Annotated in this window: 99 protein-coding genes, 1 tRNA gene and 3 pseudogenes (1 of these 103 running past the window's edge); 56 read left to right on the top strand and 47 right to left on the bottom strand. The window is 70.3% G+C overall.

Going from position 1 to position 115343, the window contains the following annotated elements; translation table 11 throughout:
* From ACZ58N_RS22900 to ACZ58N_RS22875, 6 genes are all read right to left on the bottom strand, one after another.
* Positions 1-13, bottom strand: a tRNA-Ser gene (locus ACZ58N_RS22900); it reaches 74 nt to the left of the window's first position.
* A 73-nt stretch (positions 14-86) separates the two neighbouring features.
* Positions 87-1070 (bottom strand): trypsin-like serine peptidase, encoded by a 984-nt coding sequence (locus ACZ58N_RS22895; protein WP_471162853.1) that lies wholly within the window; start codon positions 1068-1070, stop codon positions 87-89.
* Positions 1071-1320: 250 nt separating this feature from the next.
* Positions 1321-2379, bottom strand: coding sequence for a YeiH family protein (locus ACZ58N_RS22890; RefSeq protein WP_471162851.1), 1059 nt, complete (start codon positions 2377-2379; stop codon positions 1321-1323).
* Positions 2379-2936, bottom strand: coding sequence for a cysteine dioxygenase family protein (locus ACZ58N_RS22885; protein ID WP_319189655.1), 558 nt, complete (start codon positions 2934-2936; stop codon positions 2379-2381). Before ACZ58N_RS22885 ends, ACZ58N_RS22890 begins: the two co-directional genes overlap by 1 nt.
* A gap of 99 nt (positions 2937-3035) precedes the next feature.
* Positions 3036-3941, bottom strand: coding sequence for a LysR family transcriptional regulator (locus ACZ58N_RS22880; RefSeq protein WP_471162847.1), 906 nt, complete (start codon positions 3939-3941; stop codon positions 3036-3038).
* A 117-nt stretch (positions 3942-4058) separates the two neighbouring features.
* Positions 4059-5609 carry a S1C family serine protease gene (locus ACZ58N_RS22875; RefSeq protein ID WP_471162844.1) on the bottom strand — a complete coding sequence of 517 codons (1551 nt, stop codon included), beginning with the start codon at positions 5607-5609 and terminating at the stop codon, positions 4059-4061.
* 256 nt (positions 5610-5865) lie between these two features.
* Between ACZ58N_RS22875 and ACZ58N_RS22870 the strand changes: the two genes are divergently transcribed.
* From ACZ58N_RS22870 to ACZ58N_RS22860, 3 genes are all read left to right on the top strand, one after another.
* On the top strand, positions 5866-6666 hold the full coding sequence (locus tag ACZ58N_RS22870; protein ID WP_471162841.1) for a glycerophosphodiester phosphodiesterase: 801 nt from the start codon (positions 5866-5868) through the stop codon (positions 6664-6666).
* Positions 6667-6751: 85 nt separating this feature from the next.
* Complete coding sequence (locus ACZ58N_RS22865) at positions 6752-7354, top strand: ATP-binding protein (protein WP_471162838.1); 603 nt, start codon at positions 6752-6754, stop codon at positions 7352-7354.
* A gap of 224 nt (positions 7355-7578) precedes the next feature.
* On the top strand, positions 7579-8553 hold the full coding sequence (locus ACZ58N_RS22860) for a DUF5926 family protein (protein WP_471162835.1): 975 nt from the start codon (positions 7579-7581) through the stop codon (positions 8551-8553).
* Between the two features lie 181 nt (positions 8554-8734).
* Here ACZ58N_RS22860 and ACZ58N_RS22855 read toward each other — a convergent pair whose 3' ends face one another.
* On the bottom strand, positions 8735-9322 hold the full coding sequence (locus tag ACZ58N_RS22855) for a hypothetical protein (protein ID WP_471162832.1): 588 nt from the start codon (positions 9320-9322) through the stop codon (positions 8735-8737).
* A gap of 149 nt (positions 9323-9471) precedes the next feature.
* Complete coding sequence (locus ACZ58N_RS22850; RefSeq protein WP_471162829.1) at positions 9472-10176, bottom strand: bifunctional DNA primase/polymerase; 705 nt, start codon at positions 10174-10176, stop codon at positions 9472-9474.
* 406 nt (positions 10177-10582) lie between these two features.
* Here ACZ58N_RS22850 and ACZ58N_RS22845 point away from each other — a divergent pair, with 406 nt between their 5' ends.
* Entirely contained in the window at positions 10583-12145 is a 1563-nt protein-coding gene (locus ACZ58N_RS22845; protein WP_471162826.1) for a PP2C family protein-serine/threonine phosphatase, read from the top strand.
* Positions 12146-12358: 213 nt separating this feature from the next.
* The gene (locus ACZ58N_RS22840) at positions 12359-13825 is read left to right on the top strand and encodes an aminopeptidase P family protein (protein WP_471162823.1); all 1467 of its coding nucleotides are present in this window, start codon (positions 12359-12361) and stop codon (positions 13823-13825) included.
* A 222-nt stretch (positions 13826-14047) separates the two neighbouring features.
* On the opposite strand, the gene ACZ58N_RS22835 is transcribed toward ACZ58N_RS22840, so the two are convergent.
* Positions 14048-14563 carry an ATP-binding protein gene (locus ACZ58N_RS22835; protein ID WP_471162820.1) on the bottom strand — a complete coding sequence of 172 codons (516 nt, stop codon included), beginning with the start codon at positions 14561-14563 and terminating at the stop codon, positions 14048-14050.
* A gap of 290 nt (positions 14564-14853) precedes the next feature.
* Between ACZ58N_RS22835 and ACZ58N_RS22830 the strand changes: the two genes are divergently transcribed.
* From ACZ58N_RS22830 to ACZ58N_RS22790, 9 genes are all read left to right on the top strand, one after another.
* On the top strand, positions 14854-15666 hold the full coding sequence (locus ACZ58N_RS22830) for a hypothetical protein (RefSeq protein WP_471162817.1): 813 nt from the start codon (positions 14854-14856) through the stop codon (positions 15664-15666).
* Between the two features lie 110 nt (positions 15667-15776).
* Positions 15777-16505: a YcnI family copper-binding membrane protein gene (locus tag ACZ58N_RS22825; RefSeq protein ID WP_471162814.1), complete on the top strand. Its 729-nt coding sequence runs from the start codon at positions 15777-15779 to the stop codon at positions 16503-16505.
* A gap of 96 nt (positions 16506-16601) precedes the next feature.
* A complete protein-coding gene (locus ACZ58N_RS22820) occupies positions 16602-17255 on the top strand; it encodes an SCO family protein (protein WP_471162812.1) in 654 nt (217 codons plus the stop codon).
* Positions 17252-17737 carry a copper chaperone PCu(A)C gene (locus tag ACZ58N_RS22815; protein ID WP_471162809.1) on the top strand — a complete coding sequence of 162 codons (486 nt, stop codon included), beginning with the start codon at positions 17252-17254 and terminating at the stop codon, positions 17735-17737. Before ACZ58N_RS22820 ends, ACZ58N_RS22815 begins: the two co-directional genes overlap by 4 nt.
* 22 nt (positions 17738-17759) lie before the next feature.
* The gene (locus ACZ58N_RS22810; RefSeq protein WP_471162806.1) at positions 17760-19856 is read left to right on the top strand and encodes a copper resistance CopC/CopD family protein; all 2097 of its coding nucleotides are present in this window, start codon (positions 17760-17762) and stop codon (positions 19854-19856) included.
* Positions 19857-19924: 68 nt separating this feature from the next.
* Entirely contained in the window at positions 19925-21145 is a 1221-nt protein-coding gene (efeB, locus tag ACZ58N_RS22805; RefSeq protein WP_471163102.1) for an iron uptake transporter deferrochelatase/peroxidase subunit, read from the top strand.
* Between the two features lie 42 nt (positions 21146-21187).
* A complete protein-coding gene (gene pheA, locus ACZ58N_RS22800; protein ID WP_281204904.1) occupies positions 21188-22123 on the top strand; it encodes a prephenate dehydratase in 936 nt (311 codons plus the stop codon).
* 526 nt (positions 22124-22649) lie between these two features.
* Positions 22650-23927, top strand: a complete 1278-nt coding sequence (gene serS / locus ACZ58N_RS22795; protein ID WP_471162802.1) for a serine--tRNA ligase — start codon at positions 22650-22652, stop codon at positions 23925-23927.
* The gene (locus ACZ58N_RS22790; RefSeq protein ID WP_471162799.1) at positions 23924-24736 is read left to right on the top strand and encodes an HAD family hydrolase; all 813 of its coding nucleotides are present in this window, start codon (positions 23924-23926) and stop codon (positions 24734-24736) included. Before serS ends, ACZ58N_RS22790 begins: the two co-directional genes overlap by 4 nt.
* Positions 24737-24971: 235 nt before the next feature.
* On the opposite strand, the gene ACZ58N_RS22785 is transcribed toward ACZ58N_RS22790, so the two are convergent.
* The 5 genes from ACZ58N_RS22785 to ACZ58N_RS22765 all read right to left on the bottom strand — a co-directional run bounded on the left by ACZ58N_RS22785 (position 24972) and on the right by ACZ58N_RS22765 (position 29255).
* Positions 24972-25607, bottom strand: coding sequence for a rhomboid-like protein (locus ACZ58N_RS22785; protein WP_471162797.1), 636 nt, complete (start codon positions 25605-25607; stop codon positions 24972-24974).
* An 83-nt stretch (positions 25608-25690) separates the two neighbouring features.
* Positions 25691-26410 carry an ABC transporter permease gene (locus ACZ58N_RS22780; protein WP_471162794.1) on the bottom strand — a complete coding sequence of 240 codons (720 nt, stop codon included), beginning with the start codon at positions 26408-26410 and terminating at the stop codon, positions 25691-25693.
* Between the two features lie 10 nt (positions 26411-26420).
* Positions 26421-27332, bottom strand: coding sequence for an ABC transporter ATP-binding protein (locus tag ACZ58N_RS22775; RefSeq protein ID WP_471162791.1), 912 nt, complete (start codon positions 27330-27332; stop codon positions 26421-26423).
* Positions 27329-28216 (bottom strand): ABC transporter permease subunit, encoded by an 888-nt coding sequence (locus ACZ58N_RS22770; protein ID WP_471162788.1) that lies wholly within the window; start codon positions 28214-28216, stop codon positions 27329-27331. The genes ACZ58N_RS22775 and ACZ58N_RS22770 overlap by 4 nt, the downstream gene beginning before the upstream one ends.
* Positions 28206-29255, bottom strand: a complete 1050-nt coding sequence (locus tag ACZ58N_RS22765; protein ID WP_471162785.1) for an ABC transporter ATP-binding protein — start codon at positions 29253-29255, stop codon at positions 28206-28208. Before ACZ58N_RS22765 ends, ACZ58N_RS22770 begins: the two co-directional genes overlap by 11 nt.
* A gap of 226 nt (positions 29256-29481) precedes the next feature.
* On the opposite strand from ACZ58N_RS22765, the gene ACZ58N_RS22760 reads away from it, so the two are divergent.
* From ACZ58N_RS22760 to ACZ58N_RS22745, 4 genes and pseudogenes are all read left to right on the top strand, one after another.
* On the top strand, positions 29482-30351 hold the full coding sequence (locus tag ACZ58N_RS22760; protein ID WP_471162782.1) for a M24 family metallopeptidase: 870 nt from the start codon (positions 29482-29484) through the stop codon (positions 30349-30351).
* 5 nt (positions 30352-30356) lie between these two features.
* The gene (locus ACZ58N_RS22755) at positions 30357-32129 is read left to right on the top strand and encodes an SDR family oxidoreductase (protein ID WP_471163099.1); all 1773 of its coding nucleotides are present in this window, start codon (positions 30357-30359) and stop codon (positions 32127-32129) included.
* Between the two features lie 38 nt (positions 32130-32167).
* Positions 32168-32293, top strand: a pseudogene (locus tag ACZ58N_RS22750) (metal-dependent hydrolase); the annotation flags it as partial.
* A gap of 10 nt (positions 32294-32303) precedes the next feature.
* Entirely contained in the window at positions 32304-33218 is a 915-nt protein-coding gene (locus ACZ58N_RS22745; RefSeq protein WP_471162779.1) for a MerR family transcriptional regulator, read from the top strand.
* A gap of 104 nt (positions 33219-33322) precedes the next feature.
* Here the strand turns inward: ACZ58N_RS22745 and ACZ58N_RS22740 are convergent, their stop codons facing one another.
* Positions 33323-34219 (bottom strand): aquaporin, encoded by an 897-nt coding sequence (locus ACZ58N_RS22740; protein ID WP_471162777.1) that lies wholly within the window; start codon positions 34217-34219, stop codon positions 33323-33325.
* A 132-nt stretch (positions 34220-34351) separates the two neighbouring features.
* Here ACZ58N_RS22740 and ACZ58N_RS22735 point away from each other — a divergent pair, with 132 nt between their 5' ends.
* The 3 genes from ACZ58N_RS22735 (at position 34352) to ACZ58N_RS22725 (ending at position 40052) form a co-directional block, all read left to right on the top strand.
* Positions 34352-34891, top strand: a complete 540-nt coding sequence (locus ACZ58N_RS22735; RefSeq protein ID WP_471162774.1) for an RNA 2'-phosphotransferase — start codon at positions 34352-34354, stop codon at positions 34889-34891.
* 161 nt (positions 34892-35052) lie between these two features.
* Positions 35053-36963: an HSP90 family protein gene (locus ACZ58N_RS22730; protein WP_471162771.1), complete on the top strand. Its 1911-nt coding sequence runs from the start codon at positions 35053-35055 to the stop codon at positions 36961-36963.
* Complete coding sequence (locus ACZ58N_RS22725) at positions 36960-40052, top strand: tetratricopeptide repeat protein (RefSeq protein ID WP_471162769.1); 3093 nt, start codon at positions 36960-36962, stop codon at positions 40050-40052. The genes ACZ58N_RS22730 and ACZ58N_RS22725 overlap by 4 nt, the downstream gene beginning before the upstream one ends.
* A 125-nt stretch (positions 40053-40177) precedes the next feature.
* Here the strand turns inward: ACZ58N_RS22725 and ACZ58N_RS22720 are convergent, their stop codons facing one another.
* Positions 40178-41080, bottom strand: coding sequence for an LLM class flavin-dependent oxidoreductase (locus ACZ58N_RS22720; RefSeq protein WP_471162767.1), 903 nt, complete (start codon positions 41078-41080; stop codon positions 40178-40180).
* 162 nt (positions 41081-41242) lie between these two features.
* Here ACZ58N_RS22720 and ACZ58N_RS22715 point away from each other — a divergent pair, with 162 nt between their 5' ends.
* A complete protein-coding gene (locus ACZ58N_RS22715) occupies positions 41243-42127 on the top strand; it encodes a Cof-type HAD-IIB family hydrolase (RefSeq protein WP_471162765.1) in 885 nt (294 codons plus the stop codon).
* An 8-nt stretch (positions 42128-42135) separates the two neighbouring features.
* On the opposite strand, the gene ACZ58N_RS22710 is transcribed toward ACZ58N_RS22715, so the two are convergent.
* The 4 genes from ACZ58N_RS22710 to ACZ58N_RS22695 form a co-directional block, all read right to left on the bottom strand.
* Positions 42136-43872, bottom strand: a complete 1737-nt coding sequence (locus tag ACZ58N_RS22710; protein WP_471162761.1) for a sensor histidine kinase — start codon at positions 43870-43872, stop codon at positions 42136-42138.
* Between the two features lie 115 nt (positions 43873-43987).
* Positions 43988-47557: a thiol reductant ABC exporter subunit CydD gene (gene cydD / locus ACZ58N_RS22705; protein ID WP_471162758.1), complete on the bottom strand. Its 3570-nt coding sequence runs from the start codon at positions 47555-47557 to the stop codon at positions 43988-43990.
* A 59-nt stretch (positions 47558-47616) separates the two neighbouring features.
* Entirely contained in the window at positions 47617-48618 is a 1002-nt protein-coding gene (gene cydB / locus ACZ58N_RS22700; RefSeq protein ID WP_471162756.1) for a cytochrome d ubiquinol oxidase subunit II, read from the bottom strand.
* 18 nt (positions 48619-48636) lie between these two features.
* The gene (locus ACZ58N_RS22695; RefSeq protein WP_471162753.1) at positions 48637-50142 is read right to left on the bottom strand and encodes a cytochrome ubiquinol oxidase subunit I; all 1506 of its coding nucleotides are present in this window, start codon (positions 50140-50142) and stop codon (positions 48637-48639) included.
* Positions 50143-50330: 188 nt separating this feature from the next.
* Here ACZ58N_RS22695 and ACZ58N_RS22690 point away from each other — a divergent pair, with 188 nt between their 5' ends.
* The gene (locus ACZ58N_RS22690; RefSeq protein WP_471162751.1) at positions 50331-50699 is read left to right on the top strand and encodes a cyclophilin-like fold protein; all 369 of its coding nucleotides are present in this window, start codon (positions 50331-50333) and stop codon (positions 50697-50699) included.
* Between the two features lie 75 nt (positions 50700-50774).
* Here ACZ58N_RS22690 and hisC read toward each other — a convergent pair whose 3' ends face one another.
* On the bottom strand, positions 50775-51857 hold the full coding sequence (hisC, locus tag ACZ58N_RS22685; protein WP_471162748.1) for a histidinol-phosphate transaminase: 1083 nt from the start codon (positions 51855-51857) through the stop codon (positions 50775-50777).
* A gap of 362 nt (positions 51858-52219) precedes the next feature.
* On the opposite strand from hisC, the gene ACZ58N_RS22680 reads away from it, so the two are divergent.
* From ACZ58N_RS22680 to ACZ58N_RS22665, 4 genes are all read left to right on the top strand, one after another.
* Positions 52220-53335 carry a LacI family DNA-binding transcriptional regulator gene (locus ACZ58N_RS22680; RefSeq protein ID WP_362875095.1) on the top strand — a complete coding sequence of 372 codons (1116 nt, stop codon included), beginning with the start codon at positions 52220-52222 and terminating at the stop codon, positions 53333-53335.
* A gap of 214 nt (positions 53336-53549) precedes the next feature.
* Entirely contained in the window at positions 53550-54818 is a 1269-nt protein-coding gene (locus ACZ58N_RS22675) for a metallophosphoesterase (protein WP_471163097.1), read from the top strand.
* Positions 54819-54967: 149 nt separating this feature from the next.
* On the top strand, positions 54968-55780 hold the full coding sequence (locus ACZ58N_RS22670; protein ID WP_471162746.1) for a hypothetical protein: 813 nt from the start codon (positions 54968-54970) through the stop codon (positions 55778-55780).
* 278 nt (positions 55781-56058) lie between these two features.
* Complete coding sequence (locus tag ACZ58N_RS22665) at positions 56059-57210, top strand: tetratricopeptide repeat-containing glycosyltransferase (RefSeq protein ID WP_471162743.1); 1152 nt, start codon at positions 56059-56061, stop codon at positions 57208-57210.
* 66 nt (positions 57211-57276) lie between these two features.
* On the opposite strand, the gene ACZ58N_RS22660 is transcribed toward ACZ58N_RS22665, so the two are convergent.
* Positions 57277-58329: an aldo/keto reductase gene (locus tag ACZ58N_RS22660; protein WP_471163094.1), complete on the bottom strand. Its 1053-nt coding sequence runs from the start codon at positions 58327-58329 to the stop codon at positions 57277-57279.
* Between the two features lie 162 nt (positions 58330-58491).
* Positions 58492-60279 (bottom strand): phosphomethylpyrimidine synthase ThiC, encoded by a 1788-nt coding sequence (gene thiC, locus ACZ58N_RS22655; RefSeq protein WP_471162741.1) that lies wholly within the window; start codon positions 60277-60279, stop codon positions 58492-58494.
* A gap of 210 nt (positions 60280-60489) precedes the next feature.
* On the opposite strand from thiC, the gene ACZ58N_RS22650 reads away from it, so the two are divergent.
* Entirely contained in the window at positions 60490-61887 is a 1398-nt protein-coding gene (locus tag ACZ58N_RS22650; RefSeq protein WP_471162738.1) for a YibE/F family protein, read from the top strand.
* A gap of 18 nt (positions 61888-61905) precedes the next feature.
* On the opposite strand, the gene ACZ58N_RS22645 is transcribed toward ACZ58N_RS22650, so the two are convergent.
* From ACZ58N_RS22645 to ACZ58N_RS22630, 4 genes are all read right to left on the bottom strand, one after another.
* Positions 61906-62355, bottom strand: a complete 450-nt coding sequence (locus tag ACZ58N_RS22645) for an SsgA family sporulation/cell division regulator (RefSeq protein WP_471162735.1) — start codon at positions 62353-62355, stop codon at positions 61906-61908.
* A 96-nt stretch (positions 62356-62451) separates the two neighbouring features.
* Positions 62452-63189, bottom strand: a complete 738-nt coding sequence (locus ACZ58N_RS22640; protein ID WP_471163091.1) for an IclR family transcriptional regulator — start codon at positions 63187-63189, stop codon at positions 62452-62454.
* 290 nt (positions 63190-63479) lie between these two features.
* Positions 63480-63707 carry a DUF5326 family protein gene (locus tag ACZ58N_RS22635; protein WP_471163088.1) on the bottom strand — a complete coding sequence of 76 codons (228 nt, stop codon included), beginning with the start codon at positions 63705-63707 and terminating at the stop codon, positions 63480-63482.
* A gap of 193 nt (positions 63708-63900) precedes the next feature.
* Positions 63901-64218, bottom strand: coding sequence for a cupin domain-containing protein (locus tag ACZ58N_RS22630; protein WP_281204936.1), 318 nt, complete (start codon positions 64216-64218; stop codon positions 63901-63903).
* Positions 64219-64305: 87 nt separating this feature from the next.
* Between ACZ58N_RS22630 and ACZ58N_RS22625 the strand changes: the two genes are divergently transcribed.
* The 5 genes from ACZ58N_RS22625 to ACZ58N_RS22605 all read left to right on the top strand — a co-directional run bounded on the left by ACZ58N_RS22625 (position 64306) and on the right by ACZ58N_RS22605 (position 67974).
* Complete coding sequence (locus ACZ58N_RS22625; RefSeq protein WP_471162733.1) at positions 64306-64686, top strand: phage holin family protein; 381 nt, start codon at positions 64306-64308, stop codon at positions 64684-64686.
* Positions 64687-64696: 10 nt separating this feature from the next.
* On the top strand, positions 64697-65200 hold the full coding sequence (locus tag ACZ58N_RS22620; protein WP_471162730.1) for a low molecular weight protein-tyrosine-phosphatase: 504 nt from the start codon (positions 64697-64699) through the stop codon (positions 65198-65200).
* Positions 65197-66363 (top strand): cystathionine gamma-lyase, encoded by a 1167-nt coding sequence (locus tag ACZ58N_RS22615; protein ID WP_471162727.1) that lies wholly within the window; start codon positions 65197-65199, stop codon positions 66361-66363. The genes ACZ58N_RS22620 and ACZ58N_RS22615 overlap by 4 nt, the downstream gene beginning before the upstream one ends.
* Before the next feature lie 174 nt (positions 66364-66537).
* Positions 66538-67434: a LysR family transcriptional regulator gene (locus ACZ58N_RS22610; protein ID WP_471162724.1), complete on the top strand. Its 897-nt coding sequence runs from the start codon at positions 66538-66540 to the stop codon at positions 67432-67434.
* 60 nt (positions 67435-67494) lie between these two features.
* Positions 67495-67974 carry an NUDIX domain-containing protein gene (locus ACZ58N_RS22605; protein WP_471162721.1) on the top strand — a complete coding sequence of 160 codons (480 nt, stop codon included), beginning with the start codon at positions 67495-67497 and terminating at the stop codon, positions 67972-67974.
* Between the two features lie 31 nt (positions 67975-68005).
* Here ACZ58N_RS22605 and ACZ58N_RS22600 read toward each other — a convergent pair whose 3' ends face one another.
* Positions 68006-69130 carry a globin domain-containing protein gene (locus tag ACZ58N_RS22600; protein WP_471162718.1) on the bottom strand — a complete coding sequence of 375 codons (1125 nt, stop codon included), beginning with the start codon at positions 69128-69130 and terminating at the stop codon, positions 68006-68008.
* Between the two features lie 201 nt (positions 69131-69331).
* On the bottom strand, positions 69332-69982 hold the full coding sequence (locus ACZ58N_RS22595; protein ID WP_471162716.1) for an HAD family hydrolase: 651 nt from the start codon (positions 69980-69982) through the stop codon (positions 69332-69334).
* A gap of 235 nt (positions 69983-70217) precedes the next feature.
* Here ACZ58N_RS22595 and ACZ58N_RS22590 point away from each other — a divergent pair, with 235 nt between their 5' ends.
* Both ACZ58N_RS22590 and ACZ58N_RS22585 read left to right on the top strand, forming a co-directional pair.
* Positions 70218-71105: a GNAT family N-acetyltransferase gene (locus ACZ58N_RS22590; RefSeq protein WP_471162713.1), complete on the top strand. Its 888-nt coding sequence runs from the start codon at positions 70218-70220 to the stop codon at positions 71103-71105.
* 14 nt (positions 71106-71119) lie between these two features.
* Positions 71120-71581: a GNAT family N-acetyltransferase gene (locus ACZ58N_RS22585; RefSeq protein ID WP_471162710.1), complete on the top strand. Its 462-nt coding sequence runs from the start codon at positions 71120-71122 to the stop codon at positions 71579-71581.
* Positions 71582-71641: 60 nt separating this feature from the next.
* Here ACZ58N_RS22585 and ACZ58N_RS22580 read toward each other — a convergent pair whose 3' ends face one another.
* A complete protein-coding gene (locus ACZ58N_RS22580; protein WP_471162707.1) occupies positions 71642-73027 on the bottom strand; it encodes a serine hydrolase domain-containing protein in 1386 nt (461 codons plus the stop codon).
* Positions 73028-73101: 74 nt separating this feature from the next.
* On the bottom strand, positions 73102-74565 hold the full coding sequence (gene dnaB / locus ACZ58N_RS22575; RefSeq protein WP_471163086.1) for a replicative DNA helicase: 1464 nt from the start codon (positions 74563-74565) through the stop codon (positions 73102-73104).
* 452 nt (positions 74566-75017) lie between these two features.
* Between dnaB and ACZ58N_RS22570 the strand changes: the two genes are divergently transcribed.
* Entirely contained in the window at positions 75018-76355 is a 1338-nt protein-coding gene (locus ACZ58N_RS22570) for an MATE family efflux transporter (RefSeq protein WP_471162704.1), read from the top strand.
* 253 nt (positions 76356-76608) lie between these two features.
* On the opposite strand, the gene rplI is transcribed toward ACZ58N_RS22570, so the two are convergent.
* The 4 genes from rplI to rpsF form a co-directional block, all read right to left on the bottom strand.
* Complete coding sequence (gene rplI / locus ACZ58N_RS22565; protein WP_281204948.1) at positions 76609-77055, bottom strand: 50S ribosomal protein L9; 447 nt, start codon at positions 77053-77055, stop codon at positions 76609-76611.
* A gap of 18 nt (positions 77056-77073) precedes the next feature.
* Complete coding sequence (gene rpsR / locus ACZ58N_RS22560; RefSeq protein WP_005315025.1) at positions 77074-77310, bottom strand: 30S ribosomal protein S18; 237 nt, start codon at positions 77308-77310, stop codon at positions 77074-77076.
* A 43-nt stretch (positions 77311-77353) separates the two neighbouring features.
* Positions 77354-77962 (bottom strand): single-stranded DNA-binding protein, encoded by a 609-nt coding sequence (locus ACZ58N_RS22555; protein WP_471162700.1) that lies wholly within the window; start codon positions 77960-77962, stop codon positions 77354-77356.
* Between the two features lie 75 nt (positions 77963-78037).
* Positions 78038-78328 carry a 30S ribosomal protein S6 gene (gene rpsF / locus ACZ58N_RS22550; protein WP_004950685.1) on the bottom strand — a complete coding sequence of 97 codons (291 nt, stop codon included), beginning with the start codon at positions 78326-78328 and terminating at the stop codon, positions 78038-78040.
* 249 nt (positions 78329-78577) lie between these two features.
* Here rpsF and ACZ58N_RS22545 point away from each other — a divergent pair, with 249 nt between their 5' ends.
* The 3 genes from ACZ58N_RS22545 to ACZ58N_RS22535 all read left to right on the top strand — a co-directional run bounded on the left by ACZ58N_RS22545 (position 78578) and on the right by ACZ58N_RS22535 (position 81240).
* Entirely contained in the window at positions 78578-78892 is a 315-nt protein-coding gene (locus ACZ58N_RS22545; RefSeq protein ID WP_471162697.1) for a hypothetical protein, read from the top strand.
* A gap of 129 nt (positions 78893-79021) precedes the next feature.
* Entirely contained in the window at positions 79022-80140 is a 1119-nt protein-coding gene (locus tag ACZ58N_RS22540; RefSeq protein ID WP_281204951.1) for a lipid II:glycine glycyltransferase FemX, read from the top strand.
* 68 nt (positions 80141-80208) lie between these two features.
* The gene (locus ACZ58N_RS22535; RefSeq protein WP_471162690.1) at positions 80209-81240 is read left to right on the top strand and encodes an alanine racemase; all 1032 of its coding nucleotides are present in this window, start codon (positions 80209-80211) and stop codon (positions 81238-81240) included.
* A gap of 6 nt (positions 81241-81246) precedes the next feature.
* Here ACZ58N_RS22535 and ACZ58N_RS22530 read toward each other — a convergent pair whose 3' ends face one another.
* Together ACZ58N_RS22530 and ACZ58N_RS22525 are read right to left on the bottom strand one after the other, a co-directional pair.
* A complete protein-coding gene (locus ACZ58N_RS22530; protein WP_471162687.1) occupies positions 81247-82725 on the bottom strand; it encodes a glycosyltransferase family 87 protein in 1479 nt (492 codons plus the stop codon).
* Between the two features lie 86 nt (positions 82726-82811).
* Entirely contained in the window at positions 82812-85451 is a 2640-nt protein-coding gene (locus tag ACZ58N_RS22525) for a transglycosylase domain-containing protein (protein ID WP_471162685.1), read from the bottom strand.
* A gap of 271 nt (positions 85452-85722) precedes the next feature.
* Between ACZ58N_RS22525 and ACZ58N_RS22520 the strand changes: the two genes are divergently transcribed.
* The 3 genes from ACZ58N_RS22520 (at position 85723) to ACZ58N_RS22510 (ending at position 88832) form a co-directional block, all read left to right on the top strand.
* Positions 85723-86325, top strand: a complete 603-nt coding sequence (locus ACZ58N_RS22520; RefSeq protein ID WP_281204955.1) for a PadR family transcriptional regulator — start codon at positions 85723-85725, stop codon at positions 86323-86325.
* A 50-nt stretch (positions 86326-86375) separates the two neighbouring features.
* Positions 86376-87458, top strand: a complete 1083-nt coding sequence (locus tag ACZ58N_RS22515; RefSeq protein WP_471162683.1) for an inositol-3-phosphate synthase — start codon at positions 86376-86378, stop codon at positions 87456-87458.
* Positions 87459-87563: 105 nt separating this feature from the next.
* Positions 87564-88832: an MFS transporter gene (locus tag ACZ58N_RS22510; RefSeq protein ID WP_471162680.1), complete on the top strand. Its 1269-nt coding sequence runs from the start codon at positions 87564-87566 to the stop codon at positions 88830-88832.
* 86 nt (positions 88833-88918) lie between these two features.
* Here the strand turns inward: ACZ58N_RS22510 and ACZ58N_RS22505 are convergent, their stop codons facing one another.
* The gene (locus ACZ58N_RS22505) at positions 88919-90370 is read right to left on the bottom strand and encodes a CCA tRNA nucleotidyltransferase (RefSeq protein WP_471162678.1); all 1452 of its coding nucleotides are present in this window, start codon (positions 90368-90370) and stop codon (positions 88919-88921) included.
* A gap of 185 nt (positions 90371-90555) precedes the next feature.
* On the opposite strand from ACZ58N_RS22505, the gene ACZ58N_RS22500 reads away from it, so the two are divergent.
* The 7 genes from ACZ58N_RS22500 (at position 90556) to trxA (ending at position 100150) form a co-directional block, all read left to right on the top strand.
* A complete protein-coding gene (locus ACZ58N_RS22500; protein WP_471162675.1) occupies positions 90556-92823 on the top strand; it encodes a DUF6049 family protein in 2268 nt (755 codons plus the stop codon).
* Positions 92824-92869: 46 nt separating this feature from the next.
* On the top strand, positions 92870-95047 hold the full coding sequence (murJ, locus tag ACZ58N_RS22495) for a murein biosynthesis integral membrane protein MurJ (RefSeq protein ID WP_471162672.1): 2178 nt from the start codon (positions 92870-92872) through the stop codon (positions 95045-95047).
* Between the two features lie 126 nt (positions 95048-95173).
* Positions 95174-96892, top strand: coding sequence for a protein kinase family protein (locus ACZ58N_RS22490; RefSeq protein WP_471162669.1), 1719 nt, complete (start codon positions 95174-95176; stop codon positions 96890-96892).
* Between the two features lie 24 nt (positions 96893-96916).
* Positions 96917-97612, top strand: a complete 696-nt coding sequence (sigM, locus tag ACZ58N_RS22485) for an RNA polymerase sigma factor SigM (RefSeq protein ID WP_389699915.1) — start codon at positions 96917-96919, stop codon at positions 97610-97612.
* Positions 97609-98679: an anti-sigma factor gene (locus ACZ58N_RS22480; protein WP_471162666.1), complete on the top strand. Its 1071-nt coding sequence runs from the start codon at positions 97609-97611 to the stop codon at positions 98677-98679. The genes sigM and ACZ58N_RS22480 overlap by 4 nt, the downstream gene beginning before the upstream one ends.
* 125 nt (positions 98680-98804) lie before the next feature.
* Positions 98805-99764, top strand: a complete 960-nt coding sequence (trxB, locus tag ACZ58N_RS22475) for a thioredoxin-disulfide reductase (protein ID WP_471162664.1) — start codon at positions 98805-98807, stop codon at positions 99762-99764.
* Positions 99765-99808: 44 nt separating this feature from the next.
* Positions 99809-100150 carry a thioredoxin gene (gene trxA / locus ACZ58N_RS22470; protein WP_389699912.1) on the top strand — a complete coding sequence of 114 codons (342 nt, stop codon included), beginning with the start codon at positions 99809-99811 and terminating at the stop codon, positions 100148-100150.
* Positions 100151-100311: 161 nt separating this feature from the next.
* Here the strand turns inward: trxA and ACZ58N_RS22465 are convergent, their stop codons facing one another.
* The 9 genes from ACZ58N_RS22465 to rpmH form a co-directional block, all read right to left on the bottom strand.
* Positions 100312-100929, bottom strand: coding sequence for a GNAT family N-acetyltransferase (locus ACZ58N_RS22465; protein WP_471162660.1), 618 nt, complete (start codon positions 100927-100929; stop codon positions 100312-100314).
* 146 nt (positions 100930-101075) lie between these two features.
* Positions 101076-102182 (bottom strand): ParB/RepB/Spo0J family partition protein, encoded by a 1107-nt coding sequence (locus ACZ58N_RS22460; RefSeq protein WP_471162658.1) that lies wholly within the window; start codon positions 102180-102182, stop codon positions 101076-101078.
* On the bottom strand, positions 102179-103276 hold the full coding sequence (locus ACZ58N_RS22455) for a ParA family protein (RefSeq protein WP_471162655.1): 1098 nt from the start codon (positions 103274-103276) through the stop codon (positions 102179-102181). Before ACZ58N_RS22455 ends, ACZ58N_RS22460 begins: the two co-directional genes overlap by 4 nt.
* Before the next feature lie 266 nt (positions 103277-103542).
* Entirely contained in the window at positions 103543-104259 is a 717-nt protein-coding gene (gene rsmG, locus ACZ58N_RS22450) for a 16S rRNA (guanine(527)-N(7))-methyltransferase RsmG (RefSeq protein ID WP_471162652.1), read from the bottom strand.
* A gap of 116 nt (positions 104260-104375) precedes the next feature.
* Positions 104376-104888 (bottom strand): Jag family protein, encoded by a 513-nt coding sequence (locus ACZ58N_RS22445; RefSeq protein WP_385572844.1) that lies wholly within the window; start codon positions 104886-104888, stop codon positions 104376-104378.
* A 15-nt stretch (positions 104889-104903) separates the two neighbouring features.
* The gene (gene yidC, locus ACZ58N_RS22440) at positions 104904-106010 is read right to left on the bottom strand and encodes a membrane protein insertase YidC (RefSeq protein WP_471162648.1); all 1107 of its coding nucleotides are present in this window, start codon (positions 106008-106010) and stop codon (positions 104904-104906) included.
* 3 nt (positions 106011-106013) lie between these two features.
* Positions 106014-106295, bottom strand: a complete 282-nt coding sequence (yidD, locus tag ACZ58N_RS22435; RefSeq protein ID WP_383987261.1) for a membrane protein insertion efficiency factor YidD — start codon at positions 106293-106295, stop codon at positions 106014-106016.
* Complete coding sequence (rnpA, locus tag ACZ58N_RS22430; RefSeq protein ID WP_471162645.1) at positions 106292-106666, bottom strand: ribonuclease P protein component; 375 nt, start codon at positions 106664-106666, stop codon at positions 106292-106294. Before rnpA ends, yidD begins: the two co-directional genes overlap by 4 nt.
* Positions 106667-106687: 21 nt before the next feature.
* Positions 106688-106825: a 50S ribosomal protein L34 gene (rpmH, locus tag ACZ58N_RS22425; RefSeq protein ID WP_008741645.1), complete on the bottom strand. Its 138-nt coding sequence runs from the start codon at positions 106823-106825 to the stop codon at positions 106688-106690.
* Positions 106826-107182: 357 nt separating this feature from the next.
* Between rpmH and dnaA (ACZ58N_RS22420) the strand changes: the two are divergent.
* The 7 genes and pseudogenes from dnaA (ACZ58N_RS22420) to ACZ58N_RS22390 form a co-directional block, all read left to right on the top strand.
* Positions 107183-107714: pseudogene (dnaA, locus tag ACZ58N_RS22420) on the top strand (chromosomal replication initiator protein DnaA); the annotation flags it as partial.
* Positions 107715-107794: 80 nt separating this feature from the next.
* A pseudogene (dnaA, locus tag ACZ58N_RS22415) lies at positions 107795-108964 on the top strand (chromosomal replication initiator protein DnaA); the annotation flags it as partial.
* An 864-nt stretch (positions 108965-109828) separates the two neighbouring features.
* Positions 109829-110959, top strand: coding sequence for a DNA polymerase III subunit beta (dnaN, locus tag ACZ58N_RS22410; protein WP_471162643.1), 1131 nt, complete (start codon positions 109829-109831; stop codon positions 110957-110959).
* A gap of 222 nt (positions 110960-111181) precedes the next feature.
* Positions 111182-112057, top strand: coding sequence for a phosphogluconate dehydrogenase (NAD(+)-dependent, decarboxylating) (gene gnd / locus ACZ58N_RS22405; protein ID WP_383987256.1), 876 nt, complete (start codon positions 111182-111184; stop codon positions 112055-112057).
* Positions 112058-112160: 103 nt separating this feature from the next.
* Positions 112161-113297, top strand: coding sequence for a DNA replication/repair protein RecF (gene recF, locus ACZ58N_RS22400; protein WP_471162640.1), 1137 nt, complete (start codon positions 112161-112163; stop codon positions 113295-113297).
* Complete coding sequence (locus ACZ58N_RS22395) at positions 113294-113821, top strand: DciA family protein (protein ID WP_471162638.1); 528 nt, start codon at positions 113294-113296, stop codon at positions 113819-113821. Before recF ends, ACZ58N_RS22395 begins: the two co-directional genes overlap by 4 nt.
* A 401-nt stretch (positions 113822-114222) precedes the next feature.
* A partial coding sequence (locus ACZ58N_RS22390) for an ATP-binding protein (protein ID WP_471162635.1) occupies positions 114223-115343 on the top strand: 1121 nt, incomplete at its 3' end.

The following is a 115343-nucleotide window of genomic DNA, read 5'->3' as shown; positions in this document are numbered from 1 at the left end:
CGGGCAACCCACCTGGCCGGTACAGAGTACCGGGATGTGGGGGTGGGTGGGGTGGGTGTTCCGGGCGGGGTGGGGAGCCGGTCGGGTCAGGCCGTCTGGGCCTTGTCGTAGGCGGCCTTGACCTCGTTGCCGAAGTAGGGGCCGAACATGCGGTTCGGGAAGAAGACGTAGCCGAAGCTGTTCACCGACACCTGGGTGCCGAGGCCGGTCGCCTCGTTGAAGTCCTGGAACCAGGGGCCTCCGCTGGAGCCGCCGGTCATGTTGCAGCCCAGGCCGTGGTCCTTGGTGAGCAGGAAGTCCTTGTTGCTGTTCCCGCTGCAGTGGACGAGCTTGGAGCCGTCGTAGGGCGCGGCCGCGGGGAAGCCGAAGGAGTACATCTTCTTGTTGTAGCCACCGTTGAAGAGGATGCCCTGGGCTCCGACGACCTGGCTGAGCTTCTGGCCGTTCAGCGGGGCGACGACGGCCAGACCGACGTCCATGTTCATGTCCTCGCTCGCCGCCCACTGGTCCGTGGCGAAGGTCTTGGTCGCGGACCACTGGCCGTAGGGCGCGTTGCCGTTGTCGTAGGCGGGGACGAAGACCCAGTTGGTGTGCCAGGCGCCCTGGTACTTCACGCAGTGGCCGGCGGTGATGACCGTGCTGCCGTTGGCGCTGGTGATCGAGTCGCCGGAGCAGGACGCGGTCCGGCCGCCCATGGTGAAGAAGACCCGCCCGGAGGTCTTCACGACCGCCCCGCCACCCGTCCAGGGACCGCCCGGCTGCGGGAACGCCGCGGGAGCTGCGGTGACGGAGGTCGAGGCGGCCGTCGGGGCGGAGGCTGTCGTCGGTGCCACGAGGGTGGGCCGGCCGGAGGTCGAGGGCGTCGTCCGGACGGAGCCGGGAGCGGCGGTGACGTCGAGCGGGACGGCCTGCCGCATCCGTTCCGCGGTCCAGAACCCCTGGCTGTGCTGCTGCCGGAACGAGGTGGGCGACGGTTCCGCGGCGGCCGAGGGGGTGGCCGCCGTCAGGGCTCCCGCGAGCAGGGTGCCCGCGGCGAGGAGGACGGACGCCGCTGTGCGATGACGATTCACGCAGGACTCCTTCTGCCGTGCCCGGACCGGTGCGGCCCGGGCAGGGTGGGGGTGAAGAGCTCTGTCTGTGCGGATCTGTCGGTGCGGTCTGTCGGTGCGGGATCTGTCGGGTGATCTGTCGTGCCGATCGGCTGTGCTGCCGTGCGATGGCCGGGGCAGAGTCGCACGGGGGCCGTGAGAAGTCAGCGGGCAGTCTGAACGTTCGGTCGGTTCCGGCCACGAAATGGCCAACTCCACTTGTTCCGCGGCCTCATACGGTGAGCAGGACCCCCACGTACGAGACCCCCGCCACCATCACCCACGCCCCCAGCCCCAGCACCGCCGCGCGCCCGCCCGTCCTGGCCAGTGTCGGCAGGTGCACGGCGCTTCCGAGGCCGAACAGCGCGGCGGCCAGGAGCGCCTCCTGGGCCGTGTGCGCCCACTCCAGGGCCACGTCGGGCAGCAGGCCCGTGGCGCGCACCGCGGCTGCGGCCAGGAACCCGGCCACGAACAGCGGTACCGGGGCGGGCTTGCGTCCCGAGGGCGTGCGTACCCCGTGTCGGCGGGCCCGTAGGGAGAGCGCCACGGCGGCCACCAGCGGGGCCAGCAGGGCCACCCGCATCAGCTTGACCAGAACGGCCTCGCCGAGCGCGCCGGGGCTCGCCGTCTGCGCGGTCGCCACGACCTGCCCGACGTCGTGGACGCTGGCGCCCACCCAGCGCCCGAAAGCCGGGTCGGAGAGTCCCAACGGGCCCTGAAGCAGCGGGAGAACGGCGATGGCGAGGGTTCCGCAGAGGGTGACGAGGGCCACCGAGGAGGCGACGTCCTCCTCGTCGCTGCCGGAGACCTGGCTCACCGCACCGATCGCCGAGGCGCCGCAGATCGAGTAGCCGGTGGCGATCAACAGGGGCTGATCGCCGGGTAGTCCGAGGCGACGGCCCAGCCAGAGCGTGCCGAAGAAGGTGGCCGCGACGACGCCGGTCACCATCAGCACGGTCGCCCAGCCCAGCCTGACCACCTGGTCGAGGCCCAGGCCCAGGCCAAGCAGGACGATGCCGATCCGCATCAGCCGCCGGCCCGCCAGGGACAGGCCGGGGCGGGCGGGGCCCCGGACGACGGTCCGCAGACGGGGAAGGTGGGCGACGGCGATACCGAGGACGACGGCGGCGGTGAGCATCGGCACCGCCGGGACCAGCAGGTGCGCGACCCAGGCCACCAGGGCGCCGGACGCGGCCAGGATCAACCCCGGCCAGGAGCTCGGTGTTTCACGTGAAACACCGAGCAGTCGCACCCGCTCCGGCCGGTGCGGGGTGCGGTTCAGCAGTGCCATCAGTCCACCGGCTCCGGGTAGACGCGGCGGACGCTGCTGCCCAGGCGGGCCACGTCGGCGCCGTAGACGTGAAGGGAGATCGCCGTCGTACGACAGGAGTTGCGCACCTTGTGGATGTCGCCGGGCGGGGCGAAGCCGCACACATCGCCCTGGCCGTTGACCACCTGCTCGGTCGCCACCAGGCGTGCGGGCTCCGTCGGGGACGCCGCCGGGGCGAGCCGGTAGCGGATCTCGCTCTCCGCGCCCTCGTGGACCCCGGCGACGCACCAGGAGACGTGGTCGTGGATCGAGGTCTCCTGGCCGGGCAGCCACACCAGGGCGACCACCGAGAAGCTGCCGTCCGGTTCGGTGTGCAGGATGTGCTGCCGGTACCGGTCGGGGTGGCCCTCGCGCTGCCCCTCGGTGAGCAGGTCGGGGGTGCCCAGGTGCGGGGCGAGCCGTTCTCCGACCAGGTAGGCGGTCAGGTCGGGGGCCAGGCCCCGGTCCACGACCTTGCGTATCTCACTGACGAGGGCGGCCATCCTCGCTGTCGTTCGGGCCGGCGTGGTGGTGGTCATACGAGCAGCGTCCGCCCGGCCGTCCATCACGTCCAACGCCAGTTCCGCCCTGAAAACCCAAGCTCCGCTTATGGGTTGGGCAGGGTCGGTTCCGCCGGGTCAGCAACCGACGCGGTTCGACGCCGCCTGCTTCAGGGCGTCCAGCACCACGGCCGTCGCCGGGATCCTCAGGTGGTCGCGGTACACGTACGCGGCGATGTGTCGGCGGGCCGCAGGCTGGAGCACGCGCCCGCAGACGCGGTTGAGCGAGAGCGACGGCAGCACCAGCGCGGGCATCATGGCCACGCCCAGGCCCTGTGCGACGAGGCTCTGGACCACGAGGTTGTCATCGGTCGCGAACCGGATGTCGGGCACGAACCCCAGCTCCGCGCATTCGTGCAGCAGGTTCGCCTGGCAGCGCGGGCAACCGGCGATCCAGCGCTCCTCGGCGAGGTCGCCGAGGTGGACGGCCCGGCGGCGGGCCAGCGGGTGCCCGGTCGGAAGCAGGACCGTCAGCTGGTCCTCCAGCAGCCTGACCTCGGCGACGTCCTCGGGGATCTCCTCGTGCAGGCCCGGATAGGTGAAGGCCAGCGTGATGTCGCACTCTCCGCGCTGGAGCCGGCGCAGCGACTCGGGCGGTTCCCCTTCGAGCAGTTCGACCTGTACGCCGGGGTGGTCCTTGGCGAGTTGGCTGAGGGCTTCCGGGACGAGGGTGGCGTTGGCGCTGGGGAATCCGCAGACGCGTACGCGGCCGGTGCGCAGGCGGGTGTAGGCCTTCAGCTGGGCCTCGGCGGCCGAGAGGCTGCCCAGGATGGACTCGGCGTGGCGGGCCAGGGACTCACCGGCCTCGGTGAGTTTCATCTTCCGGCCGACCCGGGTGAACAGCGGTGTGCCCACGGCGCGTTCGAGCGCCTTCATCTGCTGGGTGATCGCCGGCTGGGTGTACCCGAGGACGCGCGCAGCCGCCGAGTAGGACCCGGCGGCGACCACTTCATGGAATGTCCGTATGTGCCGTGAATCGAACACGACCGAAGCATAAGCGGATGTTGGGAGGGGCCGTAAGCGGAATCCCGCCCACGGCCCCTGCCATCAAGCCTGTTTCATCGCCCCGTCGACCGGAGGTCCACCGGCGCGATCCGCCCGCTACTTGTCGCCGACGCGCGAGCCGAGGGTGATGTCGACCGTGGTCGGCTTGCCGTCGCGCTGGTAGGTGAGCTTCACGGTGTCGCCGGGCTTGTACGTCCAGATCATGCTGATCAGGGTCGGTCCGCTGTCGACCGGCTTGCCGCCGAACTCGGTGATGAGGTCGCCGGGCTTGAGGCCCGCCTTGCCGGCCGGGCCGTTCGGGTCGACCAGCTCGTTGGCGGGGGCGCCCTGCTCGGAGACCTTCGCACCGTCGGCCTTGGCCTGGAGGTCGACGGAGACCGAGATCACCGGGTAGACCGGCTTGCCCGTCTTGATGAGCGACTCGGCGACGTTCTTGGCCTGGTTGATCGGGATGGCGAAGCCGAGGCCGATCGAACCGGCCTGGCCGCCGCCGAAGCCGCCGTTGCCCGCGGACTGGATCGCCGAGTTGATGCCGATCACGGCGCCTCGGCCGTCGAGCAGCGGACCGCCGGAGTTGCCGGGGTTGATCGAGGCGTCCGTCTGCAGGGCGCTCATGTACGAGTTCTTGCTGCCGGAACCGTCACCGGAGGCCACCGGACGGTTCTTGGCGCTGACGATGCCGGTGGTGACCGTGTTCGACAGGCCGAACGGTGCGCCGATCGCGATGGTCGAATCGCCGACGGCCACCTTGTCGGAGTCCCCCAGCGCCAGCGGCTTGAGGCCGGCGGGCGGGTTCTTCAGCTTGAGGACGGCGACGTCGTAGCCCTGTGCCCGGCCGATCACCTCGGCCTCGTACTTCTTGCCGTCGGAGAAGATCGCGGAGACCTTGCCGCCGTTCGCGGCGGAGGCGACCACGTGGTTGTTCGTGAGGATGTGGCCCTGCTGGTCGTAGACGAAGCCGGTGCCGGTGCCGCCCTCACCGTCCCCCGCCGAGGACGAGGACGAGGCCTCGATGGTGACGACGCTGGGCAGCGACGCGGCCGCGAGGCCGGCGATCGAGCCGGAGTCCCGCTTGAGGTCCTTGGGGGTGCTCGCGCTGATCGTCGTCGAACCGGAGCCGCTTTCGTTCCGCTCCGCCGCCCAGTACCCGATGCCGCCGCCGACGCCGCCGGCGAGCAGGGCCGCGACGAGCACGCCCGCGATCAGGCCGCCCTTGCCCTTGGGCTTGGGGGGAGGGGTGCCGTCGGTGCCGAGCGGCGCGCCCCAACCACCGCCGCCGTGACCTCCGGCCCCGTACGCGGGAACCGCGGGCGGGGGAGGCGGCCAGCCCTCGGCGCCGTACGCGGCCGTGGGGGCGGGCTGCCCGTAGGGCGGCGCCTGGGCGTAGCCCTGGGCGGGCGCGGCCGGGTCCACGGGAGCGGGCGGCGTGGCCGGCGCGTGGTCCGGGGCATGCGGCGGCGCCGCGGGCACGGTCGGCGGAAGCTGCTGGGTCCGCTCGACGCCCGGGCCCGGATCCGGCGCGGCCGGGGTCCCGGGGACCCCGTCGGCCGGAGCCGCGTCGGGTGTGGAAGCGGCCACCGGCACGGGAGGTGCGGACGGGGCCGCGGGGGGCGTCGGGGCCGCGGTGCCCTCGTTCTCGGTGCTCACAGCGCTCTCTCCTCGTCACACACGGCTTATACGGCTGGCACAGCTGCTGGAAATATCTGGCGATATCGACCCGACTCCGGTCCGACTAAACGTTCGACGCACCGCACAAGTTCCAGGGTGAAGCCTTTCCCATGACCCGTCAGAGCACTGTAAGCCGGACCTGTGCGTCTGCCCCCATCCTTTATCCCCGACATTTCGGGCGCATCCCCAGGACTCGCCCCGACGCGCGGGTGCGCCACGATGGCACCATGACCGGGTGACCCACGCAACGCCGCGCCCCATCCAGGTCGTCGCCCACCGCGGCGCCTCGGAGGATGCCCCCGAGCACACCCTGGCCGCCTACCGGAAGGCCATCGAGGACGGCGCCGACGCCCTCGAATGCGACATCCGGCTGACCGCCGACGGCCATCTGGTCCTGGTCCACGACCGCCGGGTGAACCGTACGTCGAACGGTCGCGGCGCCGTCTCGGCCCTGGAGCTGGCCGACCTCACCGCCCTCGACTTCGGCTCCTGGAAGGACCGCGAGGAGTCCCCCGACTGGGACGCCGATCCCGAGCGCACCTCCGTCCTCACCCTGGAAAGGCTGCTGGAGCTGGTGTCCGACGCCGGCCGGCCGGTCCAGCTGGCGATCGAGACGAAGCACCCCACCCGCTGGGCCGGACAGGTGGAGGAGCGCCTCCTCTTCCTGCTCAAGCGCTTCGGCCTGGACGCCCCGCCCGCCGACGGCCCCCACCCGGTCCGGGTCATGAGCTTCTCCGCCCGCTCCCTGCACCGGGTGCGGTCCGCCGCCCCGACGATCCCGACCGTGTACCTGATGCAGTTCATCTCGCCCCGGATGCGGGACGGCCGACTGCCCGCCGGGGTCCGGATCGCCGGACCCGGCATGCGGATCGTGCGCAGCCACCCGGGGTTCATCCGCAAGCTCCAGACCGCCGGGCACTCCGTACACGTATGGACCGTGAACGAGCCCGAAGACGTGCAGCTGTGCGCCGATCTGGGCGTGGAAGCGATCATCACGAACAGACCCCGTCAGGTTCTGTCACAACTGGGGCGCTGACGTACCCATGTGCGCACCCGTCACGGGCGTCCCGCCGGTGACGGGGTGTGCTCCGGCGCATCCGCTCCGCGTTCGGTGGTCATGAATGCGTCGGAGGACCCGGTCGTGGCGGTTTCCGGTCCAGGCCATTGGGGCATCCAGATCATGGCGTGGGGCTAAGGAGGTACCGGGGGTGGCGTTGGTGATGGCACAAGAAGTGCCCACGTCTTCGTGCATGGACGTGTCCCATGGTCCGGCGGGCGTGGGCAAGGCAAGACAGCGCATGCGCGAACAACTTCGCATCAGCGGCCTGTCCGAATCGGTCGTGGACGATGCCGTACTGATCCTTTCCGAACTGCTCAGCAATGCCTGCCGACACGGCCGGCCCCTGGGCTCGCGGGAGATCGGCGACGGGGAGATACGTGCCGCGTGGCGCGTCGACAAGGCGGGACGCCTGACGGTCGAGGTCACGGACGGCGGCGGTCCCACCCGCCCGGTTCCGGCCACCCCCTCGGTCACCGCCCGGGGCGGGCGCGGGCTGAACATCATCAGCGCCCTGGCCCAGGACTGGGGCGTCCGGGACGGGGTCGCGGGCGAGGTCACCGTGTGGGTCATCGTTGCCCGAGGGGCTCGGCACGACGATTTCGCTACGCGCGTCACCGCCCCGGCGATCGGCTTCGCATCGGCCTTCGACGATCTGGATCCGTGACGGGGAACCCGCCGGCGGGAGCGTCCCCACCGACCATCCGCACCGTCCCGCGTCCCGCGCACGATCCGCACGGTTCCCCGCAGTACCGGTCATCCGCGCGGGCGGCCGTCCGGGAGCGCACGCCGACCGTGCTCCCGGCCGCACCCCACCGGTTCCGGCGGTACGAACGGCTAGGCTCGCGACCAGAGAGACCGCCGTACCGCCGCAACCGGGAGACACCCACGATGGCCAAGAAGCGCCCCGCAGCCAAGACCGCGAAGCCGCAGCTCAACAACGGGGAGATCCCGGTGGTGGGCGCGCGCGAGCCCTGTCCCTGCGGATCCGGTCGCCGGTACAAGGCCTGCCACGGCGCGGCCGCCGCGCACGCCGTCACCGAGCACGTGCAGCGTCCCTTCGAGGGGCTGCCGGGCGAATGCGACTGGGTGGCGCTGCGCGAGCTCGTGCCCGCGGCCACCATCCCGCTGACCCTCAAGGGCGGACTGCCCGAGGGCGTCCCGTCCGTCACGCTGGTGACCGTACTGCCCATGGCCTGGCCGGCCCTGCGCCGCGAGGACGGCTCCGTCCTGCTCGGCCTGCAGAACGACTCGACCACCGGTGACCTGGCCCGCGACATGGCCGACACCCTGGAGCGCGCGCTCGTGGCGGACCCGGGAACGCCGGTTCCGGCCCGTCGAGTTCCGGCCGAGGGCACCCGACTGCAGGACCTGCTGGACCTGGACGGCGCTTTCGAGCCGGTTGTGCACAGCGGCTTCGAATTCTGGATTCCGGAGTCGGAGAGCGCCCAGACCTCCTCCCCGGAGATCGCCGCCTCGCTGGAACGCGCCAACGCGGCCGCCATCCCGACGGTGAAGCTGGAGGGCGTCGACGCGGCCTACTGGTGCGAGACGCCGGACAAGAACCACCTGCGCTGGGTCATGCCGCACCCCGAGGAGAAGCTGCTCGACGCGCTGGCGCGACTGCACGCCGCCGGCACCTCCTCGCTCGGTGAGGGCACCAAACTCGTGGGCTCCTTCCGGGCGCACGGCCTCGTCGTCCCCGTCTGGGACCTGCCCACCGGGGTCTCCGCCGACGACGTGGAGAAGCCGGCGGCCGAGTTCGCGGAGCGGCTCGCCGCAGCCCTGTCCGCGGACGCCCCGCTCACCGCCGAGGAGCGCCGCGCACGCGGTGGCCTCACGAACCGCCAGGTGACGCTCAGCTGACGTCCCGGAGCCCGCGGGCGCCGTCGTGGCGACCGCAACTCCCTCTAATCGCCTGCAAATCGGTGTCCGAATATCAGAGATCGAATTTGCGAACAGGCGATCTCTTGTTACCGTTCTTGTAGCCCGGTCGCTGGTGCATCCCCCGTCGCCAGCGACCGGGCCCTTCCATTTCAGGCTACGGTCAACCGTCGCCCGGCTCCGGTGAGTTGCTCCCGGACCGCAGGAGCAGCTGACCTTCCGCATCCGGAACTGCAAATTCCGCTACGGCCGAGTAGTCGATCGGCTTTCCGGCGGACTCCTCCTGCGGCGTCTCGCACAAACCCGGTTCGTCCCCCGCGCCGACGACACAACGGATCCGCACCGTGCGCCCCTCGGGCCCCATGACGGTCAGCACGGCGTCCAGGGTCCGCCCGCTGGTGTTGCGGTAGTAGCTGCGCCCCCAGGTCCGACCACCGCTCTCCAGGACACAGGTCTGCGCCTCCACCCCGTGCGGGGAGGAGAGTTCCGGACCGCACCGGGTGTCCGTGGGGGGCCGCACGTCCGGACCGGGCCGCGACGGGAGGGCCTCGCGCTCGACCGACCGCGCCGCATCCGCGACACGGGTCGCCTCCGGCGTGCGGGAAGGAGCGGAAAGGCCGAGCGAGGAGAGCAACCCCCCGCCTTTTCCGTCATCCTGACCGGCGAAATCCGGCCCGGCGATCGCCCCGGCGAGGGGAAGCGACAAGATGACCAGCACACCGGCGCCGATACCGATCAGGCGGAGATTCATTCGCCGAAGATAGCGACGCCGGAAAGGGCCCCGGAGATCCCCGCGCCCAATTCCCTTGGAAACCGGCCCTGTCGGCACCCGTACGAGTGATGCGGAGGCCACCGGGATCTCCCGGCACCCGCCCGCACGTTCCCTTCTCGGGTCGCCGATCAGTAGGCGAGCCGGCTGCCACCGCCCGGGGCGCCGCTGCTCGCCTCCACGAGCGCGTCCACGACCGCCTCGACGTCCGGCAGCCACGGGCCGCCCCGCCCCGTCGCGGGTTCGCGTTCCCAACAGACCTGCCCACCGCCCGAAGCAGTGGAGGGCGGCAGCAACAGGTAGCCGCCCTCGCCGTGGAAACGCAGCGAGGCGGGCACGTGGTCCTTGGCGTAGAGGAGTTCGCCGAGCCGCTCCAGCGAGTACGGCGCCACCAACAGCGCCCACCGGGTCGGCGTGGCGACGATCGGCCCCAGACGCATGCCCTGCGCGTCCAGCCGTACGACGGCCCGCGCGGCGGCGGCGGCCGGCAGGCTCACCGCGCACGGCGCGGTGCCGCCGGTGGCCATCAACAGCGGCGCACTGGGCCGCTTGGCCCACCACCAGGCCACCATTCGGGGGTCGGTGGTGGCGGCGAGCAGACCGGGGTCGAAGGGATGCGCGCCGGGCACCACGCAATCGGGGTCGGGGCAGGCGCAGCGCGCACTGTCCGCGCCGGCCCGGCCCACGCCCGGGAGCACGGGCCACCGCAGGAGCGTGGCGCACGTGAGCGCCGCATCGAGCGGGGTGGGTCCCGCGACTGCGGCCGCCGAGGCGGCGCGCGGGGTCCTCCACCGGTCGCGGAGCCGCTGGAGACGCCTTCCGAGGATCTCGCGCATGAGCGCTCGTTCCTTTCCGTTGAACGCCGAGGGGCCACATCACACCGCGTGAGCGGTGTTTCACCACACGTACACGTTTCGCGTCACTGTCCGCCGGAAGCAGGTTCACACGGTTCGTGCAGTTTCGTACGGGTCCATCAAACGTCCGGCGGGGGCGGAGAGCGACCCGCACCGGTGTCGAGACCGGCTGCCGCCGCTAAGGACGACGGCACGTGCCGGGCGGTTCCCGGCGGTGCCGGGAGGCGTCAACTGACCCTGGGCACTACCGATTACGTACCCGAAGCCCCTGCGACGCCCGCCCAGTCGATCGCAAAAACCGTCCGCTTGCCGCTTTTTCCGGCCAAGTTTTACCCCTGGCCGGACAGTGAGTTGTCGTCCCTCGGACACCAGGATTCCCGCTGGCGCCATGCTGGACATCGCTCCTCGTGTGCGTGTAGATGTAAATCCATCGATGGCGGCGCAGCACGATCTGGGGGTTTGCGATGCTATATGGCGAATCGCACCAGGTGGAAAGGCGGACGCCATGAGCGCCCCGCATCTGCCGAAAGTGGCTGGAATCGATCCAGCAGTTACAGCGTCAGCGCAGACTCCGGCGCCCACGCCCGCTTCCACGCCCGTACGCACGACCCCCGCCCAGGCCGCACAGCCTGCCGCGAGCAGCGTCATCCAGGACCGGCTGGCGGGCATGGTCTCCGACCTCACCACCCTCCACGAGCTCACCGAGCGCCTCGCCCGGGCCAGTGATCTCGACTCCTCCCTGCAGGAGTTCCTGCGGGCCGGAGCCACTCTGGTCGGCGCGCGTCGCGGCCTGGTCGTCCTGGAGCCCTCCGACGGCCTCGGCCCGACCACCACGATCGGCCTCGGCCTGGGACGCGCGGACCTCGGCCACATCGAGACGGTGCCGCGCAGCGCCACCTCCTACGGCCGCATCCTCGACGGACTCCCCGACGCCCACGGCGGCTCCGAGGTGCTCCCCGAACCCGGCACCGCACCGGCGGGCCCCGGTACCGGTGGGCACGAGCCCCCCGTCGACCCCCGCCACCGCGAGGTCGCGGCCCGGCTCGGCTACGCGGCCAGCTACGCGCTGCCGCTGACCGCCGACGCCACCGGCCGGCTCGGCGCGGCCGTCTGGCTCTACGACGAACAGGCCGAGCCCAACGAGCGTCAGCGCGACCTCGCCGGGCTCTACGTCCGGCACGCCGCCGAGCACCTGGCGCGGATGGTCGAGGTCGACCGCTCCCGCACCCGGTTGGCCACGGTCGCCGAGGAACTGCTGCCCAGCCGGCTGCCCCGGATCGCCGGGGTCCAGCTCGCCGCCCGGCACCACACCGGACCGCGCGGCGGCGGCGACTGGTACGACGCCCTCCCGCTGCCCGAGGGAGCCATGGGACTGGCCGTCGGCTCCGTCACCGGTTCCGGGCCGAGCGCCGTCGCCGCGATGGGGCGCCTGCGGGCCTCGCTGCGCGCGTACGCCGTCATGGAGGGCGAGGACCCCGTCGCCGTCCTGTCCGACCTCGAACTCCTGCTGCGCCTGACCGAGCCCGCCCGCTCGGCGACCGCGCTCTTCGCGTACTGCGAGCCCGCCGCCCGGAAGGTCATCCTGGCCGGGGCCGGGCACACCCCGCCCCTGCTGATCGGCGAGCGGCGCACCGAGTACGTGGAGACCTCGCTCTCCGCGCCGCTGGGGATGCTCGCCTGCTGGGAGGCCCCGAGCGTGGAGATCGAGCCCGCTTCCGGAGAAACGGTGCTGCTCTACACCGACGGGCTGCTGCGGCGCACCGGTGACGCCATGGACCGGGCGTACGCCCGGCTGCACGCGGCGGCCGCGGGGGTTCCCCGTACCGCTCGGGACGACCCGGGGGCCATCTGCGACCACATCCTGCGGACCGTGCTGCCCGGGGAGGACCCGGCCGCGCCCTGCGCGGACCCGGACGAGGACGTGGTGCTGCTCGCCGTCCGGTTCGACTGACCGTCCGGGTCGGGCTCGGGGTCCGGGTCGGGCTCGGGGTCCGGGTCGGCTGAGCCGTGCGGTTCGGCCGGGGCGGGGGAGCGCGCGGCCACGGAAGGCGATCGTCCGGTTTGACTGATATGTCACAGGTCCCGCCGGACGCCTTCTCTTCGCACATACGATGGATGAGGTCCATACCCGGTACCTGCATGTCGTAGCAGCTGAGGAGAAGACGTGGCTGACGAGCTCACCCCGGAGACCCCGGAAGAAGAGCAGCCCCAGAAGAAGCACAAGCAGCGCAAGAACGGGCTGTACCCGGGCGTCAGCGAAGAACTCGCGGAGAGCATGCGCACCGGCTGGGCCGACACCGAACTCCGCGGCCTGGAGCCCATCGCCCAGGCGGCCCACACGGCCGAGCGCCGCGCCGCGCTGTCGGCGCGCTTCCCCGGAGACCGCCTCGTCATCGCGGCCGGCCGGTTGAAGACCCGCTCGAACGACACCGAGTACCCGTTCCGCGCCTCGACCGAGTACGCGTACCTCACCGGTGACCAGACCGAGAACGGCGTCCTGGTCCTGGAGCCCACGGGCGGGACCGGGCACACCGCCACGATCTACCTGCTGCCCCGCTCCAACCGCGAGAACGGCGAGTTCTGGCTCTCCGGCCAGGGCGAGCTCTGGGTCGGCCGCCGCCACTCCCTCACCGAGGCCGAGCAGCTCCTGGGCATCCCGGCCAAGGACGTCCGCGAGCTCGCCGAGGCGCTCGCCGAGGCCGAGGGCCCGGTCCGCAACGTCCGGGGCCACGACTCCGTCGTCGAGACCGCCCTCACCGACAAGGTGACCAAGGAGCGCGACGAGGAACTGCGCGTCTACCTCTCCGAGGCCCGCGCCGTGAAGGACGCCTTCGAGATCGGCGAGCTCCAGAAGGCCGTCGACTCCACCGTCCGCGGCTTCGAGGACGTCGTGAAGGTCCTCGACAAGGCCGAGGCCACGTCCGAGCGCTACATCGAGGGCACCTTCTTCCTGCGCGCCCGCGTCGAGGGCAACGACGTCGGCTACGGCTCCATCTGCGCCGCCGGCCCGCACGCCTGCACCCTGCACTGGGTCCGCAACGACGGCGACGTCCGCTCCGGCGACCTGCTGCTCCTCGACGCCGGTGTGGAGACCCACTCCCTCTACACCGCCGACGTCACGCGCACCCTGCCCATCAGCGGCAGTTACACCGACATCCAGCGCAAGATCTACGACGCGGTGTACGAATCCCAGGAAGCCGGCATCGCCGCCGTCAGGCCGGGTGCCAAGTTCCGCGACTTCCACGACGCCTCGCAGCACGTCCTGGCCGAGAAGCTCGTCGAGTGGGGCCTGCTGGAGGGCCCGGTCGAGCGCGTCCTGGAGCTCGGCCTGCAGCGCCGCTGGACCCTGCACGGCACCGGCCACATGCTCGGCATGGACGTCCACGACTGCGCCGCCGCGCGCACCGAGGCGTACGTCGACGGCACGCTGGAGCCGGGCATGTGCCTGACCGTCGAGCCGGGCCTGTACTTCCAGGCCGACGACCTGACCGTGCCCGAGGAGTACCGGGGCATCGGAGTCCGGATCGAGGACGACATCCTCGTCACCGAGGACGGCAACCGGAACCTGTCGGCCGGCCTGCCGCGCACCTCGGACGACGTCGAGGCGTGGATGGCCCGCCTCAAGGCCTGAGTCCGGAGCCGGGCCCCGCGGGGCGCGGCCGGGCGGGACCCGAGGGTCGGTTTCGCGGCCCTCTGCTGCGCGGCCTTGTTCCGCGGCCCGTGTTTCGCGGTGGGCGGGATCTCCTACGGAGGTCCCGCCCACCGGCACGTCCAAGGCGATTGCCGGGGTCGCGACGGTTGCGTGGTCGCGGCCGTAACGGCGGTCGCGGTGGTAGCTGCGCCGAAGCTGCGGTCAGGACACCTTCAGCAGCGCGTCGTCGCGCCACTTCAGCATCTTGTCGAAGCTCACCACGGCTCCCCGACCCGGCCGGTTGCGGAACCGGACGTGGTCCGCGAGTTCCTCGATCAGGTGCAGGCCCCGGCCGTGTTCGGCCAGGGAGGGTCTGTGACGGGCCACCGTCGCGGCCGGGAACCCCGGGCCGGAATCCGATACTTCGATGCGGCAGCAGTCCCCGTCCAGATAGGCCGTGACGTGGTACGCCCCGGTCCCGTCCGGATCGTCGGCACCATCCCCGTCACCGCCGACGGAACCGCCCGGGGCGTCGACGTCGGAGGAGCCGCAGCGGGGGCCCGCCCCGCGGCCGCCGTGCTCCACCGCGTTCGCACACGCCTCGGTCAGTGCCACCGACAGATCGAAAGAGATGTCCGGGTCCACCCCCGCGGTCTCCATCGTCCCCAGCAACAGTCGCCTGGCGAGCGGCACGCTCGCAGCTTCGCGCCTCAAGTGGAGAGACCACCAGATGCTCATACGGTTACCTATTGCCGCCCCGGGTGGACCGTAAGCCCCTCACGGCCGGCGGAGCCCTCATTCGGCCGATGCGGCACTCCCGGGACGCCGTGTACGCGGGTGCCGGCGTGCCCCAACGGCGCGCCCGTCACCGCCGCCTCCGCCGGCGCTTCCGTCTCCGCCCTCGCGCCGCCCTCGCCGCCACTTCTGTCGTCGCCCCCGCTGACCCCGACCTGACCGGAGGCCGCAACTCAAGGGTCCCTATACCTGCCGTATGCAGGGCCTAAGCGCAGTGCGATGATGGCCCGGCCATGACTGCCCCCCACACGACGCGCACCGGAGCCGGGCTCCGGACCACCCGGGCCGCGGTGTTCGCCGCGGTCTGCGTCGTGCTGTCCGCGGTGGGCCACGTCGTCGCCTCCTGCGCCTCCGTGCCGTGGTGGGCGCCGGTCTCCGCCTTCGTCGCCGTGTTCGCGGTCGCGGCCCCGCTCTCCGGACGTCGGCGTTCGCCGGGCGGCATCGCCGCCGCGCTCGCCCTCGGCCAGGTCGGGTTGCACACCCTCTTCGGCCTCGGCCAGCACGGCGAAGCCGCAGCGCGGGCGACGGCCGCGGACTCCGACACCTCCCTCGCGGCGCTCGCCGCCCAGTTGGTCTGCGGGGGCAACTCCGTACCGCTCGTCCCGGCCGACGCCCGGAGGATTCTGGAGGCCGCCGGCCTCGACCCGGCCACGCTGGCCGGACAGGCCGCCGCACAGGGCCACGCGGCGCACGAACACCTGGCCGACGCCGCCGGGCAGCAGGCGACCGGGCTGTTCAGCCCGGCCATGCTCGCCGGGCACCTGTTGGCCGCACTGGCGGCCGGCTGGCTGTTGGGCCGGGGGGACGCCGCACTGGTCCGTCTCCTCGAACTGTCCCGTCTCTCCGCCGAAGCCGACCCCGTACGTCCGCTGCGCACCGCGCTGGCGTTCGTACGCGCCCTCGCCTCCGGCATCCCGGGCGCGCCCGTCCGTACCCGGCGCGCCGGACGCGGTTCCGCCGCGCCCGCCGCGGCGACCGGCCGCGAAGCGCTCCAGCACACGGTGATCAGGCGCGGACCACCTCCGGCGCTCGCCCTCGCAGCCTGACGCGGCACCCGCCTCCCGGAGCACACAGCCACGGGAACACCGGTGCCGCGACCTCCGCGCGCGCCCGTGTGCGGAGCCCGTCACCCCTGCCTCCGTGGAGTGTTCCCGCCATGAAGACCTCTCGCGTCTCCTTCGCCGCCGCCATCGCCGCCGGCACCGTCCTCGTCCTGTCCGCCCCCGCCTTCGCGCACGTCGGCGTGCAGCCCGGCGAAGCCACCAAGGGCGGCTACGCGACGATCAACTTCAAGGTCCCCAACGAGCGCGACAACGCGTCGACCACGCAGTTGGAGGTCAGCTTCCCGATCGACCAGCCGCTGACGTCCGTCATGCCGCAGGACATCCCCGGCTGGACGGTGAACGTCGAGAAGAGCAAGCTCGACAAGCCGCTCACCGTGCACGGCAAGCAGATCAACGAGGCCGTCACCAAGGTGACCTGGTCCGGCGGCAAGATCGAGCCCGGCAAGTTCCAGCAGTTCCCGGTCTCCGTCGGCAAGCTTCCGGAGAACGCCGACCAGATGGTCTTCAAGGCGATCCAGACGTACGACAACAACGAGGTCGTCCGCTGGATCGAGGAGGCCAAGGAAGGCGCCCCGGAGCCGCAGACCCCCGCGCCCGTGCTGAAGCTGACCGCCGCCAAGGGCGACGACCACCACGACTCCGGTGACAAGAAGGCCGACGAGGCGAAGGCCTCCGGCAAGGACGACAAGGCGGCGGGCGACCACCACGACGAGGCCGCCACGAGCTCCGACACGACCGCCCGGGCGCTCGGCATCGCCGGCATCGTCATCGGCCTCGGTGGCGTCGCCTTCGGGATCGCCTCGCGTCGGCGCGCTTCCTGACCCGTCGCGGACACCGGCCGTGTCATCCGGCCGAGTCATCCGGCCGTGTCATTTCGAGAACATCCGCACCTTCCCCGATCACAGGGACATTCCTCCATGCGCACCACACGTGTGACGGTCGCCGCCCTCGCGGTGGCGACCGCCCTCACCCTCACCGCCTGCGGCGGTGGAAAGACCGAGAACACCGGGTCGGTCACCCAGATCACCGGTGAGAAGAAGGCAGGGGCCGCGACGGTCCTCGACCGCCCCTTCGAGAAGCCCGAGCTCGTCCTGACGGACACCACCGGACAGCCGTGGAACCTGCGCGAGCAGACCAAGGGCAAGCCGACGCTCATCTACTTCGGCTACACCAACTGCCCCGACGTCTGTCCCCTGACGATGAGCAACATCGCCGTCGCCAAAAAGGCACTGCCCAAGGCCGACCAGGACAACCTCCGGGTCGTCTTCGTCACCACGGACCCCGAACGGGACACTCCCGAGTCGCTCGGCTCGTGGCTCAAGGCCCAGGATCCGTCCTTCGTCGGACTGACCGGGGACTTCACCACCATCCAGGCCGCAGCGCGCTCGCTCGGCATCGGCATCGAGGCCGCCAAGAAGGAGGCCGACGGAGACGTCGTCTCCATGCACGGTGCCCAGGTCATCGCGTTCTCGCCCAAGACCGACGAGGGCTACGCCCTCTACGGCGAGGGCACCACCGTCGATGACTACACCAAGGACATGCCGAAGCTCGTCAAGGGACTGAACCCGTGAACCACCGCACCACCCGTACCCTCGCCGCCGCTCTCTCCCTGACGGCCGCGCTCGCCATATCCGGCTGCTCGTCCGACTCCTCCGACTCGGCCGACGGCGCCACGACCGGGATGACGGTCAGCGGGGCCTTCATCCCCGAACCGGTCAACGCCGAGATGGCCGGCGCGTTCATGGTCATCAAGAACGACTCGAAGACCGCCGACAAGCTGACCGGCGTCACCAGCCCCCTCTCGGACGATGTTCAGATCCACGAGACCAAGGACCAGAAGATGCGGCAGGTCCAGTCGATGGACGTGCCCGCCAACGGCGAGCTGAAGCTGGCGCGGGGCGGCAACCACATCATGTTCATGGGTCTCAAGAGCAAGCCGGCCGTCGGGGACAAGGTCACCGTGGAGCTCCGGTTCGAGAAGGCCGGCCCGGTCAAGGTCGAGGTCGACGTGAAAGAGCGAACCTACAACGCACAGAACTCCAACGCCCACTGACGGACCGAGGAACTGACACGCCATGACGGCCACCGCCCCCGCCCCTTCCCCAGCCCGGGTCCGCATCACGGCACTCCTGCCGCGGCTCGCGCTGGTCCTCGCAGCCCTGCTGGCAACCCTGTTCACCGCGGCCGCACCGGCCACGGCACACGCCGCACTCACCGCGAGCGACCCGCAGGACGGGGCGGTGGTCGCCACGGCACCCGCCCAGGTCACCCTCTCCTTCTCGGAGCAGGTCGCCATGGGCGACGACTCCATCCGCGTCATGGACCCCCAGGGCAGGCGCGTGGACACCGGCGAGCTCCGTGACATGTGCAGCGGCTCGATCATCCGGTACGGCACCGCCCTGCACGCAGGCCTGCCCAACGGCACCTACACCGTCGCCTGGCAGGCCGTCTCCGCCGACAGCCATCCGATCTCCGGCGCCTTCACCTTCTCCATCGGCGCCCCCTCGGCCACCAACGTCTCCCTGCCCACCCAGCAGGCGGGTGGCGGACCGGTCGGCATCGCCTACGGGATCGCCCGGTACGCCGCCTACGCCGGGTTCACCGTCCTCGTCGGCGGCGCGGCCTTCATCCTGCTGTGCTGGCGCCGCGGGTCGGCGGAACGGTCGCTGCAGAAGCTCGTCCTGCGCGGCTGGGTCACCCTCACCGCGGCGACCCTTGCGATGCTGGCGCTCCGCAACCCGTACACGAGCTCGGGCACGTTCGCCGACGTCTTCGACCTCGACGGGCTGCAAGCCGTCCTGGAGACCAAGACCGGCGCCGCGTTCGTCTCCCGGCTGCTGCTCCTCGGGGCCGCCGCACTGTTCGTCGCCGTGCTGTTCGGGGCCTACGCGCGCCATCAGCAGGCGTCGGGGGTCGGGACCGACGATCGGGTCGGGACCGACGATCAGGTACGGGACGACGATCAGGTGGGGGACGACACCAAGCAGACGAGCGACCTGGCGTTCGGGCTCGGTATCGGCGGAGCCGTGGTGGCAGCCGGCATCGCCGCGACCTGGGCCCTGTCCGAGCACGCCTCCACCGGCATCCAGCCCGGCATCGCGATGCCGGCCGACATCCTCCACCTGCTGGCCGTCGCCGCCTGGCTCGGCGGTCTCACCGCGCTGCTGGTCGCCCTCCACAAGGTGCCGGACATCGAGCGGGATGCCGTCCGACGCTTCTCGAAGGTCGCCTTCATCAGTGTCGTGGTCCTCGTCGTCACCGGCGTCTACCAGTCCTGGCGCCAGCTCGGCAGTTGGTCGGCCCTCACCGGCACCAGCTACGGGCGCCTCCTGATCATCAAGGTGGGGCTGGTCGCCGTGCTCCTCGGCACCGCCTACTTCTCACGGAAGTGGACCGCCCGACTGGCGGACGGGCAGATCGCGGCAACGGCCGACGAGCCGGCCGGTGTGCTCGCCGGGAAGGACGTTTCACGTGGAACGGCGGCCGGTGTTTCACGTGAAACGGACCGGTCCACCCCGCCCGAGGCGGCCGATGACGGTGCGCGGGAAACGAGCAGCGGTGTTTCACGTGAAACACCGGCCGCTCCCGACGCCGTCGACCCGCGGCGTGCCGCCCAGCTCGCCCGTCAGCACGCCGCCCGCGAGAAGGCCCGCGAGCACCAGGTGCGCGACGCCGACCCCGTGCGGGGCGGCCTGCGCCGGTCCGTTCTCGCCGAGGCGGCGGTGGCCGTGGCGCTGCTTGCCGTCACCACCGTCCTGACCAGCACGGAGCCGGGGCGCGCCGTGGAGCAGGAGGCCGGCCGGGGCTCGGCCTCCACCGCCGTGCCCAACCGACCCATCAAGATCACCCTGCCCTTCGAGACCGGCGGCCGGGACGGCAAGGGCACCGTACGGCTGGAGCTCGACCCGGGTCGGGTCGGCGCCAACACCCTCCACCTGTGGGCGGAGGATCCGGACGGCAAGCCCCTCGACCTGCCCGAGATCAAGGTCTCCTTCACCCTCCCGGCCAAGGAGATCGGCCCGCTGCCGCTCGCCCCGGACCGTTCCGGTCCCGGGCACTGGACCGCGTCCGGGGTGCAGCTACCGCTGACGGGTGAATGGCGCATCGACGTGACCGTCCGCACCTCCGACATCGACCAGACGACCGTCCAGAAGAACGTGAAGATCGGCTGAGCAGCGTGACCGACAGCATCCGGAGCAACCCGGACATCGAGATCTCCCGGCGCAGGCTGCTGGGCACCATGGGCGCCGCCGGCGCCGTCGGAGTCGCCCTCGGTGCCACGGGCGGGGCCCTCGCCCACGCCGCCGTCGTCGACTCCCCGACCGGTGCCCCCGGCGCGGCCGGGACGCTCGGCTCCCTGGGCGCCACCGAGGTGGCGTTCGACGGGGACCACCAAGCCGGGATCACCACCCCGCTCCAGGCCAAGGGCCACGTCCTCGCCTTCGACCTGGCGCCCGGCGCAGGCCGTACCGAGGCCGCCGCGCTGCTGCGCCGGTGGTCGGACACGGCGCGGCGATTGATGGCGGGCGCGGCCGCGCCGACCGCCGATACCGGTATCGCACTCGACGCGGGCCCGTCGTCCCTCACCGTCACCTTCGGGTTCGGGCACTCCTTCTTCGAGCGCACCGGCCTGACCGCACGCCGCCCCGTGGCGCTCGATCCGCTGCCGAACTTCTCCTCGGACCGACTGGACGCCCAACGCAGCAACGGCGACCTGTGGGTCCAGATCGGCGCGGACGACGGACTCGTCGCCTTCCACGCCCTGCGGGCCGTGCAGAAGGACGCCGGGGACGCGGCGCGCGTGCGCTGGCAGATGAACGGCTTCAACCGGTCCCCGGGGGCCACGGCGAAGCCGATGACCGCACGCAACCTGATGGGCCAGGTCGACGGCACCGGGAACCCGAAGCCCGCGGAACCCGATTTCGACAAGCGGATCTTCGTCCCCGGCACCGGGCCGGGACCCGCCGAACACGCCTGGATGGCCGGGGGGTCGTACGCCGTCGTGCGTCGGATCCGAATGCTGCTCGACGACTGGGAGAAGCAGTCGTTGAGCGACCAGGAGCGGGTCATCGGCAGGAGGAAGGCCGACGGCGCGCCGTTGACCGGTGGCACCGAGGCCACGGAGATGGCCCTGGACAAGCTGGGAGACGACGGCAAGCCCGTCATCGCCTCCAATGCCCACGCCCGGATCTCGGCGCCCGAGCAGAACGGCGGGGCCGCCATGCTGCGGCGCCCGTTCTCCTTCCACGACGGCATCGCCCCTGACGGCACTCCGGACGCCGGGCTGCTGTTCATCTGTTGGCAGGCCGATCCGCTGCGCGGCTTCGTCCCCGTGCAGCGCAAGCTCGACCGGGGGGACGCCCTGTCCGAGTTCATCCGGCACGAGTCCAGCGGGCTGTACGCCGTCCCGCCGGGCCCGCGTGCCGGGGAGTACGTCGGGCAGCGCCTGCTCGAAGGGTGAACGGCCCGGCGGCGGCGGCCTTCCCGGCATTAGGCTGACAGCATGTCGGCCACCCGCTTCACCTATCTCGGTCCCGAGGGCACGTTCACCGAAGCCGCCCTTCGTACGCTGCCGGAAGCCGCCACCCGGGAGCTCGTCCCGATGGTGTCGGTCCCCGCGGCCCTCGATGCCGTGCGGAACGGCGAGGCGGCGGCCGCCCTGGTGCCGATCGAGAACTCGGTGGAGGGCGGGGTCACGGCGACCCTCGACGAGCTGGCCTCGGGTGAGCCGCTGATGATCTACCGCGAGGTGCTGCTGCCGATCGCGTTCGCGCTGCTCGTGCGGCCCGGGACCAAGCTGTCGGACGTCAAGACCGTCACCGGGCACCCCGTCGCGCAGCCGCAGGTGCGGAACTGGCTGCGGACCCACCTGCCCGACGCGGTGTGGGAGTCGGCCGCGTCCAACGCCGACGGCGCCCGCCTGGTGCAGGAGGGCCGCTTCGACGCGGCCTTCGCGGGTGAGTTCGCCGCCGTCACGTACGGGCTGGAGGCGCTGGTCAAGGAGATCCACGACGCGGAGAACGCCGAGACCCGGTTCGTGCTCGTCGGACGTCCGGCCCGGCCGGCCGCGCCGACCGGCGCGGACAAGACCTCCGTGGTGTTGTGGCTCGGCGATGACCACCCTGGTGCGCTGCTGGAGCTCCTCCAGGAGTTCGCGGTTCGGGGTGTGAACCTGATGCTGATCCAGTCCCGGCCGACCGGCCAGGGAATCGGCAACTACTGCTTCGCGGTCGACGCCGAGGGACACATCTCCGACCGCCGGGTGAGCGAGGCCCTGATGGGTCTGAAGCGGACCTGCCCCCAGGTCCGCTTCCTCGGTTCCTACCCTCGGGCCGGTGTCGCTCTCAGTGAGGTGCGCGCGGCACGACCGGGAACCTCCGACGGTGACTTCACCGCGGCGTCGGACTGGCTGGCGCGCTGCCTCGACGGTCGCGCGTAGGACACCGTCCACTATCCACAGAGTTATCCACAGGCGGGTGTGGGGACCTGGGGACAAGTCGACACGGTGGCGCGACAAGGTCGACAAATCGCCCGACGCCTCAGGTTTCGCGCTGGGGAGCGACAGGTGAACGCTGTCACCCCCGTATCGGCGATCAACTCTTTGGAGCGAGCCATTCCCACCCGAATGAGTGTGTGAGGGCGGTTTGAACCCTGATGGACGCAGGCACGGCGCCGATCCCTATTGATCTAATTCCGTGTCCACAGATGCGGCACACAGCCTGTGGATAAGACGCCCCCGAGGAGAATTCCTGTGGACAAGGAACCCTCTCCGACACTGCTCAGGACCCGCCCCACGACCGGCACCCTGCCCCATTTCGGCGAATGGGGGCAGTTTTATCCACCACCGACCCGGGTCGACTTCGGGCCTCCGGACAAGAGATTTCCATTCGTACCAATTGGGACATAGTGACACGCAGCGTGATATCGGTGTGATCCCAGGAAGCCCAGCCCGGTAGCCTGGAGGGGTGATTGACCTTCGGCTGCTCCGTGATGACCCTGACCGTGTCCGCGCCTCGCAGCGCGCCCGTGGAGAGGACGTCGGCCTCGTCGACGCACTGCTCTCCGCCGACGAGCGCCGCAGGTCCTCCGGCATGCGCTTCGACGAACTGCGCAATGAGCAGAAGTCGCTCGGCAAGCTCATCCCCAAGGCCTCCCCGGAGGAGCGGGCCGAGCTGCTGACCAAGGCGGACCAGCTCAAGCAGGACGTCAAGGCCGCCGAGGCCGAGCAGAACGAGGCCGACGAAGCGGCCAAGCAGCTCCTGCTCAAGCTGGGAAACATCGTCCACGGTGACGTCCCGGTCGGCGGCGAGGAGGACTTCACCGTCCTGGAGACGCACGGCACGATCCGCGACTTCGGTGCCGAGGGCTTCGAGCCCAAGGACCACCTCGAACTCGGCGAATCGCTCGGCGCCATCGACGTCGAGCGCGGCGCCAAGGTGTCGGGTTCGCGCTTCTACTACCTGACCGGCGTCGGAGCACTGCTCGAACTCGCCCTGGTGAACGCCGCCATCGCGCAGGCCACCGAGGCCGGCTTCATCCCGATGCTGACGCCGGCGCTGGTCCGCCCGCGCGCCATGGAGGGCACCGGCTTCCTCGGCCAGGCCGCGGAGAACGTGTACCACCTGGAGAAGGACGACTACTACCTGGTCGGCACCTCCGAGGTGCCGCTCGCCGCCTATCACATGGACGAGATCATCGAAGCGGACAAGCTGCCGCTGCGATACGCCGGTTTCTCGCCCTGCTTCCGCCGCGAGGCCGGTACGTACGGCAAGGACACCCGGGGCATCTTCCGCGTCCACCAGTTCGACAAGGTCGAGATGTTCTCGTACGTCGCGCCGGAGGAGGCCGAGGCGGAGCACAAGCGGCTCCTCGACTGGGAGAAGCAGTGGCTGACCAGCCTGGAACTGCCGTTCCAGGTCATCGACGTCGCCACCGGCGACCTCGGCTCGTCCGCCTCCCGCAAGTTCGACTGCGAGGCCTGGATCCCCACCCAGGGCAAGTACCGCGAGCTGACCTCGGCGTCGAACTGCGACGGCTTCCAGGCCCGCCGCCTGTCGATCCGCTACCGCGAGGGCAAGAAGACGGCTCCGCTGTCGACGCTCAACGGCACGTTGTGCGCCGTACCGCGCACGATCGTCGCGATCCTGGAGAACCACCAGCAGGCCGACGGTTCGGTACGGGTGCCCCCGGTGCTCCGTCCCTACCTCGGCGGCCGCGAGTTCCTGGAGCCGATCGCCAAGTGAGCCCGGCCCCGTTCCCGTACAAGCTCGTCGCGACGGACCTCGACGGCACGCTCCTGCGTGACGACGACACCGTCTCGGAGCGCACCCGTGAGGCGCTCGCCGCGGCCACCGCGGCGGGCGCGGCTCACATCATCGTCACCGGCCGGGCCGTGCCCTGGACCCGGCACGTGCTCGACGACCTCGGTTACAAGGGGATCGCCGTGTGCGGGCAGGGCGCACAGGTCTACGACGCGGGCGCGCACCGGCTGTTGACCTCGGTGACGCTCGACCGGCAGCTGGCCGGCCTGGCGCTGTCGAAGATAGAGGCGGAGGTGGGGCCGCTGGCCCTGGCGGCCAGTCGGGACGGGGTGGACGGCGAGGTGCTGTTCGGTCCCGGGTACCAGGTGCAGGAGGGCCTGCCGGCGCTCTACCTGGAGGACACAGCGGCGGTCTGGACCGCCCCGTTGAACAAGCTGTACATCCAGCACCCGGGAATGGGCGAGGACGAACTCGTCAGCGTGGCCAGGGAGACGGTCGGCAGTCTCGTCGACATCGTGATGGCGGGCCCCGGCATCGTGGAGATCCTGCCGCTCGGTCTGAGCAAGGCCACCGGCCTGTCACTGGCCGCCCGGCGGCTGGGCGTGAAGGCCGCGGAGACGATCGCCTTCGGTGACATGCCCAACGACATCCCGATGTTCGGATGGTCCGCTCACGGCGTGGCCATGGCCAACGCCCACCCGGAACTCAAGGCCGTGGCCGACGAGGTGACGACCTCCAACCAGGAGGACGGCATCGCGGTGGTCCTGGAACGCCTGCTGGGCGCCGCGTAACGCGCAGAACGTACGAGAGGTCCGGAGCAGCCCGCGCCTGAAGGCGCGCTCGAAGCGGCTGCCCCGGACCTTTTGTTGCTCCCCGCACCACTCACTCTGCCCCGGGGAGAAGGCGCGTACCAGCGATTTTCCCCGCATCCGTCATGACCACGGTGGCGGCGCGCACCCGGGGGAGGGGGACCGGCCCTCGATGTGTTTCACGTGAAACAGGGGCTGCTTCCCACCGGAACGCGGTTCATGTTTCACGTGAAACGGGGTGTCGGGTGAGAGGCCAGGCGAGCAGGCCGACGGCGAGCGAGATGGCGTGGCCGAGGTCCGTGAAACTGCGGTCGCTGAGGAGCGGGATGCCGAAGAAGGCGACCGCACCGGCCAGGTAGAACCATCTCCAGGGGTGGGGCAGCCGGTAGGTGAGCACGCCCACGGACGCCGCCAGGCCGTAGCTGACGCCGATGTCGACGACATGGGTCATGCTGTGCGGCGCGCGGTGATCCTGAATGGCCATCAGGAGGACCTTCTGACTGGCCAGGGTCGCCGTGATGTGGGCGGTCGCGACGATCAGGAGCCAGCGCAGGGTGCCGAGCCACCGCTCGACGGGGGCGTGGAAGCACTCGAAGAGCAGGGCGTAGAGGGCGAGCGAAGCCGGGTTCTCGATCCAGAAGGCGCTGCTGAGCAACGCGCGGATGGGGTGCTGGACGAGTTCGTGGATGTTGCTGCTGTTGCGGTGGAGCAGCACGTGCTCGACCCGGTCCGGGGCGATCACGACGATGACGCTGGTGATGGCGATGATCAGCAGCCAGATGTGCGTCCCGGGCGAGGAACGTATCCAGGACCGCAAGGGTCTGGACGGCTCCGGCTCGGTGTGCTCGATCATGCCCCGATGATCCCGCGCGAAGCTGTGCCCCGCCTGGCCGGTGGGCCGGGCGGGGCACGGGCGATCGGCCTGTCGAGGTGGGCCTACTCCTCGCCGGCCAGGGTGAGACGGCGCAGCTTCTGGCCCGCGTAGGCGGTGGCGCCGACGGTGACCACCACGAGCAGGATCACAGCGGTGGGCAGGCCCACACTGGCGTCGACGTACCCCGGTCCGGCGACCTTCTCGGCCAGGGACAGCGACCACTGCTGGACGCTGAGGGTCTTCGCCCCGGAGACGAGGCTGCCGAAGAGGGACTCCCAGATCAGGGCGTAGACGAGGCCGAAGACGACCGCGTGCCGACTGACGGTGCCGAGGAGCAGGAACAACGCGCTGTAGGCGATCGAGGCGACGAGGGAGGCGACCGTGTAGGCGACGGCGATCTGCTGGCCGTTGCCGTTGAGGATGAAGCCGGCGATCAGAGTGGGGATCGCGGAGAAGGCCATGGTGACGGCGATCGCGACGATCAGCTTGGTCAGGATGATCGTGGGCCGCTTCACCGGCTTGGAGAGCAGGTAGACGATCGAGCCGTCGTCGATCTCGGGACCGATGGCTCCGGTGCCGGCGATGACGCCGATCAGCGGGACCATCGTCGCCAGGGCGAAGCCGCCGAGGAGATCAGCGGCGACCTTGTCGTCCACCCCGGTGAAGGCACGGACGGCGATGGAGATGACGATCAGCAGGGCGGGCAGCGCGAAGAGGATCAGCGCGCGGCGGCGGCCGAGCAGGGCCCGGTAGGTGAGCCGGGCAACGGTGGGGTTGTACATGCCAGCTCCTTCAGGCCGTGACGAGGTAGGAGAAGACCGACTCAAGGGACTCGTCGGAGGGCGAGACCGTGAGCAGCCGGATGCCGTGCGCCCTGGCCACCTGCGGCAGCAGCTCGGTGAAGCGCCCGAAGTCGACGGCCTGGATGCGCAGGGCGCCCTCCTTGAGGTCGACCTCGATGCCGGCCGTGGAGGGGTCGGCGATCAGGGCCGCGGCGAGGGCCCGGTCGTCGGAGGAACGGACCAGGTAGCGGTGCGGTCGGTCCGTCATCAGGCGGCGGATCCGACGGAAGTCGCCCGAGGCTGCGTGCCGGCCGGCGACGACCACCTCGATGTGCGAGGCGAGCTGCTCGACCTCCTCCAGGATGTGGGAGGAGAACAGGACGGTGCGGCCCTCGTCGCCCATGCGTCGCAGCAGGTCCATGAGCTGCATGCGCTGTCGCGGGTCCATACCGTTGAACGGCTCGTCGAGGAGCAGCACCGACGGGTCGTGGACGAGGGCCGAGGCCATCTTCACGCGCTGGCGCATGCCCTTGGAGTACGTGGCGATCTTGCGGTCCTGCGCGTACTCCATCTCGACGGTGGCGAGCGCGCGCTGGGCGGCCGCGTCGTCGAGCCCGTGCAGTTCGGCGTTGGCCACCACGAACTCGCGGCCGGTGAGGAAGTCGTACATGGCCTCGCGCTCTGGCACGACGCCGATCTGCGTGTAGACCTGCTCGTTGCGCCAGATCGGCGCGCCGTCGAGGGTGACGGTGCCCGTGGAGGGGGCCAGGAAGCCGCCCATCATGTTGATGAGGGTGGACTTGCCGGCGCCGTTGGGGCCCAGCAGGCCGGTCACACCGGGGCCGATGCGCATGGTGACGTCGTTGACGGCGACGACGTTGCCGAACCAGCGTGAGGTGTGGTCGATGTCGATGACGGTCACAGCCCGGCCTTCCGGTAGCGGGCCATCAGGGCGGCGTAGGAGCCGGCGATGAGGCCGAGGACGACGAGCAGGTAGACGACGCCGACGGCGGCCGAGGGGCCGTCACCGCCGGGGAAGGCTGAAGTGGCGCCGAGGAACGCGGTCTGCACGCCGTCGATCAGGGTGATCGGGGAGAACAGGCCCATCCACTCGATGGCGCCGGTGTTCCCCGTCGAGTAGGCCACGGCCTGGATGGTGGAGACGGCGCCGTAGGGGATGAGCAGCAGGCCGATCACGGCGGCGACGCCGAACCCGCGGCGCGGGGTGAGCGCGGCCATGACCAGGCCGAGGCCCGCGAAGAGCAGCGACAGCAGCAGCACCGACACGAGTCCCTGCCCGAATCCCTTGGTCTGGTCACCGAAGTCGAACTTCGCCAGCAGCGAGCCGATCCACATGATCAGCAGCGGGGTGGCGGTGAGGATGAAGAGGGCCGATGCCATGGCGGCGTACTTGGCCACGACGTAGTCGACGCGCTCGATGGGCCGCGAGAAGTACAGCGGCACGGTCTTGAAGCGCAGGTCCCGGGATACCGATTGGGGTGCCTGCGACGCGAGGTAGAGCCCGATGACCACCTGGGTGGTCAGGGCGTACGTCGTGTACTTGATCGGTAGGTCGGTGGAGCCGGGGACGGCGATGGCCACCGCGACGATGATCAGCGCGGGGACGCACATCACCGCGAAGAGGATCATCGGCAGCACCTTGGACTTGGCGGAACGCCCGAGGCCGTACGCGCCCCGCAGGGACTGCGAGAAGAGCGACTTGCGGGCGTAGGCGCGGCCGAGCCTGGGGCCGTCGTAGGACCGGTAGCCGATGTTGTGGATCTGGGTCGAGGTGTCAGGCGCCATCGGAACCGGCTCCCTTCTGCTGGACGAAGTTCTGGGCGGGCGGCTGGGCGGAGAGCGAACCCTGCTCGACGGGCGGCCGGGCCTGTTCCCGGGCCAGCCGGTCACTGTCGCGGAAGACCTCCGCGATGTGGTGGCGGCGCTGCTCCATGCGGACCAGGCCGATGCCGAGGTCGGCGACGGTGTCGCGGACCATGTCGTACGTCTCCTCGCCCGTCGCCTCCACCAGGAGGATGTGGCCGGCGCCGGGCAGGCCCTGCTCCTCGCCCTCGTGCAGGGTGATGCCCGCCGCCACGAGTGCCTTGCGCAGGGCGGCGGTGCCGTCCGGGTGCTCGTCGGAGTCGGTGACCTCGACCGCGAGGGTCGTGGTGGTCTGCGTGAAGTCGCTGGTGGAGCTGGAGCGCAGCAGCTTGCCGCCGTCGACGACCACCACGTGGTCGCAGGTCCGCTCCAGTTCTCCGAGGAGGTGGGAGGTGACCAGCACCGAGATGCCGAAGTCGGTGTGGATGCGTCGGATCAGGCCGAGCATCTCGTCCCGGCCCACCGGGTCGAGGCCGTTGGTCGGCTCGTCGAGGAGCACCAGTTGCGGATCGTGGACGAGCGCCTGAGCCAGCTTGACGCGCTGCTTCATGCCGGTGGAGTAGCCGCCGATGGGGCGGTAGCGCTCCTCGTAGAGCCCGACGTGGCGCAGGGTGTCGGCCGTCCGCTCGCGTGCCGCGGTCGGCGGGAGCCCGGACATGCGGGCCATGTGGACGACGAACTCGGTCGCCGAGACGTCGGGTGGCAGGCAGTCGTGTTCGGGCATGTAGCCGACGCGCTCACGGATGGCGCTGCCATGCGTGGCGACGTCGAGCCCGAGTACGGCGGCACGGCCCTCGGTGGCGGGGGACAGTCCGAGCAGGATCTTGATCAGCGTGGACTTGCCGGCTCCGTTGGCGCCCACGAGCCCGGTCACGCCGGGTCCGATGTCCAGGGAGAGCCGGTCGAGGGCGGTCACTCGGGGGTACCGCTTGCTCAGGCTTTCGGTCGCGATGACAGTCACGGCTTCGACGTTAGTGCCGATGTCCGCGCGGATCGTCAGACCTGGAGCGGGAACCCGTATCCGCCTTGAGGACTACGACAAAGCCGGAACCCTGACCCGAGGCTGACGCGAACCGGACAAGTTTGTCCACAGGTCGGTGCACGACCCTTGACGTGACCCCCGGTCATTGTCACATTCATCAGTGTCAAGTTACGGGCGCGTACGGCTATGAGGACGGACGGCTGGTATGGCTGGGGACACGAAGCAACGCACCGCGCGGCCCGCCGGGCGGCTCTCCGCCGAACTGCGCGGCTTCCAGGAGGTGCAGCGCCTCGCCTATGAGTGCGCCGAGACCGTCGCGGCCCAGTTGCGGCCGGGCGTGACCGAGCGCGAGGCGGCGCGGATGCAGCGCGACTGGCTGCGCGAACGCGGCGTACGGGACTGGTTCCACCTGCCGTTCGCCTGGTTCGGGGACCGCACCGCCTTCGCGGGCTTCAGGATCCCGCTGCAGTTCTTCCCGACGAACCGGCGGCTGGAGCCGGGCATGCCGTTCATCCTCGACATGGCGCCGGTCCACCGGGGCTACGCGGCCGATGTCGGCTACTCCGGGAGCCTCGGCCTCAATCCGGTGCAGGACCGGCTGATGGCCGACCTGCGCCCGCACCGCGACCTGATCCTGGAGCAGGTGCGCGAACGCCGCTCCCTGCGCGAGATCTACGAGAACGTCGAACGGTTGATGACGCGGCAGGGGTACGCCAACCGGCACCGCGCCTACCCCTTCGGGGTGATCGCGCACAAAATAGACCGGGTCGAGGAGCGGCGGTGGTCCCCGACCGCGTTCGGATTCGGCACCCGGTCCCTCAAGGGGCTGGCCTCCGACGTCCTGCACGGACACCGGGACGGTTGGTCCCCCCTGTGGAGCCCCTACCGGTTCTCCGACCACGCGCCGCAGCCCGGCCTGTGGGCGGTGGAGCCGCACCTGGGCTTCAGGGGCACGGGCGCGAAGTTCGAGGAGATCCTGGTGGTCACCGACTCCCGGGACCCCGAGGAGAGCGCGTACTGGCTCGACGACGACCTGCCGCACGTGCGGCGCTGGGCTGAGGAGAAGGCGGGATGAGCGGGATGAGCGGTACGGCACTGGCGGGCGGGCGGGAACGCCGGGTCAGCACGGGCGGCATCGAACTGTGCGTCGTCGAGCTCGGTGACGCGGACCGGCCGACGGTGGTCCTGGTCCACGGCTACCCGGACAGCAAGGAGGTCTGGTCCGAGGTGGCCGAGCGCCTCGCGACCCGCTTCCACGTGGTGCTGTACGACGTGCGCGGGCACGGGCGCTCCACGGCGCCGGTCCCGCTGCGCGGCGGCTTCACCCTGGAGAAGCTGACCGATGACTTCCTGGCCGTGGCGGACGCGGTCAGCCCCGACCGGCCCGTGCACCTGGTCGGCCACGACTGGGGCTCCGTACAGGGCTGGGAATTCGCCACGGTCGCCCGCACCGAGGGACGGATCGCCTCCTTCACCTCCATGTCGGGGCCCTCGCTGGACCACCTCGGACACTGGATCAAGAAGCGGGTCGCGCGTCCCACCCCGCGGCGGGCGGCGCAGCTGCTCCACCAGGGCTCGAAGTCCTGGTACATCTACATGCTGCACACGCCGGTCCTGCCGGAACTCCTCTGGCGCGGTCCGCTCGGCAAGCAGTGGCCCAAGCTGCTCCAGCGCGCGGAGAACCTCCCGATCGGGGCCTACCCGACGGACTCCCTGCCCTCGGACGCCGCCCACGGTGCCTGGCTGTACCGCGACAACGTCCGTGGTCGCGTGCGCGCGCCCCGGAACGACGCCTACGCGCACGTACCGGTGCAGCTGATCACGCCGACCCGGGACGACTTCCTCTCCGAGCGGCTCTACGACGACCTGGAGCTGTGGGCTCCGGACCTGTTGCGGCGCACCCTGCCGGCGAAGCACTGGATACCGCGAACCCGGCCCGACCAGGTCGCCGCGTGGATCTCGGAGTTCGTGACCGCCCGGGAGGAGCCGGCGACGCGGGCGCCGGAGCAGAAGGCTCCCGGCAGGTACGCGGACCGGTTCGGCGGACAGTTGGTGCTCGTCACCGGCGCTGCCAGCGGCATCGGGCGCGCCACGGCCTTCGCGTTCGCCGAGGCCGGGGCCCGGGTGGTGGCCGTGGACCGCGACGGCGAGGGCGCGGCGCGCACCGCCGAGATGGCCCGCCTCGTCGGCGCCCCCGAGGCCTGGGGCGAGTGCGTCGACGTGAGTGACGAACAGGCGATGGAGAAGCTGGCGGTGAAGGTCGCCGCCGAGTACGGAATCGTGGACGTACTGGTCAACAACGCGGGGATCGGTCTGTCGGGGCCGTTCCTGGAGACCACGGCCGAGGACTGGAAGAAGGTCCTCGACGTCAACCTGTGGGGTGTCATCCACGGCTGCCGGATCTTCGGGAAGCAGATGGCCGAGCGCGGCCAGGGCGGTCACATCGTCAACACCGCGTCCGCCGCGGCGTACCTGCCCTCCCGCACCCTGCCGGCGTACAGCACCTCCAAGGCGGCGGTCCTGATGCTCAGCGAGTGCCTGCGCGCCGAGTTGGCCTCGCAGTCGATCGGGGTCTCCGCGATCTGCCCGGGCATCGTGAACACCAACATCGCCGCCACCTCGCGGTTCGCCGGGGTGGACACGGCCGAGGAGAAGCGCCGCCAGGAACGCTCCTCGCGGATGTACGGGCTGCGCAACTTCCCGCCGGAGAAGGTCGCCGACGCGATCGTGCTGGCCGTGGTGAAGAACCAGGCGGTCGTGCCTGTCACGCCGGAGTCCAAGGGCGCCCTGTGGATGTCCCGCTTCGCGCCGCGCACGCTGCGGCGGATCGCGAGGCTGGAACCCCGGCTGTGAACCGGGCGGGCGGAGCCGGCCCCGGCACGGCCATGTCCCCCTACTTCCGACGGTCGTACCATCCCTCGCAGGAGGTCTCGCTGCGCACGGCGGTCGAGTACCTGGCGGCGCCTCCTGCCGCCCGGACCGCGGCGGACGCGGTCGGCCGAGCCGTCATGTCGTAGGGAGCCGGGATTGTCCGATCAGGCGGTGGCCGAGTACCGGATCGAGGATCTGGCCCACCACAGCGGCGCGACGGTACGCACCATCCGGGCGTACCAGGACCGCGGTCTGCTCCCCAAACCGGAGCGCCGCGGCCGGTCCAACGTGTACCGGGACACTCACCTGGCACGGCTGCGCCAGATCGCGGACCTGCTGGACCGCGGCTACACCCTGGCCTCCATCAAGGAGCTGTTGGAGGCCTGGGACGCAGGGCGCGGCCTGGGCGGCGTCCTGGGCCTGGTCGCCGAGGTGCACGGGCCGTGGACCGATGAGGAGGCGGACCGGATCAGTCGGGCCGACCTGGACGAGCGGTTCGGGGGCCGGCCCGACGACGAGGCGGTGGACGAGGCCTGCGAGCTGGGGGTGCTGGAGCGGATGCCGGGCCGCCCGGACGAGTTCCTGGTGCCCTCGCCGCAGGAGCTGGCGGTGGCGGCCGAGCTGTACGCGGCCGGCGTGCCACTGGTGGCCATCACCGGGCACCTGCGCGAGCTGCGCGGGCAGGTCGAGCACATCGCCTCGCGCTTCCTGGAGTTCACCACCGAGCACGTCTTCGCCCGCTACCTCGGGGAGGTGCCGCCCACGGACGCCGACGCGGCCGAGGCGGCGACGATGGTGCGGAGGCTGCGGCCACTGGCCCAACAGACGGTGGACGCCGAACTCGCCCGGGCGATGCGGATGTTCGCCACCCGGCACCTGCAACGGCACCTCGGCGCCTCCGGTACCGCCCAGGCGTCGGGGCCGACTCCGGTCGCCCTGCCCGCGGACACCGTACGGGCGGTGCAGGAGCTGGTGGGCCCCGATCACGTGGCGGACTTCGTCCGGGCGGCGACGGAGCGCGAGCTCCAGGCCCGGACGATGAACGATCTGGCCCGCCGGGGCGGCCGATAATGCTCGATCAGTAGTCCACAGGGCGAATGGCACAACCGACCCCCAAAATCGCCCAAAAGCCTGTGGACAAGTCCACTTTTCCTGTGGGCAATGGGGAAGGGCCCTCAGACGACGGTCTCGTACGCGGGTCCGGTGCGCCGCATATCGGCCACCGGTTCCTCCGCGTCGGCGGGCGACCCGTCCCGGGCTCCTTCCCGCGCGTTCCCCCGGGCCCCTTCCGGCACCTCCCCCTGCGGCCCTACCGGCACGCCCACGGGTGCGATCCCCTGCGAACCGGCCTGGATGCTCACCGGTGCGATCTCCTGCACGCCGGCGCGACCCTCCCGCCCGTAGAGCAGGGTCGCGAGGCCGAGCCCGAGGGCGCCGCCGACCAACTGGGCCGCCACGAAACCCGGGAGCGACTGCGGGGCGATGCCGGTGAAGGAGTCGCTGAAGGCCCGCCCGACGGTGCCCGCCGGGTTGGCGAAGGAGCCCGAGGAGGTGAACCAGATCGCGGCCCCGATGTACGCGGCCACCGCGGCCGGGATCAGTTTCGCGCGGCCGATCCGGCCGAGCCCCTGGATGACCAGCACCAGCCCGGCAGTGGCGACGACCTCGCCGACCAGGAGGTGGCCGCCGTCGCGCACCTGCGTGGCGAGGGTTCCCGGGGTCCTCCCGAACATCGCCTCGGCGATGACGGCCCCACCGATCGCCCCCGCGATCTGGGCCACGGCATAGGCCAGGGCTTCCCTGCCGTCGAGCCCGTCGCGACCGCAGCGGCGCGCCCACCAGGCGGTGAGCGTGACGACCGGGTTGAGGTGGGCACCGGACAGCGGCCCGAAGAGCGTGATGATCAGCCCGAGCCCGATGGCCGAGACGAGCGAGTTGGCGACGAGGGCGACACCGGTGTCGTGACTGAGGGCCTCGGCCTGGATCCCCGACCCGATCACCACCATGAGCAGCGCCGCGGTGCCGATCAGTTCGGCTGCCGCACGCCGCAGCAGCGAAGCCTGGTGTGTCATGTTTTCTCCCTCTGGGCCGCAGTCCAGCGGAAAATGTATTCCGTATCTTGGAAGAGCGGTAGAGGTGGTCCACCCGTCGGCACCGGCGAAAAATCCCTGCCGGAGCCCCGCCCGACGCGGCACGCTGGGGACATGGAAGAAAGACGCACCGTGAAGGTGTCCAAATACGTCTCAAAACACCTGCGGCACCAGCCGGAACGCATCGGACTGACGCTCGATCCGCAGGGCTGGGTGGAGATCGACGACCTGCTCGACGCGGCCACGGCCCACGGGTTCCCCGTCAGCCGGGCGGAGCTCGACCACGTGGTCGCCTCCAACGACAAGCAGCGCTTCGCCGTCGACGGCACCCGCATCCGGGCCAGCCAGGGCCACACCGTCGCGATCGACCTGGACCTGCCCGAGGCAGAACCCCCCGCGTACCTGTACCACGGCACCGTGGCCGCCGCCCTGGACTCGATCCGCGCCGAAGGCCTGCGCCCGATGGCCCGCCACCACGTGCACCTGTCGCCCGACCGGGAGACGGCGACCCGGGTGGGAGCCCGCAGGGGGCGGCCGATCGTCCTCGCCGTCGACGCCGGGGCGATGCGCGCCGCCGGCCACGTGTTCCGGATCAGTGCCAACGGGGTGTGGCTGGCGGACGCGGTACCACCACGGTTCCTGCGGTTCTCGTAGCGACCGCGGCGGACACATCGCAGGGCGGACACCTCACGGGCCGACAATTCACAGAGGAATTGTCGGATCATCCCCCTACTCTGTTCCTCACTCCGGGATCCGTGAGGGGGGGTACCTCGCGATCGCCGACCATCCCATGCGAGCAAGCGAGGTGACGCCTCATGACGTCCACACCCCGGCCCCCGTCCCCCTCACCGTCGGATTCCTCCGCGGCCTCCTCCCCGGCCTCGGCCTCCGACGAGGAGACCGCCGTCAACAGCTTCCAGGTCGACCTGCGCGGCCTGGTCGACCTGCTGTCGCACCACCTCTACTCCAGCCCCCGCGTCTACGTCCGCGAACTCCTCCAGAACGCCGTCGACGCCGTCACCGCCCGGCAGGCCCACGAGCCCGGCGCACGGGTCCACATCCGGCTGTCGGCCACGGCCGGACGGGTCACCATCGAGGACTCCGGCATCGGCCTGACCACCGCGGAAGCCCACTCCCTCCTCGCCACCATCGGCCGCAGCTCCAAGCGCGGCGGCGAGCACGGCCTGGAAACCACCCGCCAGGAGTTCCTCGGCCAGTTCGGCATCGGACTGCTCGCCTGCTTCGTCGTCGCCCGGCAGATCCGCGTCATCACCCGCTCCGCCCGCGACCCCGAGGCCGTGCCCGTCGAATGGTTGGCCACCGACGACGGCTCCTACACCGTCCGCGAACTCCCGCACGAAGCCCGGCCGGAGCCCGGAACCACCGTCCACCTGGAGGGGCGTCCCGGTTCCGAGGAGTGGACCGAGCCCGCCAGGGTCGAACGGCTCGCCCGTGACTACGGCTCCCTGCTCCCCTACGACATCACCTTCGACGACGGCGAAGGCGGTGCGCCCCGACCGGTCACCGACCGGCCCGCCGTCTGGGACCGCCCCTTCCCGACCCCCGCCGCGCGCCGCGTCGCGCTCGCCGGCCACTGCACGCGGCTGTTCGGCTTCACCCCGCTCGACACCATCGACCTCGACCTGCCGGTGGCCGGAGTGCGCGGAGTCGCGTACGTCCTGCCCGAACCGACCAGCCCCGCCCACCGGGCCGGACACCGCGTCCACCTCAAGGGCATGCTGCTCACCGACCAGGCCTCCAACCTGCTGCCGGACTGGGCGTTCTTCGTCCGCGTCGTCCTGGACACGGACACGCTGCGCCCCACGGCCTCCCGCGAGAACCTCTACGACGACGAGACGCTGGCCGCCGTGCGCGAGGCGCTCGGCGGCCGCATCCGGGCCTGGCTGACCGAGCTCGCCGCGAGCGAACCGGAGCGTCTGGCCGCCTTCATGGGCGTCCACCACCTCGGGGTGAAGTCCCTCGCCCGACATGACGCCGAGCTCCTCGGGCTGATGCTGCCCTGGCTGCCGTTCGAGACCAGCGACGGCTCGATGAGCCTGGAGGAGTTCGCGGCCGCCCACAGCGACATCCACTACACGCACACCGTCGAGGAATTCCGCCAGATCGCCCCGATCGCCGCGGCCCACGGCCTGGGCGTCATCAACGCCGGCTACACCTACGACGCCGACCTGCTCGCCCTGCTCCCCTCCGTACGCCCCGACCTCAAGGTCACCGAGCTCGACGCCGGCGCCGTCACCGAGCGCCTCGACCCCGTCCCCACCGATGTCGAACTGTCCCTCGCCGCCTTCCTGTCGACCGCCCGCACCCGCCTGGAACCCCAGGCGTGCGACGTGGTGCTGCGCGCCTTCCAGCCCGTCTCCGTGCCCGCCCTCTACCTCGACGACCGGCAGGCCCGTCAGGAACGCGACCGCACGGCAGCGCTCGACAACGCCGACAGCCTGTGGAGCGGCATCCTCGGCTCGCTGCGCGGTTCGGGACCGCGCGCCCGCCTGGTCCTCAACCACAACAACCCGCTGATCCGACGGATCGCGGGACTGCCCGACGCGACCCTGACCGGCACCGCCGTCGAATCCCTCTACGGGCAGGCGCTGCTGATGTCCCAGCGACCGCTGCGGCCCGCCGACTCCACCCTGCTCAACCGGGCCTTCCTCGGGCTCCTGGAATGGGCGACCCACTCCGTCGAGAACCCGAAGGACAGCCAGTGAGCGGCATGACGGCCGAAGAGATCCGGCAGGCGCTGTACGAGAACCACCGTCTGCCGCAGGGCGCCGCACGCAACGCACAGGCCGAGGCGCTGACCGCCGCGGCCGAGACCTGCGGCGACCCCGACGTGTTCCGCCAGGCCCTGGTCACCCAGATCGACGCCTACGAGTACAGCTCCGAGCGCAGCCGCATGGTGGTCCCCTTCGCCCGCCTCCTCCAGGAGTACGACCGCGATCCCGGGGCCTTCGACGCGAGCGACGTCCACTCCCTCTTCTGGCGCTTCAAGTGGGTGTCCGGACAGATCATCAGCACGCCCGACGTTCCCATCGCGGCCATCACCGGCTACCTCGACGACATGGAGAAGCGCTACCGGATCGCCGGGTACGGAGAACGCGCCGTACGGCAGTCCGAGTACTTCCTCGCGGACGCCATCGGGGACGACGATCGGGCCGAACGGGCCATGGCCCGGTGGCGGGCGGCCGACCGCGACGCGATGAGCGACTGCCACGCCTGCGAGACGAATTCCCAGGGCTCCTACTGGGCGGGCAAGGGCGAGGACGCCAGGGCGATCGAGGTCTGGGAGCCCGTCCTGAACGGCGGGCAGACCTGCATGGAGGAGCCGCACCGGGTCCTGGCCCGGTCGCTGCGCCCGCTGCTGCGCCTCGGCCGCACCGACGACGCCCGCGCCCACCACCTGCGCGGATACCGCATGGCACGCGGCAAGGAGGGGCTGCTGCGGGCGATCGGCCAACACATCGAGTTCTGCGCCCTCACCGGCAACGAGGCGCGCGGCGTGGAGATCCTCGCCGAGCACGGCACCCACCTGCGCCCCCTCGCGGACGTCAAGACGCAGATGGACTTCTACGGCGGCGTCCTCGTCCTGCTGCGGCGGCTGTCCGAACTCGGACACGGCGCCGACCCGACGGTGCCCTTCGGCGGCGCCGCCCGCACCGTCGACGAACTGCACGGGATCCTGTACGCCGAGGCCCGGCACATCGCGGAGCGCTTCGACGTCCGCAACGGCACCACCCGTGTCTCCGAGCGCTTCCTGACCCGCATCGCGCAGACGCCGCTCGTCGACGTCCTGCCGCTCGGGGTGCGCAGTGCCGCGCTGCCGACCCCCGCCCCGCCCGCACCCCGGCCGACGTCCCCGGTCTCCCCCGCGGCCACCGGTTCCACGGGCGCGCCCGCCACCGAGGGCTTCGCCGAGTTGGTGGAGCGGGCCCGGGACGCGCGGGAACTGGGGCATCCGGGCTCCGGAGCGCTGTGGGCCGCCGTGGCCGCACGGGTGGCCGCGCTCCCCGCGTCGCAGGTGGAGCCCCTGGTGGCCGCGGACGTGGCCGACCATCACGCGCTGGTCGCGGCGCGGGCCGGCGCCGAGGACGCCGGCCGGCTCCTGACCGCGGCCCGGGACACGTACCGGGCATTGGGGCAGGGCTCCCGCGCGGCCCTCGCCGAGCTGCGGCTGGCCAGTGTCGCCGCACAGGCCGGGGCGGAACCGGGGGAGGTACGGGCCCTGCTGACGGCGGCCACCCGGTCCGCCGTGGCCCTGGACCCGGCCGACCCGGCGCGAACCCGCCGGATCGCGCTCGCGGAACTCGCCGCGATCCGCCTGGAGCCCTACCTGCGGTCCGTCGAGGCGGCGCGGGAACACGCCGACGACGCAACCGACGCGAGCCACGGGCACGGCCACGATCACGACGCCGGCAGCGCGCTGCTCGCGTCTGCGCTGGCCGACTTCGTCGCCGTGCACGCGGAGAGCGACACCTCCGGCAAGGAGCTGTCGGACGTGATCTCGGAAGCCGAGGAACTACTGGGCAGGGTGGCCCTCTCCCAGGGCGACACCGAGCGTGCGCTGGCGCTGCTGGACGCCTCCGCCGCCCGTTCCGTCCGGGCCGGCCGGCCGTGGCTGGCACCGGACCCGCTGGTCCTGCGGGCCGGGGTGCTGAGGTCACTGGACCGGTTCGCGGAGGCGGAGGAAGTGGCGCGGGAGGCGCTGGAGCACTCCGCCGAGGTGACGGACCCCGAGGAGCAGGGGATCGTGCGGCTCACCCTGGCGGACATCCTGCTGCGCCGGCCGGACGGGGCGGCGGAGGCCGCCGAGCACTCCCTGACGGCGGCGCACTGGTTCGACCAGGCCGGCCTGACCGCCGACGGCGGGGCGCAGGCCCGGCTGCTGCTGGCCCGCGCCTACGCGCAGGACGACCGCAACGCCGACGCGGCGGAGGTGCTCCAGTCGACCCTGCCCGACCTGCTGGAGCACGGTGAGGGCCAGGCCGTGGCGGCCCGGGAGTTCCTGGGCGACCTGCTGCGGGAACTTCGCGAGTCCCGGCCCGCGGCGGAGCAGTACCTGTTGGCGGCCGAACTGGTCCGGGGATGGGAGGACCCGCGACCGCAGGCGGGCTTCGCCCAGTCCGCCGCCGACTGTCTCTCCGACGCCGGTCTGGTGGAGGAGGCCGTCGCCGCCTACCTGCGGTCCCTGGAACTGCACCGGCAGGTCGGCGGCGCCGTGATCGCCGAAGTCCGGATCCTGCGGTCGCTGGCCTGGCTGGGCCTTCGTGAGCGCGTCGACGAGGCCTCGGTGGCGGCGGCCCGGATCCGGATGGACGAGGCGGCCGGAGTGCTGGAGGAGGCGCTGGCCACCGATCCGCAGTCCCCGGAGCTGCGGTCGGAGCTGGCGCAGACCTGGCACCAGATCGCGCAGGTCCTGGACCGACAGGTCGGCACGCAGGAGCAGGACGATGAGGGCGCGGCCGAGGGTGGCGCGGAAGACCGGGACGAGGCGCGGGGCGGGGCGTCCGAGGCTCCCGGCAGGTTGAGCGCGGACCGGATCGAGGCGCTGAGGCTGGAGGAGGTCGTCCTGTGGGAGCGGGCGGCCGCCCTCTACGCGGACCTGGGCACCGACTACCTGCCGGGCCGTTTCCAGTGCCTGAACAACGCCGCCTGGACCGAGCAGGAACTGGGACGCCCCGAAGCGGGAGCCGCACGGATCGCGGCGCTGGTCGAGGAGATCAAGGCGCTGCCCGCGGAGGTCGTCCCTGAGTGGCTGCTGCCACAGGCGGAACGGACCGTGGCGGCCCTGACGTCCTGAGTCCCGGTGCGGGACGCCCGACGTCCTGACACGGGCCCCGGCCCCGGCTCCCGCAACGCTCGAAGCGGTGCGGGGTCGGGGCCGGTGTCGTGGTGCCGTGGCACGGCGTGTCGGTGCTGCGTCGGTCAGGCGTCCAGTTGCGCGAGTGCCTCGGTGGCGATCTTCTCGAAGACGGCCTCGTCCGCGGCGAAGTCGGAGTCGGCGATGGGCGCGTGGATGACCAGTTCGGTGAAGCCCAGCTCACGGTGGCGTCCCGCGAAATCGACGAAGGCGTCCACGGACTCCAGCATCGTGCCGCGTTCCGGGGTGAACCCGGTCAGCAGCACCTTCTCGATGGTGTCGGACTCCCGCCCGATCTCCGCCAAGGCCTTCTCCAGCTTGCCCACCTGGCCGCGCAGCGCCTCCAGCGACTGCTCGGGCGTGCCCTCGAACACCTTCGGGTCACCGGCCGTCACCCAGGCCTGGCCCAGGTTCGCGGCGAGCTTCACCCCGCGTGGGCCCGTCGCGGCCACGGCGAAGGGAAGCCGGGGGCGCTGTACGCACCCGGGAATGTTGCGGGCCTCCTCGGCGGAGTAGAACGTCCCGTGGTGGGTGACCGCTCCCTCGGTCAGCAGGCGGTCCAGCAGCGGTACGAACTCGGCGAAGCGGTCGGCCCGCTCCCGGGGGGACCACTGCTCCTGCCCCAGCGCGACCGCGTCGAAGCCGTTGCCGCCGGCGCCGATGCCGAGGGTGATGCGCCCACCGGAGATGTCGTCCAGCGTCATGAGGTCCTTGGCGAGGGTCACCGGATGCCGGAAGTTCGGCGAGGTGACCAGCGTGCCCAGGCGGATCGACTCGGTGGCGGCGGCCGCCGCGGTCAGGGTGGGCACCGCACCGAACCACGGGCCGTCGCGGAAGGTCCGCCAGCTCAGGTGGTCATAGGTGTATGCGGTGTGGAACCCGAGACGCTCGGCCCGCTGCCACTGGTCGCGGCCCCCTTCGTGCCAGCCGCGGACCGGGAGGATCACAGTGCTCAGACGCAAACTCATGCGTTCGAGCCTACGGCGACGCGCGCGCCCCTCGCACATCACGCCCCTCCCGCCCCACCTCGAACCCGGGCGGGGCCAACGTTTCACGTGAAACACCGGTGGAAAATTCGTCGGTTTCACGTGAAACATCTCCAGCCGAACGTGGTCGGTCGGTAGGTACTCATGGGCGAAGATGGGTCCGTGACCTCGGCTCCCCAGCGCCCGGACGGGCCAACCCCAGCGACCCGGCTCATCGCCACCGATCTCGACGGCACCCTGCTGCGCGACGACAAATCCGTCTCGCCCCGCACGATCGCCGCCCTCGCCGCCGCCGAGGAAGCCGGGATCGAGGTCTTCTTCGTCACGGGCCGCCCGGCCCGCTGGATGGGCGTGGTCAGCGATCACGTGCACGGCCACGGTCTGGCGATCTGCGCGAACGGCGCCGCCGTCGTCGACCTTCGCGCCGGAGGAGAGTTCGTGGAGGTCCGGGCGCTGCCCCGGGCCACCGCGCTGACGGTGGTGAACACCCTGCGCGCCGCCGCGCCCGGTACGTCCTTCGCCGTCGAGCTGACCACCGGCATCAACTACGAGCCGACCTACCCCCCGTTCTTCCAGGACCCGGGCGCCGCCGTGGCCACTGCGGAGAAGCTGCTGAGCGAGGAGCTCGACGGCAGCGCGGCGCCGGTCCTCAAGGTGCTCGCGCACCACGCCGAACTGGGCCCGGACGAGTTCCTGGCCCTGGCCCGCTCGGCTGCCGGCGCCTATGCCTCGATCACGCGTTCCAGCCCGACCTCCCTGCTGGAGGTCAGCGGGCTCGGCATCTCCAAGGCCAGTACCTTGGCGTTGTGCTGCGCCGAGCGCGGTATCACTCCCGCCGAGGTGGTCGCTTTCGGGGACATGCCGAACGACGTGGAGATGCTCCGCTGGGCAGGGACCTCGTACGCGATGGGCAACGCCCACCCGGATGTGATCGCCGCCGCGTCCGGCCGGACCGTCGCCAACAACGAGGACGGGGTCGCCGTGGTCATCGAGCGCATCCTCTCCGAACGCACGACGCACCCGCGCTGACGGTCGTCTCAGAGCGGGGCCTCCCACACGAGGGTGGTCCCGCCCCCGTCCTCCCCGATGCCCGGGCCGTAGGAGCTCGCCCCGCCCAGCGACTCGGCCCGTCGGCGCAGGTTCCGCAGTCCGCTGCGGCGCCCACCCTCCGGGATGCCCACTCCGTCGTCGGCGACCTCCAGACGTACTCCGGGGCGCCCGTCCGCCAGGGTGACGGTCGAGTCCAGGACCACCTCGATCCGGGACGCCTCCGAGTGTCGGAACGCGTTGGAGAGCGCTTCACGCAGGGCGGCGATCAGGTTCTTGCCGACGAGCTCGCCGACGACGGCGTCGATCGGGCCGAGGAAGCGGTGGGCCGGCTTGAAGCCCAACGGCACGGCGGCCATGTTGATCTCCCGCAACACCCGGGTGCGCAGCCCGGACGGGGCCTCCGCCGGGCCCTGCTGGAGCGCGAAGATCGCGGTGCGGATCTCCTGGATCGTCACGTCCAGCTCATCCACGGCCTTGCCCACCCCGTCCCGGACCTCCGGGACGATGGACCTGCGCTGCGCGCCCTCCAGCATCATCCCCGTCGCGAACAACCGCTGGATCACGAGGTCGTGCAGGTCGCGGGCGATCCGGTCGCGGTCCTCGAACACCGCGAGACGCTCCCGGTCGCGCTGTGCCTCGGCCATCATCAGCGCGAGGGCCGCCTGCGAGGCGAACTGCGTGGCCAGGGTCCGCTCCGCTTCGGTGAACGGTCGCTGCCCCCGGGCCCGCGGGGTCACCAGCGCGCCCAGCACCCGCCCGCCGCTGTGCAGCGGGAGCATCATGCACGGCCCGTACTGGCTGGTCAGTCTGCCGATCATGCGGGGGTCGCCGGCCGCGTCATCGACGAACACCGGCTCGCCCTCCAGCAGCCGTCCCACCACCGGGCTCTCGGCGGGGATCACCACTCCCAGCGACGTGGCCGGGTTCTCGGCCGAGACGGCGACGATCTCCATCCCGCCCTCCTCCGCCGGCAGCATCACGATCCCGGCGGCGGAGTCGGCCAGCCTGCGGGCCTGTTCGGCCACGACCGAGAGGGCGTCGTCCGCGTCCCCGCCGGAGAGGAGGGCCGTGGTGACGGCCACCGAACCGTCGATCCAGCGCTCGCGCTGGGTGGCGGCCTCGTACAGGCGGGCGTTGCCGATCGCGATGCCCGCCTCGGTGGCCAGGACCCGGACCATGTGGACGTCGTAGTCGTTGAAGGCGACTCCGCCGTTCTTCTCGGCGAGGTACAGATTGCCGAAGATCTCCCCCTGCACCCGGATCGGGACGCCGAGGAAGGTCTTCATGGGCGGATGGTTCGCCGGAAAACCCGCCGACCTCGGGTCCTTCGTCAGGTCGGCGAGCTGCACCGTGTCGGGATGCGAGATGAGCGCGCCGAGCAGACCCCGCTTGCCGTCCGGGCGGTGCCCGATCCTGCGGGCCTGTTCCTTGCCGATGCCGAAGGTGACGAAGTCCGAGAGACCGCGCCCCTCCGTGTCGACGACTCCGATCGCGGCGTACCGGGCGTCCGCGAGCTCGGCGGCCGTCTCGCAGATCCGGTCGAGCGTGGAGTGCAGTTCGAGGCCGGTACCGACCGATCGCATGGCCTCCAGCAGTTGCGGCACCCGAGCGGTCAGCTCGGTGGACAGCCCCTGCAGACTCCGGGTGGCCTGGGTGGCGGCCTCCAGCGGGTCCGGTGCTCCGCGGGTCGGTTCCGGTGATTCCTGAGACTCCTGGGCTGACATGACCTTGAGCCTAGTTAGTCCCCTTTGGTGGGGAAAGTCGCAGCAGTCGGAACGTGCCGACCGGCGTGCCCCGGACCGGCCCCCGACCGGCCCCGGCGAAGCCGCCGGGACGGCCTCAGCCGCGGCCGGCGGGCAACCCGTCGGCTTCCCGCTCCCGCTCCAGGAGGCGGCGCAGCGGCCCTTCGACGGCGGCCAGCTCCGCGTACGCGCCGCGCTGCACGACGGCTCCCCGGTCCAGGACCAGCACCTCGTCGACGGCCTCCAGCCCGGCGAGCCGGTGCGTGATCAGTACGGTGGTCCGGCCCTCGGTCGCGGCCAGCAGGTCCGCGGTCAGGGCGTCCGCGGTGGCGAGGTCCAGGTGTTCGGCGGGCTCGTCCAGGACCAGTACGGGGAAGTCCGCCAGCAGCGCCCGGGCCAGGGCCAACCGCTGCCGCTGCCCGCCCGAGATCCGCTCACCGTGTTCACCGACCAGGGTGTCCGGGCCGTCCGGAAGTCCGTCGACCCACTCCAGCAGCCGGGCCGCCGCCAGCGCCTCGCGCAGCTCGGCCTCGCTCGCCCCGGTACGCGCGAGCCGGAGGTTCTCACGGACGGAGCTGTCGAACAGGTGGGCGTCCTGGGCGCACAGTCCCACCGCGCGGCGCACGTCGTCGCCGTCGAGGGCGCGCACGTCGATCCCGCCCAGGGTGTACGTGCCGTCGCTCGGGTCAAGGAACCGCAGCAGCACCTGCGCCAGCGTCGTCTTGCCGGAGCCGGAGGGCCCGACCACGGCGATGCGCCGGCCCGCTTCCAGCGTCAGGTCCATCCCGCGCAGGGCGTCCCGTTCCTGCCCCGGGTGGCGCGCGGTGAGGCCGGTCAGTCGCAGCGGGAAGGGCGAGGCCGGCGCCTCCAGGGGTTCGGCCGGCTCGACCACGGGCACCGGGGCGTCGAGGACCTCGTAGACCCGCTCGGCGCTCCGACGGACCCGTTGGCGGTACTGGACCGCGAGCGGGAGTCCGCTGACCGCTTCGAACGCGGCGAGCGGGGTCAGTACGACCACTGCCATGGACACCCCGGAAAGCCGTCCTCCGGCGACGGCGGCCGCGCCCGCGAGCGCGGCGAACACCACCGTCAGCCCGCAGACCAGCGCGGACAACCCGCCACCCAGCCCGGTGGCGAAGGCGCCGCGCGAGGCGATCCGGGTCAGCACCCCGTCGCTCTCCCGCGTCAGGTCCTTGCGGCCGGCCAGGGCCCCGGCGACGGTCAGTTCGGCCGTACCCGTGAGCAGATCGGCCGCCCGGGTGGCGAGCTCGCCCCGGGCCGGCGCCAGCCGCCGCTCGGCGCGCCGCGCGCAGGCACCGCTGACCAGGGGCACCCCGACGCCGGCCACGAGCAGACCCACCGCCAGGACCGCACCTGCCTCGGGCAGCAACCAGGCGGTGAACGCCACCGACCCGGTTCCGACGAGCACCGCGGTGCCGACCGGGAGCAGCCAGCGCAACCAATAGTCCTGGAGCGCGTCGGCGTCGGCCACGAGCCGGGACAGCAGGTCCCCGCGCCGCTGCTCGCGGAGCCCGGCGGGGGCGATCCGCTCCAGCCGGCGGTACACGGAGACCCGCAGGTCGGCCAGCATCCGCAGGACGGCGTCGTGCGAGACGAGTCGCTCGGCGTAGCGGAACACGGCGCGGCCCAGACCGAAGGCGCGCGTCGCCGTGACGGCGACCATCAGGTAGAGCACCGGCGGCTGCTCGGAGGCCCGCGAGATGAGCCACCCCGACACCGCCAACAACCCGACGCTGCACCCGACGGCGAGTGCCCCGAGCAGCAGTCCGAGCCTGAACCTGCCCTGCCAGGCGGCGGCCGCGGCCCGCACCCGGCTCAGCGGATCTCCGCCGCCCGTCCCGGTCCCGCCCCCCGCGGCGGCCCGTTCGGTGGTGGGCCCGAGGATCCACTCCCCGGGGTCCGCCACCGTGACCGGGGCACGCGGCGGCGTGGCGGCGGACGCCGCGTTCCCGGCGACCTCCGCCACGGGCCCGCCGAGCGGTTCCACGGAGGACTCGGGCCCGGGAGCTCCCTCACCGACCGCCACCACCCGGTCGGCAACGGCCAGCAGAGCCGGGCGGTGCACCACCAACAGGACGGTCCGGCCCACTGCGAGGCGCCGTACGGCGTCCACGACGGCGGCCTCCGTCTCCCCGTCGAGGGCCGCCGTCGGTTCGTCCAGCAGCAGCACCGGACGGTCGGCGAGGAACGCCCGGGCCAGCGCGAGCCGCTGCCGCTGTCCCGCCGACAGGCCGACCCCGCCCTCACCCAGCGCGGTGCGGATCCCGCCCGGCAGCGCGGACACGAACTCCCACGCCCCGGCGTCTCGGAGCGCCGATTCCACGTCCTCGTCGTCGGCCCCGGGCCGAGCCAGCCGTACGTTCTCGCAGATGCTCCCCGCGAAGAGGTGCGGCCGCTGCGGCACCCACGCGATCCGCTCACGCCACTGTTCGAGGGACAGTTCCGCCTGGTCGACGCCGCCGATCCGGACCCGTCCGGCCGTCGGCGTGACGAAGCCCAGGAGTACGTTCAGCAGCGTGGACTTGCCCGCGCCGCTCGGCCCGGTGAGGGCGACGCACTCGCCGGGCTCCACGACCAGGGACACGGGACCGGGCGAGCTCACGCTCCGGCCCTCGTAGCGCACCTCGACCGCGTCGAACTCGATCCGCAGCTCCGAGTCCGGCACCCGGACGCCGCCGCCCGTCGCGGGTGGCTCGGTCTCCAGCACCTCGAAGATCTCTTCCGCCGCGGCAAGGCCCTCGGCGGCGGCGTGGTACTGGGCCCCCACCTGCCGCAGCGGCAGGTAGGCCTCCGGCGCCAGGATCAGGATGACCAGTCCTGTGTAGAGGTCGAGTTCGCCGTGGACGAGCCGCATGCCGATGGTCACCGCGACCAGGGCGACCGACAGCGTGGCGAGCAGTTCCAGCGCGAACGAGGAGAGGAAGGCGATGCGCAGCGTGCGCATCGTGGCCTGGCGGTAGTCGTCGGTGATCTTGCGGATCGACTCGGCCTGGGCCTTGGCTCGTCCGAAGACCTTCAGCGTCGGAAGTCCGGCCACCACGTCCAGGAAGTGTCCCGACAGCCGCGACAGCAGCCGCCACTGGCGGTCCATCCGGGACTGGGTGGCCATGCCGATCAGAATCATGAAGAGTGGGATCAGCGGCAGGGTGACCACGATGATGGCCGCCGACACCCAGTCCTCCGTGACGATCCGGGCGAGGACCGCAACCGGTACGACGACGGCGAGCCCGAGCTGGGGCAGGTACCGGGAGAAGTAGTCGTCGAGGGCGTCCACCCCCCGGGTGGCCAGGGCCACCAGCGAACCGGTCCGCCGGCTGACGGAGGGGTCGGGTCCCAGGTCGGCGGCACGGTCCAGCAGCCGCACCCGCAACTCGGACTTGACCGCCGCACCGGCGCGGTGCGCCGCCAGTTCCGTGAGCCACGCGACCAGACCGCGCCCGAGGGCCACCGCGGCGAGCAGCAGCAGCGGGGTACGCAGCTCACCGGCGCCGAGGCCCTGCTCGAAGGCGCCGACCACGATCTCGGCGATGAGCATCGCCTGACCGACGACCAGCCCCGCTCCGGCAAGCCCGAGGAGTACCACCGCCCCCAGGAAGAGGCGGGTGGAACGGGCGTACCGCAGCAGGCGCGGGTCGATCGGTTTCACGTGAAACATCTCCTCGGCAGGGTCGGGCAGGAGAGTCGGGCATCGGGGGAGGGGGTGCCTCAGTGCGCGTCGACGATGTGCTGCGTCCCGATCCGCTTGCGGAACACCCAGTAGGTCCAGCCCTGGTAGAGCATGACGAGCGGGGTGGCCACGGCGGCGCACCAGGTCATGATCTTCAGGGTGTAAGGACTGGACGAGGCGTTGGTGACCGTGAGGTTCCAGGCGTCGTTCAGGGAGGACGGCATGACGTTCGGGAAGAGCGTCAGGAACAGCATCGCGACGGCGGCCGCGATGGTGATCCCCGAGAGCGCGAACGACCAGCCCTCACGCCCCGCCAGGTTGAAGGCCAGGGCCCCGACCAGCGCGAGTACCGCGACGACCATCGCGACCATGCTCCAGCCGTCACCGCGCGATGCCTGCGTCCAGATCAGGAAGACCAGGGCCAGCACCGCCGTGACCACGCCGAGCCTGGTGGCCAATGTGCGCGACCGTTCCCGGATGTCGCCGACCGTCTTGAGCGAGGTGAACACCGCGCCGTGGAAGGTGAACAGGGTGAGGGTGACCAGGCCGCCCAGGATCGAGTAGACGTTGAGCAGGTCGAGGAAGGTGCCGACGTACTCCATGTCCTGGTCGATCTTCACGCCGCGCACGATGTTGGCGAAGGCCACGCCCCACAGGAAGGCGGGGATCAGCGAGGTCCAGAAGATCGCGTGTTCCCAGTTGGTCTGCCACTTGTCCTCCGGCCGCTTGTGCCGGTATTCGAAGGCGACGCCCCGGATGATGAGGCAGATCAAGATGATCAGCAGCGGCAGGTAGAAGCCCGAGAAGAGCGTGGCGTACCACTCGGGGAACGCGGCGAAGGTCGCGCCGCCCGCGGTGAGCAGCCACACCTCGTTGCCGTCCCAGACGGGTCCGATCGTATTGATCAGGACCCGCTTCTCCGTACGGTCACGGGCCAGGAGCTTGGTGAGTACGCCGACTCCGAAGTCGAAGCCCTCCAGGAAGAAGTAGCCGATCCACAGGACGGCGATGAGGACGAACCAGACGTCGTGGAGTTGCATGGGGTGGTCTCCGCAGTCTCAGTACGAGAAGGCCATCGGACGGTCGGGGTTCTTGTCGTCCCCGCCGATCTTCGTCGGCGGGTTCAGGTCGGCCTCGGTGAGTTCCGGAGGGCCGAGCTTGACGTACTTCACGAGGAGCTTGACTTCGATCACCGCGAGGACGGCGTACAGCAGGGTGAAGCCGATCATCGAGGTGAGGACCTCGGCCTGGGTGACGTTCGGTGAGACGGCGTCCCGGGTGCGCAGCACCCCGTAGACGACCCAGGGCTGACGGCCCATCTCGGTGAATATCCAGCCCCAGGAGTTGGCTATGAGCGGGAAGCACATGGTCCAGAGCGCGACGACCCAGTAGAGGTTGGCGAGGCGCGGGCTGAGGGCCTTCTTGAAGAGGACCAGGTTCGGCACCTCGTCCGGTCCGGTGCGCAGCCCCTGCGGCAGGAGGAACTTCTTGCGGGTCAGCCACAGCCCCACGACACCGATGGAGAGCGAGGCCATCCCGAAGCCGATCATCCAACGGAAGCCCCAGTAGGCGACGGGGATGTTGGGCCGGTAGTCGCCCGGTCCGAACTTCTCCTGCTGGGCCTTGTTGACGTCGTTGATGCCGGGGACGAACGAGGTGAAGTCGTCGTTGGCCAGGAAGGACAGCAGGCCGGGGATCTCGATCGCGACCTTGTTGTGGCCCTTGTCGACGTCGCCGTAGGCGAAGACGGAGAAGGGAGCGGGTGCCTCGCCGTCCCACAGGGCCTCGGCTGCGGCCATCTTCATCGGCTGCTGCTTGTACATCACCTTGCCGAGGAGGTCGCCGCTGATGGCGGTGCCCATGCCGGCAATGATCATGACTACGAGGCCGAGGCGCAGCGAGCTCCTCATGACCGGGACGTGCTTCTTGCGCGCCAGGTGGTACGCGGCGATGCCGGCCATGAACGCGCCGCCGACCAGGAAGGCCGCCGTGATCGTGTGGAAGAACTGGGTCAGCGCGGTGTTCTGGGTGAGGACCAGCCAGAAGTCGGTGAGTTCGGCCCGACCGCGCTCCTCGTTGATGCGGTAGCCGACCGGGTGCTGCATCCAGGAGTTGGCCGCCAGGATGAAGTAGGCGGACAGGATGGTGCCGATCGACACCATCCATATGCAGGCGAGGTGGATCTTCTTCGGCAGCTTGTCCCAGCCGAAGATCCACAGGCCGATGAAGGTGGACTCGAAGAAGAAGGCGATCAGCGCCTCGAAGGCCAGGGGCGCCCCGAAGATGTCGCCGACGAAGCGCGAGTAGTCGGACCAGTTCATGCCGAACTGGAACTCCTGGACGATGCCGGTGACGACGCCCATCGCGATGTTGATCAGGAAGAGCTTGCCCCAGAACTTGGTGGCCCTGAGGTACTTCTCGTTCTCGCTCCGGACCCACGCGGTCTGCAGGCCGGCGGTGAGCGCGGCGAGCGAGATCGTCAGGGGAACGAACAGGAAGTGGTAGACGGTGGTGATGCCGAACTGCCATCGCGCCAGCGTCTCCGGCGCCAAAGCTAGGTCCACGTCCTCGTCTCCTTCGGGTCACCGTGGTCACAGCGGCAGTCTGCCGTTTGTGTCCCACTCAATTCGGGAGGAAGCGGGACACGCTTGTGAACGCGTTCACATTCACAAGCATTATGGCGCACGAGTTCGGAAGTCCTTACGGCGGGGTACCCCTAGCCAAGACATTCAACAGATTGTTGAATCGGCGCATGCAGATACGAATCTCCTGGCCTTCCGGCCAGCTCACCGCGACCCTCGACGAAACCCCGACCAGCAAGGCCCTGGGCGAGGCCCTCCCGATCTCGGCCTCCGCCAACACCTGGGGCGAGGAGGTCTACTTCGACACCGGGGTGTCCGTCGCCCTGGAGCACGACGCCCAGCAGGTCGTCGCCCCGGGCACGGTCGCGTTCTGGACGGACGGGGACGCGCTCGCGCTGCCCTACGGTCCGACGCCCATCTCGCGCGGGGACGAGTGCCGCCTGGCGAGCCCGTGCAACGTCCTCGGCTCGTTCGACGGCGACCCCCGCCTGCTGTCCACCGTCCGCGACGGCGACCCCATCCGCGTGGAGCTCGTGTAACCACGCCCCGCGGGGGCCGCCGTCCGGCGTCGCGTCCCCGGGCCACGCCCTCTCGGCCGCGCCCCCGGGCGCCGGCTACAGCTCCTTGAAGAACGCCTCCGCCGTGTGCAGGAAGAGGTCGTTCGCCTCGGTCTCACCGATCGTGACCCGCAGGCCCTCACCCGCGAAGGGCCGGACCACCACACCGGCCTTCTCGCAGGCCGCCGCGAAGTCGGCGGTCCGCTCCCCCAGCCGCATCCACACGAAGTTCGCCTGGGTGTCCGGGACGACCGTCCAACCCTGGGCCAGCAGCGTGCCGTGCACCCGCGCACGCTCGCCCACCAGCGACCCGACCCGGCCCATCAGCTCGTCCTCCGCCCGCAGCGAGGCGACCGCGGCGTCCTGGGCGAGCTGGCTCACGCCGAAGGGAACGGCCGTCTTGCGCAGCGCCGCCGCCACCGGCTCGTGCGCGACCGCGAACCCGACCCGCAGGCCGGCCAGCCCGTACGCCTTGGAGAACGTACGCAGCACCGCGACGTTCGGGCGGTCGCGGTAGAGCTCGATGCCGTCGGGTACGTCGGCGTCGCGGACGAACTCGCGGTACGCCTCGTCCAGCACCACCAGGATGTCCGAGGGCACCCGGTCCAGGAAGCGCTCCAGCTCGGCCCGGCGCACCGCGGTTCCGGTGGGGTTGTTGGGGTTGCACACGAAGATCAGGCGCGTCCGGTCCGTGATCGCCGCGGCCATGGCGTCCAGGTCGTGCACGTCCCCGTCGGTGAGGGGCACCTGCACCGACGTCGCACCCGAGATCTGCGTGATGATCGGGTAGGCCTCGAAGGACCGCCAGGCATAGATGACCTCGTCGCCGGGACCGGCCGTCGACTGGATCAGCGACTGCGCGACTCCGACGGAACCGGTGCCCGTGGCGATGTGCTCGACCGGTACCCCGAAGCGGTCGGCCAGCTCGTTCACCAGCCCGGTGCAGGCCATGTCCGGGTAACGGTTGAACCGACCCGCGGCCGCGACCGCGCTCTCCAGGACACCCGGCAGCGGCGGGTACGGGTTCTCGTTCGAGGACAGCTTGAACGCCACGGGCCCGCCGGTGGCAGCCGGCTTTCCGGGCTTGTAGGTGGGAATGCCGTCCAGCTCGGCGCGCAGCTTCGGGCTCTTCTCGCTCACCGCAGGTCCTCCTCGACCGTCCCGTCGACGGCACCGTCGACTCAATACTGCTCACCTTATGAGGATTCCGCCGATCCGAGAATGGCAGGCGCCCGGAACACGGGGGGAGCGCACGCATATATGCGCGCGCCGGTGGCCTGCGCCGTGGCGCGCGTCCCTCGTGAAGGTGAGTTGCGGCCACTCACGAAAGCCCCCGTTTTGGCATGCTCGTACCCGCCGACAAGCGGCACCCTCACTCAGGGCGACCAAAAACCTTCATTTCCAAGGTCATTGGGGGTGGCGAAACATGCAGAATCGTGCCTGTCAACGCGTGCATATGCATCCGGACCACCCACCCCCCCGAGCCCTACTATCGGCTCGCCATGACAGCAGCAGGGAAGCATCAGGTGAGCCGGGCCGAGACCACCCGGCGAGTCGGCGGCCGACAGGGCCGGGCCGGCATCAGAGACGTGGCCGCCGCAGCGGGCGTCTCCATCACAACCGTCTCCGACGCGCTCAATGGCAAGGGGCGGCTGCCGGACGCCACCCGCCGCCACGTCCGCGAGGTCGCCGACCGGCTGGGCTATCGCCCCTCCGCGGCCGCCCGCACCCTCCGTACCGGCAAGTCGGGCCTCATCGGCCTGACCGTGACCACGTACGGGGATGAACCTTTCACCTTCACCGAATTCGCGTACTTCGCGGAGATGGCGCGGGCCGCCACGTCCGCCGCGCTCGCCCGTGGGTACGCCCTCGTCATCCTGCCCGCCACCTCACGACACGACGTCTGGTCCAACGTGGCCCTCGACGGCACCGTCGTGATCGACCCGTCCGACCACGACCCCGTCGTCAGCGAGCTGGTCCGTCAGGGACTCCCCGTGGTCTCCGACGGTCGACCGGCCGGCACCCTCCCCGTCACCGCCTGGGTCGACAACGACCACGAGGCGGCCGTACTCGGCCTCCTCGACCACCTCGCAGCCGCCGGTGCCCGCCGCATCGGGCTGCTGACCGGCACCACCACCGACACCTACACCCGGCTCTCCACCACCGCATACCTCAGCTGGTGCGAACGCGTCGGCCAGGACCCGGTCTACGAGTCCTACCCCGCCCACGACCCGTGCGCCGGGGCCGTGGCCGCCGACCGACTGCTCGCCCGGCCCGACCGGCCCGATGCCGTGTACGGGCTCTTCGACCCCAACGGCACCGATCTCCTCGCCGCGGCCCGCCGCTACGGCCTGCGCGTCCCGGAGGACCTGCTCCTCGTGTGCTGCAGCGAATCCACCGTCTACGCCACCACCGAACCGCCCATCACCACGCTGTCCCTCAAACCGCGCCGCATCGGCACCGCCGTCGTGCAGTTGCTCATCGACGCGATCGAGGGGGTCGACACCGGACGCCCCGTAGAACAGGTCGTTCCGACCGAACTCATCATCCGTACCTCCTCGCAGCGCAGGACGCCCCGAACCACCGTCAGCCCACCCCGTTCACCGGCCCAGGACTGACCTGCGGACCACGGCACGGCGGGGTCGACGACCCCGTCCAGGATTTCAGCAACACCGATTTCGGGATAAAACAGTAGGAACAACCGGCTCCGGCCAGGATTCACCACCCCTGGTGCGTCACAGAGCGCGAGCCGCATTCCTATGATGGGCGCACGACATCACGGACCCTCCGACCCGGAGGTCAGAGGGTCCGCAGGTGTACGGCAGCGCGACGGTGGTGGAGGGGTCGATGACTCAGGGGGCCGGTCAGGGACCCGCGATGCGGACGGACACGCTGCGGGACTTCCGGGTGCCGGTCAGCGAACCCGCGCCGCACAAGACGTCCACCGGGCTGCCCGGGGACACCCCCGGGTACGGCGGGCATCCCGCGTACCACGGTGCGGCGGCGCCCGTGCCCCCGGTGCCCGGATACGTGCCGGGACAGCCGGAGTACCTCGGTTCCACCCCCACGGCCCGTCCCGCGCCGGACACCGTCCCGCACCAGCGCACGGCCGAGGCCCACGCCGACGACCACGCACCGGAGCCGGCCGACGACGAGCCCGACGACGGCTACACACCCACCCAGCGGGACCTGCCCGTCATCGGGCGCGGCGCGCAGGGCGGCCCCGGCGACACCGTCCAGGTCCAGTACGTCCCCCAGGAGGCCCCGGCCACCGGTCCGGGCCCGCTGTACGTGGTCGGCGATGTCCACGGGTACCTCGACGAACTGGTCACCGAGCTCCGGGCGCAGGACCTCATCGACGCCGACGGGCGCTGGTCCGCGGGCAACGCACGGCTCTGGTTCCTCGGCGACTTCACCGACCGCGGGCCCGACGGCATCGGCGTGATCGACCTCGTCATGCGGCTCTCCGCCGAGGCCGCCGCGGCCGGCGGCTACTGCAAGGCCCTCATGGGCAACCACGAACTCCTGCTGATCGGCGCCAAGCGGTTCGGCGACACGCCGGTCCAGTCGGGGGCGGGCACCGCCACGTTCCAGGCCGCCTGGTTGCTCAACGGCGGCCAACGCACCGACATGGAGCGCCTGGAGGACGTCCACCTCCAGTGGATGTCCCGGCTGGACGCGGCCGCGCTGGAGGACGGGCACCTGCTCCTGCACTCCGACACCACCGCGTACCTCGACTACGGCGACTCGATCGAGGACGTCAACGACACCATCCACGAACTCCTCAACCGCAACGACGCCGACATCACCTGGGACCTGTTCCGCAAGTTCACCAAGCGGTTCGCCTTCCGCGACGAGGAAACCGGACCCCACGCCGTACGGGAACTCCTCGGCACCTACGGCGGCGGACGCGTCGTCCACGGACACAGCCCCATCCCCTACCTGCTCGGCGAGGTGGGCACCGAGGACGGTGACGGGACCCGCGGTCCGGAGGCCGTGGACGGGCCCCACGTGTACGCGGAGGGCCTGGCCATCGCCATGGACGGCGGCGTCACCATGGCGGGCAAGCTGCTCGTCGTTCAACTACCTCTGCGCGACTGAGCGTTCTCGGAGCGGGGTATTTCGGCAAAGCCCCTGTCACGGCGTGGCAGGGGCGCTCTACCATCGCTCTATCCGTAGCAGGCTCTCCTCCGTTTGTGCCGGTGCCCGGGGTCTACGCGGGCAAACCGGCTTGTACGGAGCATCGGGGGATGCACATGACCAGCGCTCCGCACCTGCTGACCGAAGACCGGCCCGAGTTCGACCGGCTCCTTGACGAAACGCTGCGCACCGCGGACGAACGGCCCGAGCTCGCCACCCTGGGCGAACGGCTGAACGCGGAACAACTGCGCACGATGGCACTGAACGCGATCGCGCTGCTGACCGCCGCGGCAGCCGCCGAGTACGACCACTACGTGAAGGTCCGCGCGGAACTGCGCGACGAAGCCCTGTCGGCCTCCGCCGGCGGGGGAGAGTACGCGACGGGCGACCGGGACGACGGGGCCGGCCTGAGCGCCGTGGTGGCGGTCCTCGCGCCGGTCCTGGCCGGCACCGCCATGCTGATCTTCCTGCTGGTCGGCTACAGCCTGAAGATGATCGATCCCGAACCGGCCTTCGCGAAGACGATGCTGACGGCCGGTTGGCTGTTCGGGGCACTCACCGTGGCCGCCCTGCTGTTCGCGGTCATCGGCCTGCTGGTGACCGCACTGCGCAACAGCTCGACGGAGGTCGCGGCGTCGGAGACCACGGTGGTCCCCGACGAGCTCTCACGGGCCCGGGAGGCGTGGCGCAACGCGCTGCTGGAGCGGGGGATCATCCCGTTCCTGCGGGACGCCCTGGCCGACCCGAGCGCCGACGGCTATCCGACCCCGCGAACGCCGGGTGCCGGGCGAATCCCCCAACTGGGATACAGCCGACCCGACTTCACCAGTCCCGGATCCACTTCGCAAGGGCCCCGGCCCGGCTACGCGTCGCCGGACTTCACCAGCCCGGACTTCGGCGGCCCCGAACGCGAACCGGACTGAGGAGCAACCGACGACGGCCCGGTGCCGATTGACCGGCACCGGGCACCGGGCACCGGCTGGAAACCTCGGTCGGAGTTCCCGGCACCGGGCACGGGCCGGAGCCGCGGTGGCGCACGGCCGCGCACAGGGAAGGTTCCCGTGCGCTCCGCCAAGACGTCCGCTCGACAGCGGATCGGCCCATCCGGAGAGCCCACATGGCCGTCAACGAGGGCCACCCGGGTTCGCGCTCCGGCGTGCCTCACCGCTCGGTAACGGCCCCGTCCCTAGGGTCGGCGGCCGTGAAGCCGACGATTTGCCTGTGCATGATCGTGAAGAACGAGTCCGCCGTCATCGAACGCTGCCTCACGTCCGTACGGGGGTTCATCGACACCTGGGCCATCTCCGACACGGGATCCACCGACGAAACCCGACAACTGATCCGAAGCGCCTTGGAAGGAATCCCCGGGGAACTCCACGAGGAGCCGTGGGTCGACTTCGGTCACAACCGCAGCCTCAACATCGGGCACGGTCTCGGCAAAGCCGACTACGTGCTGCTCCTCGACGCCGACCAGGTCCTGCGCCCCGAAGGGCCCCTGCCCGACCTCACGGCGGACTCGTACATGCTCCGCCACGAGGGCGCGACCGAGTACCGCGCCAAACGCCTGGTCCGCGCCGATCTCCCCTGGCGGTACGAGGGCGTCACCCACGAGTACCTGACCTGCGACCGCCGCGACGAGAACGACCGGCGGCCCGGCCTCCAGGAGAATCTCGACGCGCTCGTCATCGAGGACCACGCCGACGGCGGCTCCCGACACGACAAATTCGAACGGGACGCGCGGCTGCTCGGCGCCGAACTGCAACGCGACCCGTCCAACACGCGGACCGTCTTCTACCTCGCGCAAACCCTGCGGGACATGGGCGACACCACGGCCTCGATCAAGCTCTACGAACGCCGCGCCCGCATGGGCGGCTGGGGCGAGGAGGTCTACTACGCACTGCTCCAGGTCGGTGTCCTGCAGGGCGAGGCAGGCGACTGGCCCGCCGCCATGGACGCCCTCTCACGGGCGTGGGACTCGCGTCCCGGCCGGCTGGAAGCCTGCTACGAACTCGCCGCACGACTCCGAATGCTCGGCCGGTACCACTGCGCCCATGCCGTGACCGCAGCCGTCCTGGATCGGCCGGTGCCGGACGACCTGCTCTTCGTCCAGCCCTGGGTGTACCGGTGGGGCCTGCTCTTCGAGCACTCGATCAACTCCTACTGGGTCGGCGACATGGGTGCTTCCCTCAGCGCCTGCGACCGATTGCTCACGCTGCCCGACCTACCGGAGGCGTACCGGCGCCAGACGAAGGACAACCGTGCCTTCGCCATCGCTGCCCTCCGTGGCCCCTCCCCGTCCGTTTCACGTGAAACGGCCCCTCCTGTTTCACGTGAAACAACCGACCTCATGTGACCACTCGCGTGTTTCACGTGAAACGAACAGCCCCCGTTTCACGTGAAACACGTGGCCCACGCCCCTCTAGGACGCGGCTGCCCGCGCGCCGAGTGCCCGGCGGCGCAGACCGGCGTCCGACAGGGCCGGCGGGCGCCAGACTCCGTCCGGCCGGTAGAGGTTCACGCCCGGCGCCACGATCTCGTCGATCCGGTCGAGCACCGCGTCATCCAGGACCAGCCCGGCCCCCTTCACCAGCGACTCCATCTGCTCCATCGTCCGCGGCCCGATGATGACCGAGGTGACGGCGGGATGTGCGACGGGGAACGCAACGGCCAGCTCCGGCAAGGTGCATCCGATCGACTCGGCCAGCTCGACCAACTGTTCCACCGCTTCCAGCTTGGCGACGTTGCCGGGGATCGCCGGATCGAACCGTGCCGGAGTCAACGCCGCCCGTCCCGAGGTCAGGTCGACGGGCCCGCCGAGCCGGTACCTTCCGCTCAGGAAGCCGGAGGCCAGCGGACTCCAGGTCAGCACTCCCATCCCGTACCGAAGTGCGACCGGCAGCACGTCCGCCTCGATGCCACGCGCGAGGATCGAGTACGGCGGCTGCTCCGTGCGGAACCGGGGCAGCGCACGCCGCTCCGCCACATGGTGCGCCTCCACGAGCTCCTCGGCCGGGAACGTCGAGCAGCCAAAGGCGCGGATCTTGCCGGCCCTGACCAGGTCACCGAGGACCGACAGGGTCTCCTCGACATCGGTCGTGTGGTCCGGCCGGTGCACCTGGTAGAGGTCGATCCAGTCGGTACCGAGCCTGCGCAGGCTGTCCTCCACCGCCCGCACGATCCACCGCCGTGAGTTGCCGCTGCGGTTACGGCCCTCTCCCATCCGGAAGTGGACCTTCGTGGCGAGGACGACGTCGTCGCGCCGCCCCTTGAGGGCCTTGCCGACGATCACCTCGGACTCACCGGCGGAGTACATGTCCGCCGTATCGACGAAATTGATGCCCCGGTCGAGTGCGGCGTGGATGATCCGTACGCACTCCTCGTGATCGGGATTCCCCACCGCGCCGAACATCATCGTGCCCAGGCAGTGGGCACTCACCTCGATGCCGGTACCACCAAGATTTCGGTATCCCATGCTCATGCGGACGCACTCTAGGACCTGGAGCGCGCTCCAGGTCAAGGACCGGAGCACCGGTCCCTCAGGTCCGAACTCCCCTGCCTCCAGGGCCCGGACACGGAGCTGCTCCCGGTCGGCGGCACTCCGCCGGCCGGGAGCAGCTCTCCCCCCGAACGTGCGTCAGTCCGCCAGCGGCAGGTAGACGCGGTTGCCCGCTGCGGCGAACTCGGCGGACTTCTCCGCCATGCCCGCCTCGATCTCGTCGGCCTTCAGGTCTCCGCCGTGCTGACGGCGGATGTCCTGCGAGATCTTCATGGAGCAGAACTTGGGCCCGCACATGGAGCAGAAGTGCGCGGTCTTGGCCGGCTCGGCCGGCAGCGTCTCGTCGTGGAACTCGCGGGCCGTGTCCGGGTCGAGGGCCAGGTTGAACTGGTCCTCCCAGCGGAACTCGAACCGGGCGTCCGACAGGGCGTCGTCCCACTCCTGGGCGCCCGGGTGTCCCTTGGCCAGGTCCGCCGCGTGGGCGGCGATCTTGTAGGTGATGACGCCGGTCTTCACGTCGTCACGGTTGGGCAGGCCGAGGTGTTCCTTGGGCGTGACGTAGCAGAGCATCGCCGTGCCCCACCAGGCGATCATCGCGGCGCCGATGCCCGAGGTGATGTGGTCGTACGCGGGCGCGACGTCCGTGGTGAGGGGGCCGAGCGTGTAGAACGGCGCCTCCTCGCAGATCTCCTGCTGGAGGTCGATGTTCTCCTTGATCTTGTGCATCGGGACGTGGCCCGGGCCCTCGATCATCGTCTGGACGTTGTGGCGCTTGGCGATGGTGTTCAGCTCGCCCAGCGTCTTCAGCTCGGCGAACTGCGCGGCGTCGTTGGCGTCGGCGATGGAGCCGGGGCGCAGGCCGTCGCCCAGGGAGTACGTGACGTCATAGGTCGCGAGGATGTCGCAGAGTTCCTCGAAGTTCGTGTAGAGGAAGTTCTCCTTGTGGTGCGCCAGACACCACGCGGCCATGATCGAACCGCCGCGGGAGACGATTCCGGTCTTGCGTCGGGCGGTCAGCGGTACGTACGGGAGCAGCACGCCCGCGTGGACCGTCATGTAGTCGACGCCCTGCTCGGCCTGTTCGATGACCGTGTCCTTGTAGATCTCCCAGGTCAGGTCCTCGGCGCGGCCGTCGACCTTCTCCAGCGCCTGGTAGAGCGGCACGGTGCCGATCGGAACGGGGGAGTTGCGCAGCACCCACTCGCGCGTGGTGTGGATGTTGCGACCGGTCGAGAGGTCCATGACCGTGTCGGCGCCCCACTTGGTGGCCCAGGTCATCTTGTCGACCTCCTCCTCGATGGAAGAGGTGACCGCGGAGTTGCCGATGTTGGCGTTGACCTTCACCAGGAACCGCTTGCCGATGATCATCGGCTCGATCTCGGGGTGGTTCACGTTGGCCGGCAGGACCGCTCGACCTGCGGCGATCTCCTCGCGGACGACCTCGGGGGAGACGTTCTCGCGAATCGCGACGTACTCCATCTCCGGGGTGATCTCGCCGCGGCGGGCGTACGCGAGCTGGGTGACGGCGGCGCCGCCGCGGCCGCGACGGGGCTGCCTGGGGCGTCCCGGGAAGACGGCGTCGAGGTTCTTGAGGCCACCGCGGGGCGAGGTGTGCTTGATGCCGTCGTCCTCGGGGCGCGCGGGGCGGCCCGCGTACTCCTCGGTGTCGCCACGGCTGATGATCCAGTTCTCGCGCAGCGGCGCGAGGCCCCGACGGACGTCGGTCTCGATCTGCGGGTCGGTGTACGGACCCGACGTGTCGTAGAGCGTCACGTCCTTGCCGTTGGTGAGGTGGACCTGGCGGACCGGCACCCGGATGTCGGGGCGGGAGCCCGCGAGGTAGCCCTTGTGCCAGCCCGGCTGGCGCTCGTTCCCGCCGTCGGCGTCCTGGCTGACGGCAGGCGTGCGTGCGTCCTGAATGGTCATGAGACCTATCTCCCTACGCCGGCATTACCCGGTAACAGGTTCGGCGGTCGACGCAGCCTCTTCCCGTACGCATTCTCATGTGCGTACGGTGATCAGCGCCCTCTCAGCCCGGTGCTCCGAGCTCCCGCGTTGTGCAAAGGTGCCCCCACGCTAGCGTCATCTGTGGCGTGCTGAACAGTGGGCCCCCTCATCTCTTGCGATGATCTGCCGGTGACGTCCTCGCCGCAGCCCCCCACCGAACCCACCGAGCCCACGGGTCACCACGACCACGAGCACGCCTCCCACGGGCATGCGGCCGGGCCCGTACAGGGCCATTCCCACGGCCACAGCCACAGCCACGGGCCGGCGGCCCCCGTCTCCAAGCACCTGCGCAAGGTCATCGCCGCGGTACTGATCCCCTTCGCGGCGGCCGTCTTCATCGGCATGGCGGTCCTGTGGCCGGGCGGCGCTCCGGCCCACGAACGGACCGGCGTGGGATTCGACCGGCAGACCCAGCAGGGCCAGGTCGTCGCACTCGAAAGCGTCGACTGCAAATCGGTGAACGCCTCGCAGGTGCCGTCGACCGGTGATCTCTCGACCCCCCAGGGCCGCGAGGCGGAGGCCGCGCAGAACGGCGACTGCAAGAAGGCCACCGTCGTGGTCGGCAGCGGTCCCGACAAGGGGCGCGCCTTCTTCGAGATCGTCCAGCCCGGCGCGCCAAGGCAGTTGAAGCAGGGTCAGGAGGTGGTCGTCGCCCACGCGCCGGACGCCCCCCGGGACCTCCAGTACTCCGTCATCGACGTGAACCGCAAGCTCCCGATGGCCCTGCTGGCCGGCATCTTCGCCGTGGCGGTCGTCGTGGTCGGCCGGCTGCGGGGCCTGTTCGCACTCATCGCCCTCGTGATCAGTTTCGCGATCCTGACGCTCTTCATCCTTCCGGCGATCCTGCAGGGCTCCAACCCCTTGGTCGTCGCCATCGTCGGAGCCAGCGCGATCATGCTGATCGCGCTCTACATGTGCCACGGACTGACGGCCAGAACCTCGGTGGCCGTCCTCGGCACCCTGGTCTCACTTCTGCTGATCGGCCTGTTGGGATCGGTGTTCATCGACTGGGCGTTCCTGAGCGGGAACACCGATGACAACACCGGTCTGATCCACGGCCTCTATCCCGAGATCGACATGAGCGGTCTGCTGCTCGCAGGCGTGATCATCGGCTCGCTCGGTGTGCTCGACGACGTGACGGTCACTCAGACCTCAGCGGTGTGGGAACTCCACCAGGCCGATCCGAAAATGGGGCCGCGCGCCCTGTACGGGGCGGCGATCAGGATCGGCCGCGACCACATCGCGTCCGTGGTCAACACGCTCGTACTCGCCTATGCGGGCGCAGCGTTGCCCCTGCTGCTGCTGTTCTCGATCGCCAACAGCAGCATAGGGTCGGTGGCCAACAGCGAGCTGGTGGCGGAGGAGATCGTTCGAACCCTCGTGGGCTCGATCGGGCTCGTCGCGTCGGTCCCCGTGACCACGGCCCTGGCCGCCCTGGTGGTTTCCGCGGACCGGCCGGGCGCCCCCGCCGGCGCGAAGGTCACGGGACCGGTCCGCGGCGGCCGGGGCCGCCGGCGCAAGCGCTGAGGAGGAGCCGGGGTCGACTCAGCCCGCGTTCTGTTCGTTCTGTCGGGCCTCGGCGAGGATCTTGTCGAGCGCCTCGTCGAGATCCCCCTCGAAGTCACCGAGGTTTCGCTCCTGACCGAGCGGAACAAGCCGGTCGGTCCGGTCGAGGAACGCGACGAGCGGTGCCGCACCGGCACGGAACAGGGCCCGGTCCGCGCCGACCTGAAGGCGGATGTGGACGTCGGACAGCTCGTCGGGGTGGGTGGGGGCGATGTGCACGTCGCCGTCCCCGCAGGGCTTGTTGATGCCGTCGAGAAGCAATTCCCGGCCGAATGCCCAGGTCACAGGCGCGTCTCCGGGAAGGTGGAAGGTGAGGCGTACTGCGTAGGGGTCCCGCGCCTCGTACCGGAGTTCCACCGGGATCCGGAACGAGAGCTCCTCGGAAACGAGGAAGCTCATCATGACCTCTGCCTGTACCGACTCGCGCATTGCCTACCCCGCTGTAGTGGAAGTGGCCAGGAATGGTCCCCCAAGCCCTCTTGACAAGAGTGGTGGAAGCGCTCGGAGATCACAAGGAGTGAGTTTTCAGATACTGATAGAGAACGAGAGGGTGCTCAGCAGCGCGCCTACTTCATTCCGTAGCCGATCTGCCACATAGGGCAACCGACTTTCCTGGTGCATGGGGAGCGAAATGGCCATGGTTGCGGCGGTATCGCCCGCTGTGATCGGGATGGCGGCGCACACGACGCCCAGGGTGTACTCCTGACGCTCCGTAACCGGCTGCATCCGTTCCAACGAAGCGATTCTTTGTTCCAGTGCGTGGAGGTCCCGCACGGTGTAGGGAGTGATCCCCTCGACCGGGTGACGGTCGTAGTGGTCCTTGCGCGCCTTCTCGTCGAGCTGGCCCAGCAGGCACTGTCCGATGGCGTGCGCGTGGCCGGTCGCCCGGAAATCGGCCCACTCCTCGCAGGCGGGGTCGGCCGGAGTGTCCGAGACGCCGACGACCTCGATCTCACCCTCGCGGTAGACCGCGAAGTAGACGGGCGCCCCGACCGCGTCGCGGAAGTGCGCCAGGGAGTCGAGGATCATGCTGCGACGTTTCTGCTGAAGTCCGCCAACAGCCAACCGCCCGGCGGCGGGACCGAGTACGAAGACTCCTCCCTCCCGGCGCAGATAGCCCTCGTGCGTCAGGGTGCGCAGCAGGTGGTACGCGGTGGGGAGCGGGAGCCCGGCTTCGCGCGCGAGCTGTTTCGCCGGGGCTCCGTCACCGTGGGAGCCCGCCGCTTCGAGCAGCCTCAGCGCTCTCTGCACCGAACCGATCAGAGTCGGCACACCGGCATTGTGAACCGAAGACAAAGCTCACCCCCAGGTGTGGCGGCGGGCCTGGGGGGCCCGCCCTGCGGGGGCCGCCCCCGCGTGTGCCGTGGCTCCTGGGGGTGTTGCTCGGGTGCTCCGGACCTGATGGCCGGCCCGGAGCGGAGTACCTGCTGACGGTGCCCAGGGGAGCGACACAGATTGCGACCCTATCCGCCGATTCCAGCGGTGTGGGCGTTTTGCCGTCTCACGTTCCCCCGCATGGGTCAATCCCGCACCGCCCGGGTTGCGGGTTGCCTCTACCACTCTCCGGAGGAGGAAGAGGAGGACTTCGAACCGCTGCCGCTGAACTTCTTGACCACGAAGACCAGACCACCGACGAGGGCGGCGAGGAGCAGGAGCTTGAAGACCAGGCCGATCAGCGTGCCGATGATGCTGGTGATCACCCCGCCGAAAACGAAGATGGCCAGCACCGGAACGGCGATCCACTTGACCCACCAGGGCATGCCCGCGAATATCGCTCGGATCCCGTCCATGTCTTCTACCTCTTCCTCGTCCGTGACTTCCTGGTTCCGATGCTAGGAGCGGCCGGCCACGGGCGGGGGCCCGAGAGCCCCCGGAACCCCCTGATCCGCCCCTTAGGGGACCGGGGGCCGACCCCCCGGGAAGGCCCTCGGAAGAGGGCTCCACGATGAAGGCCGGCCCCCGGTCCCCGTGCCTTCAGCCCTCGGGCGGGGAGAACACCACCAGCACCTTCAACGGCTCGGTGATGTGGTGGAACTTGTGCGGCACCCCCGCCGGTACGTAGACGACGCTGCCGTTGGCCACCACCGTCGTCTCCTCCCCGACCGTGATCGAGGCCCGGCCGCTGACCACGAAGTACACCTCGTCCTGTCGGTGCGGCTGCTGCGGATCGCTTTGGCCCGCTTCCAGGGCGTACAACCCCGCCGACATGTTCCGTTCCCGCAGGAATTGCAGGTAGGCGCCGTCGTTGGCCGCCCTCTCCGCCTCTAGCTCATCCAGCCGGAAGGCCTTCATCGTTGCTGTGCCCCTCGTTCGCCGCTGCCGTGGGATCCGCTGATCTGCTGATGTCCCACGAGGATCTTCTCTGCCACGATCAGACACATGACGAATTTCGTAGTCAAGACGCTCGCCAATGCGGCGGCCCTGGCCGTGGCCATCTGGCTGCTCGCCGGCATCACGCTCGACGACGGGAGCAGCACGAGCCGACGAGCAGCCACGCTGATCCTGGTCGCCCTGGTCTTCGGCCTGGTCAATTTCATCGTGAAGCCCGTGGTGAAGCTGCTTTCCTTCCCCTTGTTCGTTCTGACCCTCGGGCTGTTCACCCTGGTCGTGAACGCCTTGATGCTGCTCCTGACCTCGTGGCTGGCGGAGCAGTTCGACCTCAGCTTCCACGTGGACGGCTTCTGGACCGCGGTCCTCGGCGGTCTGATCATCTCTGTCGTCTCCTGGGCCGTGAACCTGGCCCTGCCCGACAAGAACTGACCGGCCGACGATGTACCGCGTCTGTTTCGTCTGCACGGGCAACATCTGCCGCTCGCCCATGGCCGAGTCGGTCTTCCGCGCCCACGTCACCGAGGCAGGGCTGGACGACCGGGTCGAGGTGGACAGCGCCGGCACCGGCGGTTGGCACGAGGGCGACGCCGCCGATCCGCGCACCGTGGCCGTGCTGGAGGCCGCCGGGTACGAGCAGGACCACCGGGCCCGACAGTTCCGGGCCTCCTGGTTCGAGCGCCTCGACCTCGTCATCGCGCTCGACTCCGGCCACTTGAACGACCTGCGGGCCCTGGCACCGACCCCCGAGGCCGCGGCCAAGGTCCGGCTGCTGCGCTCGTACGACCCCGCGGCCGGGCCGGACCGCATACCGGACGCGATGGACGTACCGGACCCGTACTACGGCTCCCTCGACGGGTTCGAGGAATGCCTGGAGCTGGTCGAGGCCGCGAGCCCCGGCCTGCTGGACGCGGTACGCACCGCGGTGAAGGAGCACACCCCGTGACCGACCATCCCGCCGGCGAGAGCACCACGACGGACCGGTACGGCGACGGAACCCGGGCCGTGCGCGCCGGATTCCCCGAAGCCGTGAAGAACGAACCGACCCTGCCCGGACCCGTGTTCGCCGCCCATTTCCACCTCCCCGGGGACGTGTCGGGCCCGTACGCCTACGGCCGCGACAGCAACCCGACATGGACCCTGCTGGAACGCGCCATCGGCGAGCTGGAGGCCCCCGGGCTACCGGACGCGGAGACCATCGTCTTCGCCTCCGGCATGGCGGCGATCTCCGCCGTCCTCCTCTCCCAGGCCCGCACCGGCGACACCGTCGTCCTGCCCGACGACGGCTATCAGGCGCTGCCGCTGCTCCGGGAGCAGTTGGAGGCGTACGGGATCGTGGTGCGCACGGCGCCGACCGCAGGTGACGCCCAGCTGACGGCCCTCGACGGAGCGCGGCTCCTGTGGATCGAAACCCCCTCCAACCCGGGGCTCGACGTGTGCGACGTACGCCGCCTCGTGGAGGCCGCCCACGGAGGCGGCACTCTGGTCGCCGTCGACAACACCCTCGCCACCCCGCTCGGACAGCGCCCGCTGGAACTCGGCGCGGACTTCTCCGTGGCCAGTGGCACCAAGGGCCTCACCGGGCACGGCGATCTCCTGCTCGGCTACGTCGTCTGCCGGGACCCGGCGCTCGCCGCGGGCGTCCGCCGCTGGCGCAAGATCGTCGGGGCCATCCCCGGGCCCATGGAGGCCTGGCTCGCCCACCGCTCGCTGGCCACCATCCAGCTGCGCGCCCAGCGCCAATGGAGCAATGCCCTCGCGATCGCCGAAGCGATCGGCGACCGCGCCGAGGTCACCGGGTTGCGCTACCCGGGCCTGCCTTCGGACCCGTCCCACAGGACAGCCTCCCGACAGATGTCCGGATTCGGCTCGGTGGTCTCCTTCACGCTGCCGGACCGCGCGCACGCGGAACGCTTCATGGCCGCCCTGCACCTGGTCGAGGACGCCACGAGCTTCGGCGGAGTGCGCTCCACGGCGGAACGCCGCGGTCGTTGGGGCGGCGACGCCGTCCCGGAGGGTTTCATCCGGTTCTCCGCCGGCGCCGAGGATCCCGAGGACCTGGTCGCCGATGTGCTGCGGGCCCTTGACCACGCGGGTTCCGGGGCCTGAACGCCACGGAAAACGGTCCGAGCCTCCCCCTGGTGACTCGGACCGTTCCCGGGTTCCGCACGTGAAGAACCACTCGAACAAGGCTATTTGACTTGGCGTCAGAGTCCAATCACGGTAGCGACAGGGGCCCATCGGCATATCTATGGTTGAAGGCCCCCACCGGAAGGGGCCGCCATGGACCTGGCCCTGCTGCGCACCTTCGTCGCCGTCCACCGGGCGGGCTCGTTCACCCGGGCCGCCTCCCTCCTCGGACTCTCCCAGCCCGCGGTCACCTCGCAGATCCGGACCCTGGAACGCCAGCTGGGCCGCCCCTTGTTCCATCGCCGCGCCCGTGGCGTCACACCCACCGCGATCGGCGACGAACTGGCCCACAAGGCGGCCCCTCACCTGGACGCCCTGCTACGGATCACCGAGTCCGAGCGGGAGTCCGCGGGCGCGTCACGCACCCTGCACCTCGCCGGACCGGCCGAGTTCCTCTCCGTGCGGGTGCTCCCCGCCCTCGCGCCCCTCGTCGTCCAGGGGCAGACCCTTCGCACCGCGTTCACCTCCGGTGCCGAGACCACCCTCGACGGACTGGGCTCCGGACAACACGACCTCGTCGTCACCACGGCCCGACCGCGCGGCGACCTGTTCACGGCCTCCGTCCTGTGCGACGAGGAACTGGTGCTGGTCGCGGCGCCCTACTGGGCCGCCCTCGTCGACCCCGCCCACCTGCGCGACAAGGGCCCCGGCGCCCTGAACGGGATCCCCGTCGTCGAGGTCCACGAGAGCCTGCCGCTCGTGACCCGCTACTGGGCCGCGCTCTTCGACTCCGCGCCCGAACCGGCCGCCACCGTCGTCGCACCCGATCTGCGCGCCGTGCTGGAATGCGTCCGAGCAGGCGCCGGGCTCGCCGTGCTGCCCCGCTATCTGTGCCGGGACGCCGTCGAAGGCGGTCGGATCGTGGCTCTGCTCGACCCGCCGGTACCGCCGCTGCGGACCTGGTTCCTCGCCGTACGGGCCGGAAGTCTCGCCCTCGCCCACCTGGACCGCGCCCATGACGTGCTGCTGCGCGCCGCCGCGCACTGGTGAGCCCCCCGTTTTCGGCCTGCGGTGCGTTTCAGACGGGTCGTACCGGGCCACTCTTCTCCCATGACCGAACGTCCCGTGGTCAAACGCACCGCCCGCGCGATCCTGCTCGACGGTGGCGACCTGATCCTCATCAAGCGCACCAAGCCCGGCGTCGACCCGTACTGGCTCACGCCGGGCGGCGGGGTGGAACCCTCGGACGACACCGTCGTGGACGCCCTGCACCGCGAGGTCCATGAAGAACTGGGCGCCAAGATCACCGATGTGGTGCCCTGCTTCGTCGACACCGTCGAGCACATCGCCTCCGGTGGCGTGACCGGCGTGAAGGTGCAGCACTTCTTCGTCTGTCACCTCGAATCGATGGACCTCTCACAGCGCCACGGCCCCGAGATCGACGAGCCCGCGGGCGAGTACGAGATCGTCCGCGTGCCCTTCAGCCGGGTCGGGATCGCGGCGGTCCACCTCGTACCGCTGTCCCTGCGGCACTACCTCGACGGGAACATCGAGGGGGTGCGCGCCATGCACGCCCCCGATCTGGGCTGAGCGCGCCGGGAGCCGGCGGGCCGTACCGGGCTCAGCCGGCCACGCCCGCCAGTTCCTCGAACGAGTCGTAGCGGATCCGCTCCCCCGGGATGCCGATCCGCTTGAGGGCGTCCACCCCGTTGCGGATCATCGCCGGGGGACCGGACACGAAGGCGTCGTACGACCTCCAGGGCCCGTGCTCACCGACGGCCTGCGGCAACTGCCCGTCCAGGCCCCCTCCCACCACCGGGCGCACCGACAGCCACGGGTGGGATCGTTGCAACCCCAGCAGGGTGTCCTTGTCGTAGAGGTCGTGGTCGCTGCGCGCCCCGAAGAAGACTTCCACGGGCCGCCTCTCGCCGTGCTCGGCGACGTCCTCGATCAACGCCTTGATGGGGGCGATGCCGGTACCTCCCCCCAGGCACAGCATGCCGTTGTCCGTGCTGTGGTCCACCACCATCGACCCTGCCGGCGGCCCGAGCCGCAGCACGTCGCCCGGCTGTGCGTGCCGCACGAGGGCGTTGGAGACCCAACCCGCCGGAACGGCCTTGACGTGGAACGAGAGGAGGCCGTCGGCGCGCGGCGCCGAGGCGAAGGAGTAGTTCCGCCAGACCCGTGGCCACCACGGCGTCTCCAGGCTCGTGTATTGGCCCGCCAGGAAGGGATAGGGCTGGTCGGGGCGGACCGTCAGCACCGCGATGTCCGATGTGCGCAGGTCGTGGGAGACGACCTCCGCCTGCCACCACGCGGGCGCCTTCGCCCCGTCCTCGGCCGCAGCGTCGATCATGATCTGCGAGATGGCCGTGTACGCGCGTACCCAGGCCGCCTGGGTCTCGGGGCCCCAGGTGAACTCCGCGTACCGGGCCAGGGCTCCGATCAGGGCCTCACCCACGGCCGGATAGTGGCCGGCCATCGTTCCGTACTTGCGGTGCCCCGTGCCGAGTCGGCGGAGGTACGGGACGAGCACGTCCGGGGCGTCGATGTGCTCCGCGGCGGTCAGTAGGGCCTTCAGCAGTCGGTCGCGCTGCACGTCCATGGAGGCGGGGAACATGCCCCGCACATCGGGGTGCCCCGTGAAGACCAGGGCGTAGAAGTACGAGGTGACCTTGTCGGCGACGGGTGCGATCTCCGCAAGGGTCCGGTGGATGAGCACGGAATCCGGGGAGGGCTCTTTCACACCGCCCCCGGAGGGTATCCGGCCGGTCGGTCCGGCCGATCTGATGGGCGGAGCGTCCATGCGGTGCCTCGCTTCGGGCATCTCGGTCAATGTGCACGCGCCACGGCCTCGAATCCGTGGTTCCGGGTTTCACAGCGTGCCGGCCGACCAAGAGCACTGCGGGGGAATGGGCAAATTCTGCGTTTCGAACCCTCTTTCCCCTTAAGATGCCTCGACTTCCGGGCGGGTCGCGGCCACGAGCTGGTATGCCTCGCGGAGGTCGCGACCCTCGTAGACGTACGTCGCCCGTTCGGCCAGGTACGGACGCGCATTCACCGCCACGGACCTCGGGACGGCGTCGAAGAGGACCGCGTCGGTCAGGGAGTCCCCGTACGCGACACAGTCCCCCCGGCTCACTCCGAACCGTTCGCACAGCTGGTCGGCGATGCCCACCTTGCCCTCGGGCGTCAGGATCCCCGCCAGGTCGACGGGCCGGGTGAAGGGAACTGCGGGGAACACCGATCCGTGGGCGGCATGGGCACCCCACTCCAACAACAGCTCGACGAAGAACGACGGGGACAGCGAGATGACCGCGCAGTAGTCGCCGCGCTCGCGGATCTCCTGCCAGACATCCCTGATGCCCGCCAGCCACGGAGCACCGTCGAACGCCGCCCGAACGTGCGCGGGCGTCAGCTCGGACCACAGCTCCCGCACCGCCATCGAGAACTGGTGGGGGCTGATCTCGCGTGCGGCGAAGGACCGCTCCAGTTCGGCGATCTCGACGCCCACGCCGAGCTGCCGGGAAATCTCGACCGGCGCGGCCGAGCCGAACATCAGGGTCCCGTCGAGATCGAAGAGGTGCAGCATCGTCATAGCCGTCGAGGCTAGCGGCTCCGTTTCACGTGAAACAGCGTGTTTCACGTGAAACGACTTTCGAGTCCCGCGTGGCCCGGCCGGTGTTTCAAGTGAAACCGGCGTCGTTTCAGATACAGGGTGACGCCCGTTGCGCGCCCGCCCGGGTCAAGGGCGGTTTCACGTGAAACACGGGCGCCGTGCGCCGCGCCATTTCCCCTGGACTCCCACCCGGCCCATGATCCAGGCTGGGTGGGTGACATCACCACCGCTCACCGACCTGCCGATCAGCTTGCTCACCACGGACGACCTCCGCCGCTGCGCCGATCTGTCCGAAGACCGTGGCTGGCCCCGCGAGGACCACAAGTGGGGGCTCCTCCTCGCAGCAGGGGACGCCTACGGGATCGACGCCCCCGATGGCGAAGGACTTGCCGCCGTTTGCGTCGTCACCCGCTACGGGCCCAGCCGGGCCGAGCCCGACCTCGCCGCCATCGGCATGGTCCTCGTCGCGGAGCGGTACGCCCGCCGGGGACTGGGCCGCCGACTGATGACACACGTGTGCGACGAGGTCCTGGCGGGCATCCCCCTCACCCTGCACGCCACACCGTACGGCCGCCCCCTGTACGAGGAGCTCGGCTTCGACACGACGGGCCGGGCCGAGATGCTCGTGGGCGCCTTCCGCCCCACCGGGAACGGTCCGGTTCCGGACGGCGGAGTCGTCCGGAAGGCCGGCTCCAGAGACATCCCGGCCATCATCCGCCTGGACACCGAAGTGTTCGGCAGCGACCGGACCCACCTGATCACCCGCCTTCCCGCCTTCGCCGACCGGCTACTCGTCATCGAGGACGACCGGGGCGAGCTCGTCGGGTACGCCGCCATGTGGCCCAACATGCAGACCCATGTGGTGGGGCCGTTGATCGCCCGCGATACCGTCGGCGCCCAGGCCCTCGTGACCGCACTGGCAGCCACCACCGACCGGCCCCTGCGCACCGACGTCGACGTACGCCATGAGGGACTCTTGGCCTGGCTCAAGGAACAGGGCCTCGCATCCGTGGCGTTCAACGCCGTCATGACCCGGGGCATCCCCCGCCTACCCGGTGACTGGACCCGCCGCTGGGCCCCACTGACCGTCGCAGCGGGCTGAAGGAAAGGCGCACCATGACCGAAACCCACGAACTGAGGATCCGCCCCGCCGTCGAGGCCGATCTGCCGGCCATCGTCGAGATGCTCGCCGACGACCCGCTCGGGGCCACCAGGGAGTCCCCCGACGACCTCGCCCCGTACGTGGCGGCCCTCAAGCGCCTGACCGAGGACCCCAACCAGCACGTCGTCGTCGCCGTCCGCGGTGAGCGCGTGGTGGGCACCCTCCAGCTCACCTTCGTACCGGGACTCTCCCGCATGGGAGCCACCCGGTCGATCATCGAAGGTGTTCGGGTCCACGCCGACGAGCGGGGCAGCGGCCTCGGCACCCGTTTCATCGAATGGGCGATCGACCGGTCCCGGCAGGAGAACTGTCATCTGGTACAGCTCACTTCGGACGTGACGCGCACCGACGCCCACCGCTTCTACGAGCGGCTCGGCTTCACCGGCTCCCACATCGGCTTCAAGTTCCAGCTCTGAGCGATCCGGGTGGCCGTGGGGTGCCGGCGGCCGGATTCGTCCCGGCTGCCGGCACCGGCCTCAGCCGATGCCCCGCCAGCCCTGGGGGTCCACGCCTCCGGGCACCGGGGCCTGGGCGTCGTAGGGCTCCCGCGTGAAGACGAACGACGCCAGGTCGAGGTGGCTCACCGAGCCGTCCTCCCGGCGTACGGTCCGCAGCGTCTCACCCGCGTAGTAGCCGGACAGGCCCGTCCACGTACCGTCGGGCTCCGCGCGGAAGCCGGCCGCCCGGCCGGCGCCTCCCAGCGGGCTCAGTTGCAGGCAGCCGTCGTACGTGAGTCGCAGCACGTACGGCGAAGTCCCCCAGTACCAGGGCCCGGTCAGCTCCAACGGCACCCGGTCGGCTTCCCCGAACGGCCGCCACGGTTCGGGAAAAGGCGGTTCCGCTTCAGCGACGATCCGTACCAGGTCGAGGGCAACGGTCATCGACGGCAATCCCGAAGTGCAGTTCGCCATGACGATGGCGGCCACGTCGTCGGCCTCGCTCAGCCACAGGCCGGCGACGAACCCCGGAAGGGAGCCGCTGTGCCCGACCAGCCGGCGGTCCCCGTCGGTCGCCAGCTGAACACCGAGCCCGTACCCGGAAGCAGCGAAGCCGGGCTCCGGCGGCGCGGCCGGGGTGCGCATCTCCCGTACCGTCGCGGCGCTCAACACCCGGTCGTCACCGCGGAGCAGGAAGTCGGCGAAGCGCGCCAGGTCCGTCGTCGTGGACCACAGCTGCCCGGCCGCGGCCATCAGGCCGAGGTCTTCCAGCGGTTCGGGCATCATCACGTCGGCCCACGGGTGCACCGCCCAACCGCCCGCGTGCGGTGCCTGCGGCTGCCCGCTCGTACGGTTCAGGCCGAGCGGCTCCAGCACCTCGGCGCGCAGGACGTCCTCCCACGGCCTGCCACGCAGCGCCTCGACCAGCGAACCCAGCAACGTGTAGCCGGGGTTGGAATAGTGGAACCGGCGGCCGGGGGTGTGCTTGAACGGCTCGTCCCCCAGTACGTCGGGTAGTTCGGGGCGCAACGACGCCGGACTCCGCTCCCACCACGCGCCGGGGGTCTCGGCCGCCAGACCACCCGTGTGGGCCAGCAACTGGGCGACGGTCACCTCGCCGACGCCCGTTCCGGGCAGGTGCTTCTCCAGCGGGTCCGACAGGTCGAGCAGCCCTTCGTCCCGCAGCCGCAACACCAGCACGGCGGTGAACGTCTTGGTGATGGAGCCGATCCTGTACTGCACGTTCCCGTCCGGCCCGTGCCCCGCCACGGAGGTGCGGGACCCCTCCCAGACCACCTCGCCCCCACGAACGACCGCCGCCACCACTGAGGGGGCTCGCCCCTCGCTCTGTGCGACGGCGATCCGGTGCCGCAGCGCGCGCCGGGTCTCGGGGAGCAGTTCCAGGTCTTCAGGGAGCGCGTTCATGATCAGTAGGTACCACACCCGCGCGACCGACGGCCTGCGGATTTACCCCGCCGGACCACGGGGTCGTTGCTCTCCTACGTGTTGGCCATGTCCACGAAGCGGGAGTAGTGGCCCTGGAACGCGACGGTGATGGTGGCCGTGGGACCGTTTCGGTGCTTGGCCACGATCAGGTCAGCCTCGCCCGCGCGGGGTGATTCCTTCTCGTACGCGTCCTCGCGGTGCAGCAGGATCACCATGTCGGCGTCCTGCTCGATGGAGCCCGATTCACGGAGGTCGGAGACCATCGGCTTCTTGTCGGTGCGCTGTTCGGGACCACGGTTCAGCTGGGAGAGCGCGATCACCGGGACCTCCAGCTCCTTGGCCAGCAGCTTGAGGTTTCGGGACATGTCCGAAACCTCCTGCTGGCGGCTCTCCGGACGGCGCGAGCCGCCCGACTGCATCAGCTGGAGGTAGTCGATGACGACGAGGGAGAGGTCGCTGCGCTGCTTGAGGCGGCGACACTTGGCCCGGATCTCCATCATCGACAGGTTCGGGGAGTCGTCGATGTACAGCGGAGCGGCCGAGACGTCGGGCATGCGGCGCGCGAGCCGGGTCCAGTCGTCGTCGGTCATCGTTCCCGAGCGCATGTGGTGCAACGCGACGCGGGCCTCCGCCGAGAGGAGGCGCATCGCGATCTCGTTGCGGCCCATTTCGAGGGAGAAGATGACGCTGGGCAGGTTGGCCTTGATGGAGCAGGCACGCGCGAAGTCGAGGGCGAGCGTGGACTTGCCCATCGCGGGACGTGCGGCGATGACGATCATCTGACCGGGGTGGAGGCCGTTGGTCAGGGAGTCCAGGTCGGTGAACCCGGTCGGTACGCCCGACATCTGACCGCTGCGGGACCCGATCGCCTCGATCTCGTCGAGGGCGCCCTCCATGATGTCGCCGAGCGGCAGGTAGTCCTCGGAGGTCCGCTGCTCGGTGACGGCGTAGATCTCGGCCTGGGCGCTGTTGACGATCTCGTCGACGTCGCCGTCCGCCGCGTACCCCATCTGCGTGATCTTCGTACCGGCGGCGACGAGGCGCCGCAGGACGGCTCTCTCGTGGACGATCTCCGCGTAGTACTCGGCGTTCGCCGCGGTGGGCACGGATTGGACCAGCGTGTGCAGGTAGGAGGCACCGCCCACCTTGCTGATCTCGCCGCGCCGGGTCAGCTCCGCGCCGACGGTGATCGGGTCGGCCGGCTCGCCCTTGGCGTACAGGTCGAGGATGGCCTGGTAGATCGTCTCGTGCGAGGGACGGTAGAAGTCGTGGCCCTTGAGGACCTCTACCACGTCGGCGATGGCGTCCTTGGACAGGAGCATGCCGCCGAGCACCGACTGCTCGGCGTCGAGGTCCTGCGGCGGAACGCGCTCGAAGCCGCCCCCGCCGCCGTCCCAGGAGCCGCCCTCACGGCCGTCGTCGTCCCGCTTGTCCCCGCGACCCCGACCTTCGCTGCTACGGCGCGGACGGGCGGGCAGACGGTCACTGGGACCGCTGTCGGCCCAGGGGTCGTCCATGGGCTCGGGCATGTTCACCGGGCCGCCTCCTCCCGTCCGCAACGCGGACCTCGCCGTGCCACTCTTTCTACGACACGGCTCTGACATTTGGGGCACCCGGATCGGCTCTCGGCGCGTCGGGCAACGCCCAACGGTAGGGCCGCGAGCGACGTCAGCCAATCTTGTTATCCACAGGCTGTGTGGATGAGATGTGGACGACGGCTCCAATGCTGTGGGTAACTGGTCGGAAGCTGTGCACGGACCGGGGGACGACGCTGTGGACAAAATCACCCGACCTACCCGCACACCCAGCCTGACCTGCAACTTTCCCTCATCCGAAGGCTGGGGGAGAAAATTCTTGGCCACTGTCTCAAGATCGCCTCCAAAGGGGTGGGAAGAACCCGCAAGTCAGCGCGCAAGTAAGGATCCAAAGCCACTTGTATCCATTACCTGTGGAAGATTAGATTGAGCACATGACACAGGCCCCCACAGCTACGAAGGCTGCCCCGAGACGGCACGACCGCGAGATCCTCGCACTCGCCGTCCCCGCCTTCGGCGCCCTCGTGGCCGAACCACTGTTCGTGATGGCCGACAGCGCCATCGTGGGGCACCTCGGCACCCCCCAACTGGCCGGCCTCGGCATCGCGGCCGCGCTCCTGATGACCGGCGTGAGCGTCTTCGTCTTCCTCGCCTACGCCACCACCGCGGCGGTGGCCCGACGCGTCGGAGCGGGCGACCTCCCGGCCGCCATCCGGCAGGGCATGGACGGAATCTGGCTCGCGCTCCTGCTCGGAACGGTCGTGGCCGCCGCGATCCTGCCCACCGCACCCGGGCTGGTGTCCCTCTTCGGCGCCTCCGACACCGTCGCCCCGTACGCGGTCACCTACTTGCGCATCTCCGCCCTCGGAATCCCGGCCATGCTCATGGTCCTGGCTGCCACGGGCGTCATCCGCGGGCTCCAGGACACCCGTACGCCGCTCTACGTCGCCATCGGGGGCTTCGCCCTCAACGGCGTCCTCAACGTGGCCCTGGTCTACGGCGCCGACCTCGGCATCGCCGGATCCGCCTGGGGCACGGTCATCGCCCAGTTCGCCATGGCGGCCGCCTACCTCTTCGTGGTGGTGCGCGGGGCGCGGCGGCACGGCGCCTCCCTGCGCCCCGACAAGGACGGCATCCGGGCCTGCGCCCGTGCGGGAGCGCCCCTGTTGGTCCGAACCCTGTCCTTGCGGGCGATCCTGATGATCGCGACCGCCGTCGCGGCCCGACTCGGCGACGCCGACATCGCGGCCCACCAGATCCTCCTGTCCCTGTGGAGCCTGCTCGCCTTTGCCCTGGACGCCATCGCGATCGCCGGCCAGGCCATCATCGGCCGCTACCTGGGCGCAGGCGACACCGAGGGCGCCAAGGCGGTCTGCCGTCGCATGGTCCAGTGGGGCGTCGTCTCGGGGATCGTCCTCGGCCTGCTGGTCATCGCCGCCCGCCCGGTCTTCATTCCGCTCTTCACCAGCGACCCCGTGGTCGAGGACGTCCTGCTGCCGGCCCTGATCGTCGTGGCCGTCTCCCAGCCGGTGTCCGGCATCGTCTTCGTCCTGGACGGGGTGCTGATGGGCGCGGGGGACGGGCCCTACCTCGCCCGGGCCATGCTCGTGACGCTCGCCGTGTTCGCCCCGGCGGCGCTTCTGGTACCCGTTCTCGGCGGCGGCCTCACCACCCTGTGGTGGGCGATGACGCTGATGATGGTGGTCCGCATGATCACTCTCCAGCTACGCGCCCGCTCCGGTCGCTGGCTGGTCGCCGGGGCCACCCGCTGACCGGTCCACAGCCTGCCGGTGGGCCGTTTCACGTGAAACAGGACCCGGCTCGTTTCACGTGAAACACCGCCAGTCGGTTTCACGTGAAACGCCGCCGGCCGCGCCCGCGTACGACACCTCCGAAAGACCCGTTTCACGTGAAACGGGTCCCTGTCCCCCTGACTCACGCCGATCACGGGCCTGTGCCCGTGTTCGTGCGGAGAACGACGAAGGGCCGCACCCCCGGAGGAGTGCGGCCCTTCATGCGCTGCCCTTAGGCGGCGACGACCTCGATGCCCACGTTCGCGGCGACCTCGGCGTGCAGACGCACGGAGACCTGGTACGAACCGAGGGTCTTGATCGGGGAGCCCAGCTCCACGCGACGCTTGTCGACCTTCGGGCCACCGGACGCCTCGATCGCCGTGGCGATGTCGGCGGGCGTGACGGAACCGAAGAGACGGCCGGCGTCACCCGCGCGGGTGGCCAGACGGACCTTCACGCCCTCAAGCTTGGCCTTGAACTCGTTGGCCTGCTCGATGGTCGCGATCTCGTGGATCTTGCGGGCGCGGCGGATCTGCGCCACGTCCTTCTCGCCACCCTTGGTCCAACGGATCGCGAAACCACGCGGGACCAGGTAGTTGCGAGCGTAACCGTCCTTGACGTCGACGACATCGCCGGCGGTGCCGAGGCCAGAGACCTCGTGGGTCAGGATGATCTTCATTGTTCGGTCACCCTTTCCTTATCGCGCGGTGGACGTGTAGGGCAGCAGTGCCATCTCACGGCTGTTCTTGACTGCCGTGGCGACGTCACGCTGGTGCTGCGTGCAGTTGCCGGTGACGCGGCGGGCACGGATCTTGCCGCGGTCGGAAATGAACTTCCGCAGCATGTTCGTGTCCTTGTAGTCCACGTACGCGGTCTTGTCCTTGCAGAACGCGCAGACCTTCTTCTTAGGCTTGCGCACAGGCGGCTTCGCCATTGTGTCTCTCCTGTGTGATCAAGAAGTGGGGATGCGAGCTGCCCTAGAAGGGCGGCTCGTCCGAGTAGCCACCGCCGGAGCCGCCGGAGCCGCCGGAGCTTCCGCCCCAACCGCCCCCGCCGCCACCCTGCTGCTGGCCACCGGCAGCCGGCGCACTGGACGCCCACGGGTCGTCGGAGGGACCTCCGCCGCCCTGGGGCGCGCCGCCGCCACCGGGGGCTCCGCCCCAGTTGCCGCCGCCACCCTGCTGCTGACCGCCGCCGCCGTATCCACCCTGGCCACCGCGACCCGTGGTCTTGGAGACCTTGGCCGTGGCGGTCTTCAGGCTGGGGCCGACTTCCTCGACGTCCAGCTCGTAGACCGTGCGCTTGACACCCTCACGGTCCTCGTACGACCGCTGCTTCAGCCGGCCCTGCACGATGACGCGCATGCCCCGCTGAAGGGACTCGGCGACGTTCTCGGCCGCCTGACGCCAGACCGAGCAGGTGAGGAACAGGCCTTCGCCGTCCTTCCACTCATTGGTCTGCTTGTCGAAGATGCGGGGAGTGGACGCGACACGGAACTTCGCGACCGCCGCACCCGAGGGGGTGAAGCGCAGCTCGGGGTCGTCGACGAGATTGCCGACGACCGTGATGACGGTCTCGCCTGCCATGGATGAACCTCTCGGCGGGGATGTGCTGCTGGGCTGCTGTGTACTACTCGGTCCCGATTACCGCTGAACCGAAGTTCAGTGGGTCTCGGGGCGGAGGACCTTGGTCCGGAGAACCGACTCGTTCAGGTTCATCTGGCGGTCGAGCTCCTTGACGACCGCAGGCTCGGCCTGCAGGTCGATGACCGAGTAGATGCCCTCGGGCTTCTTCTTGATCTCGTAAGCGAGACGACGACGGCCCCAGGTGTCGACCTTCTCGACCTTTCCGTTGCCCTCACGGACGACGGAGAGGAAGTTCTCGATCAACGGGGAGACAGCGCGCTCCTCAAGATCGGGGTCGAGGATGACCATCACTTCGTAGTGACGCATGTGGAACCCACCTCCTTTGGACTCAGCGGCCACGGTCGTTCCGTGGCAGGAGGGTCGTGATGCGTGCGCACGGCGTCTGAGAACAGACACCGCGCAGACCGTACAGACTACCCCGTCGACTCCTTCCGGTTGAAATCCGCCGGGAGAGGACCACAATCTGTATCCATCGGGTGTGCTCGGTGCTATGCCCCGGCCCTGTCGGCGGCGGCCCCGTCGCACCGCTCTGCTCCAGCCAGGAGGTGCCTTCCGATGGCACAGGCAATGCGACCGCAGTCCCCCATCTCTCTCCTCGCGACGGACGGCAAGCCCCACCCGCTCCAGGACACCCTGATGGCGGCCACCCTCATCCTCGGCGCCGTGGCGTTCATCACGGCGTTCTGGCACCACCTGCATCTGGTCAGCTCGTGGGCCGGGCTGGTCGGGATCCTGACCGGCGGCTACGGACAGTTCATCTCCATCACGACCCGCGAACGCTTCGCGCTGATCATCGGCCTTGGCGCGTCGGCCTTCGGCTTCTTCCTCGGCATGGCGCACGGCGGCCTCTTCGGCGGCTGGCTGGGCTGACCGGGGGACCTCCGCGACGGGGCGCCGGCTTCCACCGGCCCGGGCTCGGCCCGTCCCCCAGATGGGTGGCGCCCACGTCGCAGTAGGCTTCGCGCCATAGCCAGCGAAGCCGCCGAGGAGACGCCCCGCATGAGCCTGTCCCTGAGGACCATCAGCCGAGAGCAGCATCTGGGATATCTCCAGAGCCTGCCCTCGGCGAGCCACTGCCAGGTCCCGGCGTGGGCCGACGTGAAGAACGAGTGGCGTTCGGAGAACCTGGGTTGGTTCGACGCGTCCGGCGAACTCGTCGGTGCCGCGCTCGTGTTGTACCGCCAACTGCCCAAGGTGAAGCGCTACCTCGCCTACCTTCCCGAGGGCCCGGTCATCAACTGGTACGCCCCGAATCTGGACGAATGGCTCCAGCCGATGCTGGCGCACCTGAAGCACCAGGGCGCCTTCACCGTGAAGATGGGCCCGCCCGTCGTCATCCGACGCTGGAACTCCGCCGCCATCAAGGCCGGCATCCAGGACCCCGAGGTCAAGCGTCTGCGCGACGTGGAGGCCTCGGTCATCGAGCCCCGCGCCTTCGAGGTGTCCGACAAGCTGCGCCGGATGGGCTGGCAGCAGGCCGAGGACGGCGGCGCCGGCTTCGGCGACGTGCAGCCCCGCTACGTGTTCCAGGTGCCGCTGGCGAACCGCTCGTTGGACGACGTCCTCAAGGGCTTCAACCAGCTGTGGCGCCGCAACATCAAGAAGGCCGAGAAGGCCGGCGTCGAGGTCGTCCAGGGCGGCTACGAGGACCTGCCCACCTGGCAGCACCTCTACGAGATCACCGCCGAGCGCGACAAGTTCCGCCCTCGCCCGCTCAGTTACTTCCAGCGCCAGTGGACGGCCCTCAACTCCGAGGACCCGAACCGGATGCGGCTGTACATCGCCACGCACGAGGGGGAGCCGCTGGCCGCCGCCACGATGCTCACCGTCGGCCAGCACGTCTGGTACTCGTACGGCGCCTCCGCCAACCACAAGCGCGAGGTCCGCCCGTCGAACGCCATGCAGTGGCGCATGCTGCGCGACTCGTACGCGCTCGGCGCGAGCGTCTACGACCTCCGCGGCATCAGCGACACGCTGGACGAGAACGACCACCTGTTCGGCCTCATCCAGTTCAAGGTCGGCACCGGCGGCGAGGCCGTCGAGTACGTCGGCGAGTGGGACTTCCCGCTGAACAAGCTGCTGCACAAGGCGCTCGACATGTATATGTCCCGTCGCTGATTCCCCCTCCTTCCCCACATACCGCACCCGCTGCACCAGGCAGCCACCAAGAGAGGTTCCGGACGGGCATGGCGCTCACGCTCTACGTCGACACCGCGCGCTGGCGTGCGCACCAGAAGCAGATCACGGACCAGTTCCCCGGACTGATCCCGGTCTGCAAGGGCAACGGCTACGGCTTCGGCCACGAGCGCCTCTGCGAGGAGGCGACCCGGATGGGCGCCGACATCCTGGCCGTCGGCACCACCTACGAGGCCGCCAAGATCAAGGACTGGTTCGGCGGCGACCTGCTCGTCCTCACCCCGTTCCGGCGGGGCGAGGAGCCGGTGCCGCTGCCCGACCGGGTGATCCGCTCGGTGTCCTCGGTGGACGGCGTGCGGGGCCTGGTCGGCGCGCGCGTCGTCATCGAGTGCATGAGCTCGATGCGTCGCCACGGCGTTTCCGAGCAGGACCTGGGCCTGCTCCAGTCGGCGATCGAGGACGTCCGACTGGAGGGCTTCGCCCTCCACCTGCCGCTCGACCGCCCGGACGGCTCGGACGCCGTCGAGGAGGTCATCGGTTGGATGGACCGGCTGCGCGCGGCCCGGCTGCCGCTGCACACCATGTTCGTCAGCCACCTGCGGGCCGAGGAGCTGATCCGGCTCCAGCAGCAGTTCCCGCAGACCCGATTCCGGGCCCGGATCGGTACCAGGCTGTGGCTGGGTGACCACGAGGCGACCCAGTACCGCGGTTCGGTACTGGACGTCACGCGGGTCTCGAAGGGCGACCGGTTCGGCTACCGCCAGCAGAAGGCCGCCTCCGACGGCTGGCTGGTCGTCGTCGCGGGCGGCACGTCGCACGGGGTGGGGCTGGAGGCTCCCAAGGCCCTGCACGGGGTGATGCCGCGCGCCAAGGGCGTCGCCCGGGCCGGCCTGGCCACGGTCAACCGGAACCTTTCGCCCTTCGTGTGGGCGGGCAAGCAGCGCTGGTTCGCCGAGCCCCCGCACATGCAGGTGTCGATCCTGTTCGTGCCCTCGGACGCGACCGAACCCAAGGTCGGCGACGAGCTGGTGGCGCACCTGCGGCACACCACCACGCAGTTCGACCGGGTGCTCGACGCCTGACCCCGATCAGTCGCCCGGGGTCGTGCCCCAGTCGACACGCTGTCCTCGCGAAGGCGCCGCGTACTGCGGCGCCTTCGCCGCGTTCGTGAGGACGAACCGGTCATCGGCCCCGTCCAGGACACCGCCGGACGGGTCGTCGGAGCCGTCGCGCCGGACGACGTCCCGCTCGGGCAGCAGGATGTCCCGCACCACGACCGCGCAGAGGTAGAGCGTGGCCAGCAGGTGCGCGGCGATGGCCAGCTGATAGCCCTCCAGCGGAAGACCCTGGTGCTTGTCCCCGCTGGACGTGTAGGCGAGGTAGAACCAGATGCCCAGGAAGTACGCGACCTCACCGACCTGCCAGATCAGGAAGTCGCGCCAGCGGGGTCGGGCCAGCGCGGCGAGCGGGATGAGCCACAGCACGTACTGCGGCGAGTAGACCTTGTTGGCCAGGATGAACGCCGCGACGACCAGGAAGGCCAGCTGCGCGAACCGGGGCCGCCTGGGCGCCGTCAGGGTGAGCAGGCCGATGGCCAGGCACATCAGCAGGGTCAGGCCCGTCGCGTACGTGTTGGCCCCCTCCAGGGGGTTGCCGGTGCGCTGGGAGATCAGCAGCCAGACGGAGCCGAAGTCGATCGGCCGTTCCTGACTGAACACGTAGAACCGCTTCCAGCCGTCCCAGGCGAAGAACATGATCGGCGCGTTCACCACGAGCCAGGTGACGACGGCCCCGCCGGCCGCGGCGCCGAAGGCCCGCCACTTCCCCGCACGCCAGCAGAGCACGAACAGGACGCCGAGCAGCAGGGCGGGGTAGAGCTTGGCCGCGGTGGCCAGACCGATGAAGACGCCGGCTGCCAGGGGACGGCTGCGCGACCACATCAGCATCGCGACGGCGGCGAGGGCGACCGCCGGCAGGTCCCAGTTGATCGTCGCGTTGAGCGCGAAGGCCGGGGCCAGCGCCAGGAACAGGGCGTCCCAGGGCCTGCGCCGGTGGGTCCGGGCGACACAGACGGCCAGGACGGCCGCACAGGCCATGAGCATGCCCGCGTTGACGATCCAGTACATCTGTTCGCGGTGCTGGAGCGAGCCCGAGCCGGGCGTCAGCCAGGCGGCGACCTGCATGAAGGCTCCGGTGAGCACCGGGTACTCCAGGTACTGCATGTCGCCGTACTTCGGATCCAGGTCCGGGAAGCGGTCGAAGTACGGCACGAGGCCGTCGGCGAAGCCGCGCGCGGAGTACAGGTGCGGGATGTCGGAGTAGCAGGCGTGCGTGTACTGCGAGGTGGCGCCCCGGAACCACGCCCAGTCGTAGCAGGGCAGTTTCTGCACCATGCCGAGGGCGAACAGCCCGAGGACCACCAGCACGACGACACGCACCGGCCCCAGCCAGTGGCCGCCGAGGCGGGCGTGCCGGCCGATGGGGCCGCCGATGAATTCGCTGCCTGCCGCGGCGACCTCGTCCTCCTCCGTGGGCAGGACGGGCCGCTCCTCGTGCACCTTGGTCATGCGCTCATCCTGCCGTACCGGGTCGGACACGCGGGAGGGCCGTCGCACGGGTGCGACGGCCCTCGCCGGTGTGGAGGGGGGACGGGTCAGCCGGAGGCGCCCATGTTCATGCCCCAGTTGGTGGAACCGCCCGGCCGGCCGGGCCGGCCCGAGTTGGACGGGGAGGGCCCGCCGGTGGTTCCGCCGTCCGGGAAGCCGCCGGGGCCGCCGTCGTCGCCGCCCGGGCCTCCGCCGTTGCCCCCGATCCCGCCGATGGCTCCGTTGCCGCCGTTCGAGGCGCCGTCGGTGGTGCCGCCGGCGGTCTCCGGGTCGCAGTACAGCCCGGCCCACGGCTTGCAGGAGGGCCTGCCGCCGCGCGAGGGCGAGGGCGACACCGGGGGTGCCGAACTCGACGGCGGGACCGACGGGGTCGGGGAGGGCGAGTAGGAGGGCGCCGGGGGCGTCGGGGTGGGGGCCCCGGACGCGTCGGCGGTCACGCCGATCTCCTCGGGCTCCGGGAACTTCTTGATCGGAGTGCCCTTCAGGGCCTCGCGCATGTACTCCGTCCAGATCACGGCCGGGATGTCACCACCGTGGATGGAGTCGACCCCGCCCACGTTGTTCATGGACATCAGGGCCTTGTCCTTGGAGTTCGGGTCGTTGCGGAACAGCGTGACCGAGGTGGAGAGCTCCGGGGTGTAGCCGACGAACCAGGCCGACTTGTTGAGGTCGGTCGTGCCGGTCTTGCCCGCGGCGGGCCGGCCCAGCTTCTTCGCCTTGATGCCGGTGCCGTTCTCGACGACGTTCTGAAGCACCTTGGTGATGTTGTCCGCGATGGAGTCGTCCATGGCCCGGGCGGACTTGGGGGGCTCGAACCCGGGCAGGTCCTTGCCGTCCTCCGTGACCTTGGTCACGGAGAAGGGCTCGTGGTGCGTGCCGGAGGCGGCGAAAGTCGCGTACGAGTCGGCCATCCGGATGGCGCTGGGCGTCGAGGTGCCGAGCGCGAAGGAGGCGTTGTCGTCGGGGTCCATCGATTCGTCGAGGATGCCGGTGGAGCGGGCGACACCGCGGACCTTGTCGTGGCCGACGTCGAAGATCAGCTGGGCGAACGGCACGTTGATCGACTGCCGCATCGCCTCGTCGAGGGTGACGTAGCCGAAGGCCTGCGGGCTCTCGTTCTTCTGCTTGAACGGCTCGCCGCCCTTGCCCCGCAGCGGCTTGCCCTGTCGGTTCGTGATCACGGTGAGGTCGTCGGCGAGGTACTTGCTGTCGACCGAGATGCCCGAGCCCTTGGAGTTCTGGGTGCCGTACTGCATGGCCGCGGCCAACACGTACGGCTTCCAGGTGGAGCCGACCGGCACGCCGGAGGTGTTGGCGTTGTTGGCGAAGTGCTTGTGGTCCCAGCCGGGGCCGCCGTACAGCGCCACGATCGCCCCGGTCCTCACGTCGACCGAGGCGGCGCCGAACTGCACGAAGGTGTCGTACTGGGGCCGCTTCTTCTCGTCGAGGAAGTCGTTGCGGGTGTCCTCCACCGCCTTGGACAGCGCCTCCACCTTGGGCTTCTCGAACGTCGTACGGATCGTGTAGCCGCCCAGGGCCATCTTCTCGGCCGTGATGCCCGTGGTCTTCAGGACGTACTGCTTGGCGACCTCGACGAGGTACCCGGTCTGACCGGACATGCCGCGGGCCTGCTCGGAGTCGACCCGGGCCGGGAACTCCTTGTACTTGTCCCGCTCGGACTGTTCCATGCGACCCACCGCGACCTCGCGGTCGAGGACCCAGGCCCAGCGCAGCCGGGCCCGCTTCTCGTTGGCCTCGGGGGTGGCGGCGGCGCCGATGCCGCCGTCCGGGTTGTAGAGGTTGGGGCCCTTGAGGAGGGCCGCGAGGAAGGCGCTCTGGGACGGGTCGAGGTCCTTGGCGTCCTTGCCGAAGTAGGCACGGGCGGCGGCCTGGATGCCGTAGGCGTCACGGCCGTAGTAGGCGGTGTTGAGGTAGCCGGCGAGGACGGTGTCCTTCGGCTCCGTCATGCCGAGCCTGATCGAGATGAAGAGCTCGGTGACCTTCCGCTTGAGCGTCTGCTCGGAGTCCAGGTACATGTTCTTCACGTACTGCTGGGTGATCGTCGAGCCGCCCTGCGTGGACCCGCCGGTGGCCATGTTCACCACCGCGCGGCCGATGCCCGTCGGGTCCACGCCCTTGTCGGTCTCGAAGGACTCGTTCTCCGCGGCGATCACGGCGTTGCGCATCGACAGGGGAATCTGGTCGATGGGGACGATCTGCCGGTTCGTGGACCCGCCGGTGGCGACCATCTGGGTGCCGTCCGCCCACTGGAAGACGTTGTTCTGGGCCTCGGCCGCCTTGTTCGGGTCGGGCGTGCCGACACTGGCGATGCCGATGCCGGCTCCGGCCACGATGACGGCGAAGAAGCCCAGGGACGTACCCCCGACCAGCTTCCAGGAGGGGACGAAGCGCCTCCAGCCGTCCTTGGCGGCACGCGGGTAGTCGACGAGCCGGTTTCCCCCGCCCTTCCCCCCGCCGCCGCGGGGCGCGGTTCCGCGCCGGCCGGCCCGGCGGGTGTCCGCGCGTCCGGCCTGAACGGTCTGTTCTGCGTACGGTCCGCTGGGTGACGCCGTGGGGACGTCACGCCCGGACCCGGCGCCCCTGCCGGGGCGCTGTTGCGCAGCCCGGCGGGACGCGGCGCGTCCACCGCCCTGGGGCTGCGGCGGTTTGCGGCGGTGCTCGCTCATCGAACGACTACTCCTCGGGCAGGCGAGTGGCCTGGAAGCGGCTGGTGAATTCCGGTTCCCCCGTTGTGTTGCCGCACAGACTACGCACGGCCAAAACCCGACCAGTGCCGAAGTTCACCCCAAATCAGGCACCTTGCGTCGCACGAATTGATGATGTGACGCCGGTCACCACGTCACCCCTTGTCGCGAACGGCCGCCCGTTCTATCGTCTGGATGTATCGAGTCGATACATCAGCTCGGCATAAACTCAGAGGCGGAGAGGAGCAGGCGGATGAGTAGGCGCTCAGGCATCCTTGAGTTCGCCGTCCTCGGCCTGCTTCGCGAATCCCCCATGCACGGTTACGAGCTCCGCAAGCGGCTCAACACCTCGCTGGGGGTGTTCAGGGCGTTCAGCTACGGGACTCTCTATCCCTGCCTCAAGACGCTGGTCGCCAACGGCTGGTTGATCGAAGAGCCGGGCAACGCCCCGGAAGACGCTCTCGCCGCTTCACTCGCAGGGCGCCGCGCCAAGATCGTCTATCGGTTGACGGCCGCAGGTAAGGAGCACTTCGAAGAGCTCCTCTCCCACACCGGCCCGGACACCTGGGAGGACGAGTCCTTCGCCGCCCGCTTCGCCTTCTTCGGTCAGACCGAACGCGAGGTGCGCATGCGGGTACTGGAGGGCCGCCGCAGCCGGCTGGAGGAGCGCCTGGAGAAGATGCGCGCCTCGCTCGCCCGCACACGGGAGCGTCTCGACGACTACACGCTTGAGCTGCAACGACACGGCATGGAATCCGTGGAGCGTGAAGTGCGCTGGCTGAACGAGCTCATCGAGAGCGAGCGGGCGGGACGGGATCGGAGACGACCCGGACCGTCCGACGAAACTGCAAAGTGAGGCCTGCATCTCGCAGGCCTCGTTCCGAGAACAAACAGGGAGCAACCGGAATGGGTTCGGTTCGCGTAGCCATCGTCGGCGTGGGCAACTGCGCCGCCTCGCTGGTGCAGGGCGTCGAGTACTACAAGGACGCCGACCCGGCGGCCAAGGTCCCCGGTCTGATGCACGTCCAGTTCGGCGACTACCACGTGCGTGACATCGAGTTCGTCGCCGCGTTCGACGTCGACGCGAAGAAGGTCGGCCTCGACCTCTCGGACGCAATCGGCGCCAGCGAGAACAACACCATCAAGATCTGTGACGTCCCGAACGCCGGCGTCACGGTCCAGCGCGGCCACACCCTCGACGGCCTGGGCAAGTACTACCGCCAGACCATCGAGGAGTCCGCCGAGGCGCCGGTCGACATCGTCCAGGTCCTCAAGGACCGTCAGGTCGACGTCCTGATCTGCTACCTCCCCGTCGGTTCCGAGGCCGCTGCGAAGTTCTACGCGCAGTGCGCCATCGACGCCAAGGTCGCCTTCGTCAACGCCCTCCCGGTCTTCATCGCCGGCACCAAGGAGTGGGCGGACAAGTTCACCGAGGCCGGTGTCCCGATCGTCGGCGACGACATCAAGTCCCAGGTCGGCGCCACCATCACGCACCGCGTGATGGCGAAGCTGTTCGAAGACCGCGGCGTCCGCCTTGAGCGCACCATGCAGCTCAACGTCGGCGGCAACATGGACTTCAAGAACATGCTGGAGCGCGACCGCCTGGAGTCGAAGAAGATCTCCAAGACCCAGGCCGTCACCTCGCAGATCCCCGACCGCGAGCTCGGCGAGAAGAACGTCCACATCGGCCCGTCCGACTACGTGGCGTGGCTCGACGACCGCAAGTGGGCCTACGTCCGCCTCGAAGGCCGCGCCTTCGGTGACGTCCCGCTCAACCTTGAGTACAAGCTTGAGGTGTGGGACTCGCCGAACTCCGCCGGTGTCATCATCGACGCCCTGCGCGCCGCGAAGATCGCCAAGGACCGCGGTGTCGGCGGCCCGATCCTGTCGGCGTCGAGCTACTTCATGAAGTCCCCGCCGGTTCAGTACTTCGACGACGAGGCCTACGCGAACGTCGAGAAGTTCATCAAGGGCGAGGTCGAGCGCTAGTCGCACCCCACGTGTCCTCCGGACACCTGGTCTTCGACTGCTCTTACGCCGAGGGTCCCCGGGCAATGTGTCCGGGGACCCTCGGCGTGTGTGACCCTTGCCCTCATGCCTGTCGTACGTGATCTGCGCGTACTCCTGCGCCTGAGGGACTTTCGCAACCTGCTCGCCGTACGGCTGCTCTCCCAGGCCGCCGACGGTGTCTACCAGGTCGCGCTCGCCACCTACGTGGTCTTCTCCCCGGAGAAGCAGACCTCGCCCGCGGCCATCGCCTCGGCCATGGCGGTGCTCCTGCTGCCTTATTCGGTGATCGGTCCCTTCGCCGGCGTGCTGCTGGACAGGTGGCGCCGCCGCCAGGTCTTCCTCTACGGCAACCTGCTGAGGGCCTTCCTCGCCTGTGTGACCGGCATGCTGATCGTCGCGCAGGTGCCCGACTGGCTCTTCTACGCCTCGGCCCTGTCCGTCACCGCGGTGAACCGCTTCGTCCTCGCCGGCCTCGCCGCCTCATTGCCCCGCGTCGTGGGACCCGGTGAGCTGGTCACGGCCAACGCCCTCTCCCCGACCGCCGGAACCCTCGCGGCCGTGGGCGGGGGCGGACTCGCCTTCCTGGTGCGGCTCCTGGCCTCCGACAGCAACGCCCTCGTCGTGCTGCTCGGCGCCGGGCTCTACCTCTGCGCGGCCCTGGTCTCGCTGCGCCTGGCCGTAGGTCTGCTCGGCCCCGACCACCCACCCGGCCGGAGCCACCCGTCGCTCGTCGAGGGCGCCGCCCTCACCGTGCGGGGCATGGCCGAGGGCCTCAGACACCTCGCCCAGCGGCGCGAGGCCGCCGTGGCGCTCACGGCGATGACGCTGATGCGGTTCTGCTACGGCGCCCTGACCGTCACGCTCCTGATGCTCTGCCGGTACGCGTGGTCGGACAACGAGTCGGACGGCTTGGCCCTGCTGGGCACAGCCGTCGGAGTCTCGGGGGCCGGATTCTTCGTCGCCGCCGTCATCACGCCCTGGCTGGTGACCCGGCTGGGAACCCTGGGGTGCATCACCGTCTGCGCCGCCGGCGCGGCCGTCCTCGTCCCCGCGCTCGGCCTCTTCTTCGCACCCGGGCCGATGCTCGTCGCCGCGTTCGTCCTCGGCCTCGCCACACAGGGCGCCAAGATCTCCACCGACACGGTCGTGCAGTCGCGGGTGGACGACGCGTTCCGCGGGCGGGTCTTCTCCGTCTACGACGTCCTGTTCAACGTGGCGTTCGTCGGAGCCGCCGCCGTGGCCTCGCTCATGCTCCCGACCGACGGCCGGTCCACCACCCTGATCGTGACGGTGGCCCTGCTCTACGCCGTCACGGCCGTGCTCGTACAACGACGAAGGCGGTGTTTCACGTGAAACACCGCCCTCGTACCGGCGTCCCCGCCCGCTGTTTCACGTGAAACAGCGGGCGGGTGGCCTTCGACCGGCGGGCGCGGGGCCCCTCAGCCCTGGGCGTCCTGAGCGGCCCACCACTTCTTGAGGGCCTCCACCGCCGCATCGTGCCCCATCGGGCCGTTCTCCAGCCTCAGCTCCATCAGGAAGGCGTAGGCCTTGCCCACCGCCGGTCCGGGGCGGATCCCCAGCACCTGCTGGATCTCGTTGCCGTCCAGGTCGGGCCGGATGGCGTCCAGCTGCTCCTGCTCCTGGAGCTGTGCGATCCGCTCCTCCAGCCCGTCGTAGGTGCGCGACAGGGCGTTGGCCTTGCGCTTGTTGCGCGTGGTGCAGTCCGACCGGGTCAGCTTGTGCAGCCGGCCGAGCAACGGGCCCGCGTCACGGACGTAGCGCCGCACGGCGGAGTCGGTCCATTCGCCGTCCCCGTAGCCGTGGAAGCGCAGGTGCAGCTCCACCAGCCGGGACACGTCCTTGATCATCTCGTTGGAGTACTTCAGCGCGGTCATGCGCTTCTTGGTCATCTTCGCGCCCACCACCTCGTGGTGGTGGAAGGAAACCCGGCCGTCGCTCTCGAACCGGCGGGTACGGGGCTTGCCGATGTCGTGCAGCAGGGCCGCCAGGCGCAGCACCAGGTCCGGGCCGTCCTCCTCCAGCGCGATCGCCTGTTCCAGCACGATCAGGGAGTGGTCGTAGACGTCCTTGTGCCGGTGGTGCTCGTCGCTCTCCAGCCGCAGTGCGGGCAGCTCGGGCAGCACGCGATCGGCGAGACCGGTGTCCACGAGCAGTCCCAGACCCTTGCGGGGGTGCGCCGAGAGCAGCAGCTTGTTCAGCTCGCCCTGCACCCGCTCCGCCGAGACGATCTCGATCCGGTCGGACATCGCCTTCATCGCCGACACCACCTCGGGTGCGACTTCGAAGTCCAGCTGCGCGGCGAACCGGGCGGCGCGCAGCATCCGCAGCGGATCGTCGGAGAAGGAGTCCTCCGGGGCGCCGGGAGTGCGCAGCACGCCCTCGGCCAGGTCCTGAAGACCGCCGTGCGGGTCGACGAACTCCTGCTCCGGCAGGGCCAACGCCATGGCGTTGACCGTGAAGTCCCGGCGGACCAGGTCCTCCTCGATCGAGTCGCCGTAGGAGACCTCGGGCTTGCGGGAGGTGCGGTCGTACGCCTCGGAGCGGTACGTCGTCACCTCGATCTGGAAGCCCTGCTTCTGCGCCCCCACCGTTCCGAAGGCGATACCGACGTCCCAGAGGGAGTCGGCCCACGGTCGGATGATCTTCAGGACGTCCTCGGGACGCGCGTCCGTGGTGAAGTCGAGGTCGTTGCCGAGACGCCCGAGCAGCGCATCGCGGACGGACCCGCCGACCAGGGCGAGGCGGAAGCCCGCCTGCTGGAACCGGCGGCCGAGCTCGTCGGCGACAGGAGCGACCCGCAGCAGTTCACTGACCGCGCGGAGCTGCACCTGGTTCAGGGCGCTGGGGGAGTCTTCATTGGCGTTCGGCACAACAGAAAAGGGTACGTGGCCCGCCCGGCACGGGCTCACTCGTTTTGCGGCCACCCCGCGCCCGGGCCCTCGGGAGCCGCCCCCGATCATGTGGAGCAAGGCGCGGCACTCGCGCACAGCGCACCTCGTTACCATGCGTGGACGCAGAAACGACGACCACTGACACTTCGAGGACGGGCGAGCGCGTGGCCGAGGCGGCACAAATCCAGGGGGGAACTCCCACCCCTGCCCGGCGCCGCTGGCTGCGGCGGGCGGTGGTCCTGCTCGCCGGGACGCCGGTGCTGGCCGCTCTGATCTACGCTCCCGCCCCGCCGGCCCAGGCCGCCGATGGCTCGGTCGACGTCCAGCTGGATGAGGTGAGCCCGAGCTCTCCCGTCAAGAGCGACACGCTGACCATCTCCGGAACCGTGGTCAACAACAGCTCCGAGACGGTCAAGGGCGCCCACGTCGGACTGCGGGTCGGGCCGATGATCAGCGATCGGTCCGCCATCGACGAGGTCGCGGAGCGCAGGGGATTCCGGCCGGGTGTGGATCCGGGGGAGATCGACAGCGCCTACGCCGTGAAGATCGACTCGCTCCCCTCGAAGGTGGGCAAGTCGTTCTCCATCAAGGTGCCGCTCAACAAGCTGGAACTGGGCGCGGACGGCGTCTACCAGCTGGGGGTCTCCGTCTCGGGGACGACCGACAGCCGGCCCTCCGAGCGCGTCCTCGGCATCCAGCGGACGTTCCTGCCCTGGCAGCCCGACCCCGCCGCGAAGCGTTCCTCGCTCACCTACGTGTGGCCGCTGATCTCCACGACCCGCGTCACCGCGGAGAGCGGGTCGGACGAGCTCCAGACCCCCGTCTTCCTCGACGACTCCCTCGCCGACGAGCTGGCACCCGGCGGCCGCCTGGAGCGGATGGTCGCGCTCGGCAAGGACCTGCCGGTCACCTGGGTGATCGATCCCGACCTGCTGGCCACCGTCGACGCGATGACCAAGGGCTACCGGGTGCGCAGCCCCGAGCCAGGCGGCAAGCCCGTCCAGGGCAAGAAGAAGGCCGTGGCAGAGCGCTGGCTCAGCGACCTGGAGAACGCCGTCCAGGGCAAGAAGGTCGTCGCGCTCCCCTTCGCCGACCCGGACATCGCCTCGCTGGCACACCACGGCAAGGACGTCTCGGGCACCCTCGGCCAGCTGCGGCCCGCCACGGACAAGGCGCGCCAAGCCGTGGAGACGGTCCTCCACGTCACCCCGTCCACCGACTTCTCCTGGCCCGTGGAAGGCGCGATCGACCCCGCGATCGTGAACGTCGCCACCTCGGCCGGAGCCCACAACGTCCTCGCGCGCAGCGACAGCCTCCAGGAGAGCGGCGCCCTCGGGTACACGCCCTCGGCCGCGCGGCCCATCGGAGCCGGCACCACGGCCGTGGTCGCCGACGCCGAGCTCTCCACCGCCTTCGACGGCGACATGTCCCGCGCCGCGAACTCCACGCTCGCCGTGCAGCGGTTCCTGGCCCACAGCCTCGCCCTCAACCTGCACAACGGCGACGAGCCGCGCAGCTACGTGGTCGCGCCCCAGCGCATGCCCACGGTCAGCCAGGTCGACTCGATGGCCCTCGCCCTGCGCGGTCTCCAGGGCGCCCGGTGGAGCCAGCCCTCCGACCTGGAGGCCGCGGCCGCCGCGAAGCCCGACCCCGGGGCCTCGACCCAGGTTCCGGGCGCGGGGCAGTACCCCGAGTCCCTGAGCAAGCAGGAACTTCCGGTGTCGGCCTTCGAGAAGATCCGCACCACCCAGAACACCCTCGACCACTTCAAGGTCATCCTCACGGCTCCGGACCGCGTCGAGATCCCCTTCGGCAACACGACCAACCGCGAGATGTCCACCTCCTGGCGCGGTCGCCCCGATGAGGGGCGCCTCTACCGCGAACAGGTCCAGCAGTACCTGATCGGACTCACCGAGAAGGTCAAGGTCATCCCCAAGTCCGACGCCACCCTGTCCGGGCACAGCGCGACGATCCCCGTCAGCGTCCAGAACAGCCTCGTCCAGGACGTGCACAACCTCGTGCTCCGCGTGAAGTCCGCCAATCCCACCCGCCTGATGTTCGGCGACAGCGGGGAGTCGGAGCAGGAGGTCACCGTCCAGGGCGGGCACAGCCAGACGGTGAAGTTCACCGCCAACGCCACCGCGAGCGGGCCCGTCGAGGTCACGGCGCAGCTCTTCACCAAGGACGGCGTCCCGTACGGCAAGGAACGCACCTTCACCGTCGATGCGACGGAGATCACGCCCACGGTCATGCTGGTCATGGCGGGCGGCGTGCTGCTCCTGGTCCTCGCAGGCATCAAGATGTACGCGAGCCGCAAGCGTGTCGCGGCCCGCACGGCCGCGGAGGAGAGCACGCAGCCGAGTGACGAGTCCCCGGACACCGGACCGCAAAGCACCGAGGGGTCCGGCCCGAGTGAGACAGTGGACCGTTGAGCGATGCCGTGGCCGGTCGGCCTGGGGACGATGAGGTGGGGTTGCGATGAACGCGCCGTACGACGGTGACCGCGCGCAGGGCGCTGGTGGGCAGACGCCCCCCCAGGGCACTGCCCCGGGCACTCCGGTGCCCGGACAGGTTCCGGCGCCCGCGCCCGCGCCGGACCACGACCCTTATGTCCAGGACGCCTACGCCTACGACCCTTACCGGGCGCAGGACCTGTCGGCGCAGGATCCGGTCGCCGAGGTCCTCTACGACCGGGCGTCGCACCCGCCGCCGCCCCCGGGCACCTACCAGGAGGCGGCTCCGCTCTACGCGGCTCCCCAGAACCCCTCCCACGGTCCCGACCCGCGGATCTGGGCCCAGACCCCGCCACCGGAACCGGACGGCCCCTCCCGGCACCTTCCGTACGGGGACCAGGCTGCCACCACGCAGTTCGTCGGCGTGGACTCGCTGGTGACGCGGGCCGCCGAGGACCAGCCGGAGCCGGACGCCTTCGCCCACCTGTACCGCGACCAGCAGGCGGCCCCCCGCACCCCGGTCGAGGAGGCTCCGGTGGCCGCACCGGCCCCCACCAAGCCCGCCGGACGCGCGGCCGGCCTGCTCAAGTCGAGCGCCCTGATGGCGGCCGGCACGATCGTCTCCCGCCTCACCGGCTTCGCCCGCACCCTGGTGATCGCCGGGGCCATCGGCGTCGCCGCCCTCAACGACAGCTACCAGGTCGCCAACACCCTGCCGACGATGATCTACGTGCTCGTCGGCGGCGGCGCCCTCAACGCGGTCTTCATCCCCCAGCTCGTCCGGGCCATGAAGAACGACGACGACGGCGGCGAGGCGTACGCCAACCGGCTGCTGACCCTCGTCGTGGTCCTGCTGGGCGCCGTCACCACCGTCTGCGTCCTGGCCGCTCCGCTGTTGATCGGGATGATGTCGCAGGACATCGCGGACAACCCCGAGCGCCTCGAAGTGGCCGTGGCCTTCGCCCGCTACTGCCTGCCCACCATGTTCTTCATGGGCGTGCACGTGGTCCTCGGTCAGATCCTCAACGCACGCGGCCGGTTCGGCGCCATGATGTGGACCCCGGTCCTCAACAACATCGTCGTCATCGCCACGTTCGGCGCCTTCATCTGGGCCTTCGGCGGTTTCACCGCCACGGGCATGACCGAGGGGAGCATCACCCCCGAGGGCGTCCGCCTGCTCGGCATCGGCACCCTGCTCGGGCTGGTCGTCCAGTCCCTCGCGATGCTGCCCTACCTGCGCGACGCCGGGTTCAAGCCGCGCCTGCGCTTCGACTGGAAGGGCCACGGCCTCGGGAAGGCCGCGGGCCTCGCCAAGTGGACCTTCTTCTTCGTCCTCGTCAACCAGCTCGGCCTGATCGTCGTCACCCAGCTCGCCACCACGGCCGGAACGCTCGCCGGTACGAAGGGCCAGGGCGGCACCGGCATCACCGCCTACAACTACGCCCTGCTGCTGTGGCAGATGCCGCAGGCCATCATCACCGTCTCCGTCATGACGGCAGTCCTGCCCCGCATCTCCCGCTCCGCGCACGACGGGGACGCCGCCGCGGTCCGCGACGACATCTCCTACGGCCTGCGCACCTCGGCCGTCGCGATCGTGCCCTGCGCCTTCGCGTTCCTCGCGCTCGGCGTGCCGATGGCCACCCTGCTGTACGCCGGTTCCGGTGCCGACGACGCCCGCAACATCGGCTTCGTCCTCATGGCCTTCGGCCTGGGTCTGATCCCCTACTCCGTCCAGTACGTCGTCCTGCGCGGCTTCTACGCCTACGAGGACACCCGGACCCCCTTCTTCAACACGGTCATCGTCGCCGCCGTCAACGCCGGTGCCTCCACCATCGCCTTCTTCGTCCTCCCCGCCCGCTGGGCCGTCGTGGGCATGGCCGCCGCGTACGGACTCGGCTACGCGGTGGGTGTCGGCGTGGCCTGGCGCCGCCTCAAGAACCGTCTCGGCGGCGACCTCGACGGCGCCCACGTCATGCGCACCTACACCCGGCTGATCGGCGCCTGCGTGCCGGCCGCCGCCGTCGCCGGTGGTGTGGCCTACGGAGTCACCCAGTGGCTGGGCAGCGGGGTCGTCGGTTCCCTCGCCGCCCTCGTGGCCGGCGCCGTCGCACTGGGCGCGGTGTTCCTCATCGCCGCCAAGCGGATGCGGATCGAAGAGCTCAACTCCATGGTCGGGATGGTCCGCGGCCGTCTGGGGCGCTGATGGGGGTGCCCACCGGAGGACCCGACCTCCCTGGCGTGTCGTGCAGAGCGCCGGACTGTGGGCACAATTGGCATGGCTTCGCAGACTGGCCGACAGCGCGCAACGGATGGGGAGGCAGGGACGACGGTGGCGGAACGTAGCACGGCTGCCGTCGACGTGGCCGACAACAGCGGCGATGAGCCGCTGGCCGCAGGAGCGGCCAAGGCCACGGCCGACGGGGTGGACACCCAGAACGGACGAGCCGCGGACGGACCCATGCCCGAAACGGACGGCGAACGCACGAACGCGGCCCCTGCGGCCGCACCGGAACTCCACAGCGGCCACAAGCTCGCCAGACGCTACCGCCTGGAGGAGTGCGTCACCCGTCTGGACGGATTCAGCAGCTGGCGCGCGATGGACGAGAAGCTCCGTCGCGCGGTCGGCGTCCACCTGCTGCCCGCCGATCACCCCAGGGCCCGCACCGTCCTGGCCGCCGCCCGCTCCTCCGCACTGCTCGGCGACCCCCGGTTCGTCCAGGTCCTCGACGCCGTGGAGGAGAACGACCTCGTCTACGTCGTCCACGAGTGGCTGCCCGACGCGACCGAACTCACCGCGATCCTCGCCGCCGGACCTCTGGAGCCCCACGAGGCCTACCAGCTCGTCAGCCAGGTCTCCCAGGCCATGTCCGCCGCCCACCGCGAGGGGCTGGCCCACCTGCGGCTGACTCCCAGCGCGATACTGCGCACCTCCTCGGGCCAGTACCGCATCCGCGGGCTCGCGGTGAACGCCGCGCTGCGCGGCATCACCAGCGAGACCCCGCAGCGCGCGGACACCGAGGCCATCGGCGCACTGCTGTACGCCGCACTCACCCAGCGCTGGCCGTACGAGACCGACGCCTACGGCCTCGCCGGCCTGCCCAAGGGTGTCGGCCTGATCGCCCCCGACCAGGTCCGCGCCGGAGTGCACCGCGGGCTCGGCGAGCTCGCCATGCGCGCACTCGCCAACGACGGGGCCACCGCGTCCCGTCAGGAGCCCGCCTGCACCACGCCGGAGGAACTGGCCAGGGCCGTCGCCGCGATGCCCCGCATCCGGCCGCCGGAGCCCGCCTTCACGGCGCCCCCGGAGTACCAGCACACCACCTACCAGCAGGGCAGTTACGGCCGTCCCCTGCCGCCCGGCGGCCCCACCGCGCAGGTCGCTTCGATTCCGCCGCCGCCGTTGCAGAGCCGCACCGGCCGGGCCCTCAAGTGGGGTGTCGCCGCCCTGCTGATCGCCGCCCTCGGCCTCGGCAGCTGGCAGCTCGCCGACAAGCTCCTGGACCACCGCAACCGGGGCAACGGCAGCAACGGGAACCAGCAACAGGAACAGCCGAACGGCGACAAGGGGCCGGAGAAGAAGGCCCCGGTGCCGCTCTCCATCAAGGGGGCCTCGGAGCACGTCCCGGAGGGCTCCGCGCAGAACGCCAACGACGTCTCCAAGACGTACGACGGGGACGCCTCCACGTACTGGCGGACCAAAAGCTTCTTCGAAGGCCCGAAGCTGACGATCAAAAGCGGCGTCGGCATCGTCTACGACCTCGGGGAAGAGCACGAGGTCACCGAGGCGTCGATAGGGCTGCGGTTCACCGGTGACCACACGACCCTGGAGCTGTACGCGGTCGATGCCAAGCCGGTCAAGCCCATCAGTTCGCTGAAGAAGATCGCGTCGACCACCACGAACGAGCGGTCCGTGCGCCTGACCGTCGAGAAGCCGGTCAAGTCGCGCTACGTGCTGGTGTGGATCACCGCCATGCCGCACGCTCCCCTCGACGATTTCAGCAGCGCCGGCTACAAGCAGGGCATCACGGATGTGAAGTTCACGGGCTGACGGACAGCAGGGGAGGGCTCACCGTTGGACCACGCCACGACCGGCGACCACAGCGACCAGGAACTCCTGGCGCTGCACGTCGCCGGTGATCCCGACGCCTTCGGTGAGCTCGTGCGCCGCCACCGCGACCGGCTGTGGGCCGTGGCCCTGCGCACCCTCGGTGACCGCGAGGAGGCCGCCGACGCCGTGCAGGACGCCCTGGTCTCCGCCTACCGGGCCGCCCACACCTTCCGCGGGGAGTCGGCCGTCACCACCTGGCTGCACCGCATCACCGTGAACGCCTGTCTCGACCGGGCCCGCAAGGCCGCCTCGCGCCGGACCTCCCCCCTCGACGACACGGACCGCCTGGAGCGGCTCCTGGAGCCCCACGAGTCCGCGGAGGCCCCCGCGGAGCGCCAGGACCTCCACCGGCAGCTGCTGTCCGCGCTCAGCACCCTCCCGGCAGATCAGCGGGCCGCCCTCGTGCTGGTCGACATGCAGGGGTACCCCGTCGCCGAAGCCGCGCGGATCCTCGACGTTCCCACCGGGACCGTGAAGAGCCGGTGCGCGCGCGGCCGGGCGAAACTCGTCCCGATGCTCACTCATCTGCGCACGAATGCCGTGGATAACAGCACATCGGAGCGGGGAAGGAACCGGACGCCGGGGACACCCGTCCCACCGGCGGCAGAACCCCGGGACCCAGACCCAGACGCTGTGAAGGGCGGAGGTGGACGACCGTGAGCCCCACGACCGGAACGATCCGGCACCCGGAGGTCTCGGAGATCTCCGACCTGACCGAAGGACTGCTCTCCCCGTCGCGCGGCGCCGAGGTGCGCCGCCATCTCGGCGCATGCTCCCTGTGCGCGGACGTCCTCGTCTCGCTCCAGGAGATCCGAGACCTGCTCGGCACCCTTCCCGGACCGCCGAGGATGCCCTCCGCCGTCGCGGGCCGCATCGACGCGGCCCTGGCCGCCGAGGCCCTCCTCGACTCGACCGGGTCCCGGACTCCCTCCACCACCTCCGTTCACGCCCCCGGCCGACCCGGGGACGATTCAGATGCGGGCACGGATGCAGCAGCCGGTGTCGGTGTCGGTGTTTCACGTGAAACACCGACTGAGGGAACACAGGCAGGTGGGACACCGACCGCCGTTCCACGTGAAACACGGGCAGCCGGCTCCGGCCGTTCCGGGGCCCGCCCCTCCGGTCACCCCTCCGGTTCCGACGGACCCGGCCGCCGCCGTGCCCGTCGGCGGATCGCGGTCCTCACGGGGCTGGCCGGGGCCGCCGCCTGCGTCCTCGCCGTCCTCCTCGTCAACGGCCTCACCGGCAGCTCCTCCGACGAACCCGCCACCGCCGCCCGCAGCGACGCCTCGTCCGCCGCGGGCCGCACACCGGGCTCGGGGTACACCGCGCAGGGGCTCCAGGACAGCGTCCGTCGGCTCCTCGCCACCGGGAGCACCGGGGAGACCGGGACCGCGGAGACCGGGGACGCCGTACCGTCCCCGCCGGACAGGACCAACAAGACGATGGGGCTGGAGAACACCCCCGGCCTGGCGCCCTCCGATCGCCAGGGCGCCGCGCAGGAGGCGTCCGTACCACCCTGTGTGCGGCAGTCCACCGGCCGCGCCGACGCCCCGCTCGCCGCCGACCGCGGTACCTACGAGGGCAAGGCCGTCTACCTCGTCGTGCTGCCGCACCCCGGCGACCCGGCCCTCGTGGACGCCTACGTGGTGCCGGCCGGCTGCGCGGACGCGCCCGCGCAGGCTCCGGGAACGCCGCTGCTCACGCGTACCTATCCCCACGGCTGATCCGTTCCCGGTTCCGTCCTGGCCGAGCGGGGAATGCGCGCGCCGTAGGATCCGTTGGGTGGGGTGAGAGTCCGCACCGGCCCCCGGTAGGCAACACGCAGTCCGCAGAGACGAGGAAAGAACCCGTGAGCGACGTACGAAACGTGATCATCATCGGCTCCGGGCCGGCCGGTTACACGGCCGCCCTGTACACCGCACGCGCTTCGCTCAACCCCCTGGTCTTCGAGGGCGCCGTCACCGCCGGTGGCGCACTGATGAACACCACCGAGGTCGAGAACTTCCCCGGCTTCCGGGACGGCATCATGGGTCCGGACCTCATGGACAACATGCGTGACCAGGCCGAGCGCTTCGGTGCCGAGCTCATCCCCGACGACATCGTCTCCGTGGACCTCACCGGTGAGATCAAGACGGTCACCGACACCGCCGGCACGGTCCACCGCGCCAAGGCCGTGATCGTCACCACCGGTTCGCAGCACCGCAAGCTCGGCCTGCCCAACGAGGACACCCTCTCCGGGCGCGGTGTCTCCTGGTGCGCCACCTGCGACGGCTTCTTCTTCAAGGACCAGGACATCGCCGTGGTCGGAGGCGGTGACACCGCGATGGAGGAGGCGACCTTCCTCTCCCGCTTCGCCAAGTCGGTCACCATCGTCCACCGCCGCGACAGCCTGCGTGCCTCCAAGACCATGCAGGACCGTGCCTTCGCCGACCCGAAGATCAAGTTCGCCTGGGACAGTGAGGTCGCGGAGATCCACGGCGAGCAGAAGCTCTCCGGTCTCACCCTGCGCAACACCAAGACCGGTGAGACCTCGGAGCTTCCCGTGACCGGCCTCTTCATCGCCGTCGGCCACGACCCGCGGACCGAGCTCTTCACCGGCCAGCTGGACCTGGACGACGAGGGTTACCTCAAGGTGGAGGCTCCCTCCACGCGCACCAACCTCACCGGTGTCTTCGGTGCGGGCGACGTCGTGGACCACACCTACCGTCAGGCGATCACCGCGGCCGGCACCGGCTGCTCGGCCGCCCTCGACGCGGAGCGCTTCCTGGCCGCCCTCTCGGACGCCGAGCACGCGCACGCCGCAGTCTGACCCGCTGTACCAACCCCACACCCCGCAGGAAGAAGGAGCCCGCTGTGGCCGGCAACCTCAAGAACGTGACCGACGCCGACTTCGACACCGTCGTCCTCGCCAGCGACAAGCCCGTGCTGGTGGACTTCTGGGCCGAGTGGTGCGGTCCGTGCCGCCAGATCGCGCCCTCGCTGGAGGCCATTGCCGCCGAGTACGGCGATCAGATCGAGATCGTCAAGCTCAACATCGACCAGAACCCGGCCACGGCCGCCAAGTACGGGGTCATGTCCATCCCGACCCTGAACGTCTACCAGGGTGGCGAGGTCGCCAAGACCATCGTGGGCGCCAAGCCGAAGGCCGCCATCCTGCGTGACCTCTCGGACTTCGTCGAGGCCAAGACCGTCTGACGAGCCGCTGTTTCACGTGAAACGGGGCCGCCCTTCAAAGGGCGGCCCCGTTTCGCACGTTCAGGACACGTCCCACGTTCGGGACACGTCCCACGTTCAGGACACGTCGCACATTCGGGTCCGGTCGGACCCGCGGGTCGGGTCGCATGGTCGTGTCCCGCTCACAACGGACGCAGCGCCGGTTCCTTGCGCGCCCCGCCGAGCAGCCGGTCCAGGGCCAGCTCCACGTCTTCCTTCCACGACAGGGTCGTCCGCAGTTCCAGGCGGAGCCTCGGGTGTGCCGGATGCGGGCGGACCGTCTTGAAGCCCACCGAGAGCAGGTGGTCGGCCGGCAGCAGACACGCCGGCCGCTCCCACCGCGCGTCACCGAACGCCTCGATCGCCTTGAAGCCCCGGCGCAGCAGGTCCTTGGCGACCGTCTGCACCATCACCCGTCCCAAGCCCTGCCCCTGATACCCCGGCATGATCCATGCCGTGATCAACTGGACCGCGTCCGGGGACACCGGGCTGGTGGGGAACGAGGCCGCCCTCGGGACGTAGGCGGGCGGAGCGTAGAGGACGAAGCCCACGGGGACCTCGTCCACGTAGACCACCCGGCCGCAGGAACCCCAGTCCAGTAGGACGGCGGAGATCCAGGCCTCCTTCTGAACCTCCGCTGTGCCCGCCTTGACCGCGGCCTCACCGCTGACGGGGTCCAGTTCCCAGAACACGCAGTTCCGGCAACGCTTGGGCAGGTCCTGGAGGTTGTCCAGCGTGAGTGGTACCAGCCGACGCCCCATGACGGCATCGTATCCACAGGCCCCTCGCCCTTCGAGTGCGGACGGCTCCGGGTGTCCGTGGAAGGAGGGCGCTGCCGAAAAGGGGGCTGAAAAGGCGGGCCGCCCCGGCTTCCGCCGGGTCGACCCGCCCCCTGAGGCCATCCGTACTACTCCCCGGACTGCCCCTGACCCTGCTCCAGCACCCGTCCCTCGCCCGGCGCCAGGGTGCCCAGAATCCGCTCCAGGTCCTCCATGGACGCGAACTCGACGGTGATCTTGCCCTTCTTCTGCCCCAGGTCCACCTTCACCCGCGTCTCGAACCGGTCCGAGAGCCGCGTCGCCAGTTCGCTCAGCGCCGGTGCCACCCGGGCTCCGGCCCTGGGGCCCTTGGGCTTCACCGGGCTCGTGGACTCCGAGCCCATCAGGAACACGATCTCCTCGACCGTGCGTACCGAGAGGCCCTCTTCCACGATCCTCGCCGCCAGCAGCTCCTGCTGCTCGGCGTCCTCCACCGGCAGCAGTGCCCGCGCGTGTCCCGCCGACAGCACGCCCGCCGCCACCTTGAGCCGCACCTTGGGCGGCAGTTTCAGCAGCCGAAGGGTGTTCGAGACCTGCGGACGGGAGCGTCCGATCCGGTCCGCCAGCTGGTCGTGGGTGCACTTGAAGTCGTGGAGGAGCTGGTCGTACGCCTCCGCCTCCTCCAACGGGTTCAGCTGTGCCCGGTGCAGGTTCTCCAGGAGGGCGTCCAGCAGGAGCTTGTCGTCCTCCGTCGCCCGGACGATCGCGGGAATCCGCTCCAGTCCGGCCTCCTTGCAGGCCCGCAGCCGCCTCTCACCCATGATCAGCTCGTAGGCCCCGGGACCGGCCTGCCGAACGACCACCGGCTGGAGGAGGCCCACCTCCTGGATCGAGGTCACCAACTCCGCCAGGGCGTCCTCATCGAACACCTCGCGCGGCTGGCGCGGGTTGGGCTTGATGCTGTCCAGGGGAAGCTCGGCGAACATGGCCACCGCAGCCCCGCCGGTCTCCGGTTCCGTGGGCTCGGCAACGCTCTCCGCCACCTGCTCCAGCACCGGCTCCGGCCCCGGCGTTTCACGTGAAACGGCCGCCTGCGACAGCGAAGCCAGCTTCGCCGCGGCGATGCCCCGCTCCGACGTCAGCGTCGGCATCGCCGACGGCGACGTCGACCCCGCGCCGACCGGTGTCTTCTCCTGCGGAGCAGCCGGGATCAGCGCCGCGAGCCCCCGCCCCAGCCCCCTACGTCGCTCACTCACTGGATCCCCTCCGCCACACTCTGCGTGCTGTTCGTACCCGCGCCCACGTGGGCGGTCCGGGCGTCGTAATGGATTCCGGCACCGCGCATCGCGATCTCCCGCGCCGCCTCCAGGTAGGAGAGCGCACCGCTGGAACCCGGGTCGTACGTGAGTACCGTCTGGCCGTAGCTCGGAGCCTCCGAGATGCGCACCGAGCGCGGAATGCTGGTGCGCAGCACCTCCTTGCCGAAGTGCGTGCGCACCTCCTCCGCCACCTGCGAGGCCAGTCGCGTCCTGCCGTCGTACATCGTCAGCAGGATGGTCGACACGTGCAGCGTCGGGTTCAGGTGGGACCGCACCAGGTCGACGTTGCGCAACAGCTGGCCGAGGCCTTCGAGTGCGTAGTACTCGCACTGGATCGGGATCAGCACCTCCGCACCCGCGACCATGGCGTTCACGGTCAGCAGGCCCAGCGAGGGCGGGCAGTCGATCAGGATGTAGTCGAGCGGCTGCTCGTAGGCCTGGATCGCCCGCTGGAGCCGGCTCTCGCGGGCGACCAGCGATACCAGCTCGATCTCCGCGCCGGCCAGGTCGATCGTGGCGGGAGCGCAGAAGAGCCCCTCCACGTCGACCACGGGCTGAACGACTTCCATCAGCGGACGGCTGTCCACCAGGACGTCGTAGATCGACGGGACCTCGGCGTGGTGGTCGATGCCCAGCGCCGTGGACGCGTTGCCCTGCGGGTCGAGGTCGATCACGAGGACCCGGGCGCCGTGCAGGGCCAGCGAGGCGGCCAGGTTCACGGTCGTCGTGGTCTTGCCGACGCCGCCCTTCTGGTTGGCCACCACCATGACGCGGGTGTCAGCGGGCCTCGGCAGAGCGGCACCGGACCGCCCCAGGGCCTCGATGGCCTGCTGGGCGGCACGGCCGACGGGACCCTCGCCGATGTCGTCGTTGTCGACGAGGGGTGGTGGCGATGTTTCACGTGAAACATCGCCAGGCGATTCAGAGCGGGGACCTGGGACCGGATCGGTCATCGGCCCCGCGAGGTTGGCGTCGGACCGCACGGTGTCACTCTCCTCGGCAGCGGGCTCGCGATGAACAGAGCCTGCCATGTCACCGGGGTCGCGAACCAGCGGGGCCCGTACTCCTGTGGATGAATCCACCGATGTGGACAACCCCGTACCCCCCGCTTCCTTGCGGGAACGGGGGGCGGCAGCCGCACGGCCGCGGCTGATGATTCCGTGCAGCAGAGAGCGACGTTTCACGTGAAACACGATGCCCGGACCGGGTCTGCAGGCCCTTACGACACTCCGGAATCCGCACCTATAGGGCCCAACGCGCCCGGAATCCCCGGCCCCGTCCGGTCACCGATGCCGGTTCAGCGGCGCCGGCGGGTCCTGCTCGTCCGCGCGGCCTTAGCCCGCTTGGCCGCAAACCTCACCCCGCCGGGGCTTTCTCCGACCTCGACGCGGACGACCGTCGACATGGGGTCGACGATGCCCTCGCCGACCTGGAGCACCGAGGTCTTCACCACGCCGAGCTTGGCCAGCGCGACCTTGGCCGCCACCAGCTCCTCATCCGCGGTGTCGCCCTTGAGCGCCAGCATCTCGCCGTACGGCCGCAGCAGCGGTACGCCCCAACCCGCCAGGCGGTCCAGGGGCGCCACCGCGCGGGCCGTCACCACGTGCACCGGCTGGACCTTGCCGAGCATCTCCTCGGCCCGCCCGCGCACCACCGTGACGTGGTCCAGCCCCAGCAGCTCCACGGCTTCCTGGAGGAAGTTGGTGCGGCGGAGCAGGGGCTCCAGCAGAGTGATCTTGAGGTCCCGGCGGACCAGGGCGAGGGGGATGCCGGGCAGCCCCGCGCCCGATCCCACGTCGCAGACGGTGACGCCCTCGGGCACCACCTCCGACAGGACCGCGCAGTTCAGCAGGTGCCGCTCCCACAGGCGGGGCACCTCGCGCGGGCCGATCAGACCGCGCTGGACCCCCGCATCCGCCAGCAGCTCCGCATACCGCACAGCTTCCGGGAAAAATTCACCGAACACCGCGCGCGCCTCTTCGGGCGCCTGGGGAAGCTCAGCTGCCTCCGTCACGGGGACCGTCCTTCCGTACAGAACCGCTCACACCAAAACCGTGCCGTTCAACTGTCAGGCTTACAAACATCGGCCCCGCCTGCGACACAGACGGGGCCGACCACATGATCTTCCGGTCAGGCCGGGAGCACAACGACGAAGCGCTGCGGCTCCTCGCCCTCGGACTCGCTCTTCAGCCCGGCGGCCGCCACCGCGTCGTGGACGACCTTGCGCTCGAACGGGGTCATCGGAGCCAGCTTCAGCGGCTCGCCCGATCCCTTCACGTCCGCCGCGGCCTGGGCACCCAGGGCCGTGAGCTCCTCGCGCTTCTTCGCCCGGAACCCGGCGATGTCCAGCATCAGCCGGCTCCGGTCGCCGGTCTCCCGGTGCACGGCCAGCCGCGTCAGCTCCTGCAGGGCCTCCAGGACCTCGCCGTCGCGGCCCACGAGCTTCTGCAGCTCACGGCCGGAGGAGTCGCTGACGATGGACACGGCGGCCCGGTCGGCCTCGACGTCCATGTCGATGTCGCCGTCCAGGTCGGCGATGTCCAGCAGACCCTCAAGGTAGTCGGCCGCGATCTCACCCTCCTGCTCAAGGCGGGTCAGGGTGTCGCCACTCTCAGCGGCGGCCGTGGTGGTGCCTTCCGTCACGGGAGGGACTCCTTCTTACTTCTTGGAGGGCTTGCTGGGGGGCGTCTGACGCTTCGCCTTCGTCTGCCGCTTCGGCTGCTGCCGCTTCGTCGCGACACCACCGCTCGCCGCATCCGCATCCGCGGTGGCCTCAGTACTCTTGATCACAGAGCCGTCCGCCTGCGCGGCCATGCCCTGCTTGGTGAGCGCGGTGATGAACTTCCGCTCGTTGTCGTTGCGCTCCGAGCCCTTGGCCACGATCGCAGCGACGATCTTCTTCTTGCTCCGGCCCTTGACGGTGCCGTGCGCGCCGACCCGCTTGAGCAGCCGGGTCAGGTACTCGTCCTGCGCCTTGCTGCCCGGCGTCGGGTTCTGGTTGATCACGTACATCTGCTGGCCCATGGTCCACACGTTCGTGGTCAGCCAGTAGACGAGGACACCGACGGGGAAGTTGATGCCCATCACCGCGAAGATCACGGGGAAGATGTACATCAGCATCTTCTGCTGCTGCATGAAGGGGGTCTTGACCGAAAGGTCGACGTTCTTCTGCATCAGCTGGCGCTGGGTGTAGAACTGCGACAGCGACATCAGGACGATCATGACGGCGGTGACGATCCGCACGTTGGTGATCGAGGCGTCCAGCTCGGCGACCTTCGCGGCGCTGTCGGTGAACTTCGCCGCCAGCGGGGCGCCGAAGATGTGCGCCTGACGGGCGCTCTCCAGCAGCGACTGGTTGATGACGCCGATGGTCTCGCCGTTGGCGATGCTCGCGAGCACGTGGTACAGCGCGAAGAAGAACGGGGACTGCGCCAGGATGGGAAGGCACGAGGAGAGCGGGTTGGTACCCGTCTCCTTGTACAGCTTCATCATCTCTTCGGACTGACGCTGCTTGTCGTTCTTGTAGCGCTCCTGGATCGCCTTCATCTTCGGCTGGAGCGCCTGCATGCCCCGCGTCGCCTTGATCTGCTTCACGAAGAGCGGGATCAGACAGATACGGATCAGGATCACCAGGGACACGATGGACAGGCCCCAGGCCCATCCACTGTCCGCACCGAAGATCGCCCCGTACAGGGAGTGGAACTGAACGATGATCCACGAAACGGGTGTGGTGATAAAGCTGAACAGACTGGCAATCGTGTCCACTAATCAGGCTCCTTGAGCATTGCGAGATCTACGCAACGCACTGCGCAGCTGCTCGTGCCAACGCGGGCGTTTCCGGGGTGGGACATGATCCACACCGCCCGGGGACCACGGATTGCACCGCAGGATCCGCCAGGCGGTTAGAACCGTCCCCTTCACCGCACCATGCCGGTCGATGGCCGCGAACCCGTAGTGCGAGCACGAGGGGTAGTAGCGGCACACCGGCCCGAGCAGCGGACTGATCGTCCACTGGTACAGCTTGATCAAAGCGAGCAGCGGGTACTTCATCGAGCCACGCCTCCCAGCAGCCGCGCCAAGGCGGCGTCCAGGTCACGGGCCAGCTCGTCGTGGCCGGCATCGCCCGATCCGGGCAGGGCCCGCACTACCACCAGGCTACCGGCGGGCAGCTGTGCCAGCCGGTCGCGGACAAGATGGCGCAGACGACGCTTCACCCGGTTACGGACGACCGCGACGCCGACGGCCTTGCTGACGACGAAACCCGCACGCGGCGAGGGATCGATCTCCCCCGCCGCGTGCGGGTCCGTTGCACCGCTTGTTCTTAGGTGGACGACGAGGAGCGGGCGTCCTGCCCGCCGGCCTCGGCGCACCGCGCTCGCGAAGTCCTCACGCCGCCTCAGCCGATTTTCGGGAGACAGCACGACGTCACGACCTGCGCGTTGTTACGCGGAAAGGGCGGCGCGGCCCTTGCCACGACGGTTCGCGAGGATCGCGCGACCGGCACGGGTACGCATCCGCAGGCGGAAGCCGTGGGTCTTGGCACGACGGCGGTTGTTCGGCTGGAAGGTGCGCTTGCTCACTCGGGGGCTCCAGAGAATGAATCGTTATGGCGGTACATCGCCTGGCTGTCACCGTGCGCCCACGAGGAACTCGCGTGTTCGCCCGAGTGGACACCGCTAAATGATCACTGACGTGACCTTCGCCCATCGGTAGGCAGGCGGCAGCAGCCATCGACAATTCGACCTCGTCACGGTACGCGCGGCTACGCCATCCGGTCAAACCGAGCCCGCCTGCCGCACACTGTGCACAGGCTGTGGACAACGACTTGAACCGTGGCCACCGGCCTGACTACCGTTGCCTGATCCCTGTTTTTTGTCCCGACCGTCCCAAAGAACCACACCTTCGTGGGACGGGACCCCTGTGAGAGAGCGTGCTCTGTGGCTGACGTACCTGCCGATCTTGCCGCAGTGTGGCCACGCGTGCTGGAGAAGCTGCTCGGCGAGGGTCAGCAAGGCATCGAGCCCAAGGACAAGCAGTGGGTCGAACGATGCCAGCCGCTGGCCCTGGTCGCCGACACCGCGTTGCTGGCCGTCCCCAACGAGTGGGGCAAGCGCGTCCTCGAAGGCCGGCTCGCCCCGCTGATCAGCGATGCGCTGAGCCGTGAGTGCGGCCGGCCCATCCGCATCGCCATCACCGTCGACGACTCCGCGGGCGAACCCGCGCCGTCCTCCCCGCCCCCCTCGGCCCAGCGGGAGGGTTACGAGCCGTACGGCGGTCAGCGACCCGGCGGTCACACCGGTCACACCGGCCCGGGCGACGATCTCCCCACCGCCCGCCCCGCTTATCCGGACTACCAGCAGCAGCGCCCCGAGCCCGGCGCCTGGCCCCGGGGCGGACAGCAGGACGACTACGGCTGGCAGCAGCAACGGCTCGGCGGCTTCCCCGAGCGGGACCCGTACGCCTCGCCGCAGCCGGGCTACCTCCAGCAGCCCGACCCCGGCGGCTACGACCAGGGCTCCTACGAGCAGTCCGGGTACGGGGAGCAGTCCTCCTACGAACAGCAGAAGTACGAGCAGCAGAAGTACGAGAACCAGCAGTACGAGCAGCCCTCGCCGCGCCCGGCCCCCGGCCGGCCCGCGCCGCCGCCCGCGTCGTCCGGTGGTTCCACGTCGGGGCCGTTGGAGCCGACGGCCCGGCTGAACCCCAAGTACCTCTTCGACACCTTCGTCATCGGCGCCTCCAACCGCTTCGCGCACGCCGCCGCGGTGGCCGTGGCCGAGGCGCCGGCGAAGGCGTACAACCCCCTCTTCATCTACGGGGAGTCGGGCCTCGGGAAGACGCACCTGCTGCACGCCATCGGGCACTACGCGCGGAGCCTCTACCCGGGCACCCGGGTGCGGTACGTGAGCTCCGAGGAGTTCACCAACGAGTTCATCAACTCCATCCGCGACGGAAAGGGCGACGCCTTCCGCAAGCGCTACCGCGAGATGGACATCCTGCTGGTCGACGACATCCAGTTCCTCGCGAGCAAGGAGTCGACGCAGGAGGAGTTCTTCCACACCTTCAACACGCTGCACAACGCCAACAAGCAGATCGTGCTGTCCTCGGACCGGCCGCCCAAGCAGCTCGTCACCCTGGAGGACCGGCTCCGCAACCGCTTCGAGTGGGGCCTGATCACCGACGTCCAGCCGCCCGAGCTGGAGACGCGCATCGCGATCCTGCGCAAGAAGGCCGTCCAGGAGCAGCTCAACGCCCCTCCGGAGGTACTGGAGTTCATCGCCTCCCGCATCTCGCGCAACATCCGCGAGCTGGAGGGGGCGCTGATCCGGGTCACGGCGTTCGCGAGCCTCAACCGGCAGCCGGTCGACCTCGGGCTCGCCGAGGACGTGCTGAAGAACCTGATCCCGGGCGGCGAGGACAGCGCGCCCGAGATCACCGCCTCCGACATCATGGCGGCCACCGCCGACTACTTCGGGCTGACCGTGGACGACCTGTGCGGCTCCTCGCGGAGCCGGGTGCTGGTCACGGCGCGACAGATCGCCATGTACCTGTGCCGGGAGCTCACCGACCTGTCACTGCCCAAGATCGGGGCGCAGTTCGGCGGCCGCGACCACACCACCGTCATGCACGCGGACCGCAAGATCCGGGCTCTGATGGCGGAACGACGGTCGATCTACAACCAGGTCACGGAGCTCACCAACCGCATCAAGAACGCCTGACGCGGGCTCCGGGCAGCCGTGCCAGGACCCTCCAAACGCGAGAACAGGGCGCTTCCGGGCCTTTCCGGGGGCGCCTTTTTCCGTGCGTGCGCCCCTGCTCTGTTCGAATACGCCCCCTGGGCAGCAACTCATCCACAGATTGGCCGACTTTCTTTCGTCCACAGCCTGAGGACAGTGCGCGGCGCCCACAATCTGTCCACAGGGCCGCAGGTTGAGGGCCCATCAGGGCAGGTCAGCCGCCTGTGGAATTGTGCGCAAGCCGGATCCACAGCCTGTGGACAGAAAATTCGTCCACAGGCTCATCCACGGCTTCGTCCACCGGCGGCCCACAGGTTCGCGCACCCTGTGCACAGGTTCCCGAGGGTTCTCCACACCGTTGTCCACTGTTCGGCAACCCGGCACCTCCCGTCACCGCCCCGAGTGAAAGCCGTCACACGGATGTCGACGTTTGGTCTGTGGAGCACTGGGGAAAAGCTGGGGACACACCTGTGGAGTAGTGAGGGTCGTCTGGGGACGGCCTGTGCAGAAGTTTTCGTTCTCCACAGGGACACCGTGTTGTCCACCGGTGCCACCCACAGGGTGTGGGGATAAAAAACTGGGCCTGACCTGGGAAAACGGGCTTATCCACCGTTTCCACAGGCCCTACTACTACCCCCATGGAGAGTTAGGCCGGATTCCGTTTTCAAGCGGGTCCTGTGCACAACTCGTCGATCGCCCTCGCCGACGCCTCGGTGGCGACTTGACCGCCGGCCGCAACGAGTGTCGGCGCCGTACGTCAGACTGGTCCCCGGCAACCGGTCGAGGCACCGACGAGCCGACGACGATGGCCGGCAGACGAGCGAGCAACAGCAGGAGGCGGTTCCGGTGAAGATCCGGGTGGAGCGCGACGTACTCGCAGAGGCGGTGGCCTGGGCTGCCCGCAGCCTCCCGGCCCGGCCGCCGGTGCCGGTACTCGCGGGCCTGCTGCTGAAGGCCGAGGAGGGCACGCTGTCCCTCTCCGGCTTCGACTACGAGGTCTCGGCCCGGGTCTCCGTCGAGGCGGACGTCGAGGAGGACGGGACCGTCCTGGTGTCCGGCCGCCTGCTCGCCGACATCTGCCGCGCCCTGCCCAACCGGCCGGTGGAGATTTCCACAGACGGTGTACGGGCGACCGTGGTCTGCGGCTCCTCGCGATTCACACTCCACACCCTGCCTGTGGAGGAGTACCCGGCGCTGCCGCAGATGCCGACCGCGACCGGCACCGTGCCCGGTGAGGTCTTCGCCTCCGCCGCGGCCCAGGTCGCCATCGCCGCCGGCCGCGACGACACGCTGCCCGTGCTGACCGGTGTCCGCATCGAGATCGAGGGCGACCGCGTCACCCTGGCCTCCACCGACCGCTACCGCTTCGCGGTCCGCGAGTTCCTGTGGAAGCCGGAGAACCCGGAGGCCTCCGCCGTGGCCCTGGTGCCCGCGAAGACCCTCCTGGACACCGCCAAGTCCCTCACGAGCGGTGACACCGTCACCCTGGCGCTCTCGGGCTCCGGCGCCGGCGAGGGCCTCATCGGCTTCGAGGGCGCGGGCCGCCGCACCACCACCCGGCTGCTCGAAGGCGACCTGCCGAAGTACCGCACGCTGTTCCCGACGGAGTTCAACTCCATCGCGGTGATCGAGACCGCCCCGTTCGTCGAGGCCGTCAAGCGCGTGGCCCTCGTGGCCGAGCGCAACACGCCGGTCCGGCTGAGCTTCGAGCAGGGCGTGCTGATCCTGGAGGCCGGTTCCAGCGACGACGCACAGGCTGTGGAACGCGTCGACGCCAAGCTGGACGGCGACGACATCTCGATCGCCTTCAACCCGACGTTCCTGCTGGACGGCCTCAGCGCGATCGACTCGCCGGTCGCGCAGCTCAGCTTCACCACCTCGACCAAGCCGGCGCTGCTCAGCGGCCGCCCCGCGGTCGACGCGGAGGCCGACGAGGCCTACAAGTACCTGATCATGCCGGTGCGTCTGTCCGGCTGATGTTCGACCCGTCGGGCCCGTTCTCGCATGTCGCGGGACCGGGCCCGACGGCGTCCACAGGACGGGGCTCGGGGAGTCCAGAACGCCTGGGGACTCCCTGGACGGACGCCACGGCCCGTGGGGCCGCCGTGCACGCCCCGGCGTAGGCTCGGATCCGGTGGGTGATCCGGTGCGCCGGGGAGCCCGCCGCAACGACGGCCACAACGCGTAAGGAACCAGTTGATGGAGCTTGGTCTCGTCGGTCTCGGCAAGATGGGCGGCAACATGCGCGAGCGCATCCGCCGCGCAGGCCACACCGTCATCGGATACGACCGCAACCCGGACCTCGCGGATGTCCACACCCTGCGGGAACTTGTGGACAGCCTGCAGGCCCCCCGCGTGGTGTGGGTGATGGTCCCCGCCGGCGCGGCGACCCAGTCCACCGTCGACGAGCTGGGCGAGCTGCTCTCGCCGGGCGACATCGTCGTGGACGGCGGCAACTCGCGCTGGACGGACGACGAGAAGCACGCCGAGGAGCTGAAGGCCAAGGGCATCGGCTTCGTCGACTGCGGCGTCTCCGGTGGCGTCTGGGGCCTGGAGAACGGCTACGCGCTCATGTACGGCGGCGACGAGAAGCACGTCGCGGCCGTCCAGCCGGTGTTCGACGCGCTCAAGCCCGAGGGTGACTTCGGCGCCGTGCACGCGGGCAAGGTCGGCGCGGGGCACTTCGCGAAGATGGTCCACAACGGCATCGAGTACGCCATGATGCAGGCCTACGCCGAGGGCTGGGAGCTCCTGGAGAAGGTCGACTCGGTCACCGACGTCCGCGAGGTGTTCCGGTCCTGGCAGGAGGGCACGGTCATCCGTTCCTGGCTGCTGGACCTCGCCGTCAACGCGCTGGACGAGGACGAGCACCTGGAGCAGCTGCGCGGTTTCGCGCAGGACTCCGGCGAGGGCCGCTGGACCGTCGAGGCGGCCATCGACAACGCGGTGCCGCTGCCGGCGATCACGGCCTCGCTGTTCGCCCGGTTCGCCTCCCGCCAGGACGACTCCCCGCAGATGAAGATGATCGCCGCGCTGCGCAACCAGTTCGGCGGCCACGCGGTGGAGAAGAAGTAGCACCGCATCCCAAGCAACACGGCACCACGAGCAACATCAGCAGCACTCAGCACCACGAGTACCAAGAGCACGACAGCAGGAAGCCGGGGGAGGTCGGCGCCGCATGCACGTATCGCATCTCTCCCTGGCCGACTTCCGCTCGTACGCCCGGGCCGAGGTACCCCTCGGTCCGGGCGTCACGGCTTTCGTGGGGCCCAACGGGCAGGGCAAGACCAACCTCGTCGAGGCCGTCGGCTACCTCGCGACGCTCGGCAGCCACCGGGTCTCCTCGGACGCCCCCCTCGTCCGCATGGGCGCGGACCGGGCCGTCATCCGGGCCGCCGTCACCCAGGGCGAACGGCAGCAGCTGGTGGAGCTGGAGCTGAACCCGGGGCGCGCCAACCGGGCCCGGATCAACCGGTCCTCGCAGGTCAGGCCCCGGGACGTGCTGGGGATCGTACGGACGGTGCTGTTCGCCCCCGAGGACCTGGCCCTCGTCAAGGGCGACCCGGGCGAACGCCGCCGCTTCCTGGACGACCTGGTCACCGCCCGGTCGCCGCGGATGGCGGCCGTCCGATCCGACTACGAGCGGGTCCTCAAACAGCGCAACACCCTCCTGAAGTCCGCGGCGATGGCCCGCCGGCACGGCGGCCGGTCCATGGACCTCTCGACCCTCGACGTGTGGGACCAGCACCTGGCCCGGGTCGGCGCGGAGCTGCTCGTTCAGCGGCTCGACCTGATCGGGACGCTGCTGCCGCTCGCCGACAAGGCCTACGAACAGCTCGCGCCCGGCGGCGGTCCGCTCGGCCTCACCTACAAGTCCTCGGCCGGTGACCCGGTCGACAGCGGCGACGCACGCACCCGCGAGGCGCTCCACGAGGTCCTGCTGACCGCGCTGACCGGGGTCCGCAAGCAGGAGATCGAGCGGGGCGTCACCCTCGTCGGCCCGCACCGCGACGACGTGCTGCTGCGCCTCGGCGAGCTCCCCGCCAAGGGCTACGCCAGCCACGGCGAGTCCTGGTCGTACGCGCTCGCGCTGCGGCTGGCGTCCTACGAGCTGCTGCGCTCGGAGGGCGCCGAGCCGGTGCTGGTCCTCGACGACGTGTTCGCGGAGCTCGACGCCCGACGCCGCGAGCGGCTCGCGGAGCTGGTGGCTCCGGGAGAGCAGGTCCTGGTGACGGCGGCGGTGGACGACGACGTGCCGTCCGTACTGACGGGGACGCGCTTCGCGGTCTCCGGCGGTGAGGTGACCCGCCTGTGAACGGTGACGGGCAGGAGGGGCGCAGGACCCCGGAGCCCTCCGGGGTGGACCTGGCGCGCCAGGCCCTCGCCGCCGCCCGGGAGCAGGCCAGGGCCCGGGGCAACGCGGTCGGCGGGAAGAAGCGCCCCCACCAACCCGGGCTCCGCTCGGGCGCCCGGGCGGACGGTCGGGACCCGATGCCGCTGATGGCCGCGCTGGACCGGCTGCGCACGGAACGCGGCTGGGAGATGCCGATGGCGGTGGCCGGCGTCATGGAGCGCTGGCCGGAGATCGTCGGCCCGGAGATCGCGGCCCATTGCGTACCGGAGCGCTACGAGGACCGCGAGCTGGTCGTGCGCTGCGATTCCTCGGCGTGGGCGGCGCAGCTGAAGCTGCTGGCGCCGCAGCTGGTGGCGCGGCTCAATGCCGACCTCGGGCAGGGCACCGTCCGGCTGATCAAGGTGCAGGGCCCGGGCGGCCGGCCGAAGCGGTACGGACCCTGGCGCAGCCCGGGCAGCACGGGCCCGGGCGACACCTACGGCTGAGCCGGCGCCGCGCGCCCGGTGCCCCGGCCTTCTCGAAGCCGTCGTTCCCTCGGGAGCGGCGGCTTCCGGCCTGTCGGGTCCCCTTCCGCGAGAGGCGGGCGGGACCCGGTCGCGGGTGGTGTCCCTCACGGTAGTCGCGGGTTGACAGCCCGAAGCTCTGGATGCCCGTGTGAGCCACTTTGAGCCCCTCCCCGGATATGGGGAGTCGGAGAGAGGAGGTTCAGGGCGGCACATGCGTACTCAGGTACCGGCAAACCCCCATTCATGTCAGTGGTACCGGTAGACTGGAGACAATCCCGCCCAGTTGCGGGATCACCAGTCGAGTACCGGTGACAAACGCTGACAACGCAGATCGACGCAGCCGCTCCTGCTTGCATGCCTGCTGGCCCGGAGTACGGCCTGTGCTGTGCCAGAAAGGGCGCTTCGTGGCCGATTCCGGCAACTCCAACGACAAGAACGAGTCCACCGCCGGCGGCGAGGTCGCCGAGGCCGGTGGATCTTCGTATACCGGAAGCAACATCCAGGTCCTGGAGGGCCTGGACGCGGTCCGCAAGCGGCCCGGCATGTACATCGGATCGACGGGTGAGCGCGGCCTGCACCACCTCGTCTACGAGGTGGTCGACAATTCGGTCGACGAGGCGCTGGCCGGGCACGCGGACACCATCGACGTGACGATCCTCGCCGACGGCGGGGTCAAGGTCGTCGACAACGGCCGAGGCATCCCGGTCGACATCGTGCCGTCCGAGGGCAAGCCGGCCCTTGAGGTCGTGCTGACCGTCCTGCACGCCGGCGGCAAGTTCGGCGGTGGCGGCTACGCCGTCTCCGGTGGTCTGCACGGCGTCGGCGTGTCCGTCGTGAACGCCCTGTCGACGAAGGTCGCGGTCGAGGTCAGGCGCGACGGCTTCCGCTGGACCCAGGACTACAAGCTCGGTGCCCCGACGGCGGCCCTCGCGAAGAACGAGGAGACCGACGAGCACGGCACCTCGGTCACCTTCTGGGCCGACCCGGACATCTTCGAGACGACCGAATACTCCTTCGAGACGCTGTCGCGGCGCTTCCAGGAGATGGCCTTCCTCAACAAGGGCCTGACCCTGTCGCTGACCGACGAGCGCGAGTCGGCGAAGGCCACGGTCGGAGCGGACGACCCCGACGCGGACGTCACCGAGCCGGCGGCGCGCACCGTGAAGTACTACTACGAGGGCGGCATCGTCGACTTCGTGAAGTACCTCAACTCGCGCAAGGGTGAGCTCATCCACCCGACCGTCATCGACGTCGAGGCCGAGGACAAGGAGCGGATGCTCTCGGTCGAGATCGCGATGCAGTGGAACTCGCAGTACACCGAGGGCGTCTACTCCTTCGCGAACACGATCCACACGCACGAGGGCGGTACCCACGAGGAGGGCTTCCGCGCGGCGTTGACCGGCCTGGTCAACCGCTATGCGCGGGACAAGAAGCTGCTCCGGGAGAAGGACGACAACCTGGCGGGCGAGGACATCCGCGAGGGTCTGACGGCGATCATCTC

This window comes from Streptomyces sp. NPDC040432 (assembly GCF_055595445.1).
This window is presented reverse-complemented; position numbering and strand designations above follow the sequence as displayed.

Bases quoted from the DNA above. Each gene is read 5' to 3' on its own strand.
- ACZ58N_RS22890 (WP_471162851.1), bottom strand. From the start codon at position 2,379: ATGGCACTGCTGAACCGCACCCCGCACCGGCCGGAGCGGGTGCGACTG.
- ACZ58N_RS22885 (WP_319189655.1), bottom strand. From the start codon at position 2,936: ATGACCACCACCACGCCGGCCCGAACGACAGCGAGGATGGCCGCCCTC.
- ACZ58N_RS22865 (WP_471162838.1), top strand. From the start codon at position 6,752: ATGCGTCGGAGGACCCGGTCGTGGCGGTTTCCGGTCCAGGCCATTGGG.
- ACZ58N_RS22860 (WP_471162835.1), top strand. From the start codon at position 7,579: ATGGCCAAGAAGCGCCCCGCAGCCAAGACCGCGAAGCCGCAGCTCAAC.
- ACZ58N_RS22855 (WP_471162832.1), bottom strand. From the start codon at position 9,322: ATGAATCTCCGCCTGATCGGTATCGGCGCCGGTGTGCTGGTCATCTTG.
- ACZ58N_RS22850 (WP_471162829.1), bottom strand. From the start codon at position 10,176: ATGCGCGAGATCCTCGGAAGGCGTCTCCAGCGGCTCCGCGACCGGTGG.
- ACZ58N_RS22845 (WP_471162826.1), top strand. From the start codon at position 10,583: ATGCTGGACATCGCTCCTCGTGTGCGTGTAGATGTAAATCCATCGATG.
- ACZ58N_RS22835 (WP_471162820.1), bottom strand. From the start codon at position 14,563: ATGAGCATCTGGTGGTCTCTCCACTTGAGGCGCGAAGCTGCGAGCGTG.
- ACZ58N_RS22830 (WP_471162817.1), top strand. From the start codon at position 14,854: ATGACTGCCCCCCACACGACGCGCACCGGAGCCGGGCTCCGGACCACC.
- ACZ58N_RS22825 (WP_471162814.1), top strand. From the start codon at position 15,777: ATGAAGACCTCTCGCGTCTCCTTCGCCGCCGCCATCGCCGCCGGCACC.
- ACZ58N_RS22820 (WP_471162812.1), top strand. From the start codon at position 16,602: ATGCGCACCACACGTGTGACGGTCGCCGCCCTCGCGGTGGCGACCGCC.
- ACZ58N_RS22810 (WP_471162806.1), top strand. From the start codon at position 17,760: ATGACGGCCACCGCCCCCGCCCCTTCCCCAGCCCGGGTCCGCATCACG.
- efeB (WP_471163102.1), top strand. From the start codon at position 19,925: ATGGGCGCCGCCGGCGCCGTCGGAGTCGCCCTCGGTGCCACGGGCGGG.
- pheA (WP_281204904.1), top strand. From the start codon at position 21,188: ATGTCGGCCACCCGCTTCACCTATCTCGGTCCCGAGGGCACGTTCACC.
- ACZ58N_RS22785 (WP_471162797.1), bottom strand. From the start codon at position 25,607: ATGATCGAGCACACCGAGCCGGAGCCGTCCAGACCCTTGCGGTCCTGG.
- ACZ58N_RS22780 (WP_471162794.1), bottom strand. From the start codon at position 26,410: ATGTACAACCCCACCGTTGCCCGGCTCACCTACCGGGCCCTGCTCGGC.
- ACZ58N_RS22770 (WP_471162788.1), bottom strand. From the start codon at position 28,216: ATGGCGCCTGACACCTCGACCCAGATCCACAACATCGGCTACCGGTCC.
- ACZ58N_RS22760 (WP_471162782.1), top strand. From the start codon at position 29,482: ATGGCTGGGGACACGAAGCAACGCACCGCGCGGCCCGCCGGGCGGCTC.
- ACZ58N_RS22755 (WP_471163099.1), top strand. From the start codon at position 30,357: ATGAGCGGTACGGCACTGGCGGGCGGGCGGGAACGCCGGGTCAGCACG.
- ACZ58N_RS22740 (WP_471162777.1), bottom strand. From the start codon at position 34,219: ATGACACACCAGGCTTCGCTGCTGCGGCGTGCGGCAGCCGAACTGATC.
- ACZ58N_RS22735 (WP_471162774.1), top strand. From the start codon at position 34,352: ATGGAAGAAAGACGCACCGTGAAGGTGTCCAAATACGTCTCAAAACAC.
- ACZ58N_RS22730 (WP_471162771.1), top strand. From the start codon at position 35,053: ATGACGTCCACACCCCGGCCCCCGTCCCCCTCACCGTCGGATTCCTCC.
- ACZ58N_RS22720 (WP_471162767.1), bottom strand. From the start codon at position 41,080: ATGAGTTTGCGTCTGAGCACTGTGATCCTCCCGGTCCGCGGCTGGCAC.
- ACZ58N_RS22715 (WP_471162765.1), top strand. From the start codon at position 41,243: ATGGGCGAAGATGGGTCCGTGACCTCGGCTCCCCAGCGCCCGGACGGG.
- ACZ58N_RS22710 (WP_471162761.1), bottom strand. From the start codon at position 43,872: ATGTCAGCCCAGGAGTCTCAGGAATCACCGGAACCGACCCGCGGAGCA.
- cydB (WP_471162756.1), bottom strand. From the start codon at position 48,618: ATGCAACTCCACGACGTCTGGTTCGTCCTCATCGCCGTCCTGTGGATC.
- ACZ58N_RS22690 (WP_471162751.1), top strand. From the start codon at position 50,331: ATGCAGATACGAATCTCCTGGCCTTCCGGCCAGCTCACCGCGACCCTC.
- ACZ58N_RS22680 (WP_362875095.1), top strand. From the start codon at position 52,220: ATGACAGCAGCAGGGAAGCATCAGGTGAGCCGGGCCGAGACCACCCGG.
- ACZ58N_RS22670 (WP_471162746.1), top strand. From the start codon at position 54,968: ATGCACATGACCAGCGCTCCGCACCTGCTGACCGAAGACCGGCCCGAG.
- ACZ58N_RS22660 (WP_471163094.1), bottom strand. From the start codon at position 58,329: ATGGGATACCGAAATCTTGGTGGTACCGGCATCGAGGTGAGTGCCCAC.
- thiC (WP_471162741.1), bottom strand. From the start codon at position 60,279: ATGACCATTCAGGACGCACGCACGCCTGCCGTCAGCCAGGACGCCGAC.
- ACZ58N_RS22645 (WP_471162735.1), bottom strand. From the start codon at position 62,355: ATGCGCGAGTCGGTACAGGCAGAGGTCATGATGAGCTTCCTCGTTTCC.
- ACZ58N_RS22630 (WP_281204936.1), bottom strand. From the start codon at position 64,218: ATGAAGGCCTTCCGGCTGGATGAGCTAGAGGCGGAGAGGGCGGCCAAC.
- ACZ58N_RS22625 (WP_471162733.1), top strand. From the start codon at position 64,306: ATGACGAATTTCGTAGTCAAGACGCTCGCCAATGCGGCGGCCCTGGCC.
- ACZ58N_RS22620 (WP_471162730.1), top strand. From the start codon at position 64,697: ATGTACCGCGTCTGTTTCGTCTGCACGGGCAACATCTGCCGCTCGCCC.
- ACZ58N_RS22610 (WP_471162724.1), top strand. From the start codon at position 66,538: ATGGACCTGGCCCTGCTGCGCACCTTCGTCGCCGTCCACCGGGCGGGC.
- ACZ58N_RS22605 (WP_471162721.1), top strand. From the start codon at position 67,495: ATGACCGAACGTCCCGTGGTCAAACGCACCGCCCGCGCGATCCTGCTC.
- ACZ58N_RS22595 (WP_471162716.1), bottom strand. From the start codon at position 69,982: ATGACGATGCTGCACCTCTTCGATCTCGACGGGACCCTGATGTTCGGC.
- ACZ58N_RS22585 (WP_471162710.1), top strand. From the start codon at position 71,120: ATGACCGAAACCCACGAACTGAGGATCCGCCCCGCCGTCGAGGCCGAT.
- ACZ58N_RS22580 (WP_471162707.1), bottom strand. From the start codon at position 73,027: ATGAACGCGCTCCCTGAAGACCTGGAACTGCTCCCCGAGACCCGGCGC.
- dnaB (WP_471163086.1), bottom strand. From the start codon at position 74,565: ATGGACGACCCCTGGGCCGACAGCGGTCCCAGTGACCGTCTGCCCGCC.
- ACZ58N_RS22570 (WP_471162704.1), top strand. From the start codon at position 75,018: ATGACACAGGCCCCCACAGCTACGAAGGCTGCCCCGAGACGGCACGAC.
- rplI (WP_281204948.1), bottom strand. From the start codon at position 77,055: ATGAAGATCATCCTGACCCACGAGGTCTCTGGCCTCGGCACCGCCGGC.
- rpsR (WP_005315025.1), bottom strand. From the start codon at position 77,310: ATGGCGAAGCCGCCTGTGCGCAAGCCTAAGAAGAAGGTCTGCGCGTTC.
- ACZ58N_RS22555 (WP_471162700.1), bottom strand. From the start codon at position 77,962: ATGGCAGGCGAGACCGTCATCACGGTCGTCGGCAATCTCGTCGACGAC.
- rpsF (WP_004950685.1), bottom strand. From the start codon at position 78,328: ATGCGTCACTACGAAGTGATGGTCATCCTCGACCCCGATCTTGAGGAG.
- ACZ58N_RS22545 (WP_471162697.1), top strand. From the start codon at position 78,578: ATGGCACAGGCAATGCGACCGCAGTCCCCCATCTCTCTCCTCGCGACG.
- ACZ58N_RS22540 (WP_281204951.1), top strand. From the start codon at position 79,022: ATGAGCCTGTCCCTGAGGACCATCAGCCGAGAGCAGCATCTGGGATAT.
- ACZ58N_RS22535 (WP_471162690.1), top strand. From the start codon at position 80,209: ATGGCGCTCACGCTCTACGTCGACACCGCGCGCTGGCGTGCGCACCAG.
- ACZ58N_RS22530 (WP_471162687.1), bottom strand. From the start codon at position 82,725: ATGACCAAGGTGCACGAGGAGCGGCCCGTCCTGCCCACGGAGGAGGAC.
- ACZ58N_RS22525 (WP_471162685.1), bottom strand. From the start codon at position 85,451: ATGAGCGAGCACCGCCGCAAACCGCCGCAGCCCCAGGGCGGTGGACGC.
- ACZ58N_RS22520 (WP_281204955.1), top strand. From the start codon at position 85,723: ATGAGTAGGCGCTCAGGCATCCTTGAGTTCGCCGTCCTCGGCCTGCTT.
- ACZ58N_RS22515 (WP_471162683.1), top strand. From the start codon at position 86,376: ATGGGTTCGGTTCGCGTAGCCATCGTCGGCGTGGGCAACTGCGCCGCC.
- ACZ58N_RS22510 (WP_471162680.1), top strand. From the start codon at position 87,564: ATGCCTGTCGTACGTGATCTGCGCGTACTCCTGCGCCTGAGGGACTTT.
- murJ (WP_471162672.1), top strand. From the start codon at position 92,870: ATGAACGCGCCGTACGACGGTGACCGCGCGCAGGGCGCTGGTGGGCAG.
- ACZ58N_RS22465 (WP_471162660.1), bottom strand. From the start codon at position 100,929: ATGGGGCGTCGGCTGGTACCACTCACGCTGGACAACCTCCAGGACCTG.
- ACZ58N_RS22455 (WP_471162655.1), bottom strand. From the start codon at position 103,276: ATGGCAGGCTCTGTTCATCGCGAGCCCGCTGCCGAGGAGAGTGACACC.
- yidD (WP_383987261.1), bottom strand. From the start codon at position 106,295: ATGAAGTACCCGCTGCTCGCTTTGATCAAGCTGTACCAGTGGACGATC.
- gnd (WP_383987256.1), top strand. From the start codon at position 111,182: ATGGAGCTTGGTCTCGTCGGTCTCGGCAAGATGGGCGGCAACATGCGC.
- recF (WP_471162640.1), top strand. From the start codon at position 112,161: ATGCACGTATCGCATCTCTCCCTGGCCGACTTCCGCTCGTACGCCCGG.